The 115343-nt window shown below is 38.3% G+C and carries 109 protein-coding genes, 1 rRNA gene, 7 pseudogenes and 2 riboswitches; of the genes and pseudogenes, 30 read left to right on the top strand and 87 right to left on the bottom strand.

All coding sequences use genetic code 11. The annotated features are described in order from the left end of the window. Together ABES02_RS09605 and ABES02_RS09610 are read right to left on the bottom strand one after the other, a co-directional pair. Positions 1-100, bottom strand: a 16S ribosomal RNA gene (locus ABES02_RS09605); the annotation flags it as partial. Positions 101-367: 267 nt separating this feature from the next. Beyond that, a complete protein-coding gene (locus ABES02_RS09610) occupies positions 368-1243 on the bottom strand; it encodes a nucleotidyltransferase-like protein (protein WP_430133524.1) in 876 nt (291 codons plus the stop codon). A 150-nt stretch (positions 1244-1393) separates the two neighbouring features. Here ABES02_RS09610 and ABES02_RS09615 point away from each other — a divergent pair, with 150 nt between their 5' ends. Then, the gene (locus tag ABES02_RS09615) at positions 1394-1747 is read left to right on the top strand and encodes a YgzB family protein (protein ID WP_430133785.1); all 354 of its coding nucleotides are present in this window, start codon (positions 1394-1396) and stop codon (positions 1745-1747) included. Between the two features lie 51 nt (positions 1748-1798). Here the strand turns inward: ABES02_RS09615 and perR are convergent, their stop codons facing one another. From perR to ABES02_RS09630, 3 genes are all read right to left on the bottom strand, one after another. Continuing rightward, a complete protein-coding gene (perR, locus tag ABES02_RS09620; RefSeq protein ID WP_430133526.1) occupies positions 1799-2236 on the bottom strand; it encodes a peroxide-responsive transcriptional repressor PerR in 438 nt (145 codons plus the stop codon). 105 nt (positions 2237-2341) lie between these two features. Beyond that, positions 2342-2896, bottom strand: coding sequence for a cob(I)yrinic acid a,c-diamide adenosyltransferase (locus ABES02_RS09625; protein ID WP_430133529.1), 555 nt, complete (start codon positions 2894-2896; stop codon positions 2342-2344). Positions 2897-3276: 380 nt separating this feature from the next. Then, on the bottom strand, positions 3277-3600 hold the full coding sequence (locus ABES02_RS09630) for a winged helix-turn-helix transcriptional regulator (RefSeq protein WP_430133532.1): 324 nt from the start codon (positions 3598-3600) through the stop codon (positions 3277-3279). A gap of 209 nt (positions 3601-3809) precedes the next feature. Here ABES02_RS09630 and ABES02_RS09635 point away from each other — a divergent pair, with 209 nt between their 5' ends. Beyond that, complete coding sequence (locus ABES02_RS09635) at positions 3810-4910, top strand: FAD-dependent monooxygenase (protein ID WP_430133535.1); 1101 nt, start codon at positions 3810-3812, stop codon at positions 4908-4910. Positions 4911-4953: 43 nt separating this feature from the next. Continuing rightward, positions 4954-5685 carry a GTP cyclohydrolase II gene (locus ABES02_RS09640; protein ID WP_430133538.1) on the top strand — a complete coding sequence of 244 codons (732 nt, stop codon included), beginning with the start codon at positions 4954-4956 and terminating at the stop codon, positions 5683-5685. A gap of 92 nt (positions 5686-5777) precedes the next feature. Here ABES02_RS09640 and bcp read toward each other — a convergent pair whose 3' ends face one another. The 5 genes from bcp to ABES02_RS09665 form a co-directional block, all read right to left on the bottom strand. Further along, positions 5778-6248: a thioredoxin-dependent thiol peroxidase gene (gene bcp, locus ABES02_RS09645; RefSeq protein ID WP_430133541.1), complete on the bottom strand. Its 471-nt coding sequence runs from the start codon at positions 6246-6248 to the stop codon at positions 5778-5780. A gap of 81 nt (positions 6249-6329) precedes the next feature. After that, entirely contained in the window at positions 6330-6728 is a 399-nt protein-coding gene (locus ABES02_RS09650) for an ion channel (RefSeq protein WP_430133544.1), read from the bottom strand. A 72-nt stretch (positions 6729-6800) separates the two neighbouring features. After that, a complete protein-coding gene (locus ABES02_RS09655) occupies positions 6801-7586 on the bottom strand; it encodes an ABC transporter permease (RefSeq protein WP_430133547.1) in 786 nt (261 codons plus the stop codon). A 3-nt stretch (positions 7587-7589) separates the two neighbouring features. Next, positions 7590-8381 (bottom strand): ABC transporter permease, encoded by a 792-nt coding sequence (locus ABES02_RS09660; RefSeq protein ID WP_430133550.1) that lies wholly within the window; start codon positions 8379-8381, stop codon positions 7590-7592. An 18-nt stretch (positions 8382-8399) separates the two neighbouring features. Beyond that, positions 8400-9407: an ABC transporter ATP-binding protein gene (locus ABES02_RS09665; protein ID WP_430133552.1), complete on the bottom strand. Its 1008-nt coding sequence runs from the start codon at positions 9405-9407 to the stop codon at positions 8400-8402. A gap of 147 nt (positions 9408-9554) precedes the next feature. On the opposite strand from ABES02_RS09665, the gene ABES02_RS09670 reads away from it, so the two are divergent. From ABES02_RS09670 to ABES02_RS09680, 3 genes are all read left to right on the top strand, one after another. Continuing rightward, positions 9555-10850, top strand: a complete 1296-nt coding sequence (locus tag ABES02_RS09670; protein ID WP_430133555.1) for a glutamate-1-semialdehyde 2,1-aminomutase — start codon at positions 9555-9557, stop codon at positions 10848-10850. A gap of 323 nt (positions 10851-11173) precedes the next feature. Continuing rightward, positions 11174-15643 (top strand): glutamate synthase-related protein, encoded by a 4470-nt coding sequence (locus ABES02_RS09675; RefSeq protein ID WP_430133558.1) that lies wholly within the window; start codon positions 11174-11176, stop codon positions 15641-15643. 181 nt (positions 15644-15824) lie between these two features. After that, on the top strand, positions 15825-16901 hold the full coding sequence (locus ABES02_RS09680; RefSeq protein ID WP_430133560.1) for an FUSC family protein: 1077 nt from the start codon (positions 15825-15827) through the stop codon (positions 16899-16901). Between the two features lie 16 nt (positions 16902-16917). On the opposite strand, the gene ABES02_RS09685 is transcribed toward ABES02_RS09680, so the two are convergent. From ABES02_RS09685 to fabL, 5 genes are all read right to left on the bottom strand, one after another. Next, positions 16918-18684, bottom strand: coding sequence for an ABC transporter ATP-binding protein (locus ABES02_RS09685; protein WP_430133564.1), 1767 nt, complete (start codon positions 18682-18684; stop codon positions 16918-16920). Positions 18685-18855: 171 nt separating this feature from the next. After that, positions 18856-19386: a nucleoside tri-diphosphate phosphatase gene (ntdP, locus tag ABES02_RS09690; RefSeq protein ID WP_066083827.1), complete on the bottom strand. Its 531-nt coding sequence runs from the start codon at positions 19384-19386 to the stop codon at positions 18856-18858. 193 nt (positions 19387-19579) lie between these two features. Next, a complete protein-coding gene (locus tag ABES02_RS09695; protein ID WP_430133567.1) occupies positions 19580-19837 on the bottom strand; it encodes a YgaB family protein in 258 nt (85 codons plus the stop codon). Between the two features lie 188 nt (positions 19838-20025). Then, on the bottom strand, positions 20026-20253 hold the full coding sequence (locus tag ABES02_RS09700; RefSeq protein WP_430133570.1) for a gamma-type small acid-soluble spore protein: 228 nt from the start codon (positions 20251-20253) through the stop codon (positions 20026-20028). 72 nt (positions 20254-20325) lie between these two features. After that, complete coding sequence (gene fabL, locus ABES02_RS09705; protein ID WP_430133573.1) at positions 20326-21075, bottom strand: enoyl-[acyl-carrier-protein] reductase FabL; 750 nt, start codon at positions 21073-21075, stop codon at positions 20326-20328. 114 nt (positions 21076-21189) lie between these two features. Here fabL and ABES02_RS09710 point away from each other — a divergent pair, with 114 nt between their 5' ends. Beyond that, positions 21190-21372 carry a hypothetical protein gene (locus ABES02_RS09710; RefSeq protein WP_430133576.1) on the top strand — a complete coding sequence of 61 codons (183 nt, stop codon included), beginning with the start codon at positions 21190-21192 and terminating at the stop codon, positions 21370-21372. Between the two features lie 39 nt (positions 21373-21411). Here ABES02_RS09710 and mutY read toward each other — a convergent pair whose 3' ends face one another. Then, positions 21412-22506, bottom strand: coding sequence for an A/G-specific adenine glycosylase (gene mutY / locus ABES02_RS09715; protein ID WP_430133578.1), 1095 nt, complete (start codon positions 22504-22506; stop codon positions 21412-21414). Positions 22507-22767: 261 nt separating this feature from the next. Here mutY and ABES02_RS09720 point away from each other — a divergent pair, with 261 nt between their 5' ends. Then, entirely contained in the window at positions 22768-23748 is a 981-nt protein-coding gene (locus ABES02_RS09720; protein ID WP_430133580.1) for a metal-dependent hydrolase, read from the top strand. A 32-nt stretch (positions 23749-23780) separates the two neighbouring features. Here ABES02_RS09720 and ABES02_RS09725 read toward each other — a convergent pair whose 3' ends face one another. Continuing rightward, complete coding sequence (locus tag ABES02_RS09725) at positions 23781-24050, bottom strand: YfhJ family protein (RefSeq protein WP_430133582.1); 270 nt, start codon at positions 24048-24050, stop codon at positions 23781-23783. Positions 24051-24180: 130 nt separating this feature from the next. On the opposite strand from ABES02_RS09725, the gene ABES02_RS09730 reads away from it, so the two are divergent. Continuing rightward, the gene (locus ABES02_RS09730) at positions 24181-24351 is read left to right on the top strand and encodes a small, acid-soluble spore protein K (RefSeq protein ID WP_223589771.1); all 171 of its coding nucleotides are present in this window, start codon (positions 24181-24183) and stop codon (positions 24349-24351) included. 43 nt (positions 24352-24394) lie between these two features. Here ABES02_RS09730 and ABES02_RS09735 read toward each other — a convergent pair whose 3' ends face one another. After that, positions 24395-24718, bottom strand: a complete 324-nt coding sequence (locus ABES02_RS09735; protein ID WP_430133584.1) for a YfhH family protein — start codon at positions 24716-24718, stop codon at positions 24395-24397. An 86-nt stretch (positions 24719-24804) separates the two neighbouring features. On the opposite strand from ABES02_RS09735, the gene ABES02_RS09740 reads away from it, so the two are divergent. Beyond that, complete coding sequence (locus ABES02_RS09740; RefSeq protein ID WP_430133586.1) at positions 24805-25479, top strand: SDR family NAD(P)-dependent oxidoreductase; 675 nt, start codon at positions 24805-24807, stop codon at positions 25477-25479. Between the two features lie 292 nt (positions 25480-25771). On the opposite strand, the gene recX is transcribed toward ABES02_RS09740, so the two are convergent. Then, positions 25772-26581: a recombination regulator RecX gene (gene recX, locus ABES02_RS09745; protein WP_430133589.1), complete on the bottom strand. Its 810-nt coding sequence runs from the start codon at positions 26579-26581 to the stop codon at positions 25772-25774. A gap of 76 nt (positions 26582-26657) precedes the next feature. On the opposite strand from recX, the gene ABES02_RS09750 reads away from it, so the two are divergent. The 3 genes from ABES02_RS09750 to ABES02_RS09760 all read left to right on the top strand — a co-directional run bounded on the left by ABES02_RS09750 (position 26658) and on the right by ABES02_RS09760 (position 28105). After that, entirely contained in the window at positions 26658-27563 is a 906-nt protein-coding gene (locus ABES02_RS09750) for a TIGR01777 family oxidoreductase (RefSeq protein WP_430133592.1), read from the top strand. A 115-nt stretch (positions 27564-27678) separates the two neighbouring features. Beyond that, complete coding sequence (locus tag ABES02_RS09755; RefSeq protein WP_430133595.1) at positions 27679-27813, top strand: YfhE family protein; 135 nt, start codon at positions 27679-27681, stop codon at positions 27811-27813. 103 nt (positions 27814-27916) lie between these two features. Next, the gene (locus ABES02_RS09760; RefSeq protein ID WP_430133598.1) at positions 27917-28105 is read left to right on the top strand and encodes a YfhD family protein; all 189 of its coding nucleotides are present in this window, start codon (positions 27917-27919) and stop codon (positions 28103-28105) included. A 109-nt stretch (positions 28106-28214) separates the two neighbouring features. On the opposite strand, the gene ABES02_RS09765 is transcribed toward ABES02_RS09760, so the two are convergent. The 25 genes from ABES02_RS09765 to ABES02_RS09885 all read right to left on the bottom strand — a co-directional run bounded on the left by ABES02_RS09765 (position 28215) and on the right by ABES02_RS09885 (position 56947). After that, positions 28215-28709, bottom strand: coding sequence for a DoxX family membrane protein (locus ABES02_RS09765; protein WP_430133601.1), 495 nt, complete (start codon positions 28707-28709; stop codon positions 28215-28217). A 357-nt stretch (positions 28710-29066) separates the two neighbouring features. Continuing rightward, positions 29067-30305 (bottom strand): homoserine dehydrogenase, encoded by a 1239-nt coding sequence (locus ABES02_RS09770; RefSeq protein WP_430133603.1) that lies wholly within the window; start codon positions 30303-30305, stop codon positions 29067-29069. A 73-nt stretch (positions 30306-30378) separates the two neighbouring features. Next, positions 30379-30487, bottom strand: a riboswitch (SAM riboswitch). 79 nt (positions 30488-30566) lie between these two features. After that, a complete protein-coding gene (locus ABES02_RS09775; RefSeq protein WP_430133606.1) occupies positions 30567-31238 on the bottom strand; it encodes a GNAT family N-acetyltransferase in 672 nt (223 codons plus the stop codon). 19 nt (positions 31239-31257) lie between these two features. Continuing rightward, entirely contained in the window at positions 31258-31920 is a 663-nt protein-coding gene (locus ABES02_RS09780; protein ID WP_430133610.1) for a GNAT family N-acetyltransferase, read from the bottom strand. Positions 31921-31934: 14 nt separating this feature from the next. Next, positions 31935-32795, bottom strand: coding sequence for a carbon-nitrogen hydrolase family protein (locus ABES02_RS09785; protein WP_430133612.1), 861 nt, complete (start codon positions 32793-32795; stop codon positions 31935-31937). Positions 32796-32898: 103 nt separating this feature from the next. After that, positions 32899-34275 carry an argininosuccinate lyase gene (gene argH / locus ABES02_RS09790; RefSeq protein ID WP_430133614.1) on the bottom strand — a complete coding sequence of 459 codons (1377 nt, stop codon included), beginning with the start codon at positions 34273-34275 and terminating at the stop codon, positions 32899-32901. Positions 34276-34512: 237 nt separating this feature from the next. After that, the gene (locus tag ABES02_RS09795) at positions 34513-35724 is read right to left on the bottom strand and encodes an argininosuccinate synthase (RefSeq protein ID WP_430133617.1); all 1212 of its coding nucleotides are present in this window, start codon (positions 35722-35724) and stop codon (positions 34513-34515) included. A gap of 84 nt (positions 35725-35808) precedes the next feature. Next, entirely contained in the window at positions 35809-36786 is a 978-nt protein-coding gene (gene argF, locus ABES02_RS09800) for an ornithine carbamoyltransferase (protein ID WP_430133620.1), read from the bottom strand. Next, a complete protein-coding gene (carB, locus tag ABES02_RS09805) occupies positions 36770-40006 on the bottom strand; it encodes a carbamoyl-phosphate synthase (glutamine-hydrolyzing) large subunit (protein ID WP_430133623.1) in 3237 nt (1078 codons plus the stop codon). The genes argF and carB overlap by 17 nt, the downstream gene beginning before the upstream one ends. After that, positions 39993-41069, bottom strand: coding sequence for a carbamoyl phosphate synthase small subunit (locus tag ABES02_RS09810; protein ID WP_430133787.1), 1077 nt, complete (start codon positions 41067-41069; stop codon positions 39993-39995). Before ABES02_RS09810 ends, carB begins: the two co-directional genes overlap by 14 nt. A 5-nt stretch (positions 41070-41074) precedes the next feature. Next, a complete protein-coding gene (locus tag ABES02_RS09815) occupies positions 41075-42274 on the bottom strand; it encodes an acetylornithine transaminase (RefSeq protein WP_430133626.1) in 1200 nt (399 codons plus the stop codon). Next, positions 42274-43071 (bottom strand): acetylglutamate kinase, encoded by a 798-nt coding sequence (gene argB / locus ABES02_RS09820; RefSeq protein ID WP_430133629.1) that lies wholly within the window; start codon positions 43069-43071, stop codon positions 42274-42276. Before argB ends, ABES02_RS09815 begins: the two co-directional genes overlap by 1 nt. 13 nt (positions 43072-43084) lie before the next feature. Then, positions 43085-44314: a bifunctional ornithine acetyltransferase/N-acetylglutamate synthase gene (gene argJ / locus ABES02_RS09825; RefSeq protein ID WP_430133632.1), complete on the bottom strand. Its 1230-nt coding sequence runs from the start codon at positions 44312-44314 to the stop codon at positions 43085-43087. Positions 44315-44374: 60 nt separating this feature from the next. After that, on the bottom strand, positions 44375-45409 hold the full coding sequence (gene argC / locus ABES02_RS09830) for an N-acetyl-gamma-glutamyl-phosphate reductase (protein WP_430133634.1): 1035 nt from the start codon (positions 45407-45409) through the stop codon (positions 44375-44377). Between the two features lie 222 nt (positions 45410-45631). Beyond that, positions 45632-46102 (bottom strand): DUF4395 domain-containing protein, encoded by a 471-nt coding sequence (locus ABES02_RS09835; RefSeq protein WP_430133637.1) that lies wholly within the window; start codon positions 46100-46102, stop codon positions 45632-45634. 89 nt (positions 46103-46191) lie between these two features. Next, entirely contained in the window at positions 46192-46956 is a 765-nt protein-coding gene (gene aroD / locus ABES02_RS09840; protein WP_430133640.1) for a type I 3-dehydroquinate dehydratase, read from the bottom strand. Further along, positions 46953-47441: a shikimate kinase gene (locus ABES02_RS09845; protein ID WP_430133790.1), complete on the bottom strand. Its 489-nt coding sequence runs from the start codon at positions 47439-47441 to the stop codon at positions 46953-46955. Before ABES02_RS09845 ends, aroD begins: the two co-directional genes overlap by 4 nt. 478 nt (positions 47442-47919) lie before the next feature. Further along, the gene (gene nikC / locus ABES02_RS09850) at positions 47920-48780 is read right to left on the bottom strand and encodes a nickel transporter permease (RefSeq protein WP_430133792.1); all 861 of its coding nucleotides are present in this window, start codon (positions 48778-48780) and stop codon (positions 47920-47922) included. A 51-nt stretch (positions 48781-48831) separates the two neighbouring features. Next, positions 48832-49839, bottom strand: a complete 1008-nt coding sequence (locus ABES02_RS09855; RefSeq protein WP_430133643.1) for an ABC transporter permease — start codon at positions 49837-49839, stop codon at positions 48832-48834. Positions 49840-49912: 73 nt separating this feature from the next. Beyond that, the gene (locus tag ABES02_RS09860; RefSeq protein WP_430133645.1) at positions 49913-51529 is read right to left on the bottom strand and encodes an ABC transporter substrate-binding protein; all 1617 of its coding nucleotides are present in this window, start codon (positions 51527-51529) and stop codon (positions 49913-49915) included. Positions 51530-51580: 51 nt separating this feature from the next. After that, positions 51581-52549 (bottom strand): ABC transporter ATP-binding protein, encoded by a 969-nt coding sequence (locus ABES02_RS09865; protein WP_430133648.1) that lies wholly within the window; start codon positions 52547-52549, stop codon positions 51581-51583. Then, positions 52530-53543: an ABC transporter ATP-binding protein gene (locus ABES02_RS09870; RefSeq protein WP_430133651.1), complete on the bottom strand. Its 1014-nt coding sequence runs from the start codon at positions 53541-53543 to the stop codon at positions 52530-52532. The genes ABES02_RS09865 and ABES02_RS09870 overlap by 20 nt, the downstream gene beginning before the upstream one ends. A gap of 259 nt (positions 53544-53802) precedes the next feature. After that, positions 53803-55416 carry an acyl-CoA dehydrogenase family protein gene (locus tag ABES02_RS09875; protein ID WP_430133654.1) on the bottom strand — a complete coding sequence of 538 codons (1614 nt, stop codon included), beginning with the start codon at positions 55414-55416 and terminating at the stop codon, positions 53803-53805. 120 nt (positions 55417-55536) lie between these two features. Then, entirely contained in the window at positions 55537-56160 is a 624-nt protein-coding gene (locus ABES02_RS09880) for a GyrI-like domain-containing protein (protein ID WP_430133657.1), read from the bottom strand. Positions 56161-56182: 22 nt separating this feature from the next. Beyond that, positions 56183-56947 carry a MerR family transcriptional regulator gene (locus tag ABES02_RS09885; protein ID WP_430133660.1) on the bottom strand — a complete coding sequence of 255 codons (765 nt, stop codon included), beginning with the start codon at positions 56945-56947 and terminating at the stop codon, positions 56183-56185. A 191-nt stretch (positions 56948-57138) separates the two neighbouring features. Between ABES02_RS09885 and ABES02_RS09890 the strand changes: the two genes are divergently transcribed. From ABES02_RS09890 to ABES02_RS09900, 3 genes are all read left to right on the top strand, one after another. Next, positions 57139-57441 carry an EthD family reductase gene (locus tag ABES02_RS09890; protein ID WP_430133663.1) on the top strand — a complete coding sequence of 101 codons (303 nt, stop codon included), beginning with the start codon at positions 57139-57141 and terminating at the stop codon, positions 57439-57441. A gap of 105 nt (positions 57442-57546) precedes the next feature. Next, positions 57547-57900 (top strand): DoxX family protein, encoded by a 354-nt coding sequence (locus ABES02_RS09895; protein WP_430133666.1) that lies wholly within the window; start codon positions 57547-57549, stop codon positions 57898-57900. A 111-nt stretch (positions 57901-58011) separates the two neighbouring features. Next, positions 58012-59046, top strand: a complete 1035-nt coding sequence (locus tag ABES02_RS09900) for a UvrB/UvrC motif-containing protein (protein WP_430133668.1) — start codon at positions 58012-58014, stop codon at positions 59044-59046. Positions 59047-59070: 24 nt separating this feature from the next. On the opposite strand, the gene ABES02_RS09905 is transcribed toward ABES02_RS09900, so the two are convergent. The 4 genes from ABES02_RS09905 to ABES02_RS09920 all read right to left on the bottom strand — a co-directional run bounded on the left by ABES02_RS09905 (position 59071) and on the right by ABES02_RS09920 (position 61917). Further along, positions 59071-59394, bottom strand: a complete 324-nt coding sequence (locus ABES02_RS09905; RefSeq protein ID WP_430133671.1) for a nitrous oxide-stimulated promoter family protein — start codon at positions 59392-59394, stop codon at positions 59071-59073. Positions 59395-59512: 118 nt separating this feature from the next. Then, positions 59513-60424, bottom strand: coding sequence for a Gfo/Idh/MocA family protein (locus tag ABES02_RS09910; protein WP_430133673.1), 912 nt, complete (start codon positions 60422-60424; stop codon positions 59513-59515). A 102-nt stretch (positions 60425-60526) separates the two neighbouring features. Further along, a complete protein-coding gene (locus ABES02_RS09915) occupies positions 60527-61231 on the bottom strand; it encodes a 3-oxoacid CoA-transferase subunit B (RefSeq protein ID WP_430133676.1) in 705 nt (234 codons plus the stop codon). Next, positions 61231-61917, bottom strand: a complete 687-nt coding sequence (locus ABES02_RS09920) for a CoA transferase subunit A (RefSeq protein ID WP_430133679.1) — start codon at positions 61915-61917, stop codon at positions 61231-61233. The genes ABES02_RS09915 and ABES02_RS09920 overlap by 1 nt, the downstream gene beginning before the upstream one ends. A gap of 250 nt (positions 61918-62167) precedes the next feature. On the opposite strand from ABES02_RS09920, the gene ABES02_RS09925 reads away from it, so the two are divergent. Next, the gene (locus ABES02_RS09925; protein ID WP_430133681.1) at positions 62168-62944 is read left to right on the top strand and encodes an acetoacetate decarboxylase; all 777 of its coding nucleotides are present in this window, start codon (positions 62168-62170) and stop codon (positions 62942-62944) included. 83 nt (positions 62945-63027) lie between these two features. On the opposite strand, the gene ABES02_RS09930 is transcribed toward ABES02_RS09925, so the two are convergent. After that, entirely contained in the window at positions 63028-63252 is a 225-nt protein-coding gene (locus ABES02_RS09930) for a hypothetical protein (RefSeq protein ID WP_430133683.1), read from the bottom strand. A 364-nt stretch (positions 63253-63616) separates the two neighbouring features. On the opposite strand from ABES02_RS09930, the gene ABES02_RS09935 reads away from it, so the two are divergent. Further along, a complete protein-coding gene (locus ABES02_RS09935; RefSeq protein WP_430133686.1) occupies positions 63617-65002 on the top strand; it encodes a purine-cytosine permease family protein in 1386 nt (461 codons plus the stop codon). Positions 65003-65057: 55 nt separating this feature from the next. On the opposite strand, the gene ABES02_RS09940 is transcribed toward ABES02_RS09935, so the two are convergent. From ABES02_RS09940 to ABES02_RS09950, 3 genes are all read right to left on the bottom strand, one after another. Continuing rightward, the gene (locus ABES02_RS09940) at positions 65058-65441 is read right to left on the bottom strand and encodes an MmcQ/YjbR family DNA-binding protein (protein WP_430133688.1); all 384 of its coding nucleotides are present in this window, start codon (positions 65439-65441) and stop codon (positions 65058-65060) included. A gap of 24 nt (positions 65442-65465) precedes the next feature. After that, positions 65466-65861 carry a VOC family protein gene (locus ABES02_RS09945; protein ID WP_430133690.1) on the bottom strand — a complete coding sequence of 132 codons (396 nt, stop codon included), beginning with the start codon at positions 65859-65861 and terminating at the stop codon, positions 65466-65468. Positions 65862-66264: 403 nt separating this feature from the next. Continuing rightward, a complete protein-coding gene (locus ABES02_RS09950) occupies positions 66265-66891 on the bottom strand; it encodes a MurR/RpiR family transcriptional regulator (protein ID WP_430133693.1) in 627 nt (208 codons plus the stop codon). Between the two features lie 269 nt (positions 66892-67160). On the opposite strand from ABES02_RS09950, the gene ABES02_RS09955 reads away from it, so the two are divergent. Further along, positions 67161-68174, top strand: a complete 1014-nt coding sequence (locus ABES02_RS09955; protein ID WP_430133696.1) for a Gfo/Idh/MocA family oxidoreductase — start codon at positions 67161-67163, stop codon at positions 68172-68174. 279 nt (positions 68175-68453) lie between these two features. Here ABES02_RS09955 and ABES02_RS09960 read toward each other — a convergent pair whose 3' ends face one another. The 13 genes from ABES02_RS09960 to cax all read right to left on the bottom strand — a co-directional run bounded on the left by ABES02_RS09960 (position 68454) and on the right by cax (position 82393). Beyond that, positions 68454-69149 (bottom strand): Na-translocating system protein MpsC family protein, encoded by a 696-nt coding sequence (locus ABES02_RS09960; RefSeq protein WP_430133699.1) that lies wholly within the window; start codon positions 69147-69149, stop codon positions 68454-68456. Positions 69150-69226: 77 nt separating this feature from the next. Next, positions 69227-69922: a Na-translocating system protein MpsC family protein gene (locus ABES02_RS09965; RefSeq protein WP_430133701.1), complete on the bottom strand. Its 696-nt coding sequence runs from the start codon at positions 69920-69922 to the stop codon at positions 69227-69229. A gap of 241 nt (positions 69923-70163) precedes the next feature. Then, positions 70164-71252 (bottom strand): ATP-binding protein, encoded by a 1089-nt coding sequence (locus ABES02_RS09970; protein WP_430133703.1) that lies wholly within the window; start codon positions 71250-71252, stop codon positions 70164-70166. A gap of 283 nt (positions 71253-71535) precedes the next feature. Next, positions 71536-72498: a tRNA dihydrouridine synthase gene (locus tag ABES02_RS09975; RefSeq protein ID WP_430133706.1), complete on the bottom strand. Its 963-nt coding sequence runs from the start codon at positions 72496-72498 to the stop codon at positions 71536-71538. 46 nt (positions 72499-72544) lie between these two features. Continuing rightward, entirely contained in the window at positions 72545-73924 is a 1380-nt protein-coding gene (gene rlmD, locus ABES02_RS09980; protein WP_430133709.1) for a 23S rRNA (uracil(1939)-C(5))-methyltransferase RlmD, read from the bottom strand. A 15-nt stretch (positions 73925-73939) separates the two neighbouring features. Beyond that, the gene (locus ABES02_RS09985) at positions 73940-74800 is read right to left on the bottom strand and encodes a DNA-3-methyladenine glycosylase family protein (protein ID WP_430133711.1); all 861 of its coding nucleotides are present in this window, start codon (positions 74798-74800) and stop codon (positions 73940-73942) included. Between the two features lie 87 nt (positions 74801-74887). Beyond that, positions 74888-75646, bottom strand: a complete 759-nt coding sequence (pdaA, locus tag ABES02_RS09990) for a delta-lactam-biosynthetic de-N-acetylase (protein ID WP_430133714.1) — start codon at positions 75644-75646, stop codon at positions 74888-74890. Positions 75647-75708: 62 nt separating this feature from the next. Then, a complete protein-coding gene (locus tag ABES02_RS09995; RefSeq protein ID WP_430133717.1) occupies positions 75709-76674 on the bottom strand; it encodes an NERD domain-containing protein in 966 nt (321 codons plus the stop codon). A gap of 567 nt (positions 76675-77241) precedes the next feature. Continuing rightward, entirely contained in the window at positions 77242-78783 is a 1542-nt protein-coding gene (locus ABES02_RS10000; RefSeq protein WP_430133794.1) for a fumarate hydratase, read from the bottom strand. A gap of 327 nt (positions 78784-79110) precedes the next feature. Continuing rightward, positions 79111-79311: an SE1561 family protein gene (locus ABES02_RS10005; RefSeq protein ID WP_430133719.1), complete on the bottom strand. Its 201-nt coding sequence runs from the start codon at positions 79309-79311 to the stop codon at positions 79111-79113. A gap of 112 nt (positions 79312-79423) precedes the next feature. Then, positions 79424-80212 carry a YfkD family protein gene (locus ABES02_RS10010; RefSeq protein ID WP_430133797.1) on the bottom strand — a complete coding sequence of 263 codons (789 nt, stop codon included), beginning with the start codon at positions 80210-80212 and terminating at the stop codon, positions 79424-79426. A gap of 92 nt (positions 80213-80304) precedes the next feature. Beyond that, a complete protein-coding gene (locus tag ABES02_RS10015; protein ID WP_430133722.1) occupies positions 80305-80946 on the bottom strand; it encodes a YczE/YyaS/YitT family protein in 642 nt (213 codons plus the stop codon). 388 nt (positions 80947-81334) lie between these two features. Beyond that, positions 81335-82393 carry a calcium/proton exchanger gene (gene cax, locus ABES02_RS10020; protein WP_430133725.1) on the bottom strand — a complete coding sequence of 353 codons (1059 nt, stop codon included), beginning with the start codon at positions 82391-82393 and terminating at the stop codon, positions 81335-81337. Between the two features lie 186 nt (positions 82394-82579). On the opposite strand from cax, the gene ABES02_RS10025 reads away from it, so the two are divergent. Together ABES02_RS10025 and ABES02_RS10030 are read left to right on the top strand one after the other, a co-directional pair. Further along, positions 82580-83755 (top strand): MFS transporter, encoded by a 1176-nt coding sequence (locus ABES02_RS10025; protein WP_430133728.1) that lies wholly within the window; start codon positions 82580-82582, stop codon positions 83753-83755. Positions 83756-83946: 191 nt separating this feature from the next. After that, positions 83947-85863 (top strand): heavy metal translocating P-type ATPase, encoded by a 1917-nt coding sequence (locus tag ABES02_RS10030; RefSeq protein WP_430133731.1) that lies wholly within the window; start codon positions 83947-83949, stop codon positions 85861-85863. A gap of 221 nt (positions 85864-86084) precedes the next feature. On the opposite strand, the gene ABES02_RS10035 is transcribed toward ABES02_RS10030, so the two are convergent. After that, entirely contained in the window at positions 86085-86921 is an 837-nt protein-coding gene (locus tag ABES02_RS10035; RefSeq protein WP_430133733.1) for a YihY/virulence factor BrkB family protein, read from the bottom strand. 27 nt (positions 86922-86948) lie between these two features. Next, positions 86949-87287, bottom strand: coding sequence for a YtxH domain-containing protein (locus tag ABES02_RS10040; RefSeq protein ID WP_430133736.1), 339 nt, complete (start codon positions 87285-87287; stop codon positions 86949-86951). Positions 87288-87489: 202 nt separating this feature from the next. Here ABES02_RS10040 and ABES02_RS10045 point away from each other — a divergent pair, with 202 nt between their 5' ends. Further along, positions 87490-87714, top strand: a complete 225-nt coding sequence (locus tag ABES02_RS10045; protein WP_430133738.1) for a DUF1128 domain-containing protein — start codon at positions 87490-87492, stop codon at positions 87712-87714. 25 nt (positions 87715-87739) lie between these two features. Here ABES02_RS10045 and map read toward each other — a convergent pair whose 3' ends face one another. Continuing rightward, positions 87740-88492 (bottom strand): type I methionyl aminopeptidase, encoded by a 753-nt coding sequence (gene map, locus ABES02_RS10050; RefSeq protein WP_430133740.1) that lies wholly within the window; start codon positions 88490-88492, stop codon positions 87740-87742. Positions 88493-88767: 275 nt separating this feature from the next. On the opposite strand from map, the gene ABES02_RS10055 reads away from it, so the two are divergent. Continuing rightward, complete coding sequence (locus tag ABES02_RS10055) at positions 88768-89097, top strand: helix-turn-helix domain-containing protein (protein WP_430133742.1); 330 nt, start codon at positions 88768-88770, stop codon at positions 89095-89097. Positions 89098-89180: 83 nt separating this feature from the next. On the opposite strand, the gene ABES02_RS10060 is transcribed toward ABES02_RS10055, so the two are convergent. Together ABES02_RS10060 and ABES02_RS10065 are read right to left on the bottom strand one after the other, a co-directional pair. After that, positions 89181-89330, bottom strand: coding sequence for an anti-repressor SinI family protein (locus tag ABES02_RS10060; RefSeq protein ID WP_430133744.1), 150 nt, complete (start codon positions 89328-89330; stop codon positions 89181-89183). 30 nt (positions 89331-89360) lie between these two features. Then, positions 89361-89451, bottom strand: a riboswitch (cyclic di-GMP riboswitch). A 570-nt stretch (positions 89452-90021) separates the two neighbouring features. After that, positions 90022-90396 (bottom strand): DnaJ family domain-containing protein, encoded by a 375-nt coding sequence (locus tag ABES02_RS10065; RefSeq protein WP_430133746.1) that lies wholly within the window; start codon positions 90394-90396, stop codon positions 90022-90024. 132 nt (positions 90397-90528) lie between these two features. On the opposite strand from ABES02_RS10065, the gene ABES02_RS10070 reads away from it, so the two are divergent. Continuing rightward, positions 90529-90738, top strand: coding sequence for a hypothetical protein (locus ABES02_RS10070; RefSeq protein ID WP_430133747.1), 210 nt, complete (start codon positions 90529-90531; stop codon positions 90736-90738). A 32-nt stretch (positions 90739-90770) separates the two neighbouring features. Here ABES02_RS10070 and hutH read toward each other — a convergent pair whose 3' ends face one another. Together hutH and ABES02_RS10080 are read right to left on the bottom strand one after the other, a co-directional pair. Then, complete coding sequence (gene hutH, locus ABES02_RS10075) at positions 90771-92288, bottom strand: histidine ammonia-lyase (RefSeq protein WP_430133749.1); 1518 nt, start codon at positions 92286-92288, stop codon at positions 90771-90773. Between the two features lie 330 nt (positions 92289-92618). Further along, the gene (locus ABES02_RS10080) at positions 92619-94808 is read right to left on the bottom strand and encodes a DNA topoisomerase III (protein ID WP_430133751.1); all 2190 of its coding nucleotides are present in this window, start codon (positions 94806-94808) and stop codon (positions 92619-92621) included. A gap of 131 nt (positions 94809-94939) precedes the next feature. Here ABES02_RS10080 and ABES02_RS10085 point away from each other — a divergent pair, with 131 nt between their 5' ends. Then, positions 94940-96211, top strand: coding sequence for an MDR family MFS transporter (locus ABES02_RS10085; RefSeq protein ID WP_430133753.1), 1272 nt, complete (start codon positions 94940-94942; stop codon positions 96209-96211). A gap of 345 nt (positions 96212-96556) precedes the next feature. After that, positions 96557-97789 carry an aminopeptidase gene (locus ABES02_RS10090; protein WP_430133755.1) on the top strand — a complete coding sequence of 411 codons (1233 nt, stop codon included), beginning with the start codon at positions 96557-96559 and terminating at the stop codon, positions 97787-97789. A 183-nt stretch (positions 97790-97972) separates the two neighbouring features. On the opposite strand, the gene ABES02_RS10095 is transcribed toward ABES02_RS10090, so the two are convergent. Genes ABES02_RS10095 through ABES02_RS10105 form a run of 3 tightly spaced genes read right to left on the bottom strand, consistent with a single transcriptional unit; the run spans position 97973 to position 100109 of the window. Next, positions 97973-99124: a hypothetical protein gene (locus ABES02_RS10095; protein ID WP_430133757.1), complete on the bottom strand. Its 1152-nt coding sequence runs from the start codon at positions 99122-99124 to the stop codon at positions 97973-97975. Between the two features lie 13 nt (positions 99125-99137). Further along, a complete protein-coding gene (locus ABES02_RS10100; RefSeq protein WP_430133759.1) occupies positions 99138-99524 on the bottom strand; it encodes a DUF6114 domain-containing protein in 387 nt (128 codons plus the stop codon). A gap of 12 nt (positions 99525-99536) precedes the next feature. Next, the gene (locus ABES02_RS10105; RefSeq protein WP_430133760.1) at positions 99537-100109 is read right to left on the bottom strand and encodes a DUF6230 family protein; all 573 of its coding nucleotides are present in this window, start codon (positions 100107-100109) and stop codon (positions 99537-99539) included. Between the two features lie 203 nt (positions 100110-100312). Here ABES02_RS10105 and ABES02_RS10110 point away from each other — a divergent pair, with 203 nt between their 5' ends. Continuing rightward, the gene (locus ABES02_RS10110) at positions 100313-101815 is read left to right on the top strand and encodes a response regulator transcription factor (protein WP_430133762.1); all 1503 of its coding nucleotides are present in this window, start codon (positions 100313-100315) and stop codon (positions 101813-101815) included. Positions 101816-101854: 39 nt separating this feature from the next. Here ABES02_RS10110 and ABES02_RS10115 read toward each other — a convergent pair. Then, positions 101855-101974, bottom strand: a pseudogene (locus ABES02_RS10115) (preQ(1) synthase); the annotation flags it as partial. 262 nt (positions 101975-102236) lie between these two features. On the opposite strand from ABES02_RS10115, the gene ABES02_RS10120 reads away from it, so the two are divergent. After that, complete coding sequence (locus tag ABES02_RS10120) at positions 102237-102542, top strand: hypothetical protein (RefSeq protein ID WP_430133764.1); 306 nt, start codon at positions 102237-102239, stop codon at positions 102540-102542. Between the two features lie 503 nt (positions 102543-103045). On the opposite strand, the pseudogene ABES02_RS10125 reads toward ABES02_RS10120, so the two are convergent. From ABES02_RS10125 to ABES02_RS10175, 11 genes and pseudogenes are all read right to left on the bottom strand, one after another. Further along, positions 103046-103896: pseudogene (locus tag ABES02_RS10125) on the bottom strand (IS3 family transposase); the annotation flags it as partial. A gap of 290 nt (positions 103897-104186) precedes the next feature. Next, entirely contained in the window at positions 104187-105902 is a 1716-nt protein-coding gene (locus ABES02_RS10130) for a M56 family metallopeptidase (RefSeq protein WP_430133767.1), read from the bottom strand. A gap of 17 nt (positions 105903-105919) precedes the next feature. Beyond that, complete coding sequence (locus ABES02_RS10135; RefSeq protein WP_430133770.1) at positions 105920-106300, bottom strand: BlaI/MecI/CopY family transcriptional regulator; 381 nt, start codon at positions 106298-106300, stop codon at positions 105920-105922. 152 nt (positions 106301-106452) lie between these two features. After that, a pseudogene (locus tag ABES02_RS10140) lies at positions 106453-106669 on the bottom strand (MFS transporter); the annotation flags it as partial. A gap of 372 nt (positions 106670-107041) precedes the next feature. Continuing rightward, positions 107042-108082: an NADH:flavin oxidoreductase/NADH oxidase gene (locus ABES02_RS10145; RefSeq protein WP_430133772.1), complete on the bottom strand. Its 1041-nt coding sequence runs from the start codon at positions 108080-108082 to the stop codon at positions 107042-107044. Between the two features lie 116 nt (positions 108083-108198). Further along, positions 108199-108602, bottom strand: a pseudogene (locus ABES02_RS10150) (aldehyde dehydrogenase family protein); the annotation flags it as partial. Positions 108603-108784: 182 nt separating this feature from the next. Then, positions 108785-109868 (bottom strand): annotated as a pseudogene (locus tag ABES02_RS10155) (GerAB/ArcD/ProY family transporter). Beyond that, positions 109865-111028: a Ger(x)C family spore germination protein gene (locus ABES02_RS10160; RefSeq protein ID WP_430133774.1), complete on the bottom strand. Its 1164-nt coding sequence runs from the start codon at positions 111026-111028 to the stop codon at positions 109865-109867. The pseudogene ABES02_RS10155 and the gene ABES02_RS10160 overlap by 4 nt, the downstream one beginning before the upstream one ends. Continuing rightward, a pseudogene (locus tag ABES02_RS10165) lies at positions 111025-112421 on the bottom strand (spore germination protein). The gene ABES02_RS10160 and the pseudogene ABES02_RS10165 overlap by 4 nt, the downstream one beginning before the upstream one ends. 894 nt (positions 112422-113315) lie before the next feature. Continuing rightward, positions 113316-113540: a spore germination protein gene (locus ABES02_RS10170; protein WP_430133777.1), complete on the bottom strand. Its 225-nt coding sequence runs from the start codon at positions 113538-113540 to the stop codon at positions 113316-113318. A 29-nt stretch (positions 113541-113569) separates the two neighbouring features. Next, complete coding sequence (locus ABES02_RS10175; protein WP_430133779.1) at positions 113570-113794, bottom strand: spore germination protein; 225 nt, start codon at positions 113792-113794, stop codon at positions 113570-113572. A gap of 168 nt (positions 113795-113962) precedes the next feature. Between ABES02_RS10175 and ABES02_RS10180 the strand changes: the two genes are divergently transcribed. Then, positions 113963-114181 (top strand): spore germination protein, encoded by a 219-nt coding sequence (locus tag ABES02_RS10180; protein WP_430133782.1) that lies wholly within the window; start codon positions 113963-113965, stop codon positions 114179-114181. Positions 114182-114803: 622 nt separating this feature from the next. Continuing rightward, positions 114804-115058, top strand: a pseudogene (locus ABES02_RS10185) (transposase); the annotation flags it as partial. Between the last annotated feature and the right edge of the window lie 285 nt (positions 115059-115343).

Here is a 115343-nt window from a genome sequence, read left to right on the forward strand (position 1 = left end):
TCACCCGTCCGCCGCTAACCACCGAAGTGATTCGCTCGACTTGCATGTATTAGGCACGCCGCCAGCGTTCGTCCTGAGCCAGGATCAAACTCTCCAAGAAAGTTGATTAGCTCATTTTGTTACGTTGGCTTCGTTTCATAAGAAACGAATATTATTGTTTGTTGACGTTTTTGTTTGTTTAGTTTTCAAAGAACAATTTTCATTATCGCTCAAAAGCGACTTTATCAATATAACATAAAGCGTTTTGCGAAGTCAATAATTTTTTTAAAAAAACCGTCACCCGCGAAAACGTTAATAATTCGTTTCGCAGCGACGGTTATTAATATACCAAGTAATTTAAAAAAGGTCAATAAGGTAATTCGTTTTTTTACGATAATTTTTTATTCACCCGATAACATCTATGGAATACACCCTGACCTTTTGTCTCTATATTTACAACTTCAAGTAAATGTTTTTCAAGCAAATATTCCAGCATCACGGACATATCAACTGAATAGGGGCGCAATTCCTGTTCGCTCATAATTTCATTAAACAACCAGTAATCCTTAGTACCCAGCACTTCAAGTAAATGAGCAGCACCAATATTCGTCCGGGAATGAATCATAAACTCACTCGCCAGAAATAAAAGTTCCAATCTTTTTTCAAGTGTTTCTTCACTATTAACTAATTCTTCATATAACTTAAAAATCTCAGGCTCAATTTGTTTTACTTGGTGCCATACTGTTAACTCAGGATGCAGACCATTTTCAATTACTTCTAATCTTGCAAGATGATGCAATGAATGAACTACATGGTTATATGCATCTAAAAACTGTTTATTTTCAAATAGGGCTTTCCCATCGACATAACGTCGAATTAATTTTGCAAATTCTAAGCCCATTTTAATTTTTCGCCCGTTAAAAGGAAATTCTCGGAGTTCGGTTTTTAGATTCTCTACATACTCATTTCGATCAAAAATAATTTTTGCATTATGAAGCCATTCAAATATTTTTCGATTTGATCCAAATAAAAGCCATTCCTGCAGTTTTTCTTCCGTAATGACATGCATAGCAGCCTTTTTGTGGTCATAGGTATAGTGCTTTATAAATATTGGCTGTTCTGCCTCTTTCACGATAATTAAAAGAATTGCATCAAAAGAATCTGTTGTTTGACTTGATTTTTGCCTTTTTTCAACCAATAAAACTCCTAAAGTATTTAATTGGCTTGCCCTTTCTTGATATATAGGACGAAGAATGTCTTCCATTCATCATACCTCCATTTTTCTCGATAGCATTATAACTTCGACAATGATGAAAAATCTCCTTCAAAAATCGAAGACAAAATTCGACATTCTTCTGCTTAACCTTTTTTCTCATTACTTAAATATGGTATAGTTTCATAAGGAGGGAGAAGCATCATGGTAAAGTATTCAAGTAAAATAAATAAAATTCGCAGCTTTGCATTAATACTAATTTTTATCGGTTTTATCGTTATGTATGGTGGCATCTTTTTTCGTTCCTCACCACTTATTATGACCATCTTTATGATTTTTGGTCTTCTTTTTATCATCGCTAGTACAGTTGTTTATTTTTGGATTGGAATGCTGTCAACGAAGACCATTCAGGTTAAATGTCCAGGCTGCGGTAAAACTACAAAAATGCTTGGCAGAGTAGATATGTGTATGTATTGCAACGAACCTTTAACTCTTGATCCAAAGCTTGAAGGAAAAGAGTTCGATGAAACCTATAATAAGAAAATAGAGAAATAAAACCCAAAAAGGCAGATTTAAAAAAAATCTGCCTTTTCTCATTTATCAAATTTAATGGACCTCTTTGCTTGCACAATCAGGGCAGGACCCGTAAATTTCCATTCTGTGGTTCGCCACTTTAAAACCTGTTACATGTGAGGCTAAATGCTCCACCTCATCTAATCCGGGATAATGGAAATCAACTATTTTTCCGCACGATTCACAAATTACATGATAGTGATGGGTTGTAACAAAATCAAATCGGCTTGAAGCATCACCGTATGTCAATTCTTTTACAAGACCAACTTCACGAAATACTCTTAAATTATTGTAAACTGTCGCCACACTCATGTTAGGAAATTTCCCCTCAAGTGCTTTATAAATATCATCTGCAGTAGGATGTGACATCGAGTTTATTAAATATTCAAGTATCGCATGACGTTGCGGAGTAATACGTACCCCCGTTTCCTTCAAGGTATCCAACGCTTCTTTTAAATGATTCATCGCCATGCACCTCTTTTCTAAAAAAGATTCTTACATTATAATTGTTATAAATAGTTTACTAAGAGGATAGTACTTTTGTCAATATTGGAATACCAATAACTAAAATGAACTTTATTCTTTACTGTGTAATGTTAGTTCATTAGCCTTAAGCTGGTGGTTGACATAGCGTGCAGTTACAAATAAAAGATCAGAAAGACGATTTAAGTATGCCAAAACGAGTGGGTTCACCTCATCACCTATAGAAACAGCACATCTTTCTGCCCTCCTTGCAATTGTTCGCGCAACATGAAAAGCGGCACCTGACGGGTGTCCTCCTGGTAAAATAAAATTTGTTAATTCTGGAATCATTGCGTTCCATTCATCAATTTGTTTCTCCATTTCCTCTATATCTGAAGAAATTAGCGACCACTTCACTTCTTTTCCCTTAGGAGTTGCTAGCTCTGCACCGGCATGAAATAGATTCGTTTGTATTTTATGATATACTTTTTCAATTATTTCTTTCCCTTGAAAATTTTCCTTAGAAAGATGACCCAAGGCAAGTCCAATCATGGAATTCGTTTCATCACAAGTTCCATATGCTTCCACCCTTAAATCGTTCTTCGCAACCCTCTGACCGTAAATTAGAGAAGTTGTTCCTTTATCGCCCGTTTTAGTATAGATTTTCACCTTAAAATCCCCCTTTGTCTAAAAAACATTTTTTTATGTATTAATACTTTTCCTTCATCATATCACCGTTAAAAAAGTTTAGAAACTGTAATACTTAACATCCTTATTTTTGCATAAAAAAAAGGTCCGATTTGGACCCAAAATTTATCTGAGGAGGTATGCCCTAATAAGATGATATTCAATTTCCAATTTCTTGCATTGGACAAAAGCCTTTTATCACTAAAATAGGCTTAAGATTACGGTTACTAAGACTTTAAGTGGTGATAGAATGATTCTTTTGAAATGTTACAGGATTTTAAAATCTCAATTATTCCTACACCCATATCCCACACAAAATAGGCAAAAAAGGATGGCTTCTGCACATCCGGAAATTGTTAGTTTTATTGTTCTGATTCCATTGAAAGCCAGGCTTGTGACCATTTCTCAATTTCTTTGATGATAGGCTCTAAGGCTAGTCCTTTTTCGGTTAGGGAATATTCAATACGTACTGGTGTCTCGGGGAACACCTCGCGTTTAACGATTCCTTGATTTTCTAAATCCTTTAGTCGCTCCGAAAGAACCCTGCCACTAATACCCATAGAAGATTCTAGTGTACAAAAGCGTTTCGAACCAGTTAGCAGCTGGTAAATCACAAGACCTGTCCAGCGCTGACTCATCATCCCCATCGCTTGTTCGAATCGAGGACAAATTTTAGGTTGATTCATGGTTTCCCCTCCTATTCATAATTATCATATTACAAATCACAATAAAATTACAATACATAATAAGATTATTTGACATAAGTTAATTTCAAAATTAAAATAAGTTACATAAAGTAAGTAAGTTGTTAAATTAAATGAACTAATCACAAGTAAAATACGATATTTAAATTTTTAATCCAATACACACCAAGACTAAAAAGGTGGTCCTTAACATGAAACTTGAAGCAGATGTTTGCATAGTCGGCGGGGGTCCAGGCGGCGCATTATTAGGATATTTGCTTGCGAAACAAGGTATTTCGACCATCGTTCTCGAACGTCACACAGGGATCGACAAAGAATTTCGTGGTGAACATCTCAATCAGGACGGAGAACGCGTTTTAAAAAAATATGATTTATATAAAAAAGTTCAAGAAGCTGGCCTGCTTTTAATGGAAAGAATTGAGTACTGGCAGCATGGACACGTAATAAAAACAGTTACACCAGCAGTTGCTGACCAGCATGTTGGAATCCATGTCCCACAGAAGAATCTTTTAAAGGTATTGATTCGTGAATCTTTACCTTATCAGAATTACAATCTATTGATGGGAACAAAAGTAACTGAATTATTTTTTAACCAAAATGGCAATGTATCGGGACTTAAGGCCATAAAAGGCGACCAAGATGTGACGATTAAAAGTAAGATCGTCGTAGGTGCAGATGGCCGTTTCTCAACCGTTAGAAGACTTGCAGAAATACCCTTTTCAACCATTAAACATGGATATGACCTTCTTTGGGCAAAAATCCCAAGCCCGCAAGGATGGGAACCAACTATAAAAAATGCGCTCGTCAACGGTAAGCAGTTAGCATTGTTTACCCAGGAGGGTGGATTTATTCAAATTGGCTGGAATATTGAAGAGGATTCGTACCCCACCTTGAAAAAGCAATCCTTTGCACCCTTTATTAAGCAAGTGATTGAGGTATTTCCAGAGTTAACAGAAACAGTCCATCAGCACATTCAGTCATGGGATGATTTTATCTTATTAAAAGTACAAAGCAGTCGATCGCCTATTTGGGCGAAGGACGGGGTTGTTATTATGGGCGATGCTGCTCACACGATGAGTCCGACTGGTGCCTTTGGAATCAATTGTGCACTATTAGATGCAGATGCTTTAGCAGATATCATAAAGGAAGCGTTCGATAATAATGACATAAGTGCGGACCAATTAAGAAAGATAGAAGAGATTCGACGTGCTAAGGTAGAGAAATTACAGATGCAGCAGTTGATAAAAGAAGAAACCTATCAAGACAATTTTAAAATTCCTGCTATATCTTAAGACATTTATAATCTAATTAAAATATGGGATTGGGGAAATGACCATGGAACAAGTTCAATTAAAGGCGGATACCCTCTCTTTTTTAGAGGATAAAATAAAATTGATTAAAAAAGACGATGAAGCAATTTATCTGGTGGGACCAATTAAACTGCCTGTCAATTTAAATGGAGAAACGATTGAATTTAAATGGTATAGCTGGTTAAAGACTGAGTATGTAACCGAAGATTATCAGCAAGTCATTAATCACTTGTCTTCTGCTAAATTAGCAGAATTTCAACAATCAAGCATTCTCGTTTACGGCGATTTTGAATACGGAGAGGATGCTTTGATTCGAATGCACTCCATCTGTCACACTGGCGATATCTTTGGCAGCAAGCGCTGTGATTGTGGCTTCCAGCTTAAACAGTCAATGAAAATGATTGTGGAGCATGGAACTGGCGCATTGTTCTATTTAGCCAATCACGAAGGCCGAGGAATTGGTTTATTTAACAAGGCTATGGCCTATATTCTTCAAGAAAATGGATATGATACCGTTGAGGCGAATGAGGGTTTAGGTTTTGCTGACGATACTCGAAATTACACTGACGCGATTGATGTTCTGAAGGTTTTAAGATCAAAGCCTGTCACACTTATTACAAACAATCCTAAAAAATTGAAGGCCTTGAAAAATGCAGGTGCCCCTCTTTCCGGCAGGACTCCTTTATGGGGCGATATCTCTGAATACAATGAAAAATACTTAAATACAAAAGTAAATAAATCAGGACATTTGATGTAGCTTGGATAATGTTCCAGAATGGTTAAAGGGCATCTGCAAATGATTAGCAGATGCCCTTTTTTTCATTATTATGGAAACTTTTGTACAGCACTTTATGCTAAATTCTCTTTTATATACTGTAAAGCTTCCTCCACATGGCCTTTTACCTGAACCTTTCTCCACTCTTTGACGATCTTCCCGTCTTTATCAATAATAAAAGTAGACCTTTCAATTCCCATGTATTCTTTTCCAAAGTTTTTCTTTAATTTCCATACATCATAAGCTTCAGCTACCTTATGGTCTTCATCTGCAAGCAGCAGGAAAGGTAGTCCATACTTCTCTATAAATTTCTGGTGTCGAGCAACCGGATCCGGACTTATACCTAAAATAACGGCGTTTACATCGTTAAATTGCTGATACTGATCTCTAAAGTCACATGCTTCCGTTGTACAGCCAGGCGTCATATCTTTTGGATAAAAATAAAGGACAACATTTTTCCCTTTTAAAGCAGATAATGTTATGGTCTCCCCATTATTTGCTTCTAAGGTAAAATCTGATGCCTGCATTCCTACTTCAACTGTCATTTTTTCACCCCAAATGAAAGATTTTCCTACTTATAGCTTAACCATTCATGAAGCATATAACAACTATCCTGTCCCGCCATTTTATTTTTCCCGCTCAAACATTACTTTCGCTACAAAGGCAGCAGGTAATGTATAGCCAATTAGTGCTTCCGATACCGTAATAAGCCTTCCTATTCCATGTGGAATGACATCGCCATTGCCAACTGAAAAAAGAGTCATCGCACTAAAATAGAAGCTCGTTTCAAAAATATTATTTCTATTTTGCGGATTCACTTCAATTAATATTGAAATTCCAATTAATTCAAACAGTAGATAAATTAAACCAAAGCCGATAATTACAGTTAAGTAGACCGTACCTAAATAAAGAAAGTTGTCTACTGACACCAACTTTCCTTTAACCGTATTGGGAACAAATAAAGTTCTTAAACTCATAAAAATACAAAAAATAACAACCGGAAGTAGGAAATAGAACAACCCCATTCACCCCTAAATCAACGTGAGTTATTCTATTTCTATGCAGGCTTGGACAATAAAATATCAAAACCAAAAAGCTTAATTTCCTGCCCCTCGATATTTTTTTACGCCTTGATTCCACAAAACGACAGAAAGAATAAAAAAGATAACACCTATCACCGGAGTGATAAACGAATACCAATACCATTCTGATTTTTCAAGGAAAAATGCGGCTGGATATACTCCGACAAATGCAAACGGCAGCACCCAGGTTAATACAAACCGAATCAATTTATTATAGATATTAACAGGATATCTGCCATAGTTGCTAATATTGTACATCATCGGCATCAGCGACGTTCTCGCATCTGCCCAAAAGCTAATACAGGCAATCATAATAAACACCCCTCCATAAACAAGGGCACCACCAATCACAAACACAATAAATAATAAGGGATCATACCAATCCACTTCCAAACCCAGCCTGCTTCCAGCATAAAGCATGACAGCCAGACCAGTTACTGCCCCTAACAATGATTCCAATTCAAGCCGTTCAAGAATAATTTGAAAAAGACTGTGAATAGGCCTGGTTAAAATTCGATCGAGTTCCCCCTTCACAATATACCGTTCATTAAAATCCCAGATATTAAAAAAGGCAGAAAAAACGGCAAAGGGAATTAAGAAAAATCCATAGATAAAGATAATCTCATCTCTATTCCAACCATTGAGCAAATTAGTATGACCAAATACAACTAAAATAAAAACTAGATTAATCGCCTGTGATAGCAAATCAGAGAAAAACTCCACAAAAATATCCGCCCGGTATTGCAGCCTTGTTTTTAAATATTGTGAAATATATTGAAAAAACATAGTGAGATAAAACATTGATTAACCCCCTTGAATAACCAGCTGTTTCTTTGCCAGATGCCATAGCAATTGAATAGGAATGATTAAGACGATGACCCAAATGAATTGCTGTCCAATTGCTTCAATGGCCTGTTGATGGGAAAAGCCTTTTGTAAAAATCATACTTGGCAAATAACTGATTCCTTGAAAAGGGAGAAACTTCATAAATTCTTGTGCCCAGTCCGGAAAAAAACTAATAGGGAGCAGAAGTCCAGAAAACAAATCAATCACAACCCGTTTGGCACGAATTAGACCAGAATTGTTATATAAGAAGAAGGTTGTAATGCCTGTTAACAGATTTAATTCCGTATTAATTAAGAAGCTTAAGAGAATAGAAACCGCGAACAATCCCCACACGCTTATGTCCCACGTAAATTGAATAGGAAAAACAAAATAGACAATGATAAGACCAGGCGCGGAAAAGAAAAATAATCTAAAGATCCCCTCCCCCAGACCTTGCATCGTTTTCATGCCAAGATAATTGTAAGGTCGGATCAGTTCAATTGCTACTTTCCCATCCATTATTTCCATAGCCATTTCCCGATCAAGATTATTAAAATAAAATGCTCGAGCCATCCAAGAAACCGCAACATAGGTGGTCATTTGCACAACTGAAAGCCCTTGGATTTGTTCCTTCCCCCCATAAATGGCGGACCATAAAAAGTAATAAGCCCCAATATTAATACCATATATAAGAATACCCGTATAATAGTTTGTCCGGTAGGCAAGCATCATTAAAAAACGGATTCGGATCATCTCTAAATATTTATCCATGTATCCTGCCCCCTTCCATTAAACAGCGCCTTTTTCATAAATATTGCGGATAATCTCTTCTGTGGAAGTTTCATTAATTTTTATATCCTTTATTTTAAAAGCTGCCACCACTTTGGCAATTACCTGCGAAATGAGTTCATCATTATCTTCTAAGGTCGCAAAAAAGATTTGTTCCTTCTCATCCAAATCCCACTTAACAAGGATTTCCCTTGTTAAATTTCTAACGGCAGCAAGATCAACTTTCTCAAGAAACTGAAACTGCAGCTCTTTTCCTTCTCCCCATTTTTCCTGTAAATTTCTTAGAGCACCATCATAAATGACCTTTCCTTCATCCAGCATAATCACACGTTCACACAATGCCTCTATATCGGAAAGATCATGAGTCGTTAATAGAATCGTGGTATTATATTTCTCGTTGATTTCTTTTAAAAATTCCCGGATTTTTAACTTTACCAAGACATCGAGTCCAATAGTCGGTTCATCTAAAAAAAGTAATGGCGGGTTGTGAATTAAGGCAGCAGCCAACTCACATCTCATCCTTTGACCAAGAGATAACTTACGAACTGGCTTATCGAGGAGCGGTTCAATGTCCAATGTTTGAATGACGTGATGCATATGATCGTCATATTGTTCATCTGATACCTTATATACTTTTTTCAACAGACGGAAAGATTCCTGTACGGCGATATCCCACCATAATTGCGAGCGCTGACCGAAGACAACGCCAATTGTTTGAACGAATCTCTCCCGTTCTTTATGGGGATTCATGCCATTTACAGAGATTTTGCCGGAAGTTGGGGTTAATATGCCTGTAAGCATTTTAATTGTTGTTGATTTTCCAGCACCGTTTTCACCAATATAACCAACCATCTCTCCTTGTTTAACGGTAAAATTAATATCATTAACCGCTGGAACGACCTTATAGTTTCTTGTTAATAAATCTCTAAATGCGCCTTTTAGCCCCGTTCGGCTGGAATAGGCTTTAAATTCTTTTCTTAAGTTTTTCACTTCAATCGCATTCTTCATCCTATACCTCCTGAAACTTACCCTCATTAGTTTAGCCAAATAGCGTGGTTAAAACAACTGTTCTACACTTCAATGAATTTTCTAAAAAGATAAAAGTGATAAAAAAAGTGCTAAAATAGGAAAGAAAAGATAAAAGGAGGTAAAATTGTGCAATTTACCAATTCAGAAAGATTACATAATGAAGCTTTAGAGCATATTGTAGGCGGGGTAAACAGCCCATCACGTTCATATAAAGCAGTGGGTGGCGGTGCCCCTGTTGTAATGGAGCGAGCCCAAGGTGCTTACTTCTGGGATGTAGATGGTAACCAATATATCGATTATCTTGCAGCATACGGACCGATTATTACAGGCCATGCTCATCCGCACATAACGGAAGCCATCAAAAAAGCGGCTGAGAGTGGTGTTCTTTATGGAACCCCAACGCCTCATGAGTTGAAATTTGCAAAAATGCTAAAGGAAGCGATTCCTTCATTAGATAAAGTCCGCTTTGTTAATTCTGGAACAGAAGCCGTTATGACAACCATCCGCGTGGCGCGTGCCTATACCGGACGAGATAAAATTATCAAGTTCGCTGGTTGTTATCATGGCCACTCAGACCTTGTTCTTGTTGCGGCAGGATCTGGTCCTTCCACCCTTGGAACCCCAGATTCAGCCGGTGTTCCAAAGAGTATCGCACAGGAAGTCATTACTGTACCGTTTAATGATATTGAACCTTTTAAGGCAGCATTAGAAAAATGGGGTAACCAAATTGCTGCGGTACTTGTTGAGCCGATTGTTGGAAACTTCGGGATCGTCGAACCTATACCAGGATTTTTACAACAAGTTAACGATTTAACCCATGCTGCTGGTGCACTGGTGATTTATGATGAAGTGATTACCGCTTTCCGTTTTATGTATGGCGGGGCACAGGACTTTTTAGGTATCCAGCCTGACCTCACGGCACTTGGAAAAATTATTGGCGGCGGCCTGCCAATTGGTGCTTACGGTGGACGAAAAGAAATCATGGAAAAAGTTGCTCCGCTTGGACCAGCCTATCAAGCAGGAACGATGGCCGGAAACCCAGCGTCCATCCTTTCCGGGATTGCCTGTCTTGAAGTTTTAAAACAAGAAGGCGTTTATGATTATTTAGATCGTTTAGGAGCAATGCTCGAAGAGGGAATTTTAGAAGCAGCCAAAGAATATAATATTCAAATAACAATTAATCGTTTAAAAGGTGCATTCACTGTTTATTTTACAAACGAAAAAATTGAAAACTATGAACAAGCGGAAAATACAGATGGGGAAATGTTCGCGAAGTTTTTTAAGCTCATGCTCCATCAAGGAATTAATCTGGCTCCCTCCAAATATGAAGCCTGGTTCTTAACCATTGCTCATACAGTAGAGGATGTAGAAGCTACATTACACGCGGTTAAAAATGCATTTTCATTACTTAAATCCGAATAAATATTCATTTTTTATGCAGAAAAGGGAGTGGCAATAACTCCCTTTTATTTTTTAAATGTCCATGAAAACGGTTACATCAATAACTTCCCTCATTTATCCAACACAAAAATCCCTATACTTTTTTATCCAAAAGTTTGTATATTTATTTGATTTCTGAAAATTCATATGATACTATTAAATTATTATTTTTTATTTTTACCCTTTAACTTTTTTCCACATTAAAGAATTGCAGTATTACTTTTCTACAAACAATATTTATTAACTTATAAGTTTCATAGGAGGTGAAGCGGCTTCCGAAGGATATTCCGAAGAAGCCCAAAATAATGACACAAAGATGGACCCCTTCCTTTTTTAAAGATTTCCATAAACATGAACACGATGCCTGCGGAATCGTTGCTTGCCTTGAAAAGAGTAAACGTCCTACAAGAAAGAATATCTTTGACTGTATTGACGCACTCGTTACAATGAACCATCGCGCTGGCTTCATTAATGGTGAAGGCGATGGTGTTGGTATCCACACAGATATTCCTGTTAAGCTTTGGAAAGAAAAATTGCGTCAAGCAGGCCTTGACCCATTACTTGCTGAAAAAGAAGAATTTGCGGTAGGCCACGTCTTTATCAGCCAAAAGGTTAACTGGCAAGCTACTAAACAAGAATTACAACAAAAGCTAGTAAAATATGACTTAGAGCTAGTATTTGAAACAAATGAGGTAACTGATTCTTCCGCACTTGGACCCATTGCCATCCAGGAAAATCCTGTCTTTTGGCAAATTGCGTGTCTTTCAGCCAAAAAGGGGCAAGAACTAAATAAGGTCCTTTTTGAAGCCCTGATTGATTTTGAGAAAAATGAAAATGTCCATGTTGCATCATTTAGCCAAAACCATGTTGTTTACAAAGTTATGGGTGCTGGGGATATTCTGCCAAGATATTATCATGACCTGGCTAACCCACTTGTTGCTTCAACGATGACACTTGGCCATAACCGTTATTCAACGAACACTCTTTCAAGTTTTTTCCGGGTGCAGCCTTTTAGTGTTCTAGGACATAACGGAGAGATTAATACCATTGCAAAGCTTCGCGACGAAGCCAAAATGATCGGGGTTCCGCTTGTAAAAGACGGCAGCGACTCCCAGGATTTAAGCCGAACCATGGAAACATTAATTTGCCGTGAAGGATATTCTTTATTTGAAGCAATGGATTTGTTATTCCCGCCAATTGTTAACGAAATTAAAGCTTATTCTAGTGAACTGCAAGATTTATATACTTATTTAAGAGAAGCATGGGGCCACTTTGCCCAAGGACCGGCCGGAATCATTTCCCGCTATGCAGATGAGGCCGTATTTAGTGTTGATGCACTTGGCTTGCGTCCACTTTGGATGCTTGAAATCGAGACATCCTATCTATTCTCCTCAGAGCCAGGAATCATTCCATCCAGTGAATATGTGAATGAGCCTAAGCCATTGGCACCGGGTGAAAAGGTTGGTTTTAAATGGAACGGTGATCAATTAGCAGTTTACGAGCAAAACCGATACCAAAAAGAAGTATTTAACCGTTATAAGAATCGTTTAAATCTTAGTGAATCAAGATTCCGTTTACAGCCTCCTGTCTTAAATAAAACCGTAACAATGAATTATCCTGACAAAATTCATAACGGTCAATACAAGGCTTTCGGCTGGGAACGTGATCATATTCAATTAATCGAACAAATGGCTGAGAAAGGAATTGAACCAATTCGTTCCCTTGGCCATGATGCTCCACTTGCGGCATTAAATCCTGAACGGATTAATCTTGCTGATTATATTAAAGAAAGTGTTGCGGTAGTAACAAACCCTGCCATCGACCGTGATCGTGAAACGGAACATTTCTCAACACGGGTTATTATTGGCAAACGACCTACTCTATTTGTAAAAGAAGAAACGGAAACGGTTATTGAACTGACCACTCCGCTCTTATTAGAAGGAAAAGCAGGTTTCACTTGTTCTGAATCCTTAGGGCAGCCTAGCTTTGATCAAGTTGTTCAGCATTTCCAGGAGCAGAAATTAGTTGCATTTATCTCAACTACATTCCATAAAAACGAAAAGCTCGATGAGGCACTAGAGAGGCTTTCTTCTGAAGCCGTTCAAGCTGTTCAAGCAGGAAAAACATTACTTGTTCTTGACGATGCTAAAGCCCATCAAGAGGATGCGTACTGGATTGACCCGCATCTAGTTACTTCGGCGATTGATCAAGCACTAGTTAAAGCTGAGTTAAGACGGGATTGTTCTTTATTGCTGCGTTCTGCGGCGATTCGCTCCCTGCATGACATTATTACTGTTTTTGGTTTAGGAGCAGATTTAATCAGCCCTTATTACATGTTCCTAACCGTTTTGGATGAATCAACTACACCGTTAACCAACCTATATAGTGCCTTAACAAAAGGATTAGAAAAAGTAATCTCTACCATTGGTATTCATGAGTTAAGAGGTTATGGCCGTTTATTTTCAAGTATCGGCTTACACGAATCCATTGCGAAGGTATTAAACATTGTTAACTTCTTTGGTTCAGAAGAAATCGATGCTAATTTTGAAGCCTTAAAACAGGATTCTTTAAAAAGAGCCGAGGATTATAACAACGAGAAAGAGCGCGTCGGAAAAACCTTCCACCTCTTCCCTCGTATTTGGAAAGCAATCGGCGAGGTGGCATCTACAGGTGACTATGGTGTTTACCGCGATAAAATCACGGAACAAGAAACAGAGAACCCTACTACTATTCGACATTTAGTTCAGTTAAAACAAAGCAATAAAGCTGTTGCGCCGAATGATGTAGATATCCGTGTTGGCGACCATGATTTACCGTTTCTTATTTCGTCAATGTCTTTTGGATCACAAAATGAAATTGCCTTCCGTGCCTATGCAGAAGGTGCTGATCGCTTAAACATGGTTAGCTTGAACGGTGAAGGCGGCGAAATCAAGGATATGCTCGGAAAATATCCAAGGACACGCGGTCAACAAATTGCATCAGGACGATTTGGTGTTAACGCTGAATTATTAAATTCATCCAATCTATTAGAAATCAAAATTGGTCAAGGGGCAAAGCCTGGTGAAGGCGGACATTTACCTGGATCAAAGGTAACTGCCAAGGTAGCGGCTGCACGTAATGCTACACTTGGTTCTGACCTAATTTCACCTTCAAACAACCATGACATTTATTCGATTGAAGACTTAGCTCAAATGATTCAAGAGCTAAAGACAGCAAATGATCAAGCAAAGATTGCTGTAAAGGTGCCTGTCGTTCCTAATATCGGCACGATTGCTGTTGGTATCGCCAAGGCTGGTGCTGATATCATCACACTCAGCGGATTCGATGGCGGTACTGGTGCGGCGAGAATTCATGCGTTGCAGTACGTCGGATTGCCGGTTGAAATTGGGGTAAAAGCTGCACACAATGCCCTCCTTGAGAGTGGCCTTCGCCATAAAGTTGAAGTTTGGGCTGACGGCGGTGTGAAGAGTGCAAAAGACGTTATCAAACTTATGCTGCTAGGTGCAAACCGCGTCGGTTTTGGAACTTTAGCGATGCTATCAATTGGCTGTACTACCTGCCGTGGCTGTCACTTAGATACTTGTCATGTTGGTATCGCTACGCAAATTGAAACGGAAGCTCAAGCAAAGGATCACGGCCTGCGCCGCTTTGTACCACGACAATTAGATTTAGCCGTTCAAGGCATCATGAATCTTTTCACTGCTTTCGCTTCAGAGTTAAAGGAGCTTGCCGCGTCTGCTGGCATTAAGAATCTACAGGATGCCGTTGGTCATTCTGAATTATTGGAGCAAGTAAAAGGTGAAGGTCAGCTTAACCTCTCCCACTTACTAAAGCCTTTGGAAATCAGCCAATTTGCGAAAGTGGAAGCTTCAAAATCCATTTCAGAAGCACAAATGCAAGTAGCTGTTGGTGCTGAATATCTAGATGGCAGTGTAGATCAGCTTCATTCATCCAGAGAATTCGTAAGTGTTACCTCTGAACAACGTGTGCTTGGAAGCCGTGTCTCCTGCCACCGTGTTCGCGGCAGACTAGATGGTTCTTATAAACAGCTTCCACCTGTACAGCTTAAGTACAAAGAAGGATCCATTCCTGGAAATGGCCTTGGCGCTTATAACAGTGAAGGAATTGAAATTACTGTAAACGGAGGCGGCCAGGACGGTGTTGGTAAAACATCCTTTGGCGGTAATATTCATGTTCTTAAGTCGAAAGGAAAAAATGGCCAATTCTACAACGGTTCTGTAGGTAAAGGCTTTGGTTATGGAGCGCAAAAAGGTCTGTTAGTTGCTCAAGGAAATGCTGATGCCCGTGCGGGAATCCGTCTTTCAGGTGCAGATTTAATCATTGGCGGCCAACTAAAAAAGCCTCTTCCGGAAAAAGAAGCCGGCAACATTGGCTCAGACGCTAATATTAAAGGATTCGCATTTGAATATATGACAAACGGCCGAGGTTTAGTTCTAGGCGACCCAGGACCATGGATTTGTGCAGGTATGACTGGTGGAGTTGTTTATTCACGACTTCAGCCTGAATTGGGACTCACGAAGGATGCTCTTAAGAAAAGAATTGCGAAAGGTGCCAAGGTATCTGTCGTAGATTTAAGCGAAAAAGGAAAACAAGACATCACGGAGCTATTATCAAAGTATACAGACCTGCTTGAGCAAAACGGGCAGCCTGAAGAGTCAAATCAGCTTCGTTCTTTATTATCAAACCTAGAAAATCATTTCGTTCAAATTCTCCCTGTAAAAGAACAGGCAGATCCATCCGTATCCACAGAGTGATTAATCATAAGCGAAAAGCCCGTTTTAGCAACGGGCTTTTTCTTTTGTCACATTTTGTGGAACAATTCCTATATAAAGTCATATAATTTTCCTTGAATAAATGTTTTATTCCCTGTATAGTACAGTAATGTTAATTCTGAGCAAAATACAAAAATTATTTTTTGAAAGGAAACTATTAAGAATGAAGTTAGGTGCCCGCATTTTTAAAACGGGAATAGCTATTGTTTTATCACTATACTTAGCCCAATTATTACATTCACCCTCCCCTGTCTTCGCTGCGATTGCTGCCATATTCGCAATACAGCCGACTATTTACCGTTCCTATTTAACCATCGTTGAACAAATCCAAGGGAATATAATTGGAGCTGTAATGGCTGTTATTTTTGTACTCCTTCTCGGCAACCACTACATTGTTGTTGGACTCGCAGCAATTATTGTGATTCTCCTTAATTTAAAGCTGAAACTCGAGAAAAACATCGGTCTTTCACTGGTGACATTAATATCAATTATGGAAATACAAGGCGGCAGCTTTATTCAGTTTGCAGGAATTCGTTTTTCGACCATCATGATTGGGGTCTTTTCATCCTTCTTGGTTAATCTCGTGTTCATGCCGCCAAAATATGAAAATAAACTCTATTTTAAAATAGCTGATACTACTGAAGAAATTATTAGATGGATTCGTTTAAGCACACGTCATGACTTTGATCATCAGCTTCTGAAGACAGATATTGAAAAATTAAAAGAAAGCTATATTAAAATCAGCCAATTTTATTTAATGTACAAAGAAGAACGCAGCTATTTTAAAAAGAATACGTTAGAAAAATCTCGTAAGCTTGTTATTTACCGTCAAATGTCATCCACAGCTAAAAAAGCACTTGATACATTAAAAAAGCTCCATCGATTTGAAAATGAACTGCTGCACCTGCCGGAGAATTTTCAGCAGTCCATTCAGGAACAATTGGACTGTTTGATTTACCAGCATGAACAGCTTATGCTAAAATTTATCGGCAAAATTCCAACCCAACCGACTTATTCAGAAGGAAATGTTTGCTTGAATAAAAAGGAATTATTTGATTTATTTTTGACGCACCAAAAAGAATATGCAGAGCATAATAATCCACATATGTATCACACGATGCAAATCGTTGCCTCCATCATTGACTATAGTGAACAGGTAGAGCATCTAGATACATTAATTACAAGCTTTCATGCTTATCATTCAAACGAAGTATCCATTGAAGAAGAAAATACGGAATAAAAAACCGAAGCGGATTTTACTCCACTTCGGTTTCTTTATGTTCAAGCTGCTGTACTTGAAATAATTTATAATAATTCCCCTGCTTTACCATCAATTCATCATGTGTGCCTACTTCGACAATTTGGCCATGTTCAATCAAAACGATTCGATTAGCATGAGTGATGGTCGATAGCCGATGAGCGACAATAAAGGTGGTACGTTCCTTTGCCAACTCCTCAAGCGATCCTTGGATGGAATGCTCACTCTCTAAATCAAGTGCAGAGGTTGCCTCATCAAGTATAAGGATTGGCGGGTTCTTCAGAAATACCCTCGCAATGGCAATTCGCTGCTTTTGACCGCCGGAAAGCTTTATACCCCTTTCCCCAACCTTTGTATCATAGCCTTCTGCCAGATTTAAGATAAAATCGTGAGCGTTAGCAGCTTTGGCAGCCTGGTAAACGTCTTCATCAGTAGCCCACGGTTTACCTAATAATATATTATCCTTGACGGATTCACTAAATAAAATATTGTCTTGAAAGACAACTCCTATTTTATCTCTTAATGTTTGGACTTTAAATTGACGAATATCTACTCCATCAAGGGTTATTCGTCCTTTTGTCACATCGTAAAAACGAGGAATTAAACTAACTAGGGTTGATTTTCCGCCCCCACTCATTCCAACCAGGGCAATTGTTTCTCCCTTATTTACTTGAATGGAAATTTCCTTTAATACCATTTCTTCATTGTCATTATAGGTAAAGGAAACATCTTCAAAGGAAATAGCCCCCTTTACCTCCCTGCATTCTACAGCCTCTGGACTGTCAACGATATCATACTTTTCATCCAATAATTCAAACACCCGGTCCATAGATGCAAAGGATTGGGTAATAGTAGTGGACGAGTTAACCAATCTTCTTAATGGATTATAAAGCTTATCGATATAAGCAAAAAACGCTACCATCGTCCCTAATGAAAGTTGATGTTGAATAACTAGGTAAGCAGAATACCCTATCACAATTAATGGGGCGATATCGGTAATGGTATTAACAGCAGAAAAGGACTTCGCATTCCAACTTGTATGCTGCAGGGCCTTTTCTAAAAAATTTTTATTCTGCTTATCAAATTGTGTTTGTTCGTACTCTTCAATTGCAAAGCTTTTTATAACAGGCATCCCTTGTACCCGTTCATGCAAGTAACTTTGAACTTCCGCAAGTGCCTGCGAACGAACCCTTGTTAACTTGCGTAAGTTCCCAAAAAAGTACCTAATAGAAATAGCATAGAGTGGAAAAAGCAAAATAGATATAATGGTTAATTTAACGTTCATAGAAAACATAAGAATGATAGCAATAACAATGGTGGCGATATCCAGCCAGAGATTCATCAGCCCTGTCACAACAAACGTTTTCGTTTGTTCCACATCATTGATGACACGAGAGATAATGTCTCCAGCACGAGTATTTGCATAATACTTAAAGCTGAGCTTTTGAATATGTTTATACATCGTATCACGAAGATCATATAAAATTTTACTTGATGTCCATTGAGCAAAGTACTGCCTGTAATACTCAATCGGCGGCCTAAGAATGACAAAGATAACGATCATTACACCCATAAGAAGCATTAATTTATTTATTTTTTCATCGTTTGAGAGAGAATGATTTCCAAGGATGTCATCGACTACATACTTGATTAATATCGGTATGATAAGCGGAATGGAGAATTTAATAACTCCAATAATAATCGTTCCAATGATTTGCCATTTGTATGGCTTTACAAATTGAAGATACCTCTGAATGCTGTTCAAAGGGCACCACCTTTCTAAATATAAAGAAAACTCGCCGATTGGCGAGCCAGGGCGAAGACAGAGGCGTAGTTGCCCTTATGCTTATAGGAAAGTATAAAATTGGTAAAATTTTATACTTTCCTATAAGCCAAACGAAAACCTGTTGATTCATAATCAACAGGCGTTTAGCCATTAACGTCTGTACGTTAAATAACGTTCATACCAAATATCGATAAAATCCGGTGCAAATGGGCCATTCCTTTGTCGAATCCATTGAATCAGCTTCTCAACATTCCGCTTGAGAATTTGATCAATAACATCTGGATAATTCATTTCGCGGCGATGGCGTTCATATTCATCTTCGTCCAGCAAATTAAACGTCATATCAGGATACACCTTTATATCAAGATCATAATCAATATATTTAAGTGCTTCACCATCAAATATAAAAGGTGAACTGATATTACAGTAATAATATATACCGTCTTCACGGATCATTCCGATTACATTAAACCAGTATTGTGAATGGAAGTAACAAATGGCAGGTTCCCTTGTAATCCATGTTCTGCCATCAGATTCTGTAACAAGTGTCCGATCATTTCCACCAATAACTAAATGCTGTGACCCTTTTAAAACGGTTGTTTCTTCCCAGACGCGATGGATGTGCCCATTGTGTTTATAGCTATGTATTTGCATTGGTTCACCTTCGATGGGTACGCCCATGTTCTCCCCTACCTTCATTCCTGAACGCTTTGTAACCTAACTTTCCAAAATTCAACCGACAAAAGGCAACAAAGTAAATTCCTATTTTCTATTATTATAACGGTTGAGACCAGAATTTAAAACAAAAGAGCCACAATTCAGGTGGCTCTTTGTAAAAATTTGCGAATTTTTTCCTCATTTTCAATATATTTTATTAAAATGTAGGCGTTAAGCTCGATTCACGATAAGAATTAATGACCTCTTCTGTCTGTTTTTCAAACATTGACTGAATTTCTTTCAACTCTTTCTTCTTGAGTTGAATATCCTTTTGAATGCTTTCAAGATTCGTTTCATGTTGTAAGGTTTGCAGCTCTTCCTCAATTTGCTGGCAACGCTCAAGTTCCGCTTGAAGGTATAATAATTTTTCCATTGTTGCCATCTGCTCGGAAACTAATCGGTTAAAATGATTCATTTCCCTCACCGCCTTATTATTTGTACCTAATATGTATTCTTGAACAATCATTAATCTCCTTTGACTACTTATGTAGACTTGAGGGAAGTTTTGTCGAATTTCAGAAAAGCTCCAGCACCTATAGGCTGGGGCTAGACAGAAAAGAAGGCACTCTTTCGAATGGAAGAGTGCCTTCTAGTTAAGGATGATTAGCTTTGACCAAATTGGCCAGAGCCTCCTTGGTTCTTCTTAGCTTGAGATTGTTGGTTTTGTGCTCTTACTTCAGCAGCATTTGTTTCACTCGCAAATTCAGTACCAAATGCTCCTGCAGCTCCAGCCGCACCTGCACCAGCTTGGGATGAAGCATTTTGTTGTCTTACTTCCTGGATGTTTGTTCCAGCTGAAGTTTTGTTTGGCTGTTGATTGAAGTTTGCCATGTTAATCACCTCCACGAATATAATGTATCCATGCTTCGTGGAGATTATCCAAAAAAATTATTTAAAAATAACTTAAACGAGTAACGAAATGCCACCATCAACGATGATGGTTTGTCCTCTAATCATGCTTGAATCATCAGATAATAAGAACATGACGGTGTTTACCATGTCCTCAATTTCAACCATTCTTCCAGCAGGAGTTTTTTCTTTTGCCTCTTGTAAAAGTTCTTCACGATTTGGAAAATGCTTCAATGCTTCTGTATCAACTGCACCGCCAGAAACCGCATTAACAACAATATTTTTCGGTGCTAATTCAATCGCCAAATATCTTGTCAGCGCTTCGAGAGCTGCCTTTGATACGCCTACAACGGTGTAATTCTTCAAATAACGAATGGAACCTAGAGAGCTAATGCTGACAATCTTCCCGCCGCCATTTCTCTCCATCAATTTTGCCGCTTCCTGTGCACAAAATAAAAGGGCTTTACTATTGATGTTTAATGTCCAATCCCAATGTGATTCTTCAAGCTCCATAATCGGCCGCTGCACGCCTGAGGCAGCATTATTGACGAATACATCTAAACGGCCAAATTCCTGCTCAATCTGGGCAAACATATCTTTAATTTTATCAACATCGCCAACATTGGCTTTAATAATTAATGCTTTTCTCCCAAGTGCTTCTATTTGTTCAGCAGTTTCAAGAGCACCTTTCTTACTCCTTGCATAATTTATAACAATATCATAACCCTCTTTAGCCAGACGAAGAGCCGTTGATTTGCCAATCCCTCTGCTGCTGCCGGTAATTAATGCTACTTTTTGTGTCATCTTTCTTTTCCCTTCTTTAATCAAGTATTGCTACTATTTTAGCCTTTCCATGAATAGAAGACAATTAATAGACAAATCACTAAGAAAAATATGATGAGGAAGGGAAGTTGTAATATGTATGCGGGACGGGATATGACCGAGCTTTCAATGATGGCTAAAGCAGACTGGAAGGACGAAGAACTTACATTTTTTCATCATTCACTGCAGCAAATGGTTCCCTATTTAAATAGCGAGGGGCTAACAATACATCGAGAGATCATCGAAGAAATTGAAAACCGTGGTGGGATAAGACACTAAATAAAGAGAACGCCGTAACATAAGTCGCGGCGTTCATTCCTAAATATGGTCATGATATAGCTTTAACATCTTTTGATAGGAAACAGGAAAAGCGTACTCTTCCATTTCCTCTAACGTAACAAGCTTCCATTCGTCACACTCCACATACTCGGAACAGATTTTCCCTATATAAACCTTTATATTCCACACCAGATGTGAAAAAACATGTTCAATTTGCCCGATAATTTGCTCGAGCTGGACGGATAGATGGAGAGACTTATTAAATTCTGTTGTCACTTTTTCTCGGTCGGCCTGCAATGGGTGATCAATTTCTACATTTGGGAATTCCCAGAGATTTGCAAGTAAACCTGTTGAGGGTCGTTTATGAATGAGGACCTTCCCGTTTTCAGCAATAAGAATCGCTGCTGCTAACTGAACATCCCGCGTTTTCGTTTTTTTTGTTTTAACTGGAAGCTCATTTTGAACTCCCTCATAAAACCCATGGCAATGTTCGCGAACTGGGCATAATAAGCAGGATGGTGAGGTCGGAGTGCAGATTAATGCCCCTAATTCCATTAATGCTTGGTTAAAGGCCGATGGATCGTCATGCGAAATTAATTCCCGAACTGCTTTTTCAAAAATTTTACGAGTAGATGGTTTCGCAATATCTTCCCAAATGGAAAGGATTCTTGACAATACTCTCATTACATTGCCATCAACCGCAGGTTCAGGAATTCCATAGGCTATACTTAAAATAGCACCAGCCGTATATGGGCCGACCCCTTTAAGTTTGGCAATTTCTTCTGGTTTGTTAGGAACTTCACTATTATAATTTTCTCGAACTTCCTTGACGGCAGATTGCAAATTTCGCACTCTGGAGTAATACCCCAACCCTTCCCATGCTTTAAGGACTTTATCTTCTTCGGCATCGGCGAGGTCCTCAATGGTTGGAAACCACTCGATAAAGCGGTTAAAATATGGAATAACTGTGTCAACTCTTGTTTGCTGCAGCATAATTTCTGACACCCACACCTTGTATGGGTCTTGGTCTTTCCGCCAAGGCAGGTCACGCTGCTCGGCTTTAAACCAAGAAATTAAATCATTTTGAAAAGCATTTATATTGATTTCTTCGATATTTTTTAGTTCAATTATCATAACTTTATGTCCTCCGTTAAACAATACTAAGAAAAGCGGAAGCGCCTGGATCAGCCCCGACCAGCATAAGTCGCTCCCAAAAGGAAGGCGCTTTTTGCCTTCCATTTGGGAGTGGCTTAGACCAAAGAGGGGCTAGGCGCTGGAGCTAGACAATTCTCAAAGTGGAATTTTATATTTTACTATCAAAAGAAAACCATTTTCGTTTTACGATAAGACAAATTTTCTGTTTTGACAAGAATATTTTAAAGGAGGATTTTCCTTTTGGATACTGGAACTCATGTTGTAATGGGCATTGCTCTAGGTGGTCTTGCTACCCTTGACCCTGTTGTGGCAAGCAGCCATGCAAATACAACCAGTGTTTTAATTGCGACAATAGCAGGTTCACAAATACCAGATATTGACACCGTTTTAAAACTGAGGAATAATGCGATTTACATTCGAAATCATCGTGGGGTCACTCACTCCATTCCTGCTGTCATCCTTTGGCCCATCCTTATTGTGGCAGTTATCTTTCCTTTTTTTACGAATGCCAATTTGCTACATCTCTGGGCATGGACGTTTGCTGCCGTATTTATCCATGTATTCGTTGATATATTTAATGCCTACGGAACTCAAGCCCTTAGACCATTCTCGTCAAAATGGGTGGCGCTCGGAGTAATAAATACTTTTGATCCTATCATATTTGGGATTCACGTCATTGGGATTTTCATTTGGATACTAGGAGCAAATCCAGGATATACTTTTCTGATAATGTACGCTGTTATCATCGGCTACTATCTAAGAAGGTACCAAGCCAAAAAAAGAGTTTTGGTGGAGGTAAGATCAATGATTCCTGATGCAACAGAAATCATTATCGCACCAACAATGAAGTTTCATCAATGGAGAATTGCTGCCATGAATGAAAACATGTTTTTTGTTGGAAGGTCCGAAGACGAAAAAGTTGAAATTTTGGATCGTTTTAAGCGAGTTCCAGTTCCGCAGACATCCTTGATTGAAGCAGCGAAAAAAGATGCTAACATTTCTGCTTTTCTTTCGTTCTCACCGGTATATCGGTGGGAAATAGATGAATTCAATGATTATTATGAGGTTCGCTTTATTGATTTGCGCTATCGCAGTAATGGCCACTATCCTTTTGTAGCCGTCGTGCAATTAGATTGTAATTTAAAAAGAATGACCTCTTATACAGGCTGGGTGTTCAGCGAAAAAAAATTGCGTAAGAAATTAGGGGTTATCCCAAGTTAAAAAAGCAAGTGACGAGTGGGTCACTTGCTTTTTTAATGGAGTGTATTTTTTGCTTGATCCAGAAAATGCTTATATTTTGGATTTGTCGCTGCGAATTCATGAAGCCTATCGCCATAATGTTCAATCCACTGTTTCACGATTCTTTCTGTCATTTCACTTCCCATGTATTCCCTGCCCGCCTTTGCATAGGTTGTTTCAAAGTCTTCCCAAAGAAGCTCAACCCAAGTTCGAGCTTGCTGATAGGAAAGTTGATCATTTTTTCCTAAAAGCAGACTAGCTAATCTTTCATGGTAATCATTCATATACACACCTCATCTGGCAATTTCTTTTAACATAACCGAAAAAATTTAGGCAAATACTATCATTACGTGGTAAGCATTGAGAATACTTTGCTTTTCACGTGTTTCTCATTCCCTTGTATGGAGGTACAGCATGAGAAATAAACAAACTGGTTTTCCTAACCAAAATAACAATAAGTTTGAGGGAGAACCTCGAGCTAAGGCAGAATACGCATCAAAAAGAGCAAATGGTACAATTAATACGCATCCACAAGAGCGTATGCGTGCCTCTGGCGAACGCGATGATGAATCGCCTCAGTTTTAAGCTGTAGTAACAATACAAACCAGAGAACATATTCTCTGGTTTGTTACTTCAACCACTTTAATAGGGATATTGGCAGTGCTTCTTCAGTTCCATCCCCCTTTAATCGGTAACCCCAGGCAAAAACGCCATTCATATAATCAATTTTGAAATATTGTCCAGGGTCCCCTTCGATTTCGTAAATTTCCCCAGGGTGAAATGAATTAGGGTCTAAAAGATAGGCCTTTGCCATTAATACTTTTCTTTCAAGAACGGCAAATTCATTGACCATTCCCATTTGCTCCGCTTTTCTCGCTTTTTCTTGAAGCATCGCAATTTCTTGTTTTAATTCATGCTCCGACATGTCACTATACCGTTTCTCCTGCTGCATCCTGTTCCCTCCCATTTCTCTTTATTTTAGTATAGTTTTTTTTGTACAATTAATAAAGGTAAAAACCATTTGAAGGAGATACTTTAATGAAAACAATTATCGTAACTGGAGCTGGATCAGGTTTAGGTAAAGAGTTAGCTGTGCATTTTTCACAAAAGGGATATCACCTTTTATTAGTTGGAAGGAGCATTGATAAATTAACTGCTGCTAAGAATGAGATTGAAGCCGTCGGTGGTAAAGCGGATATCCTTGGGATAGATATTCGAAATGAAGACGAGGTTTCTGAGAAAATTAATTCAGTAAGTGGTACATACGAAATAGCTGGATTGGTCAATAATGCTGGTTTAGGGCATTTTGGACCTTTTGTGGATATTGAGGAAAAGCAAATTACAGATATGTTGGATACAAATGTTTTGGGAACTATTTTAATGACAAAAGCTGTTTTACCTCTTCTTCTTAGTAATGGTAAAGGAAGGATTATGAATATTATTTCTACAGCCGGTTTACGTGGAAAAGTCAATGAAGCTGTGTATGTCGCGAGTAAATTTGCGGTAAGAGGCTTCACTGAAAGCTTGCAAAAGGAATTTGAGGGCAGTGGCATCAAGATAAACGCTGTCTATATGGGAGGCATGGCGACGCCATTTTGGGAAGGCAGCGACCATATTAAAAATCCATCGCGGCTCAAGTCGGCGAAAGAAGTTGCTGAGTTGATTTTTGAGCAAATGGATCAAGATGAGATAATTATTGAGAGTAAAAAATGATAACGGGAACCGTCAGCAAAGTGTAACTCTTGGGGACTCGGTAACCTAAAAACGGTGGGGCCGGGTCCTCTATATGCCCTCTTGCGGACTCGACCACCCAAAAACGGTGGGGCCGGGTCCTCTATATGCCCTCTTGCGGACTCGACCACCAAAATACGGTGGGGCCGGGTCCTCTATATGCCCTCTTGCGGACTCGACCACCAAAATACGGTGGGACTGTGTCCTCTATATCCCCTCTTGCGGACTCGATCACTCGATCATCTGCTTACCGTATCCTCAATAAAATTCCCCCTCATGATTCTTCTATTTCAGCTAAAAACCTTTCAATAAGCTCCATCGTAAAGCCCTTCCGATATAATGCTTGCTTCATCTTTTGCTCGTATTCGAAGCCGCTGTATTTGGAATATTTACGATGTGCTTTTTCCCCCTGGAACCTGATGGCTTCCATTTCGGCGTCATCTTCTTTATTAGCATCAGTCTCATTTACAGCAATATTAATGACCTCAAAAGGATAACCTTTTCTTAGCAGCAATTGCTCAAGTTTTTGTTTTTGAATCTTAAGAGAGTCCTTAGAGTTCTTTTGAAAAAACTTCTCGCTCATTTTTGTTGCTTTTTCAATCTGCAGCTCTAGAGAATATTCCCCAAGAGCTTTAAGCCGTAACCCTTCCTCAATTCCTCTTTCCTTTAACTCCAGCTTAATTAAATCAGGTCCCTTATCAGTCGTGTTTGCCTGAGTTCTAACAAACGCAAAAGCATAATCTTCATCATTGATGTATTTTTGAGATGTTAATTTGTGAACCACTTCCTCGATGACAGGTTCCTCAACCTCTTTTTGATTTAGATAATCAATGATTTCCTTAGCAGACCTCATTCTCCAAGATAAATAATTTATCGCTAAATTATAAGCTTTACGAATGTCATCCTGGAACTGAATCTCCATAAAGGAGAAATCATCAATTTCTATGCCTTTTTTTAATTGAAATTTTATTAATACATCGCTATCCACGCTAAAGGCAAATTCCTCACCCTTGCCGTAATCCATGAAAACATTAAAGCGATCCTGATTTTTTTGTTGTGTGGTGATTTTTGTTATAATGGCCATTTCCTTCACCTCAACAATACTTTACCATATTCTGCATCCATTTATAGTAAAATAAAACTATAAGGGGGTGTGGCATTTGAAAATTGCAATCGCCGGCGGGACTGGATTTGTTGGAAAAGCACTCGTAGATCATTTCATGAAAAACAATCATGAAATTGTTATTTTAACTAGACACATACCGAACATAAAAAAGCGTGATAATATTCGATATGTACAATGGCTAAGTGCTCATTCAGACCCAATTTCCCACCTTCAAAATACCGACATATTCATCAACCTTGCTGGGGAATCGATTAACAGCGGCAGATGGACTGACCAAAGAAAAAACAAAATATTAATAAGTCGGCTTGAGGCTGTAAAAGAATTATTAGCGATAATGAAAAAATTGGACCGAAAACCGATTGTCTTTATTAATGCAAGTGCAATCGGGATTTATGGAACTTCATTAGACAAGGTGTTTACCGAAGATAAGCAAATACTCGGGAATGACTTCTTAGCTGAAACCGTGAGACAATGGGAATACGAGGCAAGCTTCGTAGCTAGATTGGGAATTCGTACTGCTTTTTGCAGATTCGGAATTATCCTTGATCGAAATGAAGGGGCATTGCCCAAAATCGCTCTTCCCTATAAGGCATATATCGGCGGTAATATAGGTCATGGCAGACAATGGATGTCATGGATTCATATCGAAGATGTTGTGAAAGGAATTTCTTTTATAATTGAAAATGAGGTCGTTAATGGCCCTATAAATTTCACTGCACCAAATCCAGTTCCCATGAGCGAGTTTGGAAAAACACTTGCTTTAGTGTTACATCGGCCCCACTGGCTTTCAGTTCCTAGCTTCGCCCTTCAAATATTATTGGGAGAAATGAGTACATTAGTAGTGGATGGTCAGAAGGTGCTACCGAATAAATTAATCGCATCAGGATTCGAATTCACTTTCCCAAACCTCGATAAAGCTTTACAAAATATATTTTCTTAAAATCAGTATCATTCCTTTCTTAAAAGGTAAAAATGGAATTAAGTACATAAAGTGCTAAATTTTTACCACTAAGCTTGATGACGATTAACAAAATATGTTGAAAGGAATGAGCAAAATGGCTGAAAAGAAGAAAAAGGATAAGGATAGAGGGAAATACACTTTATCAAGTATGCAAGAGGTATCATATCAACGCGAATTTAAAATGGCAGACCGCGCAGGCGGCTATTCAGACAGAAAAACAAAGCTTTAATTTTAAAGAAATTTCCATTAATGGACCCCTTCCAAATTGTTAAAACTAGTATAGAGAGCACTTTTTGCTCTCACTAGTTAACAGTTGAAAGGGGTTTTTTGTAATGGGTCGTTCACGCGGGCATGGTTCACGAGATAAAAACAAGGCTTCACTTCCACAGGTGCCAAAGAACATGAAATCAGATGGTATTGATGTTGAGTTTTCTAAAGAGATGGCTGATGGAGCTGACCTCGAGGCATTAGCACGAGCTAATGCTGCTAACCAGCGAGTTCAAAATCGAAATAGAAAATAATCCCTAAAAAAGAAGCAGGTTTTGCCCTGCTTCTTTACTATAATGAAAGGGGGAAATAAGTTTATTCATTGAACTCAAAAGGAGAGGTATATTTTAGAACTCGGTAAAGCTAATTCAGGTTAACATTTTTGGCATTACCTTTTTTGAAATAGCCTTTGATAAATGGTGCAGCATATCGGTCAAGTCCGAAGTAGTAAGCACCAGTTCCAGCGAATAAAAGAATCATGGCTGCTGTATAAAGTATTGGGTTTGTGCTTGTTGTTCCTGCCAACATAAAGTTAAAGTTCATGAATGCACCGGCGATTAATGCTGGAATAGTTGCTAAGCCCACGATTAATCCTACACCGACAAGCATTTCTCCCCAAGGAATTAATACGTTAAAGATATGAACGTTTGGGATTGCAAATTGTTGTAAAAAGTCTGCGTACCAAGCTTGCACTGCAGGATGTTCCCCTGTTGCATTTGCCAATGCTCCTTTAAGGAAGCCGCCTGCATCAAATCCACCTGTAAGTTTATGATAGCCTGCCTCAATCCATTGTAATCCAAGCCATACTCTTATCACTGTCCATACAACTGCTGCTTGAGGGGTTTTGAACCATCTCATCACAATCATCTCCTATTTTTCTTGCGAAATTCTTCACAAGTTTAATCATGATTTTTTACTTCCCCTTTTAATTCGGGGTGGTTCAGCTAGCTGTTTCTTGTAGAGTAAGTTTGTGAATTCTTTCACTATCTTCTCTACACTTTTAATATACGCTCCTCTATAAAAAATGACAACGACTTTCACAGTTTTTTAACATATTAATATTAGAAATATGAAAAGAATGTGAACCCAAAGCGCTGAGTTGTGGATAGTGTGAATAACAATGTGGAGCACTTATAATAGTGTACTTTTTATGTGGATAAAAATGTGGATAAAAAAGAGCATCCAAATTATTTAGATGCTCTTATAGTGTTTCTTTTATAAAGCAGATACTTTTTCTTCCGTTGAGGCAATGGCAGGTTCATATTCGCCGAGGATTGAAAAATAAAAAATCGTTTCTTGTTGTTTGACTAGCTTCTCTAAATCCTTTTTTGAAGCCTTGATGACAAATACTCCTTTTGAGACTTCATCAATCCAAGTAATTGAAGGATTGGAATAAGTTTTTGCCAGCCCAGTTACTAACCAAAACTCTTTTGGCTGCACTTTACTTTGCTCAACAGCGGCTGATGCAGTTGATTTGAAACTTCTTTTTATTGCATCGTTTTGGCTGACGTAAACCAAATCTTCAATAACCGCACTTGCTGTAGGAAACATCCCTGCTCCAGGGCCCTGAAGGGTGATTCTGCCAACAATATCCGAATGAAGACTAACAGCATTCTCAACGCCTTCTACATGATAAAAAGGATTCTCATTCCCGACAAGTACCGGTTTAACTGTTCCCTTTATTTGACTTCCTTCTTTACTAATACTTGCAAGATGTTTAAATCTTAAGCCTAATTTTTCGGCTGCTCCGATTAATTCACTTGTGATGGATGTAATCCCTTCACGTTCAACCTCCTGCCAATTCGGTTCTTCCCCAAAAGCAATTCGGCTGAGAATCATCGTTTTGTAAAAAGCATCAAAACCCTCGACATCATTGGTTGGATCTGCTTCGGCATAGCCATTTTTTTGTGCTTGTAATAAGGCTTCTGCAAATGACCACTTCTTATCTCTCATTTCAGTAAGAATGAAATTTGATGTTCCATTTAGAATTCCTTGAATTTGCTGAACGCGGTTAACCTTTAAAAGTTGTCTAAGCGTTTGAATCACCGGAATTCCTCCGGCAACTGTGGCCTCAAATCCTACCGAGACGTTATTTTGTTCTGCAAGCTCAATCAGTTGTTTTCCGTGGTGTGCAAACATTTCTTTATTGGCTGTAATAATGTGGCAGCCCCGCTCGATTGCTTTTTGCAAAATTGTAAAGGTTGGCTCCCTATTTACAATCGCTTCAATTACAATATCCAGTTTTGGCAGGCGAAGTATCTCTTCAAAGTCTGTTGTTACTAATACTTCTTTATGAATGTTTCTTTCTCTCTGTTTATTTTTAATTAGAACAGCCGCCACTTCCACCTTTTTACCTAAAGCGGACTCTAATTCTTCCGCGTGAGATTGAATTGTCCGATAAACTCCTTCACCAACCGTACCAAAACCTAAGATTGCCACCTTTACTACAGTCATTCTTTACACCCCTTCTTTAAATGGTATGAAAATACGAAAAGCCCTCTTCATAAGAAGAGGGCACGGAATCCTCCTCTTATCTATCAGGTTTAAAACCTGCAGGAATTAGCACCTTTTCAAGGAATTCCTTGAAGGTTGCCGGGCTTCATCGGGCCATGTCCCTCCGCCGCTCTGGATAAGAGATATATAATTTTTCATTAATTTACCAAGATATAAAAAGAATGTTAGCTGAATCTTCTGTCAATGTCAATAGTTTTTTTATTAAAGCGGCAATAACGCAATGGTATCCATTGCACTTATTTTTTCAATCATATTGAGCCATTCCTGCGGCTTATTTGGCAGCACGGAATAGTAGGTAGTTAGAAAATCTTTTACTAGAGAAGCTGGCACTTCATCAAGCTCTTCATTAGTGGGCATAAAGCATAAATCCAGTCCTGAAACAGCTTCACCATTATTTTCCCATGAAGGGTGAACATAAGAAAGATTTAGTCTTTTATAGCCTAAATGGGAAAGGACTTCCCTGCGAACATAAGGATCCATGACCCTTACCCCTCCAAATTCGTGCTCCGCTACTCTGTATGGATCATAAATTTCGGCGAACATACCAAATAGCTCTTTTCCGTTATCCTTCGCAAGCTTTTGTAAATCCTGCAGCCTATTCTTTGCTAAAAAGCGTCCAAGACTTAGTCCCGGTTTACTGATAATAGTGAAATCAGTCATCGCAATATTCCAGTCAGGGTAATAGCGGTATTCCGTTGCTCCTACTACCTGCTCGTTATCAACAGCGACATATACACGAATACTAGGATCTTCTAATGGCTCTTTCCAAAGTTCATAATCCAAAACTTCTTCAGACGGAAAAATTTTTCCCATTAAATCATGAAGCTTTTTAAAATTTGCGTCGTCAATGCTGGTTATGCGTTTATATTCCATTTCATATATTCCCCCTTATTTATTTGAATGGATTTTTCCATTCCATGATTACTGCATTGTTGCAGGATTCTTCATCATCGAGATAATTCTTTGCTACCCCTAGTGGCACACGGCCGCAGCGCAGCAGGAACGTAATGACAGGGTCCTTTATTTCTCCCCCAATGGTAGCGGCTAAATACTCTCCCGGAGTCATTTGATGCGACACTTTGTGATAACCCGGCATCCGTCCACCACCTACAAGGCGATCATAGCCTTTTTCGATAACAACATGATACATCGCCTGCATCATTAACTTCCCAAGACCAAGTTTTCTGTAATTTGGGCGAACGCTTATATCGACAATATACAAGGAATTTCCATTTGAATTATGGTTTTGAATGTACCCATGATCGGTAATTTCCTCCCATGAGTGATTCAACTCATCCGGATCAAAATCCACACAAAGACCGGTAAGTGAACCGGCTAATTTTCCATCTATTTCTACACATAAAGCTCCTTCTGGAAAAAGAGTAACATGGTTCGTTAATTGCTCTTTATTCCACCATAATTCTGATGGAAAAGGCGGTGGAAAGCATTCTGCTTGAATCTCTATTAGCTGGTCAAAATCCTCTTGTGTGTAATTGCGAATGATGATTGGCTTAGGCTGATTTAGGTCAAAAACATAAAATTCACTTCGGTACATACCAATCACATCCCTTATTTTTCCCAATCAGTATACAAATCGGTTCTGCGGTCCCGCCAGGTTGTAACGGACCCGCGTTCACGTACTTCGTATAAAAGGGCTAAATCAAGGTCGGCTGTAACGACCATATCATCATTGATCTCCCCTTCCACTAAAATGCCGCGTGGCGGGAAAGGAATATCATTAGGTGTTATAATGACTGCCTGGCCAAAATTAGCCCGCATAAAATCCACTGTTGGAAGGGAACCAACTGTTCCGGTTAAAACGACATATACTTGGTTTTCGATTGCCCGTGCATGACTCGTATAACGGACCCGGTGAAAGCCATGACGATCATCCGTGCAGGATGGACAGAAAATGACATCAGCGCCTTTAGCCTTAGCCATTCGGACAATTTCTGGAAACTCAATATCATAGCATGTAAGGAGCGCAATTCTTCCTTTGTTTGTTTCAAAAATCTGAAACGAATCACCAGGCTCCATACTCCACTCCTTCACTTCTGTAGGGGTAATATGTAGCTTTGCCTGTTCGCCGATTCGGCCATCTGGATAAAATAAATGGGCAGTATTATAAAGCTTATTATCTTTTTTAATAACATGTGTACCGGCAATAATATGCATGTTGGTCTGCTTCGCAAAATTAGAAAACAACACGCGATATTGTTCTGTAAAGTTTGGCAGATCATCGATCGTCAAGCTTTTTCCAGTTCCATTCCCAATCGATAAAAGCTGAGTGGTAAAGAACTCTGGGAAAAGGACAAATTCTGCTCCAAATTCTTCAGCAGTCTTTATATAATGCTCACACTGAGCGGCGAATTCTTCGAAGGAATTAATCGTATGTAAATGGTATTGCACTACAGATACTCTAAGTTTCATTTGTCTCCTCCAGTCTTATTTTGGAAAAATTACCATAATGAAATTATCTATTATTTTAGTTTTTTATACAAATGAAAAGCCCGCCTATTAGGCGAGCCCTTTATTATTGCTGCAGTTTTCCTTCAGCTAGTTTAATTTGCACTTTGACCTGCTCAGGTGAGGTTCCACCGAAGCTATTACGGACAGCGACAACATGTTCTGGAGCAAGCACTTCATAAATATCTTCTTCAAATAATGGACTAAATTTCTGATATTCGTCAAAGCTTAAATCTAGCAAAAATTTATTAGATTGAATCGCGTATAAAACAATTTTTCCAATGACTTCATGGGCATCACGGAACGGCAGCCCTTTTCTCACCAAGTAATCGGCAATATCTGTCGCATTTGAAAAGTCATTGTTAATCGCTTTACGCATGATGTCTTTTTTAACAGTCATTGTTTCAATCATTGGAGCTAACAGTTTTAATGAGCCTTCAAGGGTTTCTACGGTATCAAACATACCTTCCTTGTCTTCTTGTAAATCTTTATTGTAAGCAAGTGGCAGCCCTTTTAGAACGGTTAATAAGCCAATCAAATTGCCATAGGTACGTCCTGTTTTTCCTCTTAGCAATTCCGGAACATCAGGGTTCTTCTTTTGCGGCATGATGCTTGACCCGGTGCAAAAAGAATCATCAAGCTCAACAAATTGGAATTCCTGACTTGACCAAATTACTAGTTCTTCAGAGAATCTAGAAATATGAGTCATGATTATCGATCCAATTGATAAAAATTCAAGGATAAAGTCGCGGTCGCTGACTGCATCCATACTATTTGGATAGATTGTTTCGAATCCGAGCAGGTCGGCGACAAGTTCGCGGTTTATTGGAAAGGTCGTCCCTGCTAATGCTCCAGATCCAAGCGGAAGCCAGTTTACACGTTTTAATGAATCAAGTAATCTCTCTTTATCACGTTCAAACATCCAAAAATAAGCCATTAGGTGATGCGCAAAAGATACAGGCTGAGCACGCTGCAAATGAGTATACCCAGGAATCAGTGTTTCGACATTCTCCTTAGCTTGCTTGATGATCGCTTCTTGTACATTTTCGACTAATTTTATTAACTCAATTGTTTTTGTTCTTAAATAAAGATGCATATCTGTCGCTACTTGATCGTTACGGCTGCGTCCTGTATGAAGCTTACCGCCCACCGGGCCGATTTTTTCAATCAAGAGCTTTTCAATATTCATATGAATATCTTCATCTTCTACTAAAAACTCAACTTCGTTATCATCTACCATTTTTTTAATAGAAAGAAGTCCTTCTTTAATCTTATTTGCATCGTCCATTGGAATAATGCCGCATTCCCCTAACATTGTTATATGGGCAATGCTCCCTGCAATATCTTCTTTTGCTAATTTTTGATCAAAAGAGATCGAAGCAGTAAATTCTTCAACTAATTTATTCGTTTCTTTTGTAAAACGTCCGCCCCATAGCTTAGACATGTAATTTTCCCCTTTCAAACTGGGCTTTTCTAGCGTTTTATTGCCTTAGATAAAATTTATCGGCGGATTTTTCATGTTTATCGGCGAATCCAACCATTTTATCGGTGAATCTTGAATTATATCGGCGAATTTTCAATTTTATCGGCGAATCGCAAAATACCAAAAGTAAAACCTCAAAATAGAGCCTTCCATTAAACAGTTTGCCCCCGAAATTTAGGCTTCGAGGGCGCTTTAGAATTATTTTAAAACTGATTCTTTTTTTGTTACCTCTGAATAAACCTTTGTTGGTAATCCCCAGAGTTTGATAAAACCAACCGCTGCATTATGATCAAAGGCATCTCCTTTTGCATAGGTTGCTAGTTCCTCGTTATAAAGGCTGTATGGAGATTTACGGCCAACAACTGTATGATTGCCTTTATGAAGCTTAACACGGATGGTTCCCGTAACGGTCTTTTGTGTTTCATTAATAAACGCATCAAGGGCTGGTTTTATTGGTGAATACCAAAGGCCCTCATAAATGATTTTCGCCATCTGCTGCTCAACCTGTGTCTTAAATTGCGTTACCTCACGAGTCAATGTTAAAAACTCTAATTCCTTATGAGAATTGATTAATATTAACGCAGCAGGGTTTTCATAGACTTCACGTGATTTAATTCCTACTAATCTATTTTCGATATGATCGATACGGCCAACGCCATGCTTGCCGCCAAGCCCGTTCAACGTTTCAATTAATTGAACTAATGGAAGCTTTTCACCATTTAAGGCAACAGGAACACCTTGTTCGAAATCAATTTCAACATATTCCGCTTGGTCCGGAGTCAGTTCAATTGGATTCGTCCAATCGTATGCTGCTTCAGGGGCCTCTGCCCAAGGATCTTCAAGAACTCCTGCTTCACATGCACGTCCCCAGATATTCGCATCAATCGAGAACGGATTATCTAAATCAACAGGAATTGGAATACCGTTTTCCTGTGCATACTTGATTTCCTCATCACGTGTCATACCCCATTCACGCACAGGAGCGACTACTTTTAAACTTGGATTTAATGCTTGGACTGAAACTTCAAAGCGAACTTGGTCATTTCCTTTACCAGTACAGCCGTGGGCAACTGCCGCTGCACCCTCTTGTTCTGCAACCTCTACTAGTAATTTTGAAATTAATGGTCTTGAAAGGGCTGAGGATAGCGGATACTTTCCTTCATATAAACAATTAGCCTTCAAAGCTGGAAGAATATATTCCTTAGCTAATAATTCTTTCGCGTCAACCATAATCGCTTTAATGGCGCCAACGTTTAGGGCTTTATTTTTAATTGCTTCCAGATCTTTTCCTTCACCAACATCAAGTCCTAATGCAATTACATCGTAGCCGTATTTTTCCTGAATCCATTTAACCGAAACTGAAGTATCTAAACCGCCTGAATAGGCTAAAACAATTTTCTCTTTAGTCATTTTTAAAAATCTCCTTACATTTTCATGTATTATTATTCAATCGATAGAATTATTATACACTAAATCTCAAAAAAATAAATACTATTATGCTAGTAATAATTTCAAAATTGCTTTTTGTGCATGTAAACGGTTTTCTGCCTCATCAAATACAACAGAATGTGGTCCATCGATGATTTCAGCGGTTACCTCTTCGCCACGATGTGCTGGCAAACAATGTAAGAAGATGAAGTCTTCTTTAGCATACTTGCAAAGCTCTGCATTTACTTGATAGGACGAGAATGCCTTAAGTCTCTTTTCTGTCTCTTCCTCCTGCCCCATGCTGGTCCAGACATCTGTCACGATGACATCAGCATCTTTAATGGCTTCGACAGGGTCATTCGTAATCATTACTGTACTTCCAAATTGTTTCCCTGCTTTAATTGACTTTTCAGTGATTGTTCCATTTGGAAGATATCCTGGAGGGCTGGCAATAGTTATATCCATTCCCACCTTTACCGCCCCTTCCATTAAGGAGTGGGCCATATTATTGTTTCCGTCTCCGATATAGCAAAGCTTTAATCCTGCCAATTTACCTTTATGTTCAAGAATGGTTAATAGGTCTGCCATCACCTGGGTAGGATGCTGAAGGTCTGTTAAACCATTAATAACAGGGATGGAAGCATGCTCAGCTAATTCCTCTACAGACTCATGGGCAAATGTACGAATCATTAGGCCGTCAACATAGCGCGATAATACCTTTGCCGTATCGGAAATACTTTCTCCTCTACCAAGCTGAATATCTCGTGAACTTAAGAATATTGCATGACCACCGAGCTGCAGCATTCCTACCTCAAATGACACTCTTGTGCGAGTTGATGATTTTTCAAAAATCATTCCTAATACCTTACCACTTAAGTATGGGTGGGGTTTTCCTTGTTTTTGCAGTGCCTTCAGTTCCTTAGCCTCCTCCAGAAGAAAAAGGATTTCTTCTGGACTAAAATCAGAAAGCTGTAAAAAGTCCTTTCCTTTAAAACTTGACATCATTGATTTATTATTTACGTTCAACTTAATGGCTTCTAGCATGAACGGCACCTCTTTCATTTAAATGGTAGAACTCGCTTACTGATCGAACTTCAAGATTAGAGAATGAACCTTGTTGTATACCAATTGTTGCTTCGAGAGTGTCTAGATGTGTATATACAGGAACCTTATAACGAATCGCTTGCTCGCGAATTTGAAAACCAAACTTCATTTTATTTCTGCCCTGGTTTGGCAGGTTAATTACCGCCTTCATTTTCTGATTACGGAATAGGTGGTTTACATCCTGTTCATCCCGCACCACTTTATCAACCGGGATGCCATTTAATTCAAAAAATAGTGCTGTACCTTCGGTGGCAGCTATTTTAAATTGATTATCTAAAAGCTCTTGGACAACCGGCAGACTTGCGGGCTTTTCCCTGTCAGAGATTGAACATAAAACATAAGCTTCTTCAACTTTTCCTTCTAAAGATGGAATCGCCTTTTTAAGGGCTTCCTGATAAGTAAGATCTATACCAAGTGCTTCACCAGTAGATTTCATCTCCGGTCCAAGAACATGGTCAACGCCTTTAAGCTTACTTGATGAAAAAATAGGTGCTTTTACCGAGAAATAATTGGGTTCCGCTAATAATCCTTGATTCGTGCAAAATTCTGTTAGGGCTGCGCCTAACTGAACACTTGTAGCCCACTCAATCATCGGAATTCCAGTTACCTTGCTCATGATTGGCACCGTTCGTGAAGAACGTGGATTTACTTCAAGAACAAAGACGTTTTCTTCATAGATAACAAATTGAATATTCATCATCCCAATAATCGGTGCAGATTTAGCAATCTTGCTCGCATGGTCAATTAATGTTTCTTTTATTTCTTCAGACAAAGAGATTGGTGGAAAAACTGAAATACTATCGCCTGAGTGTACCCCTGCTTTTTCGATATGTTCAAAGATTCCCGGGACAACAATCGTTTTTCCGTCACTAATAACATCGATCTCACATTCTAGTCCAGGAATATACTTATCAACTAATAACGGCCACATTTTTTCACTTGAGTTATTTTCAAGCTGTTTAATATAGTTTCTTAATTCCTCTTCTGAAAAAATGGTAAACATGGACTGCCCACCGATCACGTATGATGGTCTGACGAGAACCGGATAGCCTAACTTTGCCGCTCCCTCTACTAATTCCTCAGTAGTTGAAGCAGTTTTCCCTTCAATATGAGGAATTTGTAAATCCTCTAGCAGTTGATAAAATTCTTTCCTGTCTTCTAAACGATCCACATTTTCGACGGTCGTTCCTAAAATATTAATACCCTCTTCTTCTAAATCGTGAGCTAGATTAATAGCTGTCTGCCCGCCGAACTGTATCAAAACCCCTTCAACCTGTTCTTTTTCAATTACATAAAGTACGTCCTCAGCTGCGAGAGGTTCGAAATAAAGGCGGTCTGCAACTGAATAGTCTGTGCTGACAGTTTCCGGATTATTATTTATTACAACGGCTTCAAAGCCTTTTTTCTTAATTGCTTTTGCTGCATGAACAGAGCAGTAATCAAATTCAATTCCCTGGCCGATTCGAATTGGGCCTGAACCAATAACAAGAATTTTTTTCTTGTTTGTAATTTCCACTTCATCAGTACCATGCCAAGTAGAATAATAGTAAGGGGTTACGGCATCAAATTCTGCAGAACAAGTATCAACCATCTTATAACCTGGTTTCCATCCGAGTTCCTTCCACTTATTTCTTACTTGTTTTTCAGGAATTTTGTAAATTTGCGATAGTAACTTATCTGCAACATTATTACGCTTTGCCTGCTTCAGCAGGGATACTTGGACTTCGCTCCATTGGTAGGATGCTAATTCCTTTTCTAAATCAACGATTGAGCTAATTTTGTGTAAAAACCATGGATCTATTTGGGTCAGCTGTTGAACTTTTTCAAGCGTGACGCCTCTTCTAAATGCTTCCGCGATGATGAAAAGACGGCGATCATTGGCTGTTTCAAGCAAATTTACTAATGTCTGGTCATTTAATGATTTGTTTGCTTCTAAACACAGACCATAAACATTCATTTCCATCGAACGGATGGCTTTATTTAACGCACCTTCAAAAGTCCGATCGATTGCCATGACTTCCCCAGTTGCTTTCATTTGTGTTCCCAATGTCCGGTCTGCTTCAGGGAACTTGTCAAATGGAAAGCGCGGCAGTTTTACCACAATATAATCAATCGCTGGCTCAAACGAAGCAAAGGTATTGCCTGTTATCGGATTCACAATCTCATCTAAGTGATAACCAATCGCACATTTTGCCGCCATCCTTGCTATTGGATAGCCGGTTGCTTTTGAGGCTAATGCTGAAGAACGGCTAACCCTCGGATTGACTTCAATAATGTAGTATTGATTTGATTCAGGGTGGAGCGCAAATTGGATATTGCAGCCCCCAATAATTCCTAATTCTCGAATGACCTTTAAAGAACAATCACGAAGCATTTGATACTGGACATCTGTTAATGTTTGTGATGGCGCAACTACAATGGAGTCACCAGTATGGACACCAACAGGGTCCATATTTTCCATATTGCAAACGATAATGCACGTATCATTGGCATCGCGCATAACTTCATACTCGATTTCCTTCCAGCCTTTAATGCTGCGTTCAACCAACACTTGTTGAATCGGGCTGGCTGCTAAGCCTTTTTTTAGTACGATTTCAAGTTCTTCAGCATTATGGGCAAAGCCGCCTCCGTCTCCTCCAAGAGTATAGGCAGGACGAATGATGACCGGAAATCCAATGTCATTAACAAAGGCGACACCTTCTTCGTAAGAGTGGATAATTGCGGATTCAGGAATCGGTTCGCCGATTTTCAGCATTAAATTACGGAACTTTTCTCGGTCCTCACCATTTTTAATCGATTCAACAGAGGTTCCGAGCAACTCAACATTGTATTTTTTTAAAATGTTCTGTTCATATAGCTGGACAGTTAAATTTAAACCCGTTTGCCCGCCAAGGGTCCCGATAATTCCATCCGGCTTTTCCTTTAGAATGATTTTTTCAATCGTTTCGACATTTAATGGTTCAATATAAACCTTATCGGCAACGGCTTCATCTGTCATGATGGTCGCAGGGTTGTTGTTAATTAACACGACCTCTAGTCCCTCTTCTTTAAGAGCAATACAGGCTTGAGTTCCGGCATAGTCAAATTCTGCTGCCTGCCCGATAACAATTGGGCCTGATCCGATTACTAGTACTTTTTTTAGGCTTTTATTTAATGGCATAGCGAGTCTCTCCTAATGAAGCTATCTGGCTTACGAAGTCTTTTAAAATATATTCTGTATCACTTGGCCCCGGATGGGCTTCAGGATGAAATTGAACGGTTTGGATTGGATAGCTGTGGTGCTTTAATCCTTCTATCGATTTATCATTTACATTTCGATAGGTGATATCAAACACCTTACAATCAATACTTTCATCAACAACTACATATCCATGATTTTGGGCGGTAATTTTAACCTTACCTGTAAGTAATTCTTTAACCGGATGATTGCCGCCACGGTGGCCGTAGGCAAGTTTTGTTGTTTTCGCACCGTATGCCAAGGCAATCAACTGATGTCCTAGGCATATTCCGAGTGTGGGATAGTATTGACTAATCTTTTTAATTTCCGGAAAATACTTTTTGAGTGCCATTGGGTCGCCTGGTCCATTACTAAGTAGGACACCATCAGGATTTAAGGACTTTACTTTTTCAAAAGTAGTATTAAAAGGTACGATTGTTACTGCACAGCCTTCTTCTAATAGGGCATTCAATATCGACTTTTTATACCCAAAATCGATTAACACAACATGTGGTCCATTGTTTTTGAAAAATTGAATTTTTTTCGTCGATACTTTTTCCACCCATTGTGATGCTATTTCAGCAACTGGAAAATTAGCTTCCTTCGATTTACTTAAATATCCTTTAACAGTCCCGCGGCTGCGTATGGTCTTAACGAGGAGACGAGTATCCACTCCAGCAATTCCTGGGACTCCTGCTTGCTTTAGTTTCTCTGAAAATTTATTAATCGATTGATAATGGCTTGGTGTTTCGCATAAATCACCGATTACAACTCCAGCAAGTGCTGGGGAGATGCTTTCATCATCGAGTGCATTAACACCGTAATTACCAATAATCGGGTAACAAAAGGTAATGATTTGCCCGGCATAAGAAGGATCGGTAATGATTTCTTGGTAGCCGGTCATGCTTGTATTAAAAACTACTTCACCGAGAGAGTCCTTGTCTGCACCGATCAGTATTCCTTCAAAGACTTCTCCCGTTTCCAAAGTAAGATATCCCTGTTCCACAACACTCACTCGCCTTTCTCAATACTTTGGAATGTTTTTTCCAACGCTTTAATAAATTCAACTATTTCGTTTTTGGTTACAGTTAATGGTGGTAAAATCCGTACAACATTAGGGCCTGCTGTTAATATTAGCAGTTTGTTTGAAATCGCTTTTTGAACAATTTCTAAGGCGTTGGTTTCGACAACCAAACCTTTTAAGAGTCCCTTGCCACGGATATCTTTTATGAAACTGTACTTTTCTTTTAAGCTTTGAAGCTGAGAATCTAGGTACCCTGAAATTTCTTTGACTTGATCTAATAGCTTCGTTTCAATTATATGAGAAACAGTTGCCAGCCCCGCAGCTGTTGCAAGTGGATTTCCGCCAAATGTGCTGCCGTGACTTCCAGGTTCAAAGCCCTTTGCGGCTTCTTCTTTTGCAATGATTGCTCCTATTGGAAAACCTGAGCCGAGACCTTTAGCGATACTAATTACATCCGGCTCAATTTCAAATTGTTCATAAGCAAAAAGTGTACCTGTTCTGCCTATGCCGGTTTGGATTTCGTCGACCATGAGCAGAATATCATTGTTCTTGCAAATCTGTTCAAGTTTTTTTATCCAATCTTTGTTTGCCGGTATAACTCCACCTTCACCTTGGACAAGCTCTAGGAGCACTGCAGCAGGTTTAATGCTGATTAGCTCTTCAAGTGCATCGATGTCGTTAAATGGAAGGTAACTAAACCCTAGCATTAATGGAGAAAATCCCTGCTGAATTTTTTCCTGTCCTGTCGCTGTTAATGTCCCTAATGTTCTACCGTGAAAGGATTGATGGAAGGTCACGATGATTGGTGATTCCTTCTCTTTTACTTTGTTAGCATATCTCCTAGCAAGCTTAATAGCTGCTTCGTTCGCTTCTGCCCCGCTGTTACAGAAGAAGACTTGGTCACCGCAGCTATTTGCGGTAAGAAGAGCAGCAAGCTTTTCCTGGTTCGGAATGTTATAGAGATTTGAACAGTGCCAGAGATTTTGCAGCTGCTCTTCCAGTTTTTCTTTTACCGCATTGGGAACATGCCCTAGGTTGCAGGTAGCAATTCCAGAAGTGAAGTCTAAGTATTGATTATCTTTATCATCCCAAACATAGCTTCCTTTCCCTTTAACAAGCGTGACAGGAAAGCGGCCGTAGGTTGCCATCACAGGCGAGATTTGGGAAATGGAAGTAGTATTCGACATTACGCAATCTCCTCTTCTAAAACGATTTTTGTTCCGATTTTTTTGCCATTTGTATAATCTATCAAGCTATTTTTCTCAAATCCGTTAATGATTCCGACCTCAGGGATATTGTGAACAAGACCATCAATCGCTGCTTTAACTTTAGGAATCATTCCGCCATAGATGGTTTGATTTTCGATCATTTCTTCAATAATCGCTTTGGATACTTTATCCAGCTTGTGTTTAGCTCCGTCTTTTTCGATTAAGATTCCTGGAATATCGCTTATGAAGCAAAGATTAGCTCCTAAAGCCTTGGCAACCGCTGAGGCAGCTATGTCACCGTTTATGTTGTAGCGCTGACCACTGGCGTCAATACCGATTGGAGATACCACTGGAATATTTCCTTGTGCAATGATTCCTTCAAGAACGTTTTTGTTGACCCCCGTTACTTCTCCAACAAAACCTAAAGTTTCAGCATTTGGGGTCGGAACTGCTTGTAATAGACTTCCGTCAACTCCACTGACACCAATGGCATTTCCGCCCACTTCGATTAAATTTCGTACAACCTGCTTATTGACCGATCCGCTAAGAACCATCTCTACTACATCTAACACCTCATGATTCGTTACCCTTAACCCATTTACAAATTTTGTTTGGACATTTAAGGATTTTAGCAGTGACGTTATAAGGGGTCCGCCTCCATGTACGATAATTGGTGTCCACTCACCGGCATCGTACATTTTAACTATATCCTCGTAAAATGACCTTGGCAGATTTTCTAACACACTTCCGCCACACTTAATGACAAGATATTTCATTTCGATGTCCCCCTTAAGTGCGGTAAGATGCGTTGATTTTTACGTAATCATATGTTAAATCGCATCCCCAAGCAGTTGCACTTTGATCACCTTGATTTAATTCAACAAGAATTTTTACAGTTTCTAGTTCTAAATATTCCTTAACTTCCACTTCGGAAAAAGTGCTTGGCAAGCCGTTCTCGAATACGGTGAATGGACCGATTGAAACCTTTAATTTATTCGGCTCAAGGGGAACCCCACTATAACCCGCTGCTGTAACGATTCTGCCCCAGTTAGGATCTGTTCCATAAATTGCTGTTTTTACAAGATTAGAAGAAATGATGGATTTACCAACTGCTTTAGCTGCATCTGCGCTGAAAGCCCCATCAACCTGAACTTCAACAAGCTTTGTTGCTCCCTCTCCGTCTCTTGCAATTTTCTTAGCAAGGGATTCACATACAATTTTTAAACCTTCTTTAAAAACATCCCATTCTGGATGTTCTTTTGTGAGTTGGTTGTTTTCAGCTAACCCATTTGCCATTACTAAAACCATATCATTCGTGCTGGTATCGCCGTCTACGGTAATCATATTGAAGGTTTGGTTAGTAACATCTTTAAGGGCAAACAGTAAATCTTCGTGAGCTATGTTTGCATCTGTTGTAACAAAGCCAAGCATTGTTGCCATATTCGGATGAATCATTCCAGATCCTTTGGCAGCTCCGCCGATGCTAACCGATTTTCCGTCAATTTGAATTTGGACCGCTATTTGTTTTATACAAGTATCTGTAGTTAGGATTGCTTGTTTAAACAACAATTCACTTTCATTTTCTATATCAAGAATTTGCTTAATTCCTGTATTTACCTTATCCATTGGCAGCAATTCGCCAATGACTCCCGTTGAAGTTACTGCAACCAGATGCTCCTGAATTCCAAGTTCGGCCGCAAATCCTTTTTGCATGTCATAAGCGTCCTTTAATCCTTGCTCCCCAGTGCAGGCATTGGCATTTCCGGAATTCACGAGAATCGCTTGAATCTTATTATCCTTTGCGATGCTTTCCTGGGTCACTAAAAGAGGGGCCGCTTGGAAGATATTGGTTGTATATACTCCAGCAACTGTTGCCGGTACTTCCGAAACAATGTAACCTAGATCTAGTCGTTTTTTCTTAATGCCGCAATGCATACCGCCTGCTTTATATCCTTTTGGTAATGTCACACTATCTTCATTAAGAATTACAATCTCGCTGATTGATGTTGCCTGTGTCAATTTAACTTCCCCCTTATACGTTCCCTCTGCTCGTTTATATTAAGCTAGCTAACTTTTAATTTATGGAAACATCGGAATGAATTCGAGTCCTGTTCGTTCATCCCAGCCGTTCATTATGTTTAAATTTTGGATTGCCTGGCCTGCAGCGCCCTTAACTAAATTGTCAATAACTGAGATAATGGTAAGCCGTCTTGTCCTTGGGTCAACGTGTAGACCAATATCACAATAGTTGCTGCCAAGTACTTCTTTCGTTGATGGCACATTCCCTGTTGGTCTAATCCTAATAAAAGGATTATGCTCATAAAATTGTTTGTACAGTTGTATAACATCTTCTGTTGAAATATCCTCCAGTAAGTTTATATACATTGAACACATAATTCCCCGTGACATTGGAATTAAATGTGTTGTAAAGGATATCGTAATCTGTTCACCATATTCATCGCTAAGGACCTGCTCAATTTCTGGGATATGCTGATGTGCACCAAGTTTATATGCTCTTACATTTTCATTTATTTCCGCGTAATGTGAAGTAAGTGAAAGACCTCTACCTGCTCCGGTAAGACCAGATTTGGCGTCGATGATGATAGAATTTATATCAGCTAAATTAGTTTTTATAATTGGTATTAATCCAAGTGTCGTCGCAGTTGGATAGCAACCCGGATTTGCTATTATACTAGCAGTTTTAATTTTACCTGCATAAATTTCACTTAGGCCATAAGTTGCCTGTTTCAAATAATCCATTTCTGGCGGTGTATGCTTATACCAATATTCGTATTCTCCCGGTGACCTCAATCGAAAATCTCCAGATAAATCTATGCATTTAATTCCCTTTTCGAGTAAGGTAGGCACTTGCCTGCTACTCACACCTGAGGGTGTAGCTAAAAACACAATTTCATTTTCACTTAAACTTTCTGGGTCGAATTTATCTAGAGGTTGGTCAACAATACCAGATAAATGGGGGTAAACCTCATTAAAGGGTGTTCCCGCCTGGGAGTTCGAAACAACTGAACTAACTTCTAAATGTGGATGTTTTTGAATCAAACGAATAAGTTCAATTGATCCATATCCTGTACCACCGATAATGCCAACCTTCACTTTAATTCAACTCCTAAGTACCTTTGATAATGAATTATTATACATACATATATATAATTATTCAATAAAAAATACGCCTAATTTTCAGTTTTTAATGAATATTATCTATTTTATTTTTGTAAACGCTTACAAAATAATTTCTTAGATTATTCATCTTTTATGCATACCTAATAAAAAAAGATGCAAGGACACCCCTTACACCTTTCTTACTACCATAATAATTTAATGCTGCATGCGTCTAAATTTATATTGTTTCCATTGAAAATGAATAAAGCAGCCTACACAAAAGCCAAGTATTGCAACAAATGCTGCAACGGCTACAAGAATAGTAAATATATAACCTAAAGTGTCCCAACCGATAATAAAACTAATGAAACCTATTCCTAAGCAGGAAACTGCGATCTTCTGATTAAATTGCTGCTGCTCCCAATCCTCAGGAATATATGACTTTGGATCTTTTCTAAGAAAAAGTCTGGCAATTTTCATAACCGAATTAAAGTCAAATAACAGACCCAGCATACCTGATATAAAAGGAACCAGTAAAATCCATTCCTGTCCTAGAATCCAAGTTAATAATACACTAACAACTATAATCCATTGGTTTGTTTTAACAAGTGGACGTGGGATGGATTGAATCATTTCAGATATGATAATCCCAACCTTTCTTATTGGATTTATAGGTTTAAAATACATTTTATCAGTTCCTTCTTATTTTGTATATCATTTGATTTTCTTATTTTCACACAAAAAAAGAAAGTACCTTGGTACTCCCTTTGAATTCATTATTTATTTAAATGTATAAAAGATAAGAGCTTTCGTAAATCACGTACTGGGACTTGTCCGGGTGCAGAAGCTTTCTTAACAGCACCGAAAGTAATGGCAGACCCAAATATTTCACCTGCTATTCGACTGATAACACCCTTCCCCGACATTGACATAGTTATAATGGGTCTATCTGCAAACTGTTCATACATCGTATTGGTAGCATCCAACAAAGTCAACACATCAGCTATACTTTTTGGCATTACAGCAATTTTCGGTAAATCTCCCCCTAATTCCTGTGCTTGCCTTAATCGAGAAACAATTTCTTCCTTTGCAGGTGTTTTTTCGAAATCATGATTCGAAATAATCACTAACACACCATTGGCATGTGCCACTTCAACTAAGGATTTAACAATACTTCTTTCATTAAATAATTCAACATCAATAATATCTACTACACCAGACTCAGCCGCTGTTTTATTTAATTCATAGTAAGTTTCGATAGTTACTTCCTTTTCTCCGCCTTCTCTCAAACTTCTGAATGTAAAAATAAGCGGTAAGTCTGGTAAAGCAGTCCGGATCTCCTTGAGAGCCTCTTTTACCTTTGCTTTATCCTCTACCTGTTCATAAAAGTCGGCCCGCCACTCAACAAGATCGGAATTAATTGCTTTTATTAGTAATGCTTCTTCCTTTAATTCCGATAAAGTTCTTCCGACAATAGGAGTACAAATTTTTGGTTCCCCTTCCCCAATAATAAGACCTCTTGTTGTTATTGCTTTTTTCATCGGACTACCTCTCCTTGTATCCCCTTTATGACTAGTTTTGCAATTTCCTCTGGAGTTTTATTTTCAGTGAGGATTGTCAAGTGATGATCTGCGTAAATTTTTTGCCTACTATAAAAGAGCTCTTTCATTTCTTCAATTGATTTCCCTTGCAATACCGGACGGCTATCTATAATTAAGCTAATTCGTTCCGTCCAGATCTCAAAAGACAAATCAAGAAAGACAACAATTGCTGAGGATAAGCAAGCCGTTTTAATCTCTTCCTGTAAGAACGCTCCACCGCCTACAGAAATTATTAAGTTTTTTTGTAGACAAAAATTCCTAATTAAACTTTTTTCCTTATCTCTAAATACCTTTTCTCCATATTCTTTAAAAATCTGTGGGACAGGCATGTTAAATTCTTTTTCAATTTCTTCATCTATATCTATGAATTTACGATTCAGTTTTTCCGCTATAAGTTTGCCAATCGTTGTTTTCCCGACACCCATAAAGCCGATAAACACAATACTTTTTTCTCCATCATAATTCAAGTTTCTTCAATCCCCCTAAGCCTAAGCAATAAGTTTAAGTAATTTATCTGAATTTTTTACAATTATAAGCCTTTCCTTTAATAAATAACAATAATACTATTAAAAAAATATATTATAAGTAATTCAAGTTCGATACTATTTCCAACTAATTTCCAGAAAATGTCGTAAGTTTCGGAAAATATGTAGTAAGTGTCCAGAATTATGTCATAAACAACTAAAAATATGTAATAAGTAGTTCAATTTCCGTGTATTTTCCAATTAATATCCAGTAAATGTCGTAAGTTCCTGAAAATATGTAGTAATTCTCCGGAATTATGTCGTAAACTCCATAAAATAAGTCATAAGTGCTCAATTTTATGTAATATATAATTGAACTCATTCCAAAACACCAATTTATCCCCCAAAAAAGAAGAGACCCCCCACGGAGTCTCAAAAGTTATTGTTTCATTTTCGGGTCAAGCACATCACGCAAGCCATCGCCCATTAAGTTAAATCCAAGGACGGTCAGCATTATCGCAATCCCTGGGAAAATCAATGTCCACGGGGCTTGGGTAATATAGTTCTTTGAATCAGCCAGCATTTTCCCCCATTCTGGTGTTGGCGGCTGTGCACCTAATCCTAAGAACCCTAAGGCAGCAGCTTCGATAATTGCTGTTGCAATGGCCAGTGTCGCCTGTACGATGACGGGTGAAATACTATTCGGTAAAATATGACGGAAAAGGATTCTAGCATCTTTCATTCCAACCGCGCGAGCTGACATAATATATTCCTCTTGTTTAACACTTAACACTTTTGATCTGACGAGACGACCGAAGTTTGGAATGTTGATGACCGCAATCGCAATAAGGGCATTTTGTAAAGATGGCCCAAGAATAGACACAACCGCGATCGCTAACAGAATACTCGGAAACGCAAGCATGATATCAAAGATACGAGAAATGATACCATCAATCCAACGCCCGTAATATCCAGCCACAATTCCTAGAAAGGTTCCGACCACAACTGAGCCTAATACAGAGAAAAAACCGACCCACAAAGAAATCCTTGCTCCATATACTACTCGGGAAAAGATATCCCTGCCAAAGTCATCAGTTCCGAACCAATGCTTAGCCGAAGGTGCCTGCATCCGCTCCGTCAATACTTGACCTTTAAAGCTATACGGTGCCACCCATGGTGCGGCGATGGCTAATACGATAAAAAAGAGGACGATTCCTAAGCCAATTACGGCTAATTTATTTTTATAGAAGGATTGCCACGCCTCCTTCCATGGAGGTGTCAGCTTTTCTTCGGCAGGCATTATCGTGATGTCTGCTGTGTTTTTTATAATTTCAGCCACTAGTTATCCCCCCTACTTCGTGTACTTAATTCTTGGATCGACGAAAACATATAATAGATCCACGATTAAATTTATTAGGACAAAGATTGCTGCAATAATCAAAATCCCTGACTGAATAACTGGATAATCACGGTAACCAATCGCATCATATAAATAGCGCCCAATTCCTGGCCAGCCAAAGATTGTTTCTGTTAGAATTGCACCGCCTAATAGCAATCCAGTTTGTAAACCAATTACGGTAAGGACTGGGATAACAGCATTTTTTAAAGAGTGCTTGTAAACAACCCAAAACATTCTAAGGCCCTTTGCTCTTGCTGTACGTACATAATCAGATCTCATTACCTCCAGCATCGTAGCTCGAGTCATTCTTGCGATAATTGCCATAGGAATGGTTGCTAGAGCAAAGCTTGGAAGGATCAGGTGCTTAATAACCGTGCCAAATTGGTCAAACCTTCCCTGTATGAGTGTATCTATTAAATAGAGATTGGTAATAGCGGAGACGGGATCTCGGACATCTTCTCGTCCTGTTGTCGGAAGCCAGCCTAATTCATTCGCAAATCCCCATTGCATCATTAAACCAAGCCAGAAAATCGGCAATGAAACCCCAACTAAAGCAAGAACCATTGCAACATAATCAAACCAGGATTTCGAAAACCAAGCACTAATAATCCCGGCATTTACACCAATGATAATCGCAATGAGCATGGCAACTACTGTGAGTTCGATTGTGGCTGCTAAAAATGGCCATACCTCATGGTTGATAGGCCCTCTAGTTCGAAGTGACGTTCCTAAATCGCCATGTAAAAGTTTATTAATATAATCCACATATTGTATGTACCAAGGTCTGTCCAAACCCAATTGTTTCGATAATACGGCAATTGCTTCCTTTGTTGCCCTTTGGCCGAGGATGACCTGTGCCGGATTTCCCGGGATGGCATGAATAATTCCAAAAACAACTAAAGTCATCCCAAACAAGACTGGTATTAATGAAAATATGCGCCGGACCGTGTATGTAAACATTCTTTTCACCTCTTTGTTAAAACTGATTCGTTAACAAAAGGGGAGGCACTGCTCCCTCCCCTTTCAATGATAATTATTTAAATTCAACTTTTGTCAGAGCTTCAGAGCCTGTTGGGTGTGGTAAATAATTTACTACATCCTTAGAAGCTGCTAACAATGGTGTTGAGTGAACAAGTGGAACCCAAGGAGCATCATCATGGATGATTTCTTGAGCTTGCTTGTATAAATCGTTACGTTTTGCTTGATCAGTTTCTGTCTGAGCTTTAATCAATACATCATGAAGGGCATTATTGCTGTATTGAGAGTAGTTGTTGCTTCCGATGCTATCTTTATCTAGCAAAGTATAAAGGAAGTTATCTGGATCTCCATTGTCACCAGTCCATCCAAGCATGAACATATCAAACTCGCCTTTTGCCGCTTTGTCTAAATATGTTGCCCATTCAACAGATTGGATTTTTGCTTTAACACCGATCTTGCTTAAGCTTTCTTGAATTACTTCTGCTACTTTTTGTGCTTCAGGCATATATGGACGCGCTACAGGCATTGCCCATAAATCGATTGAGAAGCCTTTTTCGTATCCAGCTTCTTTCAATAATGCTTTTGCTTTTTCTAAATCATATGGATATGGCTGGATGTCTTTATCATATCCTTCAATGGAAGGCGGCATTGGGTTAACAGCAGGAAGCGCTTTGCCGCCATAGAATGCATCAATGATAGCTTTTTTATCGATTGCATAGTTGATCGCTTGACGAACAAGCTTGTTATCGAATGGTTTGCGAGTTGTTGTTAAACCAATATAACCAACGTTCATAGAAGGACGTTCGATTACTTGTAATTTGTCGTTGCCTTTAACAGTTGCTTCATCAGAATTGTTTAATCCATCCATGACATCGATTTCACCATTGGCAAGAGCATTAAGTCGTGCAGTGTTTTCAGGAATAACACGGAAAATGACTTTGTTTAACTTAGGCAATCCTTTTTGCCAATAGTCAGGATTCTTTTCAAGAGTGATAGTATCGTTTTGCTTCCATTCTACGAATTTGAATGGGCCTGTTCCAACCGGATGGCTTCTGAAATCATCGCCCCATTTTTTCACAGCTGTTGGGCTGGCAATACCGAATGGAGACATAGCAAGGTTCTTTAAGAATGGAGCTTGTGGACGTTTTAAGACGAATTGAACGGTATTAGCATCGACTGCTTTCACTTCTTTAATAACGTGACCCTCATCCTTTTTAAATCCGCCAAACATTGTATAGTAAGGGAATTTGTCGGAATCTCCGTTCATCCAGCGGTCAAAGTTGAATACTACCGCATCTGCATTAAAATCTGTGCCGTCATGGAATTTCACTCCTTGACGAAGATGGAAAGTGTAAGTTAATCCATCAGGAGATACTTCCCACTTTTCAGCAAGTCCAGGATTGATGGTTGTATCTTGATCGCCATACTGTAACAATGTTTCATAAATGTTTTCTGTTACTTTGAAGGCTTCACCTTCAGTAGTTGTAATTGGATCTAATGAAGTAGAATCCCCGCCGCGGCCATAAACTAGTGTATCCTTTTTGGAACCACTGTTAGAAGCAGGATCTTTCTTTCCACCTGATTCATTATTCGTTTTGCTGCTACAGCCAACTAAAAACATACTGATGGCTAAAAGAGAAATCAACAGCAGTTTAAAAGACTTTTTCTTCATATACATTTTTACCCCCTAAATCTTTTTCTTATTTATCATGAATGCTGGCTATCATTTGTTATATAAATGACAGGCAACAAAATGACCGTTGAGATCTTGGTCTGTAGGTCTTGCCGTTTTACAAATATCCATTACCTGTGTGCATCTGGTATGGAAAGCACATCCTGATGGAGGATTTGCCGGGCTTGGCAGCTCACCTTCAATCAGAATTGTTTCCCTCTTAATATCTGGATCTGGTATCGGTACGGCAGAAAGAAGCGCCTTCGTGTAAGGATGCTTCGGGTTATCATAAAGCTCTTCACTCTCAGCTAACTCTATTAATCTACCTAAATACATAACCCCTACCCGGTCACTGATATGACGGACTACACCTAAATCATGAGCAATAAATATGTAGGTTAGCTGAAATTCTTTTTGTATGTCCTTCATTAGGTTTAGAACCTGTGCCTGGATAGAAACATCAAGTGCTGATACAGGCTCATCAGCGATGATCAACTTCGGCTTTGTCATTAAGGCTTTCGCAATGCCAATCCGCTGACGTTGACCGCCGCTGAATTGGTGTGGATATCGCTTGGCATGATAACTGCTTAAGCCTACCACCTCGAGCATATCTCTTACTTGCTTTTGGCGCTCTTCCTTTGTTCCAATCCCATGGACAATTAATGGCTCTTCTAATATTTGTTCGACAGAATGCCTCGGGTTTAACGAAGCATATGGGTCCTGAAACACCATTTGAATATCCCGGCGGATTTTTCTTAAGTCTGATTTCGACATACTCGAAATCTCTTTATCTTCAAAAACAATCCTTCCATCACTCGCTTCAATCAAGCGCATAAGCAAACGGCCTGTCGTTGATTTACCGCAGCCGCTTTCCCCAACAATGCCCAAGGTTTCTCCTTTTTTCACATAAAAAGAGACATCGTCTACCGCTTTGACTTCCCCTTGTTTCTTGCCGAAAAGGCCGCCAGTGATTGGGAAATATTTTTTAAGGCCATTTACTTCAAGAAGTAACTCTGACATTCTGGTCACTCTCCTCCTTCAATGTATGTAGGAAACAGCGCACTTCATGTCCGACATTTTCCATTTCAAATAAATCTGGTGATTCCACATGGCACCGTCCGAATGAGTCTGCACATCTCGCAGCAAATCGGCATCCTTTAAGGACGGTCCCTGGTGTCGGAACGGTTCCCGGAATACTGTATAGACGGTCTTTTTTTCCTCTTAAGTCTGGAACCGATTTTAATAATCCTTTCGTGTAAGGATGCTGTGGATCTTTTAGGATTCTTCTGACGTCACCTTGTTCCACAATTTGACCTGCGTACATAACAATGACTCGTTCACAAATTTCCGCTACTACTCCTAAATCATGGGTAATGAGAATAATCGAGGTATTTGTTTTCTTATTCAAGTCCTTCATTAGTGCAAGTATTTGTGCCTGAATGGTAACATCAAGTGCTGTGGTCGGCTCGTCCGCAATTAATACCTTTGGGTTACAGGCCATTGCCATAGCAATCATGACCCTTTGTCTCATCCCGCCGGACAACTGGTGTGGGTGTTCTTTCAGGATTCCTTCAGCCCTTGGAATTCCAACAAGCTTTAGTAACTCTATACTTCGAACGATCGCTTCTCTTTTTGAAAGATCAGTATGTAATCGAATCGCTTCCATCAGTTGATCTCCAATTGTAAATAATGGATTCAAGGATGTCATTGGCTCTTGGAAAATCATCGAAATCTGATTTCCGCGAATTTTTCTCCACTCTTTTTCAGAAATGTTCTTAAGGTCATTTCCTTCAAAAATAATTTCTCCATTTTCGATTTTACCGGGGGGTGAAGGAATCAGCCCCATTGTTGCTAGAGAAGTAACGCTCTTACCACTTCCCGATTCTCCTACAATTCCAAGGATTTCCCCTTCCTTTAATTCAAAACTTATTCCATCGACTGCAGGTAATAATTTTTTACCTGATTGAAATGAAACCTTTAAGTCTTTTATTTGAAGAATAGGTTCTTTAATCACATTGACACCTACCTATATATTAGGATTTTCTAATTATAAAGAAATATTCCAAAATAGTAAATTTTGAAACTATTCAATATATATTATTTTTGCTTTTTTATTGAAAATTGTCAATGGAAAAATTTTTTTTATATCAAATATGTAAAAAGAAAGGCATGAATCTTAGTATGGTAACACGTTAACGCGCTAAGATATCATGCCGAATTTATTTTTATATTTCACAAACTTTATTATCCTGCTTTCCAAAATTAGTATATTGTTATTTTATTTCTGATAGGGCAACTTCCTGATAGGTTTTAAAGAAAGTGTCACAGAATTTGTCCCATTCGGTTGCTGCTTCGATGGAAGCCTCACTTACTTCTCCTAAAACTGGCCTTTGCAGTAAATCTTCCAACTGCTCAGCAAATTGCCTAATTGTATCTTGAGATGCGCCTTCCAAGACATTACTCACAAAATCTCTCGGAGAATACCAATCTGCCACTCTTTGAAGATCACGATAAATTTGTGTTAACAAAAGGTTACGCGGTCCTTCCCACTGTTCATTTACCACAACGTCACGGAAAATCCGCGGCAGGGAAGAAAACTCCTCCATCACCCCGTGGCCTGCAAACATCGAAATGGCCTCCCGCAATATTTCAGCGCCTTCATTAGTGGCACATATTTTTTGCAGTAAGACAAGTTCCCTTAAGTTGAACAACTGTTTTCGCATTTCAATCGGGTGATTCGATTTTATTCCAGGATTTAGTGGCTTTTCTAGCTGTAAAAACAAATCATAAATTTTAAAAGCACCAGCAGTTGTGCGTTGTGCCGCATTCTCGATTCGTTTCAGCTTGCTCGCTGCCAGCGGGTATCCGCTCACTTTTTTCCCAAAAACTGTGCGGAAATCACTGTAGAGATGTGCTTCTCTTGATGCCCGCAGCATAAACCCTGCACAGGCAATACCGATTTCGAGGCGGGATAATGTTAAAACAATTCCTACAGCAACAGCGATCCCCTTATCTTTGGGTCCAATTGGATAGGCTAGTGCCCCATTGTATTGAATTTCGGCAGTTGGTAGTTCAGCCGTACCGAGCTTCCACTTAATTCGATTTATTTGGTATCCATTTCGTATTTCCTTCTCTTTATCACCTGGCAGCCAAGCCGGAACAATAAATGTAGATACTTTATCCGTACCCGAGATTTTAGCTGTAACAACGGAATAATCTGCATGGGCTGCGGAACAAAAGAATTTATTTCCATATAAGCGATAGTTGTTTCCATCCGGAACAGCTTCAAGTACATTGGCAGGCAAATCTGAGCCGCCCTGTATTTCAGACATAAACTGGGCGCCAATCGCAAACTCACCGTTTACTCCTTCTTTGGTGTGCAGTAATATTTCATGAAGTTCAGGATATTGTTCGTCGGGAAATTGCTCTAAGAGCGCTATTAATCCATGTGTACAAGTTAGTGGACAAGTAACACCGCCCTCGCCAATTTGATGGGTCAACATTCGCTTCACAAAGCTTTCCCAAGGAGCCATTTTACTAGAAAAAAGTCCTTCCCCGAACACTTCGCTTTCTAACTGATGGACTTCCAAAGGCCTGACAATGCGATCAATTCGATGATTAAAGGCATCATAATGAAGCATATATGGCCTTACCTCTGGCCTGGCAATCCGTTCAGCCAATTGATTCCATTTTGCCGAAACTCTTGGAGAAAAAGAAAGCAATTTCTCATGAACTTGTTCAAACTGGGAGCCAGTAAATTTCTCCACTGCTTTTAGTAAAATGGGTTCATCACGGTACCAATCAAGATTTTCACGTTTTGCGATGAATTCATCAAAAGTATACGAGTTTTTTCCTTTAACATTTGTCTCCTGGGAAGCTAAGTTCATTGAATTGGTCACTCCCTAATAGAAAAAATTTCATAATTTTCAGTATTATTATAATTGGAATTTTTCGGGAGGACAATGAATTATACTGCTTTATTGAAAAAAGAAAAAACCCTGTAAGAGCTATAAAGCTTTTACAAGGAATCTTAAAACTGTTTTTAACTTTGCAGACTCTGTCTTACGGGGATCGGATAAATATATTTCCCGATGAGTTTTGCTGGTACAGATATATCCATTATCTTCGCAATACAACTGCATTTTAGCAAAGCTTTCTGGTTCGTCATCGTAACTGCCAATGTGCAGCATTTGACAGCATAATCCATCAGTCATTTCACCGATCTCAGCCATATCCAGAAAAGGATTGGGCTTTTTCTTTTTCGTTTGCTCCAGAAATCTCTCAAATAATTCATTAGTTAAAAAGTCTGGCTGACGGATCATAATTGTATATTTGTAATTACTTTTGTCTTTTATCGGCTTTGACTTATCGATTAAATCCCATATTCCTTCAAGAGGGAAAACTGTATATTCATAATATCCCTCAGGCACATCCTTACTTTTATAAGACATTTTCACTGCATAACTAAGGCTGTACAATGCTTCTGTTGCTTTAGCAAAGTCCTCGCCGTTTGGATCCCCGGTACCATTAATCATGATATAAGGAATCGTTGGTATTTCAATAACCACTGGTGTAGTTTTTGGAAGGTAGATATTTTTATATGTTTTTTTATATTCTATTTTGTCGCCCACGATTAACGTCACCTTATTAATTTTATTTTTTCATCCCGGTATAAATGTGGATCGCATCTCGTAAAAATTCAGCTGTTCCTGGTTGTTCTTTATCGTAATAGGCTGTAAATCTTTCATCATCGACATACATTTGTGCGAGTCCTGCGTGGGCTTCCTTGCTGTATTCGTGCCAATAAAAGGTGAGCCATTGCTTATGGAGATCAGCTGCCTTTTGAGCTAGCTCTCCTGCCGGATCGCCTGTTTTAAAAGCTGCCACCAAGGTTTCCTGCACTTGTTCGGCCAGTTTGGTTACCTCATCATATTGCTCCTCAGTCATATTTTGCAGTTTGGCATTGGACTTCTCAACCGTATCATTGCCATATTTTTGGCGAATTTCCTTCCCGAATTTTTTTTCATTTTCATCAATCATTTTTTTCTTAAAGCCATCGAACTTTTCTTTATTAGACATTTTCATTCTCCCTTCTGATAATGCGATTGTTTTATCAACATTAGCAATTAATAAATCTAATTGTTCTCGTTTTTCGAGGAGCTTTTCCCGATGTTCTCTGAGTGCCTGAGCACCGTCAAAGGAAGGAGCGGTGACAATATCCTTTATGCTTTCTAAACCTACCCCTAATTCTCGGTAAAATAAGATTTGCTGTAGTCTGTCAACTTCCTCCTGACCATAGATTCGGTATCCTGACGAATTAATTCTTGCCGGCTTAAGAATTCCAATTTCGTCATAGTACCTGAGCGTCCTGGTGCTGACACCCGCGAGACTTGCTAGCTTTTGAACTGTATATTCCATTAGATCACCTCCTCAAAACTAACGATACACCTTTACGTAGCGTCAATGTCAATCACTATAATGCCTATTTTTTTTAATTAATAAATGAGTTCCTTTTAGAATTATTTGTCGAACACTTTTAATAATAATAGGTCTTTAATCCCTTTATAATGAGATTGGAGAAAAAATCCAAAAGTAAAGGGAGAATGCTTATGGCAAAGCTTTTAGTTATGTATGACCAACCAAAAGATCAAGAGGGTTTTGAAAAATATTATTTCAATGTACATATTCCATTAGCTCAAAAAATTCCAAACCTTAAAGGTGCAGAAGTCCACCGGGTATTACAAGTTCAAAATACAAACGAAAATCTTTATCTCATTGCTGAACTTCATTTTGAAAATCCGCAGACCTTGGCGCAGGGAATGGCATCTCCAGAAGGACTTGAAGTACAGGGCGACGTCTTAAATCTAATGCAATTTTTAAATAAGCCGCCAGTCGTTGCAATCGTCGATTAATATTTATTGTAAAAGATCCTTTTGTCTAGGATCTTTTTTTGTAATGGTTTGTCCCTTCTCTAGCATACATTTGTGTAAAAGGGGGGATTTTTTATTAATATTTCAATGTCTTCTAATCGAAATATCCGATATGCGGTAGCATTTGTTTTTATTACTTCCGGTCTTATGAAATTATATAATGGTGAATTAGCCAATCATTTTCTTAGCTTAGGACTTCCCTATCCTCAACTGATGTTAAAAGTTGTAATCCTGTTGGAAATCGTATGCGGGATTTTAATTCTGATCAATAAAGCTGTTAAAAATGCGACAATCCCTCTCATTGGAATTATCGTGGCAGCCATTCTATTAACTAAGGTTCCCCATTTACAATCGGGCCTGCTCCAATTTGCTTTTAATGCTAGATTAGACATTGTGATGTTACTATTACTAGTTTATCTGTACAAACGGTACCCTAGCTAATCTGTCCCTGTGTTAAAATAATAATATCCATTTATTATTTGGTGAGGGAACACACATATGAATTTAAAAGAAAAGGTAAGGAACCTCCCCTTAACCCCAGGGGTTTATCTTATGAAAGACTCTCATGACAATATCATTTATGTAGGAAAAGCAAAAAGGCTTAAGAAACGAGTGCAATCTTATTTTTATCATTCAAAAGCGCATCCTCAAAAAATCAAAAAACTCGTGTCTAACATAAGTGATTTTGACTATATTCTAACCGATACGGAATTTGAGGCCTTTATGCTCGAGTGTAAATTGATTAAGGACTTAAAGCCGCATTTTAATAGAAAAATGAAAAGCCCGCAAGCTTACACCTATATTAGGCTAAAAATATTTGAAGGAAAGCGGACACTAGAAATGACTAACTGTCGTGCTGAAAATGATGGGAACCTTTATTTTGGCCCCTACATTAACAAGCACACTGTCGAAAAAGCGATCCATGGAATCAAAGAGGCTTTTAAAATTAACTGCAGCAATCCTTTCATGAAAAACGGCCCGTGCTTAAACTACTCTTTAGGAATGTGCATGGGAATATGCCTTGGCGGGCCTGCCTTAGAACAGTTTGACCGGATTATGGACCAGGTTGTCGCCCTCCTCAAAGGTACGGACCTGAGTATACTTGAGGAACTGAATCAGAAAATGTTAGCCACTTCTGATAAATTTGATTTTGAGGCCGCCGCAAAATACCGGAACATTCTTGAAGCCATTAACGCAATTATATATAAAGAGCAGATCATTGAATTTACCGAGGAAAATAAAAATATTGTTGTGGTTGAGGCCATTGCTGATGATGTATTTAAACTATTTCTTATCAAAGGGAACAAGCTTTTATACAGTGAGATTTTGAATAACCCGAATACTAAGCTAGAGCTTGGGTTCATTAAATCCAAAATAATAACTTATTTTAAGGACAATAACCTTGGCCCTTCTCTGAAGGTTAGTAGGGATGAAATTGATGAAGCTCAAATCATTTATAGCTATTTGAATGGCGGCAATTGCAGTTTTCGAATTATTCCTGATAATTGGCTAGAAACTAATAAGGATATCTTAATTGGTAAATCACTAGAGGAATTATTTAATCAGGAAAAAGCCCTCGAGGTATAAAAATTGCACCGAGGGCTTTTTATTTTACTTATTTAACAGGTGTTTTACAGAATAAACCGGATGATACAACATCATCCATGGACCCGAATAGCGCATAACCGCCTTCATTTTTTCTCGGTATTTAGGTTTATAGCAATGAACTTTACAGTTTGAACAAGCCGTTTTATCTTCACCAAAACGACAAAATGAGAGTCTTAGAAGAGCATAGGTTTTTAATTCCTGGCATTCATTACACAATTGATCTTGATGATGCTTTCTGCGGCAATAAAACTCAATCATTTCCTTCACAATTGCTTTTTCCTTTTGGATATTGGGACCATTGTTTGGTTCTATTAATCGTGCTTTCATGTTAGTAAACCTCCTTTAGATTTACTAGAAAACATTCCACTTATTTAGAACATAACATAAAATTCCTTCTTTTCTCTGTAGGAATTTCAACAATTTCCGTAAACTTGATGGAGAGAAATTACATTTGTTCGTTTAATTTTGTAATAATTTTTTCGCAGATTTCATGTGTTTCCAAAGAATCCAGCGCGGTGATCATCGGTTTAGAGTTCTTACGAACGGAATCTATAAAATCGCCGACCATTTGATCAAAACCCCTTCTTAGTAACGTAGACTCCCAGTCCCCGATTCTCATTTCGATCTCCTCCATGTCCTTAGAAACCACCAGTTTTGAGACATTGTAGACCGTTCTTTTTTCAAATGGCCCCATTACCTGGGCTACTTCTTCGTTCGTTCCGTTATCCCTGTTCATAATTCCGATCGCTGTAGCACCATTTGAAATAAATTGAATCACAACATGGTAAAGGGTGTCCCCAACCATCCGACCATTTACAATTAACTCCTCTATCGAGTATGGAAATAAATATCGCATTGTGTCCACAACATGAATGAAATCATCAAATATAAAAGTCCTAATTTCGCTTGGAAGACCTTTACGATTTTTTTGTACAATCACCATATTTGGCTGTTCTACCTCTTTCAATTTCGTATAGGCGGTCGCATATCTTCTGTTGAACCCAGTCATAAGGATGAGATTGTTCTGCTCTGCCATTTCAACCAACCGCTTAGCACCGTTATAATTATCTGTAATCGGCTTATCCACAAACACATGAATATTATGGTTAAGTAGTTCCTCAACAATTTTTTCATGTGAAGAAGTCGCTGAATGAACGAATGCACCAGTAATTCCGCTATCAATCAAAGACTCTAACGTCGAATGAAGATGCTCAAAACGAAACAGCTGTCCAATTGTCAATAACACATCCTGGTTTCTTGTAAAAAAATGAAACTCAACCTCTTTCATGACACTATAAACAGGTAAATAAGCTTTTTGAGCAATATCTCCAATTCCAATTACTCCAATTTTCAACACTTAAATGTCCCCTCTCTGACAGTTGTATCTACAAGAGATAATACCATACTTTGTTATTCCACAAAAAAAAGGCTGTTGATCGAAAGTCAACAGCGATTTTGCTTATTTAAGAACAAGTGCTTCTTCAACTAATTCTTTTCTTTGCACCCATTTGAAATCATCAGCGATTTCATAGGATGCAGGAGTCATTTCCTTCAATTGTTCAAATGAGATCTCATCTTCCAATTCCACTAACCACAAGCGTCCTTCACGGAATTTAAATACCGCATATTCAGTAATGATCGTATCGACCCTATTTTTAGCAGTTAAAGGATAAGTGCATTCTGTAAGAATCTTCGGTTCTCCTTTAGGCGATAGATGTGTCATCGCCGCAATCACTCGTTTCGCCCCAATCACTAAGTCCATCGCTCCGCCAACACCGAGTACATCTTTCCCCGGCACAGCCCAGCTAGCAATATCGCCACCTTCAGATACTTGAAGGGCTCCAATTACTGTGGCATCCAAATGGCCGCCGCGCATAATAGCAAACGATAGTGAACTATCAAAGTAGGAAGCATGAGGCAACGCCGTAATTGGCTGCACACCTGAGGCGTTAACTAAGTCCATTTGATCTACATTTTGTGGAATCTGGTCAGGGTCAGGTTCTGGGCCTACCCCAAGAATCCCATTCTCTGAATGGAGCGTGATACGTCCCTTCGGTAAATAATCAGCAACCAAAGTTGGAATGCCAATGCCAAGATTCACAACCCCCGATGTTAATTCTTGTGCACAACGCCAAGCAATATAGTGCTTAATTGAGTCGCTCATTATATTTCCTCCCTTTTTACCACGATATCAACGAAGATAAATGGTGTAACAATTGAATCAGGATCAAGTTCTCCAATTTCAACAATTTCATCGACTTCCACGATGGTCAGTTTGGCCGCAGTCGCCATGACCGGATTAAAATTCTGTGCTGTTTTTTTATAAACTAGATTACCAGCTTTGTCGGCTTTATGTGCCCTAATAATCGCAACATCAGCCGTTAGAGATTGTTCGAGAACATGCTCGCGGCCATTGATAACGCGTGTCTCTTTCCCAATTGCCAAATCCGTTCCCGCTGCAGTTGGTGTAAAGAACGCAGGAATTCCCGCTCCGCCGAGACGAATAGCCTCAGTAAAAGTACCTTGTGGTAATAGCTCAATTTCGACGCTTCCTTCGCGGTATGCTTTCACTAACTCTTTGTTGGTTGAAAAGAAGCTGCCGACTACTTTTTTGATTCGATTCTGGACAAACAAATCATTTAGGATGGAAACACTGCCAAGGCTATTCATAATCAGCGTTAGGTTATTTATGTTCGTCTTGTTAATTAATGCTTTTGATAAATACCTTGGCATACCGGGAAATTCAAAACCGCCTACCATTATAGTAGCAGCATCAGGAATTTGTTTTACTGCTTCTTCCACGGTTAAAAATTGGACATCCGTTTGAATTTGAGCCATTGTTTCATTCATAATCCATTCTCCCTTGTAGTTATTTTACATTGATACTGACCGGTTGGTATGTTATTATTAAACAAAATAATAAATTTTCTGTCAATTGTTATTTGAATTATAATTTTTAAAATATATTTATAGACCTATAACTCTTTAATTTCCCACACTTATTTGATTAAAGCAGATTTTGTAAAACTAAAATTGTTTTTCATTTACACCATTTTTTTAAAATATTAATAATATAGAATTCGAGAAAGGATGAGAGTTAATGAAACTAGATCAAGTAACAAAGCAAATCTCAACACCATTAGATGCCCCAGCATTTCCTCGTGGACCCTATCGGTTCAATAACCGGGAATATTTGAACATCATTTACCGTACTGACAAGGAAGCATTGAGAAAGATCGTCCCAGAACCCCTGGAAATTGATGAACCACTGGTTAAATTCGAAGTAATCCGTATGCCGGATGTTACTGGCCTAGGATCATACACAGAGTCCGGTCAGGTTATTCCCGTTGTTTTCAACGGTGAAAGAGGTGACTATGTGCACTCCATGTATGTGGATAACCATCCAGCTATAGCAGCTGGCCGCGAGGTAGGAGCATACCCTAAAAAGCTAGGCAAACCGAGTCTATACATAGATTCAGATACTCTTGTGGGAACACTGGATTATGGAACTTTAAGAGTTGCCACGGCTACTATGGGCTATAAACATCAGCAAATTGATTTAGAACAGGCCCGTGAGGAGATTTGTAAACCGTATTTTATGCTCAAGCTTATTCGGGGCCAAGAGGGGAAACCGCGAATCTGTGAGCTTGTACGTGGTGAAATTACAGATATCACCATCAAAGGTGCCTGGACTTCCCCTGCCCGCTTGCAACTATTCGCTCATGCTCTTGCACCAATGGCTGATTTGCCTGTACTTGAAATTGTGTCAGCTTCGCATATTCTTACTGACCTTTCATTGCCACGTACAAAAGTTGTCCATGATTATCTTGCGGCGGAAGAGTCAGTTGGGAAAAAGGAATTAATTAGTCAAAAATAAAGGGACCTTTCAAAGCTGCTTTTTCTAAAAAAATTGACCCTCACAATGTGGGGGTCATTCTATGTTTGAGAATAACTAAGTTCTTAATCCTCTCTTCCTTCATTAAGTTCATCCATTAACTGCTTCGTCCTTTTCGCATTTCCTTCAGCAAAGTTTTCAAGCCGCTCCTTTAATTCGTCATCATCATGAACCCGCTCGGCCGTAATCAAATACGTCCTCATTAAGTCTTCTTCTACTTCTATCGAATGCTCAAGAACCTCTTCAAGCTTTTCCTTTTCATCCTTTTTATTGAAAAAATTCATATCCATGGAATAGCCTCCTTTTCTCGATTATTTTTTTCAATTCTATTCGGAGATATCCATTCAATACGAAAGTTGAAATGATTGCCGACTGTTAGTGAATCAATAACTAAATATAGAAATTTTATACCTAACCTAAATAAAATGAAGATTACCTTTCAAAAAAGTATAGTTAGAATATTATAAATAAATATAATTTTCTAATATTACAAAAATATTCTACTATTTTAACTCTCTTTAAGTAATATAAAATACATTTAGGTTTAACTAATCGGGCTGAAAGATTAAATTTAGCTGAAAGCGATACCACATGAAGGGCATGCGGTACAGACAATTGGTATTTAATAAGAGATTAATTATTGGAGGGGTTTCAGTGAATATTGAAAAACGAACAATAGAGTTTATACCCGAAGAAGAACGGCATGGTAGTGTTCGCAATTTGTTTACGATCTGGTTTAGCGCAAATATGCAGATTACAACACTTGTTACTGGAGCACTTGCCATTGAATTCGGTTTAACCCTTTTTTGGAGTATCGTTGCGGTTGTAATCGGAAATCTGCTCGGTGCAATTTTTATGGCCTCCCATTCGGTTCAAGGGCCAAAATTAGGAATTCCACAAATGATTCAAAGCCGTGCACAATTTGGGGTGGTAGGTGCAGTCATTCCTCTCATTATTGTCATACTTATGTACATTGGCTTTTTTGCCAGCAGTGGAGTACTCGGTGCACAAGCTATTAGCAGTGCATTTTCACTCCCGCTGAACTGGAGTATCGTGTTAATCAGTATCATAACTCTTGTGATTACGCTTTTCGGTTATGACTTAATTCATAAGATGGAGAAATATTTCGCCATTATTTTTGCAATCGTATTTGTTTTTGTAACAGTAGAAGCATTTCGTCTCCCTATGCCAGCTCATATTTGGGTACCTGGTCATTTTTCAGCAGGACCATTTTTATTAACCGTTAGTATTGCCGCAACATGGCAATTAACTTATGCTCCTTATGTAGCAGACTACTCAAGATACCTTCCAAGCAATACACCATCATCAAAAACTTTTGGATATACTTATGCTGGAACTGTAATTGGAACTGTATGGATGATGAGTTTGGGTGTTATTTTAACAGCACTTATTCCTAAATTCTTAAGTAACTCTAGTGCTGGTCTTGCAAAACTCGTTGGTCCACAGTTTGCTGTCATTATGTATGTAGTGATTGTTCTCGGGGTTTTAGCCGTTAACGTGCTAAACCTTTATGGTGCGTTTATGTCAATTACGACAACCTTAGAAGCTTTTACAAAATTAAAAGCAACAATGAAGGTTCGTTTTTGGTTGGTTTTTGTCACAGCTATTATTGGAACTATTTTAGCCATTTGGGGACATGGTAATTTTTTAAGTAATTTTGAGAACTTTATTCTATTACTTTCCTATTTTATGGTTCCTTGGACAGCCATTAACTTGATCGACTACTATCTTTTACGCCGCGGGGAATACAATGTATGGGATGTATTTGATGTTAATGGGCAGTATGGAAAATTTAATTGGGTTGCAATCATCGCTTACCTAATTTCTTTTATTCTAGAAATTCCTTTTGTGAATACAACCATGTATGTTGGTCCTGTCTCCAAAGCTTTAGATGGGACAGATATTGCTTGGATTATGGGGTTAATTGCTCCATTAGTTCTTTACTATTATCCAATGAGAAAGAAATTGAACCTATCTTTCGGTAATCATCCAATGGCAAATAAACCAGTGAATAAGTAAATCAAAAGGTAAGTGCATGAATAAAGGGTGATGCCAGGCATCACCCTTTTATATTTCACGTTGTTAAGTCCTTTTGATGCAATTCATTCCATTTCTTAACTAAGCGCTTCGGAGCCGCTCGTAAATAGGCTTCTTGAATTAGATCGGTCAATTCATTCCAATCTTCCTGATTCGGATTTTGAATAGATACCCAGCCGTGATGTCCTATATAAGGGGTTTTAAAGAAATGCTCCTTCTGTAGCAATAATTCTTGAGTTTCCCTATCTGACTTGAACGACAAGCTGAATCCTTTTTCACCTTCACCTGAAATCACGAAGGATTTTCCATTAACTTTAAACGTTTTGTGTCCAAAACCGTCAATAATCTCAACAGCTTCAGACAAAGTAAGACAAATATTTCGCAGATTTTCAAGCATGCCAGCCGTATCTTGTGATTTCATGTTTTTATTCACCTATCAACGACTCTATTTTGCATTCGCATCGGGTTGATGAATTCCGAATACATTGCCTTCAGTATCAATATAGTATCCTTGCCATGCCATTCCAGGCAGGGCGTACTTAGCCATTGCTACTTTGCCACCATTCTCCAGAATTTTAGATTCCGTAACATCGTAGTTTTCCACTCCCATTGTACACGCGTAACCATTTAGTGCTTGATTGGGTTCTGGTGGAGCACTTTGACGCTGCATCAAAGCTCCATTAATTCCTAGTTGATTTTCATCGCCAGTCACTGCTCCAAAGTAAGGCATACCTGCATAGTCACTCCAATCTTGAAATGACCATCCGAATACCTCTCCATAAAACTTCTTTGCCCGTTCCATGTCACTTACATGGATTTCAAAATGAACTAATCTTCCCATGTTCATCCTCCTATTTTCACATCAATTTTCCATTATATCATTTCGTTTATCCGCTTCCAATTTCCTCCCTATTATCGTGGAAAATAAGGAAAAATATTCAATTGTTATGAATAAAAGGAAAAAACCAGATTGTTAGTTGCTTTCTTAAAAAATGAGTATATCAACTTGAGGTTAGTTCAGATTCCATTTTTTTAAAGGCCTCTTCCTTTTTCTTAAGATTATTGAGGTTTTTGGTGTAATCCTTCGCATATATGATTGAAAAAAGTGTATCTAGGATATACTCGAACGATATTTGTGAAGCAAATGTCCCAACTTTGAAAAAGTCATATTCTTCATACGGGACCACAATTGTCAGATCACATAATTGAGACATATTTGATTCCGTATTACCCGTTATCATTATTTAGGGAATTTCCACTGAGGCCAGATATTTTAAAATCTTCATGTGCGAAACCGAGTTACCAGCATAACTTATAAAAATTGCACAGTCCGTTTTGTCCATGCTTAACGCATTCCATGTTGCTTCCATATATTCATCTGCAATGATTAAGTGTTTGTTAATTTTAATAAACTTATTTTGAAAGCTACGAGCACGAATTTGAGAGTCCCCATTGCCGAAAAGAAAAATTCGGTTGGCATTCATAATAATTTCTACAGCTTTATTTAATTGATTCATGTCCAGTTTCACTAAGGTTTTCCTAATAGTTTCAATCGTCAGATCAGCCATCTTTTTTGCAATATTTATTGGACTATCTGTTGGTAGAAAGGGAAAATTAGGATCAACATGTTCAATAGCATGTTTATTACTTTGTATTTCATGGATTAATGCCACTTTAAAATCTCTATACCCTGAGAAACCTAACTTCTGACAAAGCCTAATAATTGCAGAGTGAGAAGAAAAGGAATACTCTGCAAGTTCTTGAATGTACATATTTGGAACATCCTCTAGATTTATTAAAATGAAGTCAGCAATTCTTTTTTCTGTTTCTGTAAAACCCTGCTTTTGTTCAAGCATCTTTAATAATGTCATTTTTACCTCCATTTTGTTTATCGATATACAATTATTTTATTTATCAAATAGAGCACAACACTCACAGCAAAAGATGAGTACTTTATAGGGCTTCATTACTAATATACCAAATCATCCAAATAAGCTCTTTTTTAAACATAATGTTCAGCCTACTATCACCAAATCAAAGTATTTTTGGACATGAGGTCCCATTTATTTCAAAAGTATTTTCAGAGCTTAACAACTTTCATATAATCAAGCTAATCGAAAAAGATATGGAGGAGTTTTTTATGTTAACTATCGCTTATATCGGAAACGGAAAAAGCACCAATCGTTATCACTTACCGTTTTCATTAAACAATGAAAACATTCATGTGAAAACCATTTATTCACCCCGTAACAACAGTGTTTGGGAGAAGATACCAGAAGTAAATTATGTTAATGATTTAGATAAAGTCTGGAAGGACGATGAGATTCAATTAGTTGTCATTTGTACCCCATTAGAATACCACTATGAGTACGCTAAACTGGCTTTAGATAAAGGAAAACATGTATTACTCGAAAAGCCATTTACACAGACCTCTGAACAAGCAAAAGAGTTATTTGCATACGCAAAAGAAAAAAACCTTTTTATTCAATGTTATCAAAATCGCCGATTTGATTCAGATTTCTTAACAGTACAAAAGGTTATTAGTAGTGGAGTCTTAGGTGATTTACTAGAAGTAGAAATGCACTACGATTATTTTAGGCCTGAAGTGCCTAAGTCTGTAAAATTTTCTAGAGGATTCAGCTATTTGTATGGACACGGATGCCATACGATAGATCAAGTTTTGTCTCTCTTTGGTAATCCTAATACTATTACTTATGATGTTAGACAACTTCTTGGAAAAGGACATATGAATGACTATTTTGATTTGGACTTCTTTTATGATTCAAAAAAGGTTTCTATTAAATCAAGCTATTTCCGTTTGAAAGAACGTCCTAGTTTTGTTGTATACGGTAATAAAGGTGTATTTATTAAACAGACCAAAGATCGACAAGAAGAACACTTGAAACTATTTTACATGCCTACTAACAAGGATTTCGGTATTGATTTACCTGAGCACTACGGCGTTCTAACCTATGTTAATGATGAAGGAAAATATCATGAAGAAAAAGTGATTTCAGAAGTAGGTGACTACGGACGAGTTTATGATGGTGCTTATGAATCCATTATTAATGGAAAAGAGAAAATTGTTAAGGATGAAGAAACAATACGACAAATGGAAATTTTAGAGGAGGGAATCCAAAGAGTAGAAAGTTAAATTCCAATGCTATGGACTCATCGTCATTAATAAAGTTACTTCCCTTTTTTTTCTTGCATAGTATTGTCTTATTCAATACAGCTTGTAGGCCCGTACCAGACACTTAAAAAGGCAACGCCACAGAATAAAGTGTGGTTAGTTGCCTTTCTTTAAAATGAGTTGTGAGATTCACTCCATATGTCCAGATTCCTTGAAAGGTCATGTCATTATATTATGTAGGTTCTCTATATTAAAGAGCAGTAAAGAGCGTCCGCTCATCCTTATACTCCTTTCGTTGCATTACTTTAGGACAAAGCATATGATACTACTATCTTCATGAAAGTCCCAATCCACAAGTATATCTGCAATCGGATTGCTAAAGATTTCTTCAAAACGACCATCACGATGCAGATATGACTTTTCGAGTTCATCCTTGGTGACCATCAGAGTCTGTTCAAATCCCTTGGCAATCAACGCCTTTTCAATTCGCACTAAAATTCCATCTCGTTTTACAATATAAATCTTCGGCGAAATAAAATAGGCTTCTGTTTTCTCAGGTTTTTTTTGCACCAATACACTAATTCTATCAACCTCATCGATTAATGGTTTCAGGTCAACATGAGCACCTTGATTCCGGTCTACAAACTGAGTGACCACATTTTCAAATTGAACTGTTATCATACCTGTATTTTGCTGATAATTCCAATCGTGGTAAAAGGATTCAATGTCCTGTTCAAATTCCAGTTCAAGAATCCCCTTAAATTGGTTAAGAACCGTTTTCATGACGATATTTCGCGAAATATCAATATTATCTGAATTTCCGTTCTCCAACAAAGTAGATTCTAATGGAGACATGAATCCCCTGATGTAAAAAACCAGAAACCTCTCATTTGCAAAAGCAAAACAGGATTCCGGCCCACGCCCAAAACTTTTCCTTAACAATTTACTTGTTAAACTGCTAATATCCATTAGCTTTTGTTGCAGTGACAAAGACATCAGTGCTACGACCTCACTTTCCTCAATGCAAAAAAATACTGCCTGACATTATCATGCCCTGGCAGTAAATTCTTTATTTAATTAGTATAGCCTTTGTTGAAAATGAAGATTAAATAACTTCTATTTTTTTTAGGATCCCACATCATAAATAAATCTTCAATCAACCGATTAAACATTTCTTCAAATAATTCTCGATGCTGATAATACCCTTTTTTCATTTCCCTAGCATTGGTTAATAACAAGTCAGAACTCCCTTGCTCAACTAGCAAATAATCCAGTGGAAGCATAACCTCTTTTAATTCAATCGCACAGATATTATGGGTATACTTAACAACCTTGAGCTTGCTGGGGATTTTATGAAGCTTTACGCCAACTTGTCTAACTAATTGAAATAACTTCCTCTCAAAGCTTTCATCTATCTTAACATCTGGATTAAAACTATTATTCACTAATAGTAAGATACCTGAATTAGAATTATAGTTCCAATCTTGATAGAGGGATTCAAAGGGAATTCCTAAAAATTGCGATGCCTCACTTAATAATTCTTCTGACAAGGCAGTAATGACCTTGGACCGATATTTCATCACTAAATTATATTCTTGTTTGACCGTTAAAATTTCCTCAGCAGGTGTCATAAAGTTTCCGATATAAACATATAATCTGTTTGCTCTTAAAACTGCAAAACAAGTTTCAGGACCTTTTCCAAACCCCCGCTTTATAATTTTACTAAATGAACTGCTGAGAGACACCAAATCTTCTTGAGTTGCAACCATTCAAATCCCCCTTAAAAAAATAAAATGGCCTAACTTCACAAAAAGGAAGTTAGGCCACAGTTAGGACGACTATAAATATAGTTTCCACTATTTACCATCACAATGTGTTATTGTTTATTTTCAAAAAAATCTTTAATACATTTTGAAATAACTAATGACTGCAAGACATTAGACAAACAATATTATACTATCATAAATAAAGGATAACAACAAAATTTAGAAGAAAATTAGAAAATAATATTTATTTTAGTGAAGGTAAAGGCAATTTAACATGAATGGAGGTTCCAGTTGGATCACTTTCTATGTATATATCTCCTTTATGTTCCTTAATAATTTGCCTGCTGACTAACAGGCCAAGCCCAGTGCCATTTTCTTTTGTTGAAAAGAAAGGCTGGCCAATTTGGTTAAGAAGCTCCGGCGGAATACCGGAACCCTGATCACTGATGCAGATTTTCACTATCCTATCAACAATTGGACTCCCATGTATATGCAGAATTCCCCCATCTGGCATAGCCTCAATAGCGTTTTTTATATAATTAATAAAAACCTGCTTCAATTGGTTATTATCACCCAAGATACATGTATTCGTAAAATCAAATTGTTTTTCTATGTGAATATTATTTAAGTGTGCCTGAGGTACCATTAAGGTAATAACTTGATCTAATAATACTTGGAGATTTACACTTTCATATTTTTGCTTGGATGGTTTTGCGAGCACCATTAATTCTTTGAGAATGATTTCAATTCGATCAATCTCAGAATTTATGATTTGAAAATAGACTTTACTACCGTCGTACTCTCCCATAATTAATTGTAAAAAGCCTTTGATGGCTGTAATTGGATTGCGAATCTCATGGGCAATACCAGCTGCCAACTGACCTGCAGTAGCTTGTTTTTCCGACAGGCGAGATAAACTATTAATTAAGGCATGATGCTCTTTTTCACGTTCCGTAGTAAGCCTATTTTGTTTTATGGACGTAATATCCTTTAAGACTAGATACGAACCAAGAAAATCTTTTTCAAAAAAAATGGGCATGGAGGAAATGTTAACATCTAAGATACTTCCTTCAATTACTTGTACTTGGGCATCGAAATTATCGAGTCTTCCCTGTTCTCTGCCTTTAAAAAAGGTATGCCCTGGTGCTAAGAAGTCTGTATTAAACAGTTTATTTAATGATAATTGTTGTAAAGTATCTCTTGAATAACCCAATAGCGGTTCACACGCATGGCTTGCATATTCAATGTTCCCATTCAAATCAATTAATATAAACGCATCACGATTTTTAGATAGGATCGAGAAGTCCCTATCCAAATTCGTATCTCTATACACTTTTAAAAGAACTCTTTTACTGTCGCTTCCATGGATAATGATAAGGCAGACCCTCCTTTTTTTATTTTCTGAAATAAAAAAGCCACAGTATTAAGTAGGTGTTACCCTCCCTCTTACTGTGGCTTTAAAATCTAGCGTCTTATTCTAGAATTCGTTTCCAAAAAGATTTCACTTTTCACTTCATTTTTTCAAATAGAATAGAGCATTAACCCTATATCCATAATAAATATATTATATTTTTAGAATTTTAGCAATAGTATATCTAACTATTCTTCCCGTCCCATCAATATTCCTTTCCAAAGTTATCCAGCAACGCACGTACTTCATCTGTTGATTTCGTGTTCATCAATTGATTTCTTAATTCAGCAGCTCCAGGGAATCCTTTGACATAAATTTTGAAAAAGCGATGAAGCCCAGTGATTGAACGTGGCAGTACTTCCGCATATTGATCTTGAAGATCAAGCTGCAGTCTTAAAAGATCAAGGTATTCCTTACTGCTATGCTCTTTTGGCTCTTTTTCAAAAGCAAAAGGATTTTTAAAAATACCTCGCCCAATCATAACGCCATCAATACCATATTGTTCAGCAAGCTGCAGCCCAGTTTGACGGTCAGGAATGTCTCCATTGATTGTTAGCAGCGTATTTGGTGCGATACGGTCTCGTAAATTTTTGATCTCCGGAATTAGCTCCCAATGCGCATCTACTTCGCTCATTTCCTTTCTTGTCCGTAAATGAATAGAAAGGTTCGCAATATCTTGTTTTAAAATATGCGTTAGCCACTCCTTCCACTCATTGACATCCTTATCGCCAAGTCGTGTTTTCACGCTGACAGGCAGTCCGCCCGCTTTTGCTGCTTGAATAAGTTCTGCCGCAACGTCTGGACGCAGAATAAGTCCACTACCTTTCCCTCTCGATGCCACATTCGGTACAGGGCAGCCCATATTAATATCGATGCCTTTAAATCCTAGATCTGCCATGCCAATACTCATTTGACGGAAATATTCGGGATTATCCCCCCAAATATGTGCCACCATTGGCTGTTCATCTTCTGTAAAAGTCAAACGTCCACGCACACTTTTCATGCCCTCTGGATGACAATAGCTATCCGAGTTTGTAAACTCTGTGAAAAATACATCCGGTCGACCGGCTTCACTTACTACGTGACGAAAAACAACATCTGTCACATCTTCCATTGGTGCGAGCACAAAAAATGGTCGTGGTAAATCACGCCAAAAATTATCTATCATTTTAAACTCAAATCCTCTCACTATGGATACAACTTCAAATTCTCAGTTATACCAATTCCAACCGCGCGACCGCTTCACAATGGGCTGTATGTGGGAACATGTCCACCGGTTGTATATATTTCACTTTGTATTTGGAACTTAATACTTGAATGTCTTTTGCTAAAGTGGATGGATTGCAAGAAACATAGATGAGCTTTTCTGGTTTTACTTGCAAAATCGTTTGGATTAACTGGCCGTCAAGACCCGTTCTTGGAGGGTCGACAACGATTACTTCCGGTTTCCATCCTTTTTTTACCCATTTCGGTAGGACTTCTTCCGCTTTTCCAGGTACATATTTTGTATTAGTAAACCCATGTCGCTTCGCATTTTTCTTGGCATCCTCTATCGATTCAGGAATGATATCCATTCCGCGTACTTCAGCCGCCTGATCCGCCAGCCATAAACCGATTGTTCCGACACCACAGTAGGCATCGACCACTTTTTCAGTTCCTGTCAGCTCAGCTGCCTTTTTCACTTCATTATAAAGCTTTATAGTTTGAGTAGGATTTAGCTGAAAAAATGTTCGTGCTGATAACTCAAATTGCAGGTCACCTAATGTTTCCTGAATAAAATCCTCTCCAGCGAGCTTTAGTGTTTCCTCACCAAAAATAAGTGAAGTCTTTTGACCGTTAATATTTTGAACAATTGATTTTATATTTGGAAGACGTTTTTGGATTTCTTCAATGATTTGTTCCATTTTTGGTAGCTCTTTTTGTGATGTTATTAGGACGACTTGAAGTTCACCTGTTTGCACACCCACACGAGTAACAATGGTCCGAATAATCCCCTTCCGCGACTTTTCATTATATATAGGAATCCGTAATTCCTCTAAAATTTGTTTTACCTTAGCTGTCGCTTCGTTTGTTTGCGAATGCTGCACTGCACATTGGTCAATATCAATCAATTGGTGTGAATTGAGTCCGTAGAGGCCCGCAAGTACTTTATTATCTTTTTGACCGACTTGGAAACTGCTTTTATTTCGGTAGCCCCATGGCTCTTCCATACCAATTGTTTGCCGAATATCGAGTTTGTCAATTGCGAGCTTTGTATGCCGCTCTAAAGATTGAATAACAATATCGCGTTTTTCTTTTAGCTGTTGGTCGTAATGTAAATGCTGAAGCTGGCAGCCGCCGCATTGGTCGTAAACCGGGCAAAGCGGTTTTACGCGATGAGGTGACTGAGTGCGGATTTTTTTTATCTTTGCTTCCGCAAATTTGGGGTGGACCTCTGTTGCTTCCACGACCACTTCTTCACCCGGTAGGGCCCCAGGCACAAACACCACTTGCTTTTTAAAATATCCAACACCCTCGCCGTTAATGCCGAGCCTTTTGATTGTGAGGGGAAAAGTCTGTTTTGGTTCAATTTTAATACTTTGTACAGTTTTCATAGGTTCAACTCCAAATTATTCAATGCTTCTCCATAAGTACAGGGAGGCGTAGCTTAAATAGGGCTCCCAGTCTTTTTTATATTCTTCCATTTCTTCAAAGGTTGGTTTTTTCGCTAATTGGTAAAGTTTTTTGAGTCCATTTTGAATGCCTATATCAGCCAGCGGAAAGAGGTTTGGCCTTCCGAGGGCAAATAAAAGGAAGTTTTCGACTGACCACTTGCCGATACCACGGATACTTGTTAATCGTTGAAAAATCTCTTCATCGGAGTTAGCCTTTAAAGCATCAAGGTCTAGGCCGTTTTCAACGATTTCTTTTGCGATGCCGATAATGTATTCCGCCTTCCTCGTGCTGAATTGCAATTCCCTAAGCTGATCTATTCTGAGGTTTGCCGCCATTTCAGGTTGTGGAAAAAACCAAACACCATCAATTTCATAGCCGAAGGTTTTGACGAATCGATCGGTTAGAGTATAGGCAAATGTCATATTAATTTGCTGGTGGATAATGCATTTGATTAGACTTCCAAACAGGTCGAAATCGAGCACAAGAGGCGTCCCTTTGAACTGATTAAATAATTCCTTGAGGTCCGTCTTCTGAAAGTGGTTATGGATAGTTTTCAAAGAAACATTCCATTGAAAAATTTCAGAGACCCTTTGGATGGCCGCTTCTTTGTTGTTTTCTCCTTCGATGAAGAAGGCGGGATGATCGATTGTCCCAATTGCCGTTACATCGACTACTTGTGATGTTTCGCCGATTACGATTGGAACTCGTATCGTTCGTTTATCTAAGTCTAATTGTTTTAATGGATCTGGCGCATGTCTTTGTAATACACTGTCAAAATTAAAAGGTCCAGCAAAATGGAATGTCTCTTTCCACACAGGAAGTTCCGTCCTTTGTTATTTTTCCCCGTATTATAGCATGAAAAATAACTAAATGGGAAAAACCGAATTCCAGGTGAAATTCGGTTATTTTAATTTATCTAAGCTTTTGAATTTATAGCCTTTCTTTTTCAAGTCTTTGATGGCTTTTTCAAGGGCATCGGCGTTATCTTCCGAAATGGAATGTAGTAGGATAACACATCCAGGATGGACTCGACTCATTATATTGTCATAGGCGTATTGCCAGCCCCTCTGGTTATTTACATTCCAATCAACAAAGGCAAGCGACCAGAAAACATGAGTAAAGCCTTCCTCCTTCGCAATCTGCATCGTTCTTTCGCTAAAAACGCCACGCGGCGGGCGTAAATATTTCATCTCTTTTTGCCCTGTTATTTCTTTTGTCTTTTCCTTTACTTTTTGAAGTTCTCTGCGGATCCTATCGTCATCTACAGCTGTAAAATCTGGATGGTAGTAGGAATGGTTGCCGATGATATGCCCTTCCTTGACCATTTGTTTTGTGAGCTCAGGCTGTGATTCTAAAAAGTGCCCTGTCACAAAAAAGGTCGCTGGTACTTTTTCTTTTTTTAACACTTTAAGAATTTTAGGCATATATCCATTTTCATATCCGCTGTCAAAGGTAAGGTACAAGACTTTCTTTTTAGGACTTCCCTTATAAAATGCCCCATATTTCGCTAGAAGCTCATCATATTCTTCGCCTGCCTCTGCTGGCTGTTCGTCCACGGCTTTTTTAAAGCCCCAATGAATGGGCTTATTAGAAACGGCTGCGCTGGCTGATGCCGGCACAAACAAAAACAGCACCAATAAGCTGCCGATCAATTTTTTCATCCATGTTCCCCCTATTTTGTTTTTTTTATTGTTTGTTTTTGGAGGGAAAAGATGATTAGCATTTATAGGAAATCTTTTGGTTGATGGTAAATGCGTCCTCTTTTTGTACCTGTATAGGGAAGATTTAGTTTAGGTAGATTTGATGTGATTGTTCTGGATGATGGCATGAGAAGAAATTTCCGTATTTCAGGATTGTTAAACGAGGGCTTAATTAGCAGAAAATAGTGGTTAATCCCATTTAAAAAAGCATCTTTTGAAAATAGTAGGCATTTTGGGCATATCCAGCATGCTCTTTTATAATCCATTGGGATGTACAAACATCTTGGACATTGAACTCCAGGAATCAGCTCTTCCCCTTTAATTTGAAAATAATTAAGGATATCAATTTTTTGTGGAGTATGTTGTTCTAATAATAATTTTATCATTTGCTTAAGTGTGTTTTTAGTAATCCTATTTTCACTATATTTTTCTTCTAGTTCGTCTACTTTAGTTAACAAATTATATGCTTTGATGACTTTTTGCTCCGCTTCTTTATAACCTGGACTTATTAAAATTTCGGTAGAGGGTTTGCAAACTGAAACAAGGTTTTCTATTGGAATTTGAGATATTTTATATTTTTCAAATAAATATCTTAATGAAATTTTATGCCTGTTTATTTGTGCTATTGGATTTTCATAAACCTCTCGATTTCCTCCATATTCGTGGATTAATTGATTTTTCTCAAATCGCAATGTACCAGAATGATTTTTTGCATCGAGAATTAGAATAAATTTTTGAGAAAGGAGGAGGGCATCGATTTGGAAGAAAGTATTGCCTATAGGGAGACGTAGGCCGTGAAAGATATGATATTTATGGTCTGGAATTTGTTCTAGATAATATTTTAACGTCTTTTCTCCATTATATCCGGATTTAAAAATCCTAATTTTTGACCTGATTTCTGTCATCTTAACATGGGTCTCTGGTAATCGGCTTTCTAAAACTTCGGCCTGAAGTAAGAAAGTGGGGGGAGTAAGTTCTTTTTCAACCAAAATTGATTCCTCCTTAAAGTAGTATTTTTTAATAATTCCAATAGAACTGTAGATACTCCTACTTAGTTTAGTCATCTATTTTGACAGTTTAGTGAAAGTTTCTTGATTAATGAAATATAAAATGGAATTTTAACTAAAATCCATATTCTTATTACATATTTTTGTTCACTTATGACATATTTTCAGCTACTTACTACCTATTTTACAAAACTTACGACATTTAATGGAAAACAACTGGAAATCACACTGAAATCAGATTCTTATTACATATTTCTGCTCACTTATGACATATTTTCAGCTACTTACTACCTATTTTGCAAAACTTACGACATTTACTGGAAACCAACTGGAAATCAGACTAAATTCCAGATTCTTATTACATATTTTTGCGTACTTATGACATATTTTCATTCACTTACTACCTATTTATCAAAACTTACGACATTAACTGGAAACTAACTGGAAACAAAATCATATTAATACCTACATTTGCTTACTCACAAGTTTAATTCACAAAAAAAGATAGACGCCTCAAACCAGCGTCTACCTCACACACCAAACAACATCCTATTTAAATACCGGCTCCTTAAATTGAGCTAATTTTTCCAACGATGATTTATCTACATCAGCGTGCAGACTGTTGCCGTGAGAATCCATTGTAACTACAGCTGTGAAGCCTTCTACGCGAAGATGCCACATCGCTTCAGGGATACCAAATTGCATTAAATCAACGCCTTCCACGCCTTTTATGCAATCTGCATAATACTGTGCCGCGCCGCCGATGGCATTCAAATACACACCGCCATGATCATGAAGAGCTGCCAACGTCTTAGGTCCCATTCCACCCTTACCGATTACGGCGCGAATGCCGAACTTCTTCATAATGTCACCTTGGTAAGGCTCCTCCCGAATACTAGTTGTTGGCCCAGCAGCCTTCACGTGCCATTTGCCATCTTCATCCTTCAGCATAACCGGACCGCAGTGATAAATAACCTGACCGTTTAAATCAACTGGTGCATCATGATCGCTCAAATATTTGTGAATCGCATCGCGGCCAGTATACATTAAGCCATTAATCTGAACCACATCGCCGACTTTAAGCGAGCGAATTTGTTCCTCACTAATAGGAGCTTCTAACGTAATCACGCGCTCTGAAGCAGATGCAGATTCCTTTGAAGCACCCTCACCTTCTTCGGCAAAATCAATAAACTCACCTTCTTGATAGGCCCACTCATTAATTTCGCCGCTAACAGCATCCACGCTAACGCCCATGCGGCGGAATGCCCAGCAATTGTACGCAACAGAAACATAGAAACTAGCAGGGATACGGTTCATAACTCCCACTTTACATCCAAGTAAAGTCGCTTCTCCTCCAAATCCCATCGTTCCAATACCTAACTTATTAGCGTTTTCCATTACATACTCTTCTAAAGAACGAAGCTCTTCAACAGGGTTCACATCATCAACAGAACGGAATAATTGCTCTTTAGCTAAATCGTAGCCTGAAGAACGGTCACCGCCGATACCCACACCAATGAAACCAGCGCTGCAGCCTTGGCCTTGTGCTTGGTAAACAGAATGCATGATACATTTGCGAATACCATCAAGGTCGCGTCCGGCACGGCCTAGACCCTCTAATTCACACGGAAGGCTGTATTGAATGTTTTTATTTTCACAACCGCCGCCTTTTAAAATCAAGCGGACATCGATGTAATCTTTTTCCCATTGATCAAACTTGATAACTGGTACACCAGCACCAAGATTATCACCACTGTTTTCTCCGGTTAAGGAATCTACAGAGTTCGGACGTAATTTACCTTCTTTTGTTGCCAAAACAATCGCAGCCCTGATTGCTTCTTTTATTTCTAACTGGTTCACACTAACTGGAGTTTTAATTTTAAAGGTTGGAAGACCTGTATCCTGGCAGATTGGCGATACTTGGTCGTCAGCCATTTTTATGTTGTTTGTAATCGTGGCTAGGCTCATTGCCGCACTTGTGCCGGCGTTTTCTTTTTCCTTCGCCGCTTTAACAGCACGACGGACGTCCTTTGGAAGTTTGGTAGATGTTTCAACAATCAGCTTGTACATACTTTCTTGAAATTTTGCGATATTCACTTCGAGTTCCCCTTTCCCGATGTTCCCCAAAATTATTCTATTTAAATTTTACAACTTTTCGACTTTTTTATTATACTCCTCTAGGCAATAGAATTAAAGGATTAGCTTGCAAACGAATTCATTGTAACATTTCCAAAGGCTCTTTTCGTAAACTTGGTTGCTTTTGGAACTTAATAAGGTTCATTTACTTAGTTTCTAAGCAATTTTCGCAATTGTTCTTGCGAAAAGATGCCACGAATCTTCTTGAAATACGGATTGATTAACTTATACGAAAAACAACAATCTATGTGAAAATCGCCTTTCCAAAAGAAAAAGAGCCTGCTATTTAACAGACTCTTCAGCTTCACGGTTATTAAATTCTCTGCATTTTGATTCCATATCATCAAGCAGCGAAATTAAGCGATCGATATCCTCTAAATCAGCATCTTCAGGATCAATCGCATCAAGTACATCAATAAACATATTTAAGCGGTGTTTTAAAAAATCAACCTGAGAATTTTTATCTTGTACTGGGTTACCCACGAAATTCGCTCCTTCCACTAACTTTTTCATACTATCGAATATTTAATACAATATCAATATTTTACTCTAAAATGACTCCCACAAAGTTATTGAAGGAGTCATTTTAGTCGAATTATCTTGGCCGTTCAGAGGCAGCGAAGCCAAATGAAACATAATCCTGAACAGGAATCCAGGCTCCAATGCCCTGTGAAGTCACGTTTTTGATGACAATAAACTTGCGATTTCCTTTTAGCATTAAATAGACTTCACCATAAGTTACCTTCCCTTTTTCATTTACTCCTGGTGCATACGCATATAAGTAGCCTAAACGATTAGGAGGAATGTTATAAATATGATCATTTTTTGTACCTGAACCGATAATTGTCTCAAATGAAAGTGGAAGATGGGTCTTATCCATTGCTTTTAAAAGCATCATCTTTTTGACGTCTTCAGCATTTGGTATTTTGGCTGTCAGGCCGCCTCTTACAATTTTTTGAGCCTCTTGTACATACTTAATCTGATAAGGAACCTTACCGCCACGATTATCAAAATAATTTGTATTAATCTTTTGATACTCCCAGTTCGGGGAGGTTTCTGTTGATTCGTAATTTAAAGGCCATTGGCCTAGGTAAACAATTGCGCGGTATCCGATTGCAAACGGAGTGCTATTAATACTAGACTCATTGAGCATGCGGATTAAATCAGGATTCTCAATTTTGACCCTCGATGTTTTGATTAACTTTTTAGTCAAATCACTTGGCTGTAAAAATGGCAAGTCCTGTGTTGAATTGGGGTACGTGTTTTCTTTTGTAATATTACGTACTGATGCAGGAACTTGATATTTAACAGGATTTTTTTTCACCGCCCCAGCTTTCTCAGCAAAAGCAGACGGAATAATAGTTAGCATTAATAACAGTGTCATAAGGATGGAAACATTTTTCCTCACAGTGTTAGACTCCTTTCACTAGTAGCATTAATAAGGTCTGCTCATAGTTTTTTCGGAGTCTCCAAATATTATCCATTCACTTTAGTAAATTTCAAATCTTTCGCTTGTAGGCGTTGCATTAATTTTTCAAAAAATGGAAAAAATAGTTGAATTGCCGGTCCTACGGCAAAAGTAATGATAATCGTTCCGTAGGAAATAGGTCCGTTTAAAAAGAAGGCAGGAATTAAGGCGGTAATTTCGCCAATCGTTTTGGCAAGCATTAAATTCACACGAAATCGTTCTTTAATAGCCAACATGAAATTATCGATTGGACTCTGTGGAAATCTGGCCTGTAAATAGATAGAGGCTCCAAATCCAATAATGAGAATACCAATTAGCAGCATAGCCAGTTTAGCAATGAGCAAGTTAACGGAAAATAACTCCAAAAAAGTCCCTAGCCAAAAGTCAACTAAAGTACCAATCACAACAATTGTTAAAAGAGAAAGAACATCCGGCCTTTTTTTTAATAATATTGACACCAGGAACATTAAAACGACCCCATCAAGCATAACCCATTTCCCAACAGATAATCCTACTTTTTCAGTTAGGGCAACATTTAGAGCATCCCATGCACCTACACCAATATCCGCTACTTTTATGGTCATACACACACCGAAGGTCATGATAAACAAACCGATGATAAAAAATAAAAATCGAATAAAGAATTTCATGTTTCGCTCCTTAGAAAAAGTAATAAAAATGTAATAATCAGAACATTTACAAAATTCTATTTTTAAATTATAATTAGGGTAACCTTTCAAAAAAGGAGGGCTGTAATCAATCTGCTGGCGAATTATTGATATTCATTAAGGAGGTTGGGATTCACTAATAATATGACATTCAACACTCGTGTTTTATCAAATTATAACTAAACATGAAGGTTGGTGATCGATGGTCCCAAGAAAAGCGATTGATTTTTTACCCTTTTAAAATGGTGCCGTTTCATTATAGCACATCGGTTATGTTTTACCCCGTACATTAATAAAGTAGGTTAAGTTGAAAAAAGAGACTCTAAGCCGAAGATTGGCTTAGAGTCTTTATTTTTGAAAGCGACACCATCTAGAGTAGAAAAAAACCAATGCCCATTATGACATATGCGGCAAGGAGGGTTAGGCCTTCAAACCAGTTTGTTTCTCCGTCATTAGAGATGACGACCATTAATAGCACGGAAGATACCATTGCAATAAGCTCCGGCCAGCTGAATATTAATGGCATGGATTGATTAAAAAAAAGCGAGACAATTACAAGGACAGGTGCAACAAACATTGCAACTTGTAGTGTCGAACCAATCGCAATCTCCACCGCAACATCCATTTTATTTTTAAATGCCATTAAAACAGCTGATGCATGCTCCGCTGCATTCCCGACGATGGCGACGATGATGACCCCGATAAATAGTTCAGTCCAACCAAACGATTCTGCTACAAATTCAAATGTATGGACTAAGTGCTCGGAGATATAGGCGACGATAATTGTCGCAATGGCGAGCACGGCAATCGCCTTCCACTTCCCCCACTCTGGTTCCTCTTCATCATGTGTATCAATATCATTTGTGGTTTGGTATACCCCTCGATGAGTCACCAGTTTGAAAAATAAAGCTGCTAAATAAAGAACGATTAGGGTACTGGAAATACCTACGCTTAGGGTTAGCGTTTTTCCCTCACTCATGTTCAAGGTAAATACTGCTGGAATAACAAAGGCTACGATTACGGCAAACATTAACAACCCAGAATTATGACGTGCATCATAAACATTAAATTCCTGTCGCTTATATTTTAATCCTCCTATAAAAAAGGAAAGTCCCGCAACAAGCAGCAGGTTGCCTAATACTGAACCAGTCAAGGAGGCCAATACAACTCCTACAAGTCCTGCCTTTAAGGCAAAAATAGAAATAATGAGCTCAACAGCATTTCCGAAAGTAGCATTCAATAAGCCGCCGATCCTTGGTCCCGCTACAATTGCCAGGCTTTCAGTCGCTCTACCCATAAAGCTCGCTAAAGCAATAATCGTTAAACAATAAAGAATAAAGAGGATACCATTTGACCAATGCATTAAAGTTCCAATAAAAGATAGTGGAACCCCTATTAAAGTCATCAGCATAAAGATTTTATTTGTCACCGCATTCCCTCCATAGTTTAGTTTTTATCCCGAATCTTTTTCTACTACATATTTTCTTTCCAATTGCACCACAATTAGCCAAAAAAAGAGTATCATTTTTTGGAAGTCAAAGGCAACATTTTTCTTGCATTAGACTAATCTTCTCGATACCATCATGTAAGGACTATGAAATAAGAGGAATGTATGATGAATAAAAATTATTTACGTTTTTGGATCCTTGTCAGTATTGTAGCCATTTCCGGTTTTTCGCAGGGGATGCTTCTGCCGCTCATTGCGGTTATTTTCGAAAAAAGTGGTGTATCGTCTTCATTAAATGGATTCAATGCGACTGCTCTTTATATTGGAATTTTGCTTGTATCGCCGTTTATGGAGATGCCCCTAAGAAAATATGGTTATAAACCAGTAATTATTCTTGGAGGAGGACTTGTTGTTGTTTCGCTGGCCTTATTTCCACTATGGCCATCCTTTTGGTTCTGGTTTGTTTTACGAATGCTAATTGGAATCGGCGACCATTCCTTGCATTTTGCGACCCAGACCTGGATTACTTCCTTTTCCCCTGCTGAAAAAAGGGGACGAAACATTTCCTTATATGGATTGTTTTTTGGGATTGGTTTTGCCACTGGACCTTTAATGACTCCATTGGTTAATGTCAATGAGGCTCTTCCTTTTATCGCTTCATCTATTCTTTGCTTAATAGGCTGGATATTCGTATTCAGTTTAAAAAATGAACTACCTGAACAAGTAGTAAACATTAATTCGTTTCTTTCAACGATTAAACAATTCAAAAAGGCGATAAAATATGGCTGGGTCGCTTTTTTGCCGCCATTGTGCTACGGCTTTTTAGAATCATCTTTAAACGGGATATTCCCTGTGTATGCCTTAAGAATGGATATTAATGTTTCTAGCGTTTCTCTTGTTTTATCAGCTTTTGCCATTGGCAGTATCATTACCCAGCTGCCCCTTGGGATGTTAAGTGATCAATACGGTCGTAGAAACATCTTAATGACAGTTTTATTTTTTGGTTTTATCAGCTTTACGGCAGCGAGCTTTCTTGAGCATTCCTTTATTGGTCTTTTTATAGCCTTCCTCATTTCTGGAATGGTTGTAGGCTCTACTTTTTCGCTTGGGATCAGCTACATGACTGATTTAGTACCCCGAAACCTATTGCCGACAGGTAATTTATTATGTGGTATCTTTTTTAGCCTTGGCAGCTTGAGTGGTCCGATTATCGGCGGACTATTTATCAAGTTTTTCCAAAATGTAAGTTTTTTTCATATTATCAGTACACTTCTCCTTACACTTTCTTTCGTAATCTTTACATTTGGGAAAAAAGCTCCCATACTCACAGAGCAAGAAAATTAATTGGAGCAAATTCATATCTTAAGCATAAAATGTATGATAAAATAAAATTAAATATAAATAAAGAATTTTTCTAGAAAGTGCTGTCATCACCAAGGTGACAGCTTTCGTGTTTTTTCAGGGTAATGATTTTGATTATTTTTCTCAATTAGAATTTAATCTTATCAATTAGAAGGTCCGAGGGGGGAGAATCAATGAGTTCTGAAGCAAAGTCTCTAACAAAGGGAATACAAAAGGTAGGAGTAATTGAAAAAATAAAACCACATGTCGAATTGATTGCAGCCATTTTGAGTGGTGTATTAATCGTCTCTGGGTGGCTGCTTGATAAAAGCGGACAGGGGGCTGATTCCATCATCGCCTATCTGCTTGCCTTTATAATTGGCGGGTTTGCCAAAGCAAAAGAAGGCATCGAAGCAACATATGAAAATAAAGAACTAAACGTGGAAATGCTGATGATTTTTGCTGCGATTGGTTCAGCGATGATTGGCTACTGGACGGAAGGAGCTATCCTCATCTTTATTTTTGCAGTCAGCGGCGCCTTAGAAACCTACACGATGAATAAAAGCCATAAAGAGATTTCATCGTTAATGAAGCTCCAGCCTGAAGAGGCACTTCTTATTACGAACGGATATGAAGAACGGGTTCCCGTTTCGGAGCTACGTGTTGGAGATAGCATCCTTATAAAACCAGGTGAACGGGTACCATCAGATGGAACAATTATCAAAGGACAGACCAATATTGATGAAGCCGCAATTACTGGAGAGTCAATGCCAGTCTCTAAAGGGGATCAGGCAGAAGTATTTGCCGGCACGGTCAATATGACAGGCTCCATAACTGTACGGGTCACAAAAGCAAGCCATGATACCCTATTTCATAAAATCATTCAGCTTGTCCAATCCGCTCAAAGCGAAAAGTCACCATCACAGCTTTTTATTGAAAAATTTGAAGGAACATATGTAAAAGTTGTTCTCATGGTTGTACTTGCAATGTTTTTCCTACCACATTTTGCCATTGGCTGGAGCTGGCATGAATCCTTTTACCGAGCAATGATTTTATTGGTTGTCGCCTCCCCTTGTGCACTTGTCGCATCGATTATGCCTGCCACACTTTCGGCCATTTCGAATGGTGCGAAGCATGGAATTTTGGTAAAAGGCGGCGTACATCTCGAAAATTTGAGTCATATAGAAGCAATTGCATTTGATAAAACCGGAACGTTAACAAAAGGGAAACCGGAAGTCACAGAAGTCATTGTTAAGGAAGGGTTAGATAAAGAAGCACTTGTATGGAAAGCCGCATCCATTGAAAGCCATTCAAATCACCCGCTTGCACAGGCAATTGTCAAACATGCGAAGCACCACATAAACAAAGATCTTTTTCATCCCGATAGTCTTGAGGATGTTCCGGGCTGGGGTGTTAAAGCAGAAATAAACGGCGTACAATGGAAAATCGGAAAGGCAGCTTTTGTTGGAAAAGAAAATGTAGACCGTTTTGCTGACGGAAAAGCCAAAGTGTTAGCTGGTCAAGGAAATACGCTTGTTTTCATTGAAATTAACGGCGAACTAGTTGCCATGATTGCTTTAAAAGATGTTGTCCGCGATGAAACAAAGCTAGCCATTGACCATTTAAAGAAACAGGGTATTCGTACTGTAATGCTTACTGGTGATAGTGAAAAGACGGCCCGTGCTATTGCAAATGAAAGCCATGTCGATGAATTTTACTCAGAATGTTTACCTGAAGAGAAAGTAGAGCAACTAAAGCATTTGAAAAGAAAATATAAAACGGTTGCGATGGTGGGTGACGGCATTAATGATGCTCCAGCCTTAGCGATTGCCAATGTTGGTATTGCCATGGGAGAGGGAACTGATGTTGCCCTTGAAACGGCAGATATCGTCCTTATGAAAAATGACCTGCCTCGTATTTCGGAAGCCATTCGTCTTTCTCAGCGGATGAATAAAATTATTAAACAAAATGTTGTATTTTCGATCACGGTCATCATGCTTTTAATCTCATCCAATTTCTTTCAAGTGCTTGATTTGCCATTTGGGGTCATTGGACATGAAGGCAGTACCATCCTTGTCATTTTGAATAGTCTCCGTCTTTTAAAATCATAAAGAGGACCGGGTGAAGCTTTCACCCGGCCTTTTTATTTCATTTAATGATATCCGTTTGAACCATTGGCAGATCCAGAAGTTTTATTTCCTTTACTGCCTTTGCCTTTTTGCTTCGTGCCGCCGTCTTTTTTAGTATGCTTGGTCATCTCTCTACCTCCGTTTATGTTGGGTCAAACCCATTTATAGTTTTGACAGAAAACCTATTTTCATAAAGGAAAGTATTAGCAGTTGGTTCGATTTTTCTCACTATAAAAAGCATTAATTTCCCCACCTAAAATAATAATAAAGGCGGATATGTATAACCAAACCATCAACACGATAATGGTTCCAATACTCCCATAAGTAAGCGAATAGTTCCCAATATTACCAACATAAAAAGAAAAGCCCATCGAAGAAATAATCCATCCCAATGTCGCAAAGGCTGCTCCGGGAAAAGCGCTTCGGCAACGTAATTTCACATTTGGTGCTACCCAGTACAAGCCTGTAAAAATAAGAAATAAAATGATGGCACTAACGGCCAAGCTTAACGTATCCCACAGCTTTATAAACTGGGTGGTATACCCCAACTTTGAAAATAAAAACAAGCCAATTTCCCTTCCGAATATCGGCAAAATAATGGCGAGGATAAACACAAAAATCATCCCAAAGGTTAATAACACAGCCATACCTCTTGAGACAATAAACGAACGGCTTTCTTTTACATTGTAGGCTTTATTAAAAGCCCTAACTACAGCGTTAATGCCATTAGATGCTGACCAAATCGTCCCGATAATCCCAAAGGAAAGCAAGCCGCCGCTGCGATGATTCATAATATATTTCACATTTGTTTCGATTAGGTCCATTGCCTCTGTCGGTGCAAAATCCCTTATCATCCCCAACATATCTTCATGAGGAATTGGGATATAAGGCATTAGCGTGAATATGACGATAAGGAGTGGAAACAAGGAAAGAAGAAAAAAGTAAGCCAATTGAGCACTTAATCCTGGAAGGTCATCTTCTTCGATTCGATGCCAAAGCAATCTTAGCAATGAAGAGCGTACATTCGCTGTCTTTTCCACGTCCTGCTCTCTCCTTTTAGTAATTTTTTAATCTTCTACCCTTACTTCTTTTAAAAGTTCCTCTTCTTCACTTTTTGAAAACGAATCCTTTGTTTCTTTGACGATCTCCGTCACCTGAGGTGTTAATTCGCGTAGCTCCTCCACCTTATCGACAAGATAGGAAATATCCTCACTTACTTGCTCAAATGTTGATCTTAACTTTCCAGCGGTTTCTCCGGGGTGACGTACAATATAGGAAACCTTACTAGAAGTTTTTTGAACGTTTTCTTTCATAATCTGCCTGGTATGTTTATCAAGTAAGCTAAGCGCTCCCCCCGCGAGTGCACCAAGTAACATACCCTTCCAAAATTGATTTTTCTTCGTCATCTTAACCTTTCCTTCCTTATCTCTAATTATCAGTGAATCCTTTATTAATGAAAATAATACCAAAAATACTATCCATCATTTATTTTGCTTTATTCACGCTCCCTAAGCAAGTCCATCCGCTAACTTTATAGAAAGGTTTTGTATTGACATATACTTTTTAACATGAAAAGATGATATTAATATTTCGGAAAGGGTGACCGGAGTGAATTTATCTCAAAAATCTGTTGAGAATGTTGAATTTATGATCGAACAAATAAAGGAAAAGTTGAAAGTATTAAACCTAGGAGCAATTAAACCCTCACACTTTGATGAAGAAATGTACGAGGAATTAAAAGAAATTTATGAAATGGTACTACGAAAGAATTCGTTTAGTCCCAATGAAATGCAAGCTTTGGTTGAAGAATTAGGAAGTCTCCGCAAAAAATAAAAAACAGATCGCGATGATCTGTTTTTTATTTTTCCTGATCAGTTAATATTATAGGTCCGTCTTTGGTTATGGCAATCGTGTGCTCATATTGGGCTGAATATTTACCATCGATGGTCCGAGCTGTCCAGCCATTGTTATCCATCTTCGTTTGGTACCTGCCGACGTTTACCATCGGTTCAATTGTAAAAACCATTCCTTCCTTAATCCGGGGGCCTTTTCCCGGCAGACCGTAATGAGGAACATCAGGTTTTTCGTGGATTACCGTTCCAATACCATGTCCAATAAAGTCGCGAACAACCGAAAAACCTTCACTTTCAACGTATTTTTGAATGGCATGTCCTATATCCCCAATCCGATTGCCAGGAACTGCCTGCTCAATCCCTTTGTATAATGCTTCTTTAGTTACGTTTAATAAATGGTCTGTCTCCTTTGAAACCGGGCCAACTGCATAGGACCACGCCGAGTCTGCCAAGGCTCCATTGTAATTGACCACCATATCAATGGTAACAATATCTCCTTCTTTTAATGCGTCTTTCCTAGGAAACCCATGGCAAATTTCATCATTTATGCTTGCGCAAGTTGCAAATTCATATCCTTTATAACCCTTTTGCTCAGGGGTGGCATTATGTTTATTTAGAAATTGTTCGACGAATTGATCAATTTCCCAAGTTGTAATACCTGGCTTAATGAGTTTGGCGATTTCTTTATGACAGGCAGCCAGTATTTCTCCCGCCTTTTTCATAGCTTCAATTTCCCGTTGTGATTTAAGTACAATCATGTTGGGGTCCCCTTCCTTTTTGTTTAATTTTATGTATGTAAAGCAATATAGTTCATTAATGAAGCATACTTATGTAAAAATTATACTTTATGACTAAATTGGCAACACTATTAATATTAACTCTATCCATTTATTTTTTCAAAATTACTTTAGTACTATGAAAACTTTCTCAACGTTCAAAATATCGTCATAATCGTTCGTTCGTAATATGGTACTTTTCTATTCTTTTTGGTAGAATTAACGTATATATAATAATAATAGGTGTGTGAGGCTCAATGATTGGTGACCGCGTAAAAAAATTTCGCTTAGAAAAGAAAATGTCACTATCCGAACTTGCTGAGCAAGCGGGTGTCGCTAAATCTTATTTAAGTTCACTTGAAAGAAACCTACAAAAAAATCCTTCAATTCAGTTTCTTGAAAAGATTGCTTCTGTATTAAATCTTCCAGTCGAACATTTAATTCATGAACAAATTGATAAAACTGAGTTAGATAGTGAATGGATGAATATCGTTCAGGAAGCCATGAATTCCGGTGTATCAAAAGATCAATTCCGTGAGTTTCTAGAATTTAATAAGTGGCGAACTAACCAAAATAATAACCAATAGGGATTTTAGTTTTATTAAAAGAAAAAGCATTCTACAAAACATGACGTTTTTTGTAGAATGCTTTTTTGATACTAAATATGTACTCAGATGTTCTTGGTTATTAACTCATTTAGCTGATTTTGATTGAGGAACTCACGAACTTCATCTAATGATAATCCTAGCTCTTTTGCTTCAAAAATAAGTGCCAACCATTCCTCATCGATGACTTCCATTTTTCTTTCTGTAATCACCATCGTTTTCACCCCTAAAATACATGTCGTATTCCAGGTAGCCCGGCCATCCTAGAAAGCAAATGCTCACCTTAGACCCTCGGCTTTGCGTCCCTATTTTTCAATAGGTTTGCCCTTTTCTGTTTCGAATGAACCACTCTCATCACAGGCAATCCAACCATCACCCAACTTACCTAGGCCTAAATACTTAATCGTTATCGATATGTTCATTATATATAGTCCATTTATAACAGGGTGTTGGATTTTGTCATTTTATTCTAATTTTCTAACATTTTTTTTTTACAAATAATTCTATAATCCTACAAAAAACTTCCAGAATTCTTACATTTCTAGGTTCGATAATAGAAAAAGGGAAGAAATCAACGTCGAAATTTTCACCCTTTTCCAAATAAGCCTTACTTTTTTAATAAACTAACAGAAATTAATCCCGCTTTTTTATGCGCAAAACATTTGTCTAAATTGTGACAAATAACATATAATGTAAACAACATATAAATATGCTTAATATTATTAATATTCCAATAAATTTGGGTGGTGAAGTTCCATGACCTTTATTCATGTCTTAAACTTCTCAATTCCGATTGCCTTTATGGTATTTGCAGGGTTTATGCTTGACCGAATATGCAAACCTGCAAAAACAGAAGAAAAAGCTGGCGAAGAGTGAACTTGTATAACTCCCATCGCGCAGCTTTTTTTATTTTAGCTTATTTTGCATCTTTAACTCATAATTTTTAAAAATAGAGGAATTCGTCTTTACCCCTCGTTTGGACATTAACTGATTGAAACGAATTAGTTTCTCATTCAATTTTCTTTGTAGGTTTTCTCTTTCACTTATTTCATCTGTTTTTTTAATTAAATCCTCAATTGTCATTAATTCCTGCCGTAAATGACTTTCGTCCTGTGTATAACCTGCATTTTTCAACATTTTATAAGCCATCCGCAGCTCCTCAGGAATTCCCGATAAATCCTCTAACTGCATTGGCTTACCGAGCCCTGGAAGATTTTCGAACTCACCATCTTTATAGGCTTTTTTAATACGGTCTTCCGAGACAATATGAAACATATCCATGCTAACGCCTCCTTTTTACCATATATCTAAGTTAATTATATCAATTTTTAATTTAGATTTAAAAGCTGCGCCTTTTCGTACAAGTAATTATTTCTATTCTGTTGGGGAATGCTACATGCATAAACGAAAGGAGTGTTAAGTTTGGCTCGTGGAGAACATTTTAACCACAAAAGAAAACACCATCCCGGTGAGTTTCCTCAGAATAGCCTTGCGGAAAAGCATGGGAAGGAAGCCATTGGCGATGAAGAATTCATTGTAACTCAAGAAGCATTTAAAAATAGAATTGAGGAAGATGGCGACCGCGGAGATACAGCCCGCATACTGCCAAATCAGACAGAGTAAAAAGGCGTGAGCAATTCACGCCTTTTTTACCTTTAATATGTTTCCTTTAAGCTCCTAACCATCTGTGAAAATTCAATATCTTTAAGCCACTCGGATGCCTTTTCAATATCTTTAGAAAATACACGGTCCTGAGTAATCGCAGGCACTTGTTCACGACCTTTTTCAAAAAACATTTTTGTGTGTGTTGCCATTTTTTCGATACCGCGGAATTCTACTGCCTGCATCGCACAAATCAACTCAATCGCAAGAACCTTTCTTGTGTTTTGTATGATTTGATAAGCATGTCTAGAAGCGATGGTTCCCATGCTGACATGGTCTTCTTGATTCGCAGATGACGGAATTGAATCCACGCTAGCTGGATGGGCAAGAGTTTTATTTTCTGAAACAAGTGAAGCAGCTACGTATTGCATAATCATAGCACCTGACTGCAAGCCTGGTTCAGGACTTAAGAATGGCGGTAAATCATTTAATTGCGGATTGATTAATCGCTCGATCCTTCTTTCAGAAATATTGGCTAACTCCGCAACGGCAATTTTCATAAAGTCCATGGCAAAAGCAATCGGCTGGCCGTGGAAGTTTCCTCCTGAGATGACCTTTTCCCCATCATCGAAGATTAACGGATTGTCTGTAGCAGCATTCATTTCAATTTCTAATTTCTCTTTTACATAATCAAGAGCCTGCCATGATGCTCCGTGGACTTGTGGGATACAGCGAAGAGAATAAGCATCTTGGACTCTAAGCTCGCCTTGCATTGTCGTTAATAAACTATCACTTAAATACTTGCGGATTCTTGCCGCCGTATCAATCTGTTGTTGATAACCTCTCGCCACATGTACTTCTTCGGCAAAAGCATCGATAATTCCATTTAATCCCTCAATTGTCATGGAAGCAATAAGTTCGCTTTCGTGTGCCAACTGTTCTGCCTCTAAATAGCCGACAACTCCCATTGCCGTCATTGCTTGAGTACCGTTTATAAGTGCAAGCCCTTCCTTCGCTTCAAGTGTAACTGGAAGGATTTCTTCCTGTTGCAGTGCACAAAGGGCATCTATACGATTTCCCTTGTAAAAAACTTCGCCTTCCCCGATTAAAACTAAGGCAAGATGTGATAATGGCGCTAAATCGCCGCTCGCTCCAAGCGATCCTTGCTGTGGAATGACAGGGATAATATCTTTATTTACTAATTCAATTAGCTTTTCAATAACAAGTGGTCTGATTCCTGAAAAGCCCTTTAAAAGTGCATTAGCTCGAAGAAGAACCATTGCTTTTGCTACAACCTCAGGAAATGGTTCGCCGACACCGCAGGCATGTGAACGAATTAAGTTAAGCTGTAGATCCTGGACATGGTCTTTGTCAATTAATACATCACTAAACTTACCAAAGCCTGTTGTAATTCCATAAACAACCTTTGATTCTGCTACAATACGTTCCACTGCTTCTCTGCTCTTTGCAGCAGCTTCCATACTTTGTTCTGAAGCGCGGACCTTTTGCTTGCGAAATAAAACATCCTTCATTTGCTCTAACGTTAAACTATTACCAGTAAGTGTAATCATTTTTCTCTCTCCTCTAATACTTTAGTATAATAAAGAAAGAGGCTGGATTCCTTTTCAGATTAGATAAGGAGTCCAGCCTCTTTTATGAATATAACGGAATATTGAACGATTTTTTTGTGATGCCTCATAGGTTATCATTCCATTCAAATGGATTAAAAAACTATTGTATTGATAATTATTGTATGTGATGTAAACCCTTACTGTCAATAAAATTTTCTGAATTTTAGCACGATAACACTTTAGCACGATAATAAATGAAAGGTAAAAAATTGATAAAAGGGCTATTCATAAAGATATTAAATCTTTGTGAATAGCCCCAATATTTGTGTGTTAATCCAATTTTAACCCTTTTAATGCTTCTGCCAATGCATTATTCAATGGTTCTTCATCTTTTTGTTGATTTTTCAAATACTTTTGTACAGTCCGTTTATCCACCTTGCCGCCGGTTTCTTTTTTGCGGCGAGCTTCAAAAGCAGATAGTTTTTCACGGTATCCACATTTACATGCAAAGATTTGTCCTTCGCCTTCACCGCGAAGCTCTAGTTTTTTATGGCATTGTGGGCAGCGTGCATTTGTGACTCGTGATACATTTTTACGATGACCGCATTCCCGATCTTGGCACACGAGCATCTTACCTTTTTTGCCATTCACTTCAAGCATTGGTTTTCCACAGTCCGGACAATTTTTTGTAGAAATATTGTCATGCTTGTATTTTTTATTACTTGTTTTAATTTCTGCAACGATTTCTTTTGTGTAGTTTTTCATTTCACTGATAAAAACGTCTTTTTTCAACTTGCCATGAGCAATCTGATCAAGCTTTTGTTCCCATTCAGCAGTCAAAGTAGGAGATTTTAGCTCTTCAGGGACTAAATCTAACAATTGACGACCTTTAGAAGTAATATGAATGTCTTTGCCGCGCTTTTCGATTAAGAATGAATTGAATAGCTTTTCAATTATATCAGCACGTGTAGCAACAGTACCTAAACCACCAGTTGATTTTAACGTTTCTGCCAGTTGTTTATTTTTTGTTTCCATATATTTCGTAGGGTTTTCCATGGCCGAAAGTAATGTTGCCTCATTAAATCGTGCAGGTGGATTAGTTTGACCAGATGTTTGGGCCATTAGTTTCACGATTAATGTGTCGCCTTTTTCAATGCGAGGTAAAATCTGTTCCTTTAGGTCATCTGCTGCATCGTCATCTTCAAAGCGATTTCCGTATACTTCTTTCCAACCAATTGATAAAATAGTTTTTCCCCTAGCAACGAAGTTCTCATCACCGATTTTCGCACGCAGCGTTAATTGCTCATACTCGAAAGCCGGGAATAATACTGCTAAGAATCGTTTTACAACTAAGTCATAAATTTTCCGTTCTTTATCTGTGAAGGCTGAGAAGTTTACATAGCTTTCTGTTGGAATAATGGCATGGTGATCTGAAACTTTGCTATCATCGACAAATGCTTTAGAAACTTTTATCGGCTTGCTTAAAATCTTATTCGTTAAAGGACGATATTCTCCTACCCCACATGCTCTCAATCGTTCTGGAAGCGTTCCTACAATATCTGAAGAAATGTATCGCGAATCCGTACGCGGATATGTTAAAACTTTATGTTGCTCATACAGCTTTTGCATAATGTTTAACGTTTCTTTTGCAGAGTAACCAAAGATTTTATTCGCATCCCGTTGCAATTCTGTTAAATCATAAAGTGCTGGGGAAAAAGACTTTTTCGGTTTTTTCTCAATTTCTGTTACAATCGCATTTTGTTTACCTATTCTTTTGACAATCGCATCGGTTTTTTCCTTCTCAAAGCTGCGACTATTCCCTTTTGCATCTTGCCAAGTCAGCTTTAAATTGTTCGACGTTTGGGCTTCAATGCCATAATAGGTTTGCGCTTTGAAATTTTTAATTTCATCCTCACGAGCAGCAATCATGGCAACAGTTGGTGTTTGAACACGACCGCAGTTTAATTGGGCATTGAATCTGGTTGTTAATGCGCGGGTTGCATTTAGACCAATATACCAATCCGCTTCTGAGCGGGCGACAGCTGAAGCATACAAATTGTCATAAGACTTGCCAGGCTTCAAGTTGGCAAAACCGTCTTTTATTGCTTTATCGGTAACAGATGAGATCCATAGTCGTTTAATCGGTTTATTGACTTTTACTTTATCAATAATCCAACGTGCAACTAATTCTCCCTCTCTTCCTGCGTCTGTAGCCACGATTATTTCGGTGACATCCTTTCTTATCAGTTGACTCTTAACGTCATTAAACTGTTTTCCAGTCTGCTTAATGACGGTCAATTTCAAACGATCAGGCAGCATAGGCAGGTCTTCTAAATTCCATGTTTTATATTTCACATCGTAACTTTCTGGGTCAGCAAGGGTGACTAGGTGCCCTAGTGCCCACGTTACAATATATTTATTACCTTCTAGATACCCATTTCCTTTTTTATTACAATTAAGTACACGTGCAATATCACGTGCAACAGAAGGTTTTTCAGCAATTACAACACTTTTTGCCATATTTAATACATCCTTTCAATTTCCATAAGTTAAATATAGCATACGTACAAAAATAATAATAAAACTGTTCCATTTAAGGGCTAGATTCTAGTATGATGAAATGGCATCAAAAATGGAAATGAGGATACAGCATGAAGATAAAGGATTGGGATCCAAATCTAAAGGTTCGCTTATTTAGTGAAGCCATGATGAACATTACTTTTTGGATGTTTTTCCCTTTTTTAACGATTTATTTTGCAGAAGAATTTGGCAAGAATAAAGCAGGATTATTGTTGGTATTCTCACAGATCTTTTCCGTGATAGCCAACCTGATGGGCGGATACTGCGCCGACCGCTTCGGACGTAAACGTATGATGGTTCTATCCGCCATCGGACAGGGACTTTCCTTTTTAGCATTTGCCATTGCAAGCTCTCCTTGGTTTCATTCTCCTTTGGTGGGCTTTCTATCGTTTGCCGTTGCAGGTGTTTTCGGTTCCTTTTACTGGCCTGCAAGTCAAGCGATGGTAGCCGATGTTGTCGACGAAAAACATCGCAGCAGTGTTTTTGCCATTTTCTATACATCTATTAATATCGCAGTTGTCATTGGTCCCATTTTAGGAGCTATTTTTTATGTCCATTATCGCTTCCAACTGCTGCTTGTTGCAGGCATAGTGTGTATTTTACTAGGTTTTATTTTAGCCAAATGGACGCGTGAAACGGCTCCCCTTCAAAAAACAGCAGAGCCATCTATAGATGGAAAATGGTATTACTTTTTAATCAACCAGTTAAGGGATTATTCTCTTATTGTAAAGGATAAAACCTTTCTATTATTTATTCTCGCCGGTGTATTGGCAGGACAGACGTTTATGCAGCTGGACTTATTAATTCCTGTCTATATAAAGGATGTTGTTAAAAATCAGAATCTGTTTTCATTTGGGGAATGGTCGTTTGTTGTCAAGGGTGAGCAGGCTTTTGGAATTGTACTCGCAGAAAATGGCCTCCTTGTGGCATTATTGACTGTTGTAGTAACAAAATGGATGGGCAAATATTTTGAACGAAACGTATTTGTACTTTCATCTATTGTTTATGCAGTATCCATTGTGATTTTTAGTCAAACTCACTTGATTTGGGGACTTATTTTAGCAATGGCCGTATTTACGTTTGCAGAACTAATGGGAGCTGGGCTTCAGCAAAGTTTTGTTTCTAAGCTTGCACCTGAACATATGCGAGGACAATATTTTGCTGCAGCAAGCCTGCGGTTTACCATTAGCAGGACGATTGCCCCCCTTTCGATTCCTTTGACCGTTTGGATCGGGTATGGCTGGACGTTTGTTACCTTGGTTATGTTAGCACTCCTAAGCAGCGTTTTATATTGGGTGATGTTCTATTCATTTGAAAAAAAATCTATAAAAGCTGGGGCCTGATTGGTCCCTTTTTTGTTGATATTCAAAAAATGTCCAAATAATTGTACTGAAATGTTCACAAATGCCCCTTTTAAAATTATAATCAATGTGTAAACGTTTTTATTTTATAAGGGCGGTGGAATCAATGGAATTATCGCAATTCATGGCTCCAACTTCATTATCAGGCATCATTACCTTTATCGTTTTATTTTCAGCAGGTGTTTATTTTAATATAAAAGTATACGGAAGCAAACTTCAGTAGAGATGAACATCTTTACTGTTTTTTTATGTTTAAATGCTAGCGGTTTCTTTTTCCAATTAAAAAAGCTACAATATATAGGAAGATTCTGAAAAGGAGACATACATATGAACGATTTCCAAAAGAACCTTGAAAAATATGCTGAGCTTGCTGTTAAGGTTGGGGTAAACATTCAGAAAGGCCAGACCTTGGTTATTGGTGCAACGTTGGATGCTGCTGAATTCGTGCGCTTAGTTGTCAAAAAGGCGTACGAAACAGGTGCCACCAATGTCGTCGTCAATTGGAACGATGATACGGTAACACGAACAAAATACGATTTAGCTCCAGATGATGCCTTTCTTGAGTATCCACAATGGCGTGCAAAAGAGCAGGAAGAGTTCGCGGAAAAAGGGGCAGCCTTTATGTCCATTATTTCCACAAGCCCGGATTTACTTAAAGGTGTCGATCCTGAACGGATTGCAAACTTCAATAAAGCTGCTGGTAAAGCATTGGCCAATTACCGAAAAGCTGCACAATCTGACAAGGTTAGCTGGACCGTCATTGCAGCAGCATCTCCAGCATGGGCTGCTAAAGTTTTCCCTGATGTACCAAGTGAGCAGCAAGTAGACAAACTTTGGGAAGCAATTTTTAAGGCATCTCGTGTGGATGTTGAAAATCCAGTGGATGCATGGAAAAAGCACGACGAAACCCTTCATGAAAAAGTACACTATTTAAATGAAAAACGTTACTCAAAGCTTCACTATAAAGCAACTGGCACAGACTTAACCATTGAGCTTCCGGAAAAACACATCTGGGTTGGAGCAGGCAGTGTGAATGAAAAAGGCTTTGAATTTATGGCCAATATGCCGACCGAAGAAGTGTTCACCGTTCCATTAAAAACCGGTGTCAACGGCACGGTTGCCAGCACAAAGCCGCTTAGCTACGGAGGAAATATCATCGATCGTTTTTCGATCACTTTTGAAAACGGAAAAATCGTTGGCGTGAAAGCTGAGGAAGGCGAAGAGATATTAAAACGCCTTGTCGATACAGATGAAGGCTCCCATTATCTTGGAGAAGTGGCGCTAGTTCCATTTAATTCGCCAATATCACAGTCTAACGTTCTTTTCTTCAACACCTTATTTGATGAAAATGCTTCTAACCATTTAGCAATCGGAAGTGCATATGCGTTCTGTATTGAGGGCGGAAAGCAAATGTCATCTGAAGAATTAGGAGCAAACGGACTTAATGAAAGCATCACCCACGTTGATTTCATGATTGGATCAGCTGAAATGGATATCGACGGCATTACTGCCGATGGAAAAGTAGAACCTGTCTTTAAAGCAGGAAATTGGGCTTTTTAAAAAGAAAAGCGGAAGCGCCTTGTCCAGGGGCGACAAGCATAAGACGAGCCGGCGGGAAGGTTGCTTTTTAACCTTCTCGACGGATTGGCTTATGACCTCGAGCCCCTAGGCGCTGTAGCTGGACAAAAATAAGTGGTGTCAGGCCCAGATGAAAATCTCACATGGTGCCTGACACCCTCTTTTTTATGGAGTAAAAATAATGGCTCCATCTTTTGCTTCAGAAACTTTTTCTCGCATTTTGTTAAGTTGCTCCATCGGATCCTGCAAGATGACCTTTCCTAACAAATTAATTAAGCCTAGTGATTTTAACAGGCCCTCTTCCCAGCTTTGAAGTTCTTTTGTCAGTGAGGTGTTACTTTGACAAACGTTATTCAGTGGAACTTTCTTGGCTATTGAATCATCAATTAAATCCAATGCCAGCTCTTTGGTGATAACCCCTTTTGCATCCACCATTCTTTCGCAAACTGTTTTTACAACCTTATCGACTTTTTCTGTCGTACCGCTAATAACTGGATCAAGTGGCTTTAAGACCGGATCAAGCGGTTTTACAACTGGCTTTAACGGCTTTAAGATAGGTTCAAGTGGTTTGGTTACTGGATCAAGAGGTTTCAAAATGGGCTCTAATGGTTTTGTCACCGGATCAAGCGGTTTGGTTACAACATCAATAACATCTTGAATGGGGTCTGTGACCTTTCCAATAGCTCCAGATGATTGATTTGTACTCGAACCATCTGTACATGTCAGAGGCAAATGCCCAGTAGAAATTTTTTCAATTTCTTTATCCAACTGATTCAATGGAATTAGACTTAAATCTTGAAGGATTTTTAGTTTATCAGGCTTTTCTGCTCCGGCATTTCCTGATAGGGTACTAAGGACCAACTTTTCTATGAAACTATCATCTGATTTCATATAATGGGCGACCATTACCACATCTTCCATCCCAATCTCTGGCAGGGACTCTGATGCATGGATGCAGGCTCCTTTAAAGGAAATAGCGGTAGTATCCACTATCATCCCCTTTACTGTGACCGGTCCATTCGCTTTTAAAGAGATACTAATTGGTCCCTTTCCGGATTCAACAAGTTTTGTTAGTCTCATTCCATATATAGTTGCCGATTGATATTGGATTCGAAGCATAGGCTTTTTATCGTTTTCAGAGGTTTCTTGTTTAACAATCGATGCCGTCATTCCTGAGCCAACCACTCGATCTGCCTCAATAATAAACCCATCCGTATCCAATTTCTCCGCAAATACACTGTTACCGAGAGAGCATACTGTTAAAAAAATGAGCGTTAGACTACAACTAAACAAGATAATCTTGCTTTTCCACCACATAGTAAGCTCCCCTTTAAAAATTGTGTACCGTTTCTTCTACACCACCAGAAGGTGAGACCTTTACTTTTGCTGGACCAAGGCGCCATGCTATCAGTAAGGCACCCCCAATGATGCCAAATAGAGTACCGAACAAAAAGCCACCTAGGGCGCCAATTACCGAAAGAATCGATAAAAATATCGTAAAGATTCCTAGAATTTTAGAAGCGTTCGGAAAAAATAATGCAATAATTCCAATTAAGGTAATTAAGCCACCAAATAGAAGCCCTATGATGGCAATCGATCCTGGAAGAAAAGTACTAAGATAAAGGTTTAATGGAACCCATAGAATCATTAATCCACTAAGTATCGTAAATATTGCTCCCCATAAGGGACGTTGCTTTCGCCATTTGACAATGCCCATATGCCTGCACTCCTATTTGTTGATTTTTTCTACCGTAAGTTTCATCCCATTCATATTAATGGTTTTCTGAAAGAGATAGTGTGTTTTTAATTTGGCATGCTCTAAAGTTATTTTTGTAGATTTTTGCTGGAACTGCTTCATCCAATCATCGCTATGCTTTTCCTGAAGCACTAAGTTCTCGAATTTTGCATCTGCCTGAATGAGACTGGCGTCATGCTCCAAACCGCTAATTTGGACTGGCTTAGATGCGGCAATTTTAACTCGAATCCATTCACCGCCAACTTTAAAATCCTTATACAATTGTAGATTGTCAATGGTTAAATTTTCGATGATATTCGTACCTTGCGGGGCCGAATCAGAAGTGCTTGTTTCACCCATTTTTGGATAGAAGGTGTACCCATTTCCTACAAGTTTGTCAAACTCTACATAGAAATCACCAACCCCAGCAATCGGAACAGCATACGCTACACCTGATACGCCAAAAGACACTAACAGTAATGCTAACGTCAAAATACCTGCACCTAGCGCTGACCAAAAAACCTTTTTACTTGTTGTCCCCTCCACAAGTTGAACTGGACTTTCCATCATAACCCCTCCTATTTTTCCGAATCTTATAAAAAATCTTTCTTTCATTAACCTTACTATCCTTGGTTTACTAATACAATTACGGAAAATATCGTGAAATGAATAGGAACCCGACAAATGTCGGGGTACGTTTCCACTACGGACATATTGGAATATTTTCCTTCGAATGTTTTATTTAAGGAATGTTTTGGAGGTGGAAGGAAATGGAGCACAAAGTGGAAGCGCTTTTACTGAAGGGCCTTGATCTCCTGATTGAGCACCGAGAGCCATTTTTGAAGGAATGGAAAGAGCTTCTGCCTTCATTAAAATCCCGAAATGATAGTTTAGTTGATGAATTTGATAGTATGATTGAGATTGCCTTCCAAAAAGTCATAAATGAAAAGCCGCTACGAATAGACTCTCTAATTCTTTCATTGCTGACCGAGTGGCAAAAACGTTTTTCTAGTAAATTTGATGAAAATGAAACAATCTTTCTCGTGACAACGATTGAAAATATTTTTCATAAACTGGCCGCTGCCAATCCTTCCTCGAACTTTTTCGACCATCAGGCCATCCAAGCGTTTTTTGCAAGAATGCTTGACCAAGCGTTGTTAACTCAGGATACGGAGAATCTAACGGAGAAATGGATTAAAATGATTATGGCTGCGAACATTCTCCCAATGAAATGGGTTGCAGTTGTAAAAAAAGAGCAAAACGATTTTCAAATTGATTGTGTGGTTTGCACTAAGATTCAGGAAACGGACAGCCATTTAATTGAAATGTGCTCAGGATTAAAATCTGGGGAAATTGATCATCTTTCACTAGCCATTAAAAGGCTAATGGGTGCAGGCAAAGATGATGGGCAAATCCTTAAAATCCCATGTTTAAATGAAATTCTTCTTGTTTGCCTGGAGGATAGCGAATTTGATATCAGTGAGCAGCAAATCGAGTTCATTCGTGATATGTATTTACGTCAATTAAGGCTTTATCATCTTGAGAAAAAAATAGTCTGGAAGGATGCTTCCCTGCTTTTTTTACAGCACTTGCTATGTTCCCGTAATGCAGAAGATGCAGTTAAAGCGATTACAAAAGGGTTAGTGGATTATATGCCCTTCAATCGCTGTGCTCTATTTTTATATAATCATTACGAGGATACAGGGATAGGCGTTTCTGGGTATAATGTCAACATCCCTTCGGTGCAGCAAATAAAGGAGGAGGTTTTTGAGCTCTCCTTAATTCAGAAATATTTACTGCCCCTGATTCAATCCCAGCCCCTTTATTTTGCCAATGCGGCAGAGGTTTTGCCGAAAAAATATGTGCAAGAATATAAGCTGCGCTCTTTAGTGGTACTGCCAATATTTGCTCCATCAAAAAGCAGATTACTAGGAATTGCCCTTTTAGACCAGGGAGAAGATTCAGAGTTTGTTGTTTCGTCGCAAACCCTGGCCACCCTGATTAAATTTGGCAGATATGCAGGGGAATTAATGTATTCCATCTGGGATGAGGCGATACAAAAATTTGGCGGTTCTGATTGCCTGTTAACACAGCGGGAAAAGGAAGTTTTGAAACTGATCGCAAAGGGTGCTTCTATTAACGAAGCAGCAAAAGAACTTCATTTAAGCAGTTATACCGTTCGCGACTATGTTTCAGTGATTATTCAAAAATTAGCCGCTAAAAACAGAACGGATGCCGCGGTAAAAGCGTTAAAAATGAATTTAATCTCCTAAAAAAGAGCAGCTCCATTTCGGATGCTGCTCTTTTAGTGATTAGCGGTTATCCATTTTTTCAGGATATAAATCGTGGTTCATCATCCGGTAATCGGCCATTTGCTCATACTTTGTCCCCAGTTTCCCGTAGTTGTAGTAAGGGTCAACTGGGAACACTCCAAAACACGAGCCATTTCCTTTGACTGATTTTCTTTTTTCTCCTCATAAGCATGAAAAAATCTCTTTCTGTTTCATTCATTTGATCCACCCCCTCACTAATATTCATCTGGTGAAATTTTTATCTTATTGGAATCTTCACTTAATTCAAGAATTGTTGAGCTATTGTTAATTCCATGTAAAGAAACATGCCTATGTATTCTTTCCCCCTGTACATCTAATAAAATTATAGTAGTAAATATATTCTTAGGGGGTATCATGTGATATGGCTAATCTAAAAGATAAATTTACTATTGAAGACATTAAAGAGTTAGACAAAAGGCTTAATAGTATTTATTATCGTGCTACACATGGAATCACTTTAACAAGTTCAGGGATTACGGAAATTCAATTATTGAACATAATAGACAATCTATGCAGAGCATCTGGTATGCTATGTGACGTAATTGAACAACAGTTAGAAGGAAATATTGAAACAGTCGATCCTTATGGATACATTATTCGTAAGATTGGTACTGCTGAAAATGGGATTGAAAATTTCTTAAAGGTTAAAAAAATCGACTTATATTAATCTCACGGAAGCCAATATAAAGGCTTCTTTTTTGATTCACCACCTTCCGATTAATCTAGGTCGTTATCAGACTTATTTGTTGTTAATCTGAATGGCACAAGTGTTTTACGCTATTTACCCCTTCAAAACGTTCAAATGCTTCCAGTGAAATGAATAGGAATGTTTGTGAACGTATTAGTTGAATTTGTTATGTAATGCTTTTTATAAACAAAAGAATGGGATGTAGAATTGACGGATATTATTAGGAATTATACTGTCAAAAATCTTATTGTCTACGATTAATTTTCTAAACATTCTACATTTTAGCGAGAATTTCTCTATTGGCAAATAGAATATAATTTTAATTTCAAAAAGAAAAACCACTAAGTTGTCTTAGCATTCATTTATTCAATACCTCTCAATTTCCGCTGATTTGCTTACCAATTTTCGATTTCCTTGAGAAATAGCAAGTAAAAAGCAAAACTCGCCATAACATGAAGTGACCCCAAAAAGTTAGACATTTTATTTTTAGGCAACCTCTTGGGTTTCCCGACTCCCCCCTTATATGAACGATATTTTTTCATACGAACAATGCATTTTAGGCCCAGCACTTTCATCAATCGCTGGACTTTTTTATGATTTATCGTATGCCCCTGATTCTTCAATTCATCTGTAATACGACGGTATCCATAGCGCCCTTTATGTTCATGATAAATAGACTGAATCAATGTTTTTAATTCAGCGTCTTTATCCGGACGATCAAATGTTTTAATCCAGTAATAATATGTACTTCTTTTAATGTCAGCGAGTTCAAGTAATGCACCAACAGGAAATTCTAGCCTTAGTTCAAAAACTACTTTCGCTTTGTCTTGCTTTGTGATTTTTCCTTGCTTTGAACTAAGGCATTCAACTTTTTTAAATAAGCATTCTCCATACATAGACGTTCTAATTCATTTTGAAGTGCTTTTATCGATCCCTCTGCTGGTCCTTGTTTTTTTGATATTTTTTTAATCTCCTTTTTCATAGACGGTCGCCCCTTTTCTTTTGGTTGTAGGGCATCAAATCCTTCTGATTCAAAGGCGATTTTCCATTTTCGAAGTGTAGCACTAGATGGGATATTGAAGATCACCGCTGTTTCCCTGATAGACGTCCCATTTTCATTCATGTAATTTAGTACGTCTAGTTTATTCTGTGCTGGGTAGGATGTATAGCGTTTTACAAAAGCATTTTCCCCAAATTGTTCATAGTGTTTAATCCATTCGTTCAATAAACTATGGTGTACACCGATAGAATTCGCAATTGTTCTTAATCCGTCATTACCATTTAAGTATTCTTTAACTGCTTTTAATTTGTCCCCAGGAGAAAATTTCACCATAACAAAAACTGCACCTCCAACTGTTAGTTATGTCTAACAATTGGGGTGCAGCCCACATTGGTCGACTCATTTTACTTGTGATCGTTTTTCATTCGCTCAGTTGCTCCTGTCGTTTCTTTGCCCTGATAAGCTCTTGCTTACGTTGGTGCAACAAGAAAAAAGGATCGCCGCAGCCATCCCATTCTTAAACTCTTGCACCCGTTAGTCATCAATGTCAGCATTACTATAACCATAAATATAAAGAATACTGTTTTTTTAGCAATTTGATCACTCACACTTAAATTCTTGCATCACCACTGTCTTCCCGGATCGCCTGCCATAGTATTAACGGTACCCCTAGGGTAAAGTACGGAATAGTGGTCCATTACCGGGTCCTGATTGTTATTTGAAGGATGAGGAAATACTAACAAAATCTTGTATTCCGAACTTACAACATACCCTATAATTTCCTCACCTTTACTTTTTGCATCATATGCCGGAGTTCCATATGCTTTCTTCACCATAGAAAGTGATAATTCATTTAATTCCTTATCAAAGGATCTCGCCTCGAAGATCTGCTCCCCTTTGTTGAAGCCAAATACCACATTGTATTTCGAAAATACAGCATAATTCCCTTTAGCTCTAGGTACCCAATCGACCTTATCCGGATTTCCAAGCTTTTTCTCTGCTTCTTCTATAACTGTAGTTTTAACAGGAAACTCAGAATTTATGATTTTACCATGCTTTGCCAATTGCATAATACTTGCAAGAAGCTTTCTCTGAATGCTCTCCTGAGATGATGAAGTAGCAGAATTGTTATTCGATGCTGACGCAGCAGAGTTGTTATTCGATGCTGACGCTTGGCTTGTATTATCTTGTGTTGCATTGCTTTGTGATGCTTGATCTTGCGATGTTTTATCCACTGACGGAGTAGAATTAACATTAGAACTATTTGTACCATTTGTACCGCTGTTGTTATTTTGGCTACCCCCTGTACTGACTGATTTAATGGTACTTGAGCAGCCTACCATAATTGTAAGAAATACAGCTAAAACTGCACATATTACCGAACTTTTTTTGAATCGTGTAATCATAATAATTCTCCTTTTATTGTATTTACTTGCAAATCCTAATGCCCCGGTAATGCCCCTTTTTTCTGAGTATAATCTAAGCATATTGATCATAGTCTGACCGTATTTTTTGACTTCTTCTGTCTTTAAGGTGTTGAGGACAGCCGCATCACAAGCCAGCTCACAGTCTTGTTTTATCTGATTAAGTGAATACCAGATTAAGGGATTAAACCAATATATTGCTTTAACAAACATAAGCAAGGTGTTTACCACTAAATCCTTGTTCCTAATATGAGTTAATTCATGGCTGAGTATAAACCTAAGCTCTTCCGGGTTTAATTTGTCTATAAGCTCCTCTGGAATTAAAATTTTAGGACGTATCACCCCGTAAACTGCAGGCGATTTCGAGTAATTATTATAAATAATTTTCACCTTCGAATTTACTTTAAGCCTTGATTTTTCTGCTTCAAGAATTTCGATTAAGTCTTCTCTTTCACAGCTTGAGCACTTTTTCAATTTAGCCATCATCAAGATATTTACACATAGAATAAACAGTAAAGCTGATGAAACACCTATTATCCACAGCACAGCCGCAGTATCATAATTAAATATAGCCCCTTTAGTACTAGGATCAGCTAATGCCTTACTAACCTCTTTCGGCGGTGTATTTCCGGTTTTAATAGAACTGTTTGAAATTATGTTGGGAACATATTGCTCTGCTATAAAATTAATTTCAAGTTCCTTCTGCTTATTTGGAATAAAATTCAGCAAGCTTATATGACTTTGAATGCCTATTGGGAGTATTAGCCTAAGTACAAGCATAAACCAAATATAATAATGAAGCCTTGCGCTAAGCTTTTGTCTAAAAATTGCCTTAATGGCAAGTATCCCTAAGGCTAAAATACTGCCCATAAGTGACAGTAACAAGACTTCTTTAAATACTGCAGATAAAACCATGCTTCAACACCTGCCTTTTACTCATTCATTTTTTTATCAAGCAATCTTTGAAGTTCTTCTATTTCTTTTTCAGAAATCTTCTCATCCTTTATAAAATTGGCGAGCATAAGGTGGAGAGAACCATCGTATACCTTTTGCATAAACGACCTTGTTTCTTCTCGTATAACGTCTCTTTTATCTACCAAAGGATAGAACTCATACTGAGGCATCTCCTTATTCACACCTAAAACTCCCTTTTTTACCAGTCTGCTTATTAATGAATGAATTGTTTTCGGACTCCATTCCTTATTAGAACTTATTGCCTCTATTATCTTCGCAGCAGTTAATGGAGCTTCTTCCCATAACACCTTCATTACTATCCACTCTGCATCAGATATTTTGCGATCTATTTTCTTCATCTTTCTTCCTCCATCCTACAAGTGTAATCTTCGTTTATAGATTACACTTGTAGGATGGTGTTGTCAATAGCTTATTTGCCTACAAAAATACAAAAAGTATTCAGGCAAAGCCTGCTTAGACGCGGGTTTATAGCGAGCTTATAAGTGTGCTTACCTACGAAGATTTTCTTTCCATTAAATTTGTTCATAAGCCAGCCAGATACTGGAACTGCAATCGCAAGGGTTAAAACCTAACCTGTAATGGACCATTGGATGGTATCTAATGTCGTGTTGAAATCGTTAGTTAGTTTGTCGATGTCGATCTTCACCATAGTTGAGTCAAGCATTAGAGCAACTGCTCCAACTGCAAACAGCCCAGGCAGCCGACATATCTAGGTACCTATACAGAAGAAATATTGACTCAGTCTACGTTTACTTGCCTGAAACATAAAAAACCCCGACTTCCATTTATAAGAAAATCAGAGTTTTTACTTTAAAAAAACTATTGCTTAAACACAATTATTTAGAATTTAAAGCACCAACTACAGGATTTGGAACATAAGGTTATCTGTCTTTCTGACTATTTTCAATGCCTTTATTGCTACATCATAAATTTCCCGACCGGCATCCCATTTTACAAAAGAACGAAATAAAGAAGCCTATAGCACGATACAAAGCTATAGCCTTCTTATTGTTTTATTCAAAGCTTACATATATGATAACTAAGTCCTTATGAAAGAGTTAACCACACAATACAAAACGCTATCTTTTTATATGATAACCTCGTTCATATTGTTTCGGTACATTTAACTGCTTGCTACGTAATTCAATAGCTGCATGGGTTGACCAATATGGATCCACTAGCATTCCACGGGCAATTGCCACCAAGTCTGCATCTCCATTCCCAATCACTGCCTCCGCTACAGCAGGTTTCTCCAGCATTCCTACTGCAATTACCGGAATGCCGACCTCCTCACGAATCTTACGGGCAAAAGGAACCTGGTAGCCTGGGTAATTTCCTGGCTTTCTTTCACCTGGAATTCCTTCACCACCGCTACTCACATGAAGAATATCAGCACCTGCTTCTTTATAGGCTTTACTTAGCATAATGGCATGATCTAAATCGTAGCCCCCATCAGCGTATTCTACTGCTGTGATACGGACAGATAGAGGCATGTCAGATGGTATTTCTTTTTTAACAGCTTGAATAACCTCTCTTCCAAAAAGGGAAAGATCCTCACCGTATTGATCATCACGTTTATTCGTAAGCGGTGATTGGAATTGATGAATCAAATACCCGTGCGCAGCATGAATTTCAATCATGTCTACCCCTGCTTTCACTGCCCTTCTTGCTGTATCAACAAACAACTGAACCATTTCCTTTACTTCCTCGGTGGATAAAGCACGAGGAGTTTTATAGCCCTCATCAGGGAATTTTATAGCCGATGGGGCAACTGGATTAGCAGCATCCTCTGCTTTTCGTCCGGCATGGGCAATCTGTATGCCTATTTTTGTACCATAGGCATGGACCTGGTCAATAATTCTTGAAAAGGCGGGAATTTGGTCATCTGACCATAAACCAAGGTCATAGTTTGTAATTCTTCCATCAGGATCTATATCAGTCATTTCCATGATGATTAGACCAGTCCCTCCTATGGCTCGGCTGATGTAATGAACATAATGCCATTCGTTAGGCTTCCCGTCCTTTTCAGTAACCGAGTATTGGCACATCGGAGCCATAACAGCCCGATTCTTCAATTTTAAAGATTTCAGTTCAAACGGTGAAAATAACTTATTACTCATTCCTTTTCATCTCCAAATAATTTTTCGTTTTTTGGGACAGCTTTGTCTGTTCTCTTTTTTTCCTAACATATCATTTAAAAACATCCGTGTGAATTATGAAAAATTATCAAATATCTCTATAACCCTAATGAAATATATTTAGTTTCTAGATAGTCTTCAATTCCATATTTTCCGCCTTCTCTTCCTAAACCACTTTCTTTGTATCCTCCAAAAGGAGCTTTTGCTGTAGAAGGTACTCCAGTATTTAATCCTACTACTCCATAATCCAATCTACCTGTTAGTAAGATTGCTTCGTTAATGTTTTCAGTGAACACGTACGCTGCAAGACCAAAGGACTATTGTTGGCTCGATCATTTACTTCGTCTAACTCTTTAAATGTAGCAATTGGAGCTACAGGTCCAAAATTTTCTTCCACCATACAAAGCATATCATCAGCGATAGCGTTAATAACCGTAGATTCTAAATAAAAACCTTGTTCTTCCATAATTCTTTTACCACCCGTAAGAACTTTACCACTTTTTTAACAGCATCTTCTATAAGCTCAAATAATCATTATTACTTGCCCAATCCTCATCATCAACTTCCCATTCTGTTGAACCTGTAATATAAGGTTGAATACCGTCTTCACGAATGATGTTAAGCAGGACCCATCATAGAGGAAACAGTTGTTACCCCATCTCGTTTATCTATGATTATTTGCATCTATTCGACCAATAATCGTCCTCTAATAAAGCTAACCAGTAGAAAAATAATTGGAAAACCGATCATGAAAATTGGGAAAATGAATTTAATCCAAACAAAATTAGTATAATCCAACATTCCAAAGATATTTGCAGGTACTAAGGAAATAGTGAAAATGACGGGTGCAGCAAATCCGATCATTACCCGCCAATTTTTGATACCAAACAATTGTGCAGTTCCATAGCTATTGATGAACAAGTAAATGGACAACTTTACGAATACACTAAAAATCCAGATGAACACGATCCAGACATCCAGATTTTGAATAAATTCTAGATAATTAATAAATCGAACCATACTAAAATACGGAAAGACTAAGGTTGAGCTGATATTTATTCCAAATGTTGTAATAATCATAACCGCCGTGAAAATTGCGATTAATGATGGAGTGCCAATTGCCAATAGCGTCGGCTTTAGGAGTTTTTGCGGGTTCGTAATAAAAGGCGTTAACATCATGATCATCATGGACTCTCCTAGGAAGGATGCATTCGCCAGTGAACCCTTTAAAATGTTTATTACTCCAGAATCCGCGTATACAGGCAAAAGAAGAGTCGGGTGAATATTAGATAAATTTAATGCAAAAGTAATGACAATGCCAACCAGAAGTAAAGGTCCGGCCATTTCACTGAATCGGGCAATAGCTTCGACGCTTCCTGCGTAGTTTATGTAGATCTGCAACCATAAGAGCCGCGATAATCCATATCGGCGTATCGTGAAATAGAACTTGATTAATGAAAAAAGAAAAGATTCTTAATATATCGGCTGATACCGAAAACCACATCAAAATATACAACACACCTATTAGTTTTCCAACCCACTTTCCAAAAATCCTTTGTGTAAACTCCACCAGCGTATAGGAAGAATGCAACTGACTGACTCGAACTACAATCAGCGTCACGACTAGTCCAATGACACCGGCAACTATAAGTGAGATCCAAGCGTCCTGTTTAGCAATTTCGATTGTTGGCGATAAAGTCAGCCAAATACTCATCGAAATTTCTAACGTCGTGAAAAGCCAAAACAATTGCCATGTTGAAATTTTCATTTTCTTTCTCCTATCCCTGGGACTGGCTTTCCTATATCCCCTGTACTCTGAATTTTTAATTTGACATCCACCGATACTTCAAGCGTCGGGAATATTTGATCCCATTTGTTTCGAATTTTTTTCCAGTAGTAAGGATGTTCTCTATGAAATTCTTCACCGAATCCAAACACGTCCTGTCCATACTTATGCTGAATTTTTTTTATTGTAGCTTCTACTTGCCTTTCTTTAATTTCATTAATTTTGCGTTCTAACCGGATGCGTTCGGCGGATACCGAAAGGTCAATATCCGTATTATTTTCAAGCAACCTCGCAGTTCCCACCAGTTTCAAATGGGCTTTCAGTTTATTGTTTTTAAATTCCGTGTGAACGTATCTTTTTAAGTTGGATTCATACATAGATATACTACCTTGCCCTGTTTCTTCAGTTACGAATCGATTCTTTAAAGTCCCTTTTATCCAAAACAATTCTAGAGATGCTCTCTCGCTTACTTTTCCAACCATTTGCAAATTTTTATTAAATATAGCAACGGATTTAACATCGAAGGATTCGTGTTTCTCTTGCTTATTTTTTGGAGAGATTTTGATCATCGGCATGGTAGGCCGAATGCCATCCCTTCCTACATCGAGTAAGACATCCCGTAAGGCAGTGTCTCCTAATCGACTAAATCGGTCTTGATCAACGGCTGCGATCGCGGAGAATGGATTGAACGGACTGTTGATATTTATTACATCCTTTCCTTTACCGTTATCTACTACAAAAATATCTGTCCGCATTCGAGTATCAGTATTTCGCGTAAATTGATCCATAACATCGGTTAGCCCCTTACGTGCCATCTTTTCTCCAATAAAAATGGCCCTGCGATGGCCAAGAAATACTTTGCGGGGAAGCTTGTCTTGAATTTTTTGCTCCAAATCTAAGATGGAAGATCCAGTTGCAGTTACCACGATATTCGCCCTTTGCCCTTTTCCCCCGCCTCCTTTGGAGATATTCATTTCGGCGGGAATTGCGATTTGAGCGCTTTTTTCAAGTTTGCCGCTATCCGATAAATCAAGGGCAGATCCTATCCAAAAAGCGTAATCGTTTATTTCATTCCTGTCCCAACATCCAGTAAGCAACAACACCAGCATTAAACAAATGACTGAACAGCAAATTTTCTTCATTGTTTTCGTGGTGCCGAACTGAACCGTTTATTCATTCTTATCAGCGTGTCCTTCCAGAAGTTTGGTCCAATAGGAGCAACCGGTTTTAAATATGGTATGCCGAACGACTTAAGTGTCACAAGGTGGATCATGATAAAAATAATCCCTATCGCAACTCCGTACATCCCAAGGAATCCCCCTAATATCAGCAAAGGGAACCGCAGAATGCGAAAGGGCAAAGCCAGACTATAGTTGGGAAAAGCGAATGAAGCAATACCAGTACCTGCAACAATCATTACAATAGGAGCAGAAATAAATCCAGCTTGGACGGCTGCTTCCCCAATAACCAATGCGCCTACGATACTCACGGCTGAACCGATCGCATTAGGCAATCGAAGACCAGCTTCCCGCAATCCTTCGAACATAAGTTCCATTAACATAGTTTCAATTACGGTCGGAAACGGAATACCTTCTCTAGACGCTGAAATACTTAGCATAAGAGCAAGCGGGATCATCTGAGGATGGAACGTCGTTAGCGCAACATATAGGGAAGGAAGCAAGCAAGACAAAATTGCCAGCAAGATCCGCAAGAGTCTGACTGCGGATACGTATAAAAAGCGTTCATAATGGTCTTCCGCCGCTTGAAAACCTGACCAAAATGTCATTGGCAACAACAATGCTTTGGAGAACCGTCAACGATAATGGCTACTCTTCCTGCCAATAAACTCGCTGAAACGGTGTCCGGACGTTCTGTATTTTGGATTTGAGGGAATAGGGATAAAGTCTTGTCTTCAATAAATTCTTCAATATAGCTGGAATCCAACAGTTGATTAGTGCGGAAAGCATGAAGTCTTCTTGTAACTTCTTGTAGTAATTCGGGCTTGACCTTATCTTCGATATATGCAATGACAAATTCTGTATTGGTCAACTCGCCAGATTGATGGCTTTCAATCTTTAGTTTCGAATTACTTATTTTTCTTCGAATCATACTTAAATTTGTTTTTAGGTCTTCGGTGAATGCCTCACGTGGACCGCGTATCGATGCTTCATTTGAAGGTTCATTGATCGAGCGTTGTTTAAAAGTAGTCAGATCTGCTAAGTAAGCATAAGGCTTCCCGTCTAGAAAGATGGCTGTACTGCCCTTCAGAACTTTTGCTACAATTTCTGATAAGCGAACTACAATTTTATACTGTTTCAGTCGGTCAAAATCACGACTAATCATACATGCCGAAATAATCTGTTCTAATTTGTTCGAATCGGTCAGTTCTTCTATATATACGAGCAGAATGTCAGAGTGATCTGATAGTTTCAACGGCCGAAATACGATATCAGCGCAGTTACGAAAAATGTATCGCAACGCATCATGATTGATGTTAACTTCTTCACTTATATCTACGGGAATACTTGGTTCCATTCTGATCACCACCTTTTTCGATAAATCAGTATATATTTTGAGTGGAACTATATTGCTTTATTCATAATCACACTAAGAAAGACTGTCGCAGCAATTTGCTCCTTTTTGTCCGAATTTCTATTAGAGAATCCAACTTGTTTAGAACAAAATTCTTAATATCTTTCTGATATCTTCTTTTTCGAGTGGAAGCCTAAATGCCATTAATTATAAGAAGATGGTAGTAAACCAATCGGATCCCAATCATTAACAATCTTTTTAACTAATTTAAATAATTCATTGTATTTCTCTTTTAGTTCTTTATTTGACAATAAGAACCTCTCCCTTGAGAAACAATATTCTAATTCCTTCTTTAACTAAACTGCTTACGTAAGTGGAATAAGAAAAAGAGCCGCAGCAACGACCCTTTGTAAAACTCAAGCACCCGTTACTTTAAGTGTAGTTCTTCACACTCTAACCCGTTACATAAAAGCGACTGCTCATTATAAACATTCACCACTGAAAAAAAACTTCTTGGTTCTGCTCTTCTCGACCTAATGGAGCCTTTAGGCAACCATTGTTATCCTATCATCCCCCTTGCTTTCATCATCCCTTTCACTTTTATATTCCCTATATTACGATGGGGGCAAGTTTTGCTGTACCCCTCCAGGCATTGATCCTGTAGCAAACCCTTTTGGGAGATAAGGCGACAGCAGTCGCTTTATCTCTCAGAACATCCTTTAGTTCTTCCCTAAAGTATATGTATAATAGAAAAAAAGCCCTCAAATTTCAAGGGCTTTGAAGAGTGGAGAAAACTACGGTAGCGACATTCACTTTTCTAGCTCGATTGTCTAGCCCAAACGTACTTGATGGTTTTACGGCTCGTCAATTTCCTGTGTGACTGTAGGAAAATATTTTTTAAATATTTTCGGCTTTCGGCTGATCAATTACATCGGGGTCAATATAAGTTGTAGCATTTACCCCAGTATTTACTATCACTGCTCCCCCTGTGTTAAATGCTCCGGAGCCAGCAGACGCCTTCGAGTGATTCTTAGGTGTTAAAACCGAGGAATCACCGAATTTGACAACAGCAAATGTAGTGACGTTATCAATTTGTAATGGTCCAAGAATAGTTACAGGCATTAGTAACAACCTTTCATTTAAAATTACTTTTATATATTTCCGACAATCGGCTGATCAATTACATTTGGGTCAATATAAGTTGTACTGTTTATAGCCGTATTTGTCATAACCCAAACCGCTGTGTTAAATGCTCCGGCTCCAGCAGGAGTCTTAGATGCATTTTTTGGTGATACAACAAGGCTATCACCAAATTCGACTACACCACTTGCACTGATGGTGGTAATTTGTATGGGGCCAAAAATATTTGCAGGCATTTGTAGGTATCCTTTCATTTAAGTTTATTTCAATATATGCTCTTATCCCTGTTCTTGTTCTTGTTCTTCTTCTTTAGAGGTACTGCCCAAAAACAAGAGATACCATAGAACATAATAAACCTAATAGACATACATTAGAGTATAAATTGTTAAAGGAAGTTGACTAAAATGGGATTTGACCGAGATAAAATTGATATAGGGGAAATTACAGGAGGAGTCGTTAATTTTAACGGTGCTCTAGTTATTTCTCCCAAATCTGCTTCAAAATCTGCCCTTGGAGCAGGTGCAGGAAACACTGCTGTTTTCAGTTTTACTAGTACTGCTGCAAGTGCAACGAATACAATAGATTTTGATGTAATTGATCAACCAGTTAATGGCAATATCTAAAATAAGCGGAAAAAGATAGTGCAATAAGCAAAGCCGGAACCTGTTAGTGAGCAGGAATTCGGCTTTTTTTTGTAAAAAATGGATTAGCGTTGATCCGTATTTTGCTACCTATACATAAAGCAAAAAATTCCAATCTAATTTTACTGGGAATTTGATGAGTGGATTGCGGAGAGGGTCTTTTAATAAAGTACCTTTTAGCCTATCAGTTATACAGACTCCGAATTAACGGTATAACAATAGTTGTTGCGTCCTATTGTATACTACACCTAGGGAATATTAAACCTATTTGTCAGGCATTTCTACAGAATTAAGAACAGGTAAGTACAAGATGAGCAGGCTAGTGCTGGAGCACATAAGGGAACCTGCTTCTTGTGCTAAACTGCCCCGTTCGTATTATAAGTTAGCCAGAATGCTAAATATTTCTGGTTGACCATTTTTTATTTGGTCTTATTATATCAGTAGCCAGGGTAGAACGTAACTGCCCGTGGGGCTTCGACCCCGTCAGCTAAACGGTTCGCCCCCTACTTGTAGAAACATGATTGAGGCTGGTTGGGACTTAGATCTCGTATAACAATCGAAGCTGTGACACTGCATGGAGGAATTAAGGGGTACTGGCAAATTACTAGATCCTAGTGTATTCGAATCTGGTAAGTTTACAGCCACCAAAAACCGAATCACCAAAAGAGGATCCAGTAGGCTTCGTCACGCCTTATATATGGCTGTTCGTTGTGCGATTCGTGACTGTCGCAAGAGCAAAACAAGCGATGAGATCATTCCTCGTAATAAGAAATTACGAGAGTTCTATGATAAGAAACGTGAAGAAGGAAAACCCTTTAAAGTAGCTGTCATTGCTTGTGTAAATAAGCTCTTACATTGAATATTTGCCCTTTTAAAGAATAAAACAATTTTCCAAGATATAGCTTAAAACCTATATCTAACTAAATAACACAAAACCTTCCAAAATTAGTCTAACGGAAGGTTATTTGGCATGCACATTTTTAGTATAGCATGGGATATTTTAAATTTTTATTGAAAAATATTGACAAACTATTAGCTGGTTTAGCTTAATAAGTTCTAATAAAAAAAGCGTTAATCCTTCTTGGATTAACGCACCCGTTCGCCATCCATGAAGCGCAAAATCGGCGCTTCACCACAAAGAATG

The organism is Neobacillus pocheonensis (genome assembly GCF_050477905.1).
GTDB classification, from domain to species: Bacteria; Bacillota; Bacilli; order Bacillales; family Cytobacillaceae; genus Neobacillus; species Neobacillus pocheonensis_A.

Coding starts and splice junctions, on each gene's coding strand:
- carB (WP_430133623.1), bottom strand. CDS start 40,006: ATGCCATTAAATAAAAGCCTAAAAAAAGTACTAGTAATCGGATCAGGC.
- ABES02_RS09655 (WP_430133547.1), bottom strand. CDS start 7,586: ATGTTTTATCTCACTATGTTTTTTCAATATATTTCACAATATTTAAAA.
- ABES02_RS09925 (WP_430133681.1), top strand. CDS start 62,168: ATGAAACTAGATCAAGTAACAAAGCAAATCTCAACACCATTAGATGCC.
- ABES02_RS10135 (WP_430133770.1), bottom strand. CDS start 106,300: ATGAAGAAAATAGATCGCAAAATATCTGATGCAGAGTGGATAGTAATG.
- ABES02_RS09975 (WP_430133706.1), bottom strand. CDS start 72,498: ATGATAGATAATTTTTGGCGTGATTTACCACGACCATTTTTTGTGCTC.
- ABES02_RS10105 (WP_430133760.1), bottom strand. CDS start 100,109: ATGGAAAGTCCAGTTCAACTTGTGGAGGGGACAACAAGTAAAAAGGTT.
- ABES02_RS10065 (WP_430133746.1), bottom strand. CDS start 90,396: ATGGATATGTTTCATATTGTCTCGGAAGACCGTATTAAAAAAGCCTAT.
- ABES02_RS10060 (WP_430133744.1), bottom strand. CDS start 89,330: ATGGTGATTACAGAAAGAAAAATGGAAGTCATCGATGAGGAATGGTTG.
- ABES02_RS10170 (WP_430133777.1), bottom strand. CDS start 113,540: ATGCCTGTAACTATTCTTGGACCATTACAAATTGATAACGTCACTACA.
- ABES02_RS09725 (WP_430133582.1), bottom strand. CDS start 24,050: ATGAATGATTACCATGAAAGATTAGCTAGTCTGCTTTTAGGAAAAAAT.
- ABES02_RS09875 (WP_430133654.1), bottom strand. CDS start 55,416: ATGAACTTAGCTTCCCAGGAGACAAATGTTAAAGGAAAAAACTCGTAT.
- bcp (WP_430133541.1), bottom strand. CDS start 6,248: ATGACAGTTGAAGTAGGAATGCAGGCATCAGATTTTACCTTAGAAGCA.
- ABES02_RS09965 (WP_430133701.1), bottom strand. CDS start 69,922: ATGGTTGCAACTCAAGAAGATTTGGTGTCTCTCAGCAGTTCATTTAGT.
- ABES02_RS09835 (WP_430133637.1), bottom strand. CDS start 46,102: ATGTATTTTAAACCTATAAATCCAATAAGAAAGGTTGGGATTATCATA.
- ABES02_RS09675 (WP_430133558.1), top strand. CDS start 11,174: ATGACACAAAGATGGACCCCTTCCTTTTTTAAAGATTTCCATAAACAT.
- ABES02_RS10145 (WP_430133772.1), bottom strand. CDS start 108,082: ATGAGTAATAAGTTATTTTCACCGTTTGAACTGAAATCTTTAAAATTG.
- ABES02_RS09710 (WP_430133576.1), top strand. CDS start 21,190: ATGTATGCGGGACGGGATATGACCGAGCTTTCAATGATGGCTAAAGCA.
- ABES02_RS09785 (WP_430133612.1), bottom strand. CDS start 32,795: ATGAAACTTAGAGTATCTGTAGTGCAATACCATTTACATACGATTAAT.
- ABES02_RS09920 (WP_430133679.1), bottom strand. CDS start 61,917: ATGAATGAAACAATGGCTCAAATTCAAACGGATGTCCAATTTTTAACC.
- pdaA (WP_430133714.1), bottom strand. CDS start 75,646: ATGAAAAAATTGATCGGCAGCTTATTGGTGCTGTTTTTGTTTGTGCCG.
- ABES02_RS09780 (WP_430133610.1), bottom strand. CDS start 31,920: ATGTACCGAAGTGAATTTTATGTTTTTGACCTAAATCAGCCTAAGCCA.
- ABES02_RS10160 (WP_430133774.1), bottom strand. CDS start 111,028: ATGAAGAAAATTTGCTGTTCAGTCATTTGTTTAATGCTGGTGTTGTTG.
- map (WP_430133740.1), bottom strand. CDS start 88,492: ATGATTGTACTTAAATCACAACGGGAAATTGAAGCTATGAAAAAGGCG.
- ABES02_RS09950 (WP_430133693.1), bottom strand. CDS start 66,891: ATGACATTATTAAAGATGCTTGAACAAAAGCAGGGTTTTACAGAAACA.
- ABES02_RS09630 (WP_430133532.1), bottom strand. CDS start 3,600: ATGAATCAACCTAAAATTTGTCCTCGATTCGAACAAGCGATGGGGATG.
- ABES02_RS09760 (WP_430133598.1), top strand. CDS start 27,917: ATGGGTCGTTCACGCGGGCATGGTTCACGAGATAAAAACAAGGCTTCA.
- ABES02_RS09660 (WP_430133550.1), bottom strand. CDS start 8,381: ATGGATAAATATTTAGAGATGATCCGAATCCGTTTTTTAATGATGCTT.
- nikC (WP_430133792.1), bottom strand. CDS start 48,780: ATGCCTGCCGAAGAAAAGCTGACACCTCCATGGAAGGAGGCGTGGCAA.
- ABES02_RS09610 (WP_430133524.1), bottom strand. CDS start 1,243: ATGGAAGACATTCTTCGTCCTATATATCAAGAAAGGGCAAGCCAATTA.
- ABES02_RS09890 (WP_430133663.1), top strand. CDS start 57,139: ATGGCAAAGCTTTTAGTTATGTATGACCAACCAAAAGATCAAGAGGGT.
- ABES02_RS09860 (WP_430133645.1), bottom strand. CDS start 51,529: ATGAAGAAAAAGTCTTTTAAACTGCTGTTGATTTCTCTTTTAGCCATC.
- ABES02_RS09735 (WP_430133584.1), bottom strand. CDS start 24,718: ATGCAGCAGGAGAAACGGTATAGTGACATGTCGGAGCATGAATTAAAA.
- mutY (WP_430133578.1), bottom strand. CDS start 22,506: ATGATAATTGAACTAAAAAATATCGAAGAAATCAATATAAATGCTTTT.
- ABES02_RS09695 (WP_430133567.1), bottom strand. CDS start 19,837: ATGAATCATTTTAACCGATTAGTTTCCGAGCAGATGGCAACAATGGAA.
- argH (WP_430133614.1), bottom strand. CDS start 34,275: ATGTCTAAGCTATGGGGCGGACGTTTTACAAAAGAAACGAATAAATTA.
- ABES02_RS09775 (WP_430133606.1), bottom strand. CDS start 31,238: ATGGAATATAAACGCATAACCAGCATTGACGACGCAAATTTTAAAAAG.
- ABES02_RS09700 (WP_430133570.1), bottom strand. CDS start 20,253: ATGGCAAACTTCAATCAACAGCCAAACAAAACTTCAGCTGGAACAAAC.
- ABES02_RS10015 (WP_430133722.1), bottom strand. CDS start 80,946: ATGAAATTCTTTATTCGATTTTTATTTTTTATCATCGGTTTGTTTATC.
- ABES02_RS10055 (WP_430133742.1), top strand. CDS start 88,768: ATGATTGGTGACCGCGTAAAAAAATTTCGCTTAGAAAAGAAAATGTCA.
- ABES02_RS09770 (WP_430133603.1), bottom strand. CDS start 30,305: ATGACTGTAGTAAAGGTGGCAATCTTAGGTTTTGGTACGGTTGGTGAA.
- ABES02_RS10025 (WP_430133728.1), top strand. CDS start 82,580: ATGAATAAAAATTATTTACGTTTTTGGATCCTTGTCAGTATTGTAGCC.
- ABES02_RS09940 (WP_430133688.1), bottom strand. CDS start 65,441: ATGAAATCACAAGATACGGCTGGCATGCTTGAAAATCTGCGAAATATT.
- ABES02_RS09915 (WP_430133676.1), bottom strand. CDS start 61,231: ATGAGCGACTCAATTAAGCACTATATTGCTTGGCGTTGTGCACAAGAA.
- ntdP (WP_066083827.1), bottom strand. CDS start 19,386: ATGGGCGTACCCATCGAAGGTGAACCAATGCAAATACATAGCTATAAA.
- ABES02_RS10130 (WP_430133767.1), bottom strand. CDS start 105,902: ATGGTTTTATCTGCAGTATTTAAAGAAGTCTTGTTACTGTCACTTATG.
- ABES02_RS09755 (WP_430133595.1), top strand. CDS start 27,679: ATGGCTGAAAAGAAGAAAAAGGATAAGGATAGAGGGAAATACACTTTA.
- ABES02_RS09665 (WP_430133552.1), bottom strand. CDS start 9,407: ATGAAGAATGCGATTGAAGTGAAAAACTTAAGAAAAGAATTTAAAGCC.
- fabL (WP_430133573.1), bottom strand. CDS start 21,075: ATGACACAAAAAGTAGCATTAATTACCGGCAGCAGCAGAGGGATTGGC.
- ABES02_RS10090 (WP_430133755.1), top strand. CDS start 96,557: ATGAACGATTTCCAAAAGAACCTTGAAAAATATGCTGAGCTTGCTGTT.
- ABES02_RS09955 (WP_430133696.1), top strand. CDS start 67,161: ATGTTAACTATCGCTTATATCGGAAACGGAAAAAGCACCAATCGTTAT.
- recX (WP_430133589.1), bottom strand. CDS start 26,581: ATGGCCATTATAACAAAAATCACCACACAACAAAAAAATCAGGATCGC.
- ABES02_RS09635 (WP_430133535.1), top strand. CDS start 3,810: ATGAAACTTGAAGCAGATGTTTGCATAGTCGGCGGGGGTCCAGGCGGC.
- ABES02_RS09865 (WP_430133648.1), bottom strand. CDS start 52,549: ATGTCAGAGTTACTTCTTGAAGTAAATGGCCTTAAAAAATATTTCCCA.
- rlmD (WP_430133709.1), bottom strand. CDS start 73,924: ATGAAAACTGTACAAAGTATTAAAATTGAACCAAAACAGACTTTTCCC.
- ABES02_RS09960 (WP_430133699.1), bottom strand. CDS start 69,149: ATGTCTTTGTCACTGCAACAAAAGCTAATGGATATTAGCAGTTTAACA.
- ABES02_RS10110 (WP_430133762.1), top strand. CDS start 100,313: ATGGAGCACAAAGTGGAAGCGCTTTTACTGAAGGGCCTTGATCTCCTG.
- ABES02_RS10040 (WP_430133736.1), bottom strand. CDS start 87,287: ATGACGAAGAAAAATCAATTTTGGAAGGGTATGTTACTTGGTGCACTC.
- hutH (WP_430133749.1), bottom strand. CDS start 92,288: ATGATTACACTTACTGGTAATAGTTTAACGTTAGAGCAAATGAAGGAT.
- ABES02_RS10180 (WP_430133782.1), top strand. CDS start 113,963: ATGGGATTTGACCGAGATAAAATTGATATAGGGGAAATTACAGGAGGA.
- ABES02_RS09815 (WP_430133626.1), bottom strand. CDS start 42,274: ATGTCGAATACTACTTCCATTTCCCAAATCTCGCCTGTGATGGCAACC.
- argF (WP_430133620.1), bottom strand. CDS start 36,786: ATGCTAGAAGCCATTAAGTTGAACGTAAATAATAAATCAATGATGTCA.
- aroD (WP_430133640.1), bottom strand. CDS start 46,956: ATGAAAAAAGCAATAACAACAAGAGGTCTTATTATTGGGGAAGGGGAA.
- ABES02_RS10175 (WP_430133779.1), bottom strand. CDS start 113,794: ATGCCTGCAAATATTTTTGGCCCCATACAAATTACCACCATCAGTGCA.
- ABES02_RS10080 (WP_430133751.1), bottom strand. CDS start 94,808: ATGGCAAAAAGTGTTGTAATTGCTGAAAAACCTTCTGTTGCACGTGAT.
- ABES02_RS09845 (WP_430133790.1), bottom strand. CDS start 47,441: ATGGGTGTCGGGAAAACAACGATTGGCAAACTTATAGCGGAAAAACTG.
- ABES02_RS09895 (WP_430133666.1), top strand. CDS start 57,547: ATGTCTTCTAATCGAAATATCCGATATGCGGTAGCATTTGTTTTTATT.
- ABES02_RS09650 (WP_430133544.1), bottom strand. CDS start 6,728: ATGGGGTTGTTCTATTTCCTACTTCCGGTTGTTATTTTTTGTATTTTT.
- ABES02_RS09855 (WP_430133643.1), bottom strand. CDS start 49,839: ATGTTTACATACACGGTCCGGCGCATATTTTCATTAATACCAGTCTTG.
- ABES02_RS09945 (WP_430133690.1), bottom strand. CDS start 65,861: ATGGGAAGATTAGTTCATTTTGAAATCCATGTAAGTGACATGGAACGG.
- ABES02_RS09930 (WP_430133683.1), bottom strand. CDS start 63,252: ATGGATATGAATTTTTTCAATAAAAAGGATGAAAAGGAAAAGCTTGAA.
- ABES02_RS10085 (WP_430133753.1), top strand. CDS start 94,940: ATGAAGATAAAGGATTGGGATCCAAATCTAAAGGTTCGCTTATTTAGT.
- argB (WP_430133629.1), bottom strand. CDS start 43,071: ATGAAATATCTTGTCATTAAGTGTGGCGGAAGTGTGTTAGAAAATCTG.
- ABES02_RS10010 (WP_430133797.1), bottom strand. CDS start 80,212: ATGACACTGTTATTAATGCTAACTATTATTCCGTCTGCTTTTGCTGAG.
- ABES02_RS10100 (WP_430133759.1), bottom strand. CDS start 99,524: ATGGGCATTGTCAAATGGCGAAAGCAACGTCCCTTATGGGGAGCAATA.
- ABES02_RS09740 (WP_430133586.1), top strand. CDS start 24,805: ATGAAAACAATTATCGTAACTGGAGCTGGATCAGGTTTAGGTAAAGAG.
- ABES02_RS09905 (WP_430133671.1), bottom strand. CDS start 59,394: ATGAAAGCACGATTAATAGAACCAAACAATGGTCCCAATATCCAAAAG.
- ABES02_RS09900 (WP_430133668.1), top strand. CDS start 58,012: ATGAAAGACTCTCATGACAATATCATTTATGTAGGAAAAGCAAAAAGG.
- ABES02_RS10030 (WP_430133731.1), top strand. CDS start 83,947: ATGAGTTCTGAAGCAAAGTCTCTAACAAAGGGAATACAAAAGGTAGGA.
- ABES02_RS09730 (WP_223589771.1), top strand. CDS start 24,181: ATGAGAAATAAACAAACTGGTTTTCCTAACCAAAATAACAATAAGTTT.
- ABES02_RS10120 (WP_430133764.1), top strand. CDS start 102,237: ATGGCTAATCTAAAAGATAAATTTACTATTGAAGACATTAAAGAGTTA.
- perR (WP_430133526.1), bottom strand. CDS start 2,236: ATGGCGATGAATCATTTAAAAGAAGCGTTGGATACCTTGAAGGAAACG.
- ABES02_RS10095 (WP_430133757.1), bottom strand. CDS start 99,124: ATGTGGTGGAAAAGCAAGATTATCTTGTTTAGTTGTAGTCTAACGCTC.
- ABES02_RS09885 (WP_430133660.1), bottom strand. CDS start 56,947: ATGGAATATACAGTTCAAAAGCTAGCAAGTCTCGCGGGTGTCAGCACC.
- ABES02_RS09640 (WP_430133538.1), top strand. CDS start 4,954: ATGGAACAAGTTCAATTAAAGGCGGATACCCTCTCTTTTTTAGAGGAT.
- ABES02_RS09680 (WP_430133560.1), top strand. CDS start 15,825: ATGAAGTTAGGTGCCCGCATTTTTAAAACGGGAATAGCTATTGTTTTA.
- ABES02_RS09795 (WP_430133617.1), bottom strand. CDS start 35,724: ATGACTAAAGAGAAAATTGTTTTAGCCTATTCAGGCGGTTTAGATACT.
- ABES02_RS09765 (WP_430133601.1), bottom strand. CDS start 28,709: ATGAGATGGTTCAAAACCCCTCAAGCAGCAGTTGTATGGACAGTGATA.